We start from the raw sequence: 115,343 nt of genomic DNA, 5'->3' as shown, positions 1-115,343 counted from the left end.
TTCAATGGTTTCTAGCGATAGTCGAGTATTTACTTCTTTTAATGTTGATAGGGAAATGGTTGAGCAGTGTTCTGCCGAAACTTTGTCAAAATTAACAGATATAAGGCCATTCGAAAAAGATTGGCTTCAGCAAATTCGTTCTAAAATTAATGGACAATTTAAAAAATGGCTTGAAGCGATTGTGGTTGAAGCTATTGAGATAGGGAGTAATGAGTACAATACACAGCAACATGAGGTTTGTTATTTTATGTCTGAGACTGTAATCATTGAATGTTAGATAGATTAAGAAATAAACAATCCAATAGGTTTAATTTTTATTTAAATTATATGATAAAGGTAAGTTAATGCAAAAAGATAAATGTGTTATTTGTACTATAGGTACTTCTATTGCCAATGGTTGTGAGTTGCAACTTGAATACTTTAATCCAGGTCATGCATGGGAAGAGGATACAAAAATATTTGAGCAACAAATAAATCTGCGTGTTACAGGACTTAAAAACACCATACATAAAATATCTGCCGAGATTAATTCTCTTGAACGATTAGGTTTGACAACAATGAGTAAAGTGGTTTTGCTAGCAGCAGATAATGCGGCGAGTAAAGCTTGCGCTAATGAATTAAAAAAAAATATTGAACAAATTTTTGGTCTTGCGAAACAAAATATTGAAATTAAGCGTATTAAGGGGCTACAAGTACATGATGTAAAATCATTAAAAGAACAAGGATTTCGTGAGTTAGTCACCACAATATTGGCTTATTTAACGGATGATAACCTAAATTACCAATATGATTTGATCTTAAATCCAACAGGTGGCTATAAAGGAGTGATTCCATTTGTAACAGTATTAGGGATGTTATATGGAAAACGTAGTGTATATATATTTGAACATGCGGAACAATTGATTAATCTCCCCCCCCTGCCATTTAGTTTTGACATTGATATTTACAATCGTGTTGTGCCGGCATTGAAGCGTATTGATGAGCAAACGGCTATAGCTGAGCAAGAATATTACGCTTGTATTATTGATTATACTGAGCAGGAAAAACCGCTATTTACTTCATTTATTGAGCCTATTGGCGATAATATGGTAACGATTTCTCCTCTTGCTGAAGTACTTTTATCGATAGAGAATCGTAATTCCTATCCTATAGTTAGCCAGAATGTGATAGATGAACTCCAATATGATAATACACAACCAGCGTTAGCTTTAAAGCGATTAATTAAAAATAGTGTGAATCCATTATGGCGTAATCAACATAGTGAAAAATGGCATGAAACTAATTTAATCGTGATTAAGCAAAATGCTACTGCTGAACGTTTAGCTGGTTTTGTCAAAAATAATGCTTTTTATGTAGCTTATGCTTTTCGAACACATGAAATTTATGAGCGTGATTTACCAAAATATGATGAGAAAATGGCAAAAAATCTTAAGTATCAGCAATGGGAAATAACTGAAAATGTAGGCAAGTCACAAAGTAATGATATGGATTTATTAAGGGAAAGAGATCAATTGCTCATTGAAAATCGGTATTTAATAGAAAAAATTAAAACTCTAGAAGAAGTAATGGACAATAATGACTTGGATAAATTAGAGGAAAAAGATCAGCTTGAAGTGCTTAATCAAAAAATAATAGAGTTAAGTCAATGTATAGTAGACACTAAATTAGAATTAGAACAACAAAAAACACACGCTGAAATAAATTATCAAGCATTGGAAAAACAACTTGCTGAACAGCAGAAATCCACTAAAAAATTAATATCCAAAGGTTTCTTCTCAAGACTTTTTTATGTAGTTAAAGGAGGGAGGTAATTTGGTAATCCCCCCTAAAAATCAACAGTAAGAATCTATCGTTATAAGTGAAATATTACAGTGAATTATATAGTTGGCAAGCTTGCTATTGAAGAATTTTTATTTAAATATGATATTGTAAATTTACACAGAAATTGTAAGTGAAGATAGCAGTTTGTTTAAGCATAGTTTACTAAGAGTTCAGGTGGTCAGACGTAGCTGTGTTAATACATGTGCTTAATTATTTGTTAATTATATATTTAAGATAATAAGAGGATAAATTATGGCTGGATTTAACCCTGCTAATTTTACAGTTGCTAAAGCAAAACCTTTGCCAGTAGTACTACTGTTAGATGTCAGTAGTAGTATGGGGGGGGAGAGTATTAAAAAACTTAATATTGCTGTAAAAGAAATGATTTCAGACTTTGCCAGTGCAGAAAAAAATGAGGTAGAGATCTTAGTTTCAATTATTACTTTTGGTGCAAAAGTTCTCCTTCACACACCTTATACTTCAGCCAAAGATATCGAGTGGCAAGACCTTACAGTAAGTGGTAGTACCCCAATGGGTACAGCTTTTTCGATGGCAAAAGCAATGATTGAAGACAAGGAAACAACGCCATCACGTGCATATCGTCCAACAATTGTTCTAGTTTCAGATGGTGAACCAACTGATTCTTGGCAACAACCTTTACGTGCTTTAGTTAATGATGGGCGCTCAAATAAGTGTGACCGTATGGCAATGGCAATTGGTGGTGCAGCTTCTAATACCGTACTTAACGAATTTATCTCGGGTACAGAGAATAAAGTATTCACAGCTCAAGATGCTTCACAAATTCAAGAGTTTTTTAAATTTGTGACCATGTCAGTTACTACTCGTACCAATAGTCAAAATGCCAATGTTGTGCCTAAACCAGAAGAAATAGAGCAATTGGTTAAGCAAGAGCAAAATCAACAGCAAGAAGAGTCAGATGAGTTTATCTAAGCTTCACTGCATTATCGATTGTTCTGGAAGTATGGTGGAGTATGGTAAGCCAATGTTGTTGGTTAACTTAGTACGCTATATCAGGCAATTTACTGAGCAACATGACACCAATATATGTTATTTCAGCTGGCAAGAGAATATTACACAACTTCATTGGTCAGTTGGAAGTGATGTTGAATTACCTAGCACTAGCGGGGAGGGGAATGTTGATGCACTTTGTAAGTGGATTGAAAGAAACCCAGACGTCAAATTTTTGCTATTGACAGATGGTTACTTTAAGTTAAATGCACAACAGCGGTTTCAATTAAGCCAACTCGATCATTTATATCTGATAGGTGTAGGTGGTGATGCGGATCTGCCACACTTAAATACGCTATCTAATAATTGCTATCGTGCAGAACAATTAGATCAAGTTTTACATATGATTTTGCGATCCGAAATTGTAGCCATGATTCCATCGCGCAGAGTTGATTTAACTCATATTATTGAAAATGAATCGAATGATGATGACTGGTAATAGTTTAGTATGGCGAGGTTTCAGTGGTACCGAAATAGGGCCGTTTCATCAACGCCTTGGATTACCTAATCAAGATGCTTGTCACTTAGAACTTGATAATGAGTTGGTCTTGATTGCTGTGTCTGATGGTTTAGGAAGTAAGCCTTTATCTCATATTGGTTCTCAAGCGGTATGTCGAGCAGTAGTGAGAGTTGCTCGACACTATATGAGTACATTAGTAATTGAACCATTATCTGTTATTGAGTTGTTTCATAGTTTTTGGTTAGAAGAGCTGAATGGGGCTGAAGTTGAACAATGTAGCTGTACAGCACTCTTCGCTATTGTATTTGGAGATAGTACTTTTATTGCTCACATTGGGGATGGTGATTGCTGCATCATTACGTCGGTTAAAAATGAGCAACAGATCCATTTTTTAACTGATAAAGATGAAAGTTTATTTGCCAATCAAACATACTCATTAGGTAAAAAAAATCAGGTTGAAAAATGGAAATTTTGTGTACAGCCAACTGTAGAGTTAGAGGCTTGCTTTTTAGTTACAGATGGGATTGCTGATGATTTAGCTTCTGAGCATCGTATTGATTTCTATCGTGAACTGTTGAACCAATATCGTCTGTTATCAGATATTGAAGTTACTTTAGATGTAAAGCATTGGATAAGCGATTGGCCGGTGACAGGTCATAGCGATGATAAGACTATCGCTGCTTTATATCGTTAATCATTGTTGGATATATGTTTGAGTGCTCTAGTTAAGAGCTACAGGGGAAGCTTTATATGCAACAGCAAAAAGAACAAAAACTTACTCGGGTGAAAGATCAATTATCTCAATGGCATGAGCTGAAAAAAGAGTTAGGAAAAGGTGGACAAGGGGTTGTATATAGAACAGCAGATTCCGAGTTGTTAGTTAAAATGCCACTGAAAAATGGTAAAGAAATAACGGATAAGGAAGAAATCAATCATTTTCAAAAGCGGTTTGAAAACCTCTATCTGTTGCCATTAACCAATAAAATGCATATTACGAGACCACTTTATTTGCTTGAAGGGCAGGCTGGTTATGTGATGCAGATGATGCAAGATATGCAACCGATAGGAAAATGGTTGCCGCAAATTTTGAATAAGCAACTTGCTAAAACTTTCACTCGTCCTAGTTGGTTGAGTGAGGAAGTTCCTTTAGAAGTTGCTTACTCATTGGCTATGTATGCTAACACTGGCGGTACTAAGAGAAGATTAGAACTATTGAGCCAGACTTCTATCGAGTTATTAAGACTACATAGTGTAGGAGTGATATTTATGGATATTTCTCCAGATAATATTTACTGCTCAACTAAGCCAGAGCATAGTGAAGTGTGGATGATAGATGCGGATAATTTGCGCTTTGAAGGGGTAAGTTCGAAGTCTGGTGTAATCACTCCACAATATGGTGCACCGGAGATAGTTAAAGGTATTGATGGTGGTAGAGTTGTTAGTGATACTTACTCATTAGCATTATTAGCATTTAAAATTCTCACGATGTCTAATGCTTTTGAAGGACAACTTTTTAGTGATGTCGTAGGTGATGAAGATGACTGGGCAACAGACGATTCAGAAAGTAGTAAGCCTAATTTAGAAGTTCAAGCAGCACAAGGCGAGCTTCCGTTTATATTTGATGCTGAAGACAATAGTAATTCACGAGTCAATGGATTACCTGCTGAGTTGGTTTTAACACCCGATGTACTATATTTTTTTCAAAGAATGTTCGGAAAAGGACGTAAAGAGCCTTGGCAACGTCCGAGTCTTCACTCATTACCGAGGCTATTGGCTAAAGCAGCAGATAGTTCTATTCAATGCCATTGTGGTATGAGTTTTTATTATCAATCTACAAATGATACACAGTCTTGTCCATATTGTAATGAACATCATTCAAAACTTTTGGTCGCTACTAGTTATTTTTATACATCAGAGGGGGTAAGTGATCCAATTTGGACTTGGGTTACTCCTTTTATTGATGGTCAAAATATCCAACTACCACGGCGGATATCTGGTGATTTTGATATAGATCAACACAATATGCCAATGATTGAGGTGAATCAATTTGATCAGGATAGGTTTCTCTATGTTTCAGCAGAGGATGTACGAGTAGATATTCTGGATAATAATCATGTTCAGCAATTAACGAACCAATGGTTTTTGAATGAGCAGCAGATAGAGGAAGGTGTACAGTTATATCTACATGCTCCTTACTCGGTAATTATTGAGATTAAGGTTAAGGAAAATAATGCGATTCAAACAACTCAATATTGAAATAAATCATCTTTTTTGGATAGAACCGCTAGATAGTAAAGGAATTTCTTTTAAACAAGGAGATTTAGGCCAGTTACGTTTGAGTTCACGAACGGGTCAGTTACAGCTAGTTATTCATGGAAAATTATTTACGATTACTTTGCGTGAGCCTATTTTATTTAATGAGATAGTACTTGGGTTTGATCGAGCGAATGCTAATCTGATTGAGATCAGTCGAGTACATCAACAAAAGGATTGGCCTAAAGATAGTGTACAACTTGAGTTGGCAATGGTGTCCTTTAATGGTTCTGAAATTGAACTAGGCCCAATTGATATTGTATTAGACCCGAGAACATTAGAACAAGCAAAATCTGTAGGTTTAGGTGAGAGTTTCGAGACTATTCAAGTAGCGCTTGAACAATATTGTAGTTTTAGCCTATCTGATGAGTTAGAGCAACAGTATGCAATTGTGATGTTGGGAGAAAGCGCACTAGATCAACTTAAGTATATTGAAAAAAATGAAGATAATCATAATTTGACTAATAAAGAACCACAGCAAAAAATTAAAAATGGTCTAGTTTTATTGGGCAATAATTTGCAATTGGCAGTACAACAATATTCTGCAGTAGATTTTGATTATTTAGGGGTACGCAAGCTCGTGAGTCGTGCTTGTTCAACTTCAACACGTGCACTTCGTTTGGTGAGATTACAGCTCAGTTTTAGCGAACAACAAAAACAGGTGGCTTCTCTTGCTTCTCAGCAGATGCGTAAAATTATTACAAATCAAAAAGGATATTTAGCCACTTGGGATAAATATGGAAGTACAGAGGGTGAACAGTTACTTAAGCGTGCTAGAGAAATTGGTCGCATAGAAGTGATGCCTGAACAGTGTGAAGTCTATGGTGAGTTTGGTAGACAGATGTCTATTTATTTGAATAGAGATCTACGCACTTTATTAACAACTCAAGATGCATTGTTAATGATGAGCCCTGAAACCTCGGTTCCTTATCTCGAAGATCCTGAGATGGATTGGCAGACATTTAGTTCACAATTACTTGAGGACTATAAACAAAAAAAGGGCTTTGATAGCAATCTTTCAAATTGGGATCAACAATCTAATTCAGTGAGTACAGATGCTGAGTACCAAGATAATGTGGCATCAGTAGCTAATGAGCCAAGCCAAATTTTAAAAATTATTAAAGTTGAGCAAAATCGACTTATTGTAGAAGGAGTTGATATACCGTCGACTAAAATGATTATTGTACAATCTATTATGGGTGATCAAGTGCAGATTGAGCGACGGATGGCAGCTCGTAATGCAATTATTGAGGGTAAAAGTGCGATGCCTCATTTAGGATTGCTTATCGAGGAAGATGCTAGATTACCAAGTGGACGTGTTCAGCGTCCTGAAATAAAACCATTATCGAGTTTTGTTAAAACTAAAATATTTCCTAAAAATCCACCAACTAAGACTCAAGAAAAAGCGATTAAACTTGCTTTGAATACTCCTGATATCATGATTATTCAAGGGCCACCAGGGACGGGTAAAACGACTGTTATCACCGCCATTATAGAACGTCTTAATCAGGAATTGGATAAGAGTAAGTCAATACAGGGTGATATTTTGGTTTCAGGTTATCAGCATGATGCGGTTGAGAATCTATTAAATCGTTTATCAGTAAATGACTTGCCTGCAATTAAATTTGGGCAGCGTTCAGGTGAGAAAGAACAAAATAATGCTACTGATATTAAATTAGATGAATGGCGATTGAAAACTGTTGGAAACATCTATCAGCATGTGCCTGAGTTGAAAGAAAGTATTGCTTATTTACAGCTTGAAAATGAAGCTATAGCGTATGCGACAACACCAAGTGACAGTGCAGCTTTACGATTAGTGAACAAAGCAAAAGCATTATTAATTGGAATACCAAATAGTGCTGAGTTGATAAGTTTATTAAAGATTCTTGGTACTGAACTGAATAGTCAGCATTTAGGTGAGAGCGATGGCATAAGATTTTTACGTGCATTACGGCTATCAAAACCAGCATTTAAGGATGATGGGGTGCAGAGAGTTGCAGCATTAATGGCTTGGTTGGATGAGGAAGAGATCACTATTGAGAAAAAGTATTTAGATATATTACAACAAGCTATGATTTGGCAACCAAAAAATAATCTAGATTTTTTACCTCAATTAAAAGAAGTAAAGCAACAATTATTAAAGCAGTTTACACCACGTCCTCAACTCAAACGCAACTTAGCTAGAGAAGATGTGAAGTTAGCAATACAACGTACACTTGATTTACTGCAAGATCGTAGTCGTAATGAATCTAAAAATAGAGCCTTAATAGATTATTTGAGTGATTTAGAGGGTAATCCATATGCAGTGCAAGAAGCATTAGCAGAATACAACTTAGTTTATGGGGCGACAACAGGGCAATCTGAGGGCGAAGTCATTCGTCGTTTTAAATCAAAAAGTGGCGATGGAAAAGGTTATTTACAGTATGGCACGGTGATTGTTGATGAAGCTGCTCGTGCTAGCCCTCGAGATCTTATGATTCCTATGGTACAAGCAAAAGATCGTATTATTTTAGTTGGTGATCATCGTCAACTACCACATATTGTGGATGAAGCTTTATTGCAGCAGATGGAGCAAGAGTCAGATGATATCCATTCAGATATAAAAGAAAAATTTAATCAGCATATAACAAGTAGTATGTTTCAGTATTTATTTCATCGTGCTAAGCAATTGGAGCAACAAGATGGCACTCCTAGAACGATCACATTAGATGCACAATATCGTAGTCATCCTTTATTAGGACAATTTGCTAGTGATCAATTTTATAAGCTGTATGGGGAAGGGTATGAATCACCTCTACCAGCCAGTAAATTTTCTCATCAACTTGAAGGGATAGAAAATAAAGCAGCTATATGGATAGATGCACCAGCACGGCTGGGAAATGAGGATCGTAATGCCAGTAAGAGCCGATTTAGAAAGGCTGAAGCAGAGATGATTGCTAAGAAATTAAAGCAATGGATTGATAGTGAACAAGGTAAAAATCTTAGTTTTGGTGTGATTTCTTTTTATAAAGCTCAAGTAAATGAAGTAATGAAAGCACTTGCGAAATACCAAATTACTGAACAAGATGAAGCCGGAAATTATGTTGTTACTAAACACTATCAAATGCTTTTTGATCATGCAGGCAAACCTATAGAAGAGCGTCTACGGATTGGTACTGTAGATTCTTTTCAAGGTATGGAATTCGATGTAGTCTTTTTATCAATGGTTCGTTCTCAATCACAAAACTCACAATTTCTGAAAGATCGTAATTTTTCAGCAAAGCAACAACAACAAGTATTTGGTCACCTGATGTCTAAAAACAGATTATGTGTATCTGTAACACGACAGAAAAAGGCATTGGTTCTTGTCGGTGATAGTCAGTTGATTCAAGCACCCATAGCGGAACAGTCAGTACCTGAATTAAAAGCATTTTATGAGCTGTGTAAGAATCATGCGCAAGGAGTATTGCTTACATGAATCTACATATCCCTAAATTATTTAAGGTATTGCATCAGCCACACTCTATTGCTCAATATCATGCTAAAGCGACGCAGGATATTTTATGGCCATGCTTACGTTTTGCGATTTCATTACAAGCGAAAGCAGATCAAGACTTAAATCTATTTGAGAGTACATTATTACGTTTATTAGCTGAGGGGGAAAGTGATCTAGAGAGATTAAGCCAAAAAATGGGGCTTACGAATAAGGATGGCAAGTCTAGCCTTGTAGAGTTTCTAAGCCTTAAATTACAGCAATTAGACTTAATCACCGATAGATTGAGATTAACACCTGTAGGTGAACAAATCCTTGATCAAATTAATAATAATCAAACACAGGTTATTGGTGCAAGTATATATTTTGATTTGATTAATCACTGTTGGTTGCCAATAATCACTCGTGGTGAAATAACATCAATTAATGTTGAAGCAAATGATGACGGCTTAGTTGAGTTTTGGCAAGGGACTGTAGGTAATCCTACACCAATAAGAGCAATCCCCTTGTTTAGTGAAACAGTTTCTAAAAATGAGCCTAATGAGCGTGATGTAATTGATATTATTAAACGTTTTCGTCAACAAAAAAAGAAAATGGAATTGTCTTTTGGTAAAACTCGTAACGATGGTTTTGTTACAACTAAGGGGACTATTTCAGTAAATTCGGATGGTGAATTAGTTTATCTACATTGCTATGCTTTTATGGTGTCTGGTACATATTCCTTATATGTAAGTGATGGTTTTCGTTCAGGTATTCAGGATAGATTTACGAGAGGTTTTAATAATAGGAAAAATCATGATAGTAATTTATCTATTAAAACAGCATATGAAATCCTATATCAAAAAAGCCGAAAAAACTATCCACTTAAGGGTATGCAAAAATCAAAATCACTAGCTAAGCTTTACGAGGAGTTAAAGAACAGCCAAGTAAAAAATTCTATCGATCAGTCTGAATACGAAAATAATTTATTATCTTTTGTGAGTAAGAGCTATTACGAGATTGAGAAAATGCTAGCGGAATGTTATGCATTTTCTAAGCTTGAACGCTGTATTTCTGAACTTTCGAGCGATCCACAACGCAATGCGAATGAAGCAGAGAAAATCGCATTACAGATAGGTTTTAAGTTTAAAGATGGCAAGCTTGTTAATAAATTACTAAAGACAAATAAGGGTAGTATTATTTATCTCAAGGCAGAGCAACCTGAAATGTCAGCCTTATTATTTTGTCATTTGCTTTTAGCAAGGAATGATGAACAGCAACCCATGAGAGGGCTCGCTAAAGCCTACCCAGAGTTATTAAATGATATCGCTAAATTGCGCCGTTGGCGAAATCCGATTGATCATCAGGATGCGAATACTGTGCGTAATGAACTTGGTTTTGAGCAAATTGAATTCATTCATCAGCTTGTAGAGCGAATACGTGAAATTGTATCAGATTGGTTGAAGAGTAATGATAATCAAGTATCAGAGCAAATTACTCCTAATTGGCTTAAAGAGGATATCCGAAGTGAAGCTAACTATAAGTTAAATCAGCATTTTGGAATAATGCGTAGCGTAATGAATGAGCGTGTTTATCAAGGGTTATTTGATGCTTTAGTATTTGCCAATTTAGAGGATGCTAGAGATAGAACAAATGCTTTAGCAGGTGCCTTACAGCATGCTTTCTATCAAGCGTGTCAGTCCCTCGATGTAAATGAAGCAAACGACATCGAATTTATAAAAAGTCAATTAGTAACTTTAGGTGCTAAACAAATTAGCAAAACTAACTCAAATAAAGTGCAGCAGTCACTTAATGGTTGTAATACAACTCTTGGTGCAAATTTTATTGCTTTTTGGGCACAGATTACGGATCAGCAGAGAAAAGAATTTCCATTTGCTGAGAAGTTAATCTCAGCGATAGATCATTTAATCAAGATACGGGGGCATTCTGGTCCAATTTTAGGTCAGCATGAAACTTTAAAAGAAATTGAAAAAGCGGTATTTAAATTAATTAAGATTTTAATGGAGCAATATTGTGGATAAAAAACAGCAACAGCATGACAAAGATCAGGTTGAAAATACTCAGATGTTATCAGGGCAAAAAGAAGAGCTGGCAAAGCAAAAGCTAGAATTAATAGAAGGGCAAAAAGAAGTAGAACGCCAACTTCAATTTGTGAAATTGCGTGAACAGGCTGCTATTAAAAAGGAAGAGGATAATCATGCTCGTAGTCTTGAACTTGAAACACGCCATCAACAGCAAGAGGTTCGGCAGTTAGAAATAGAGCAAGGTTTACCGGCTCTTCGAGACAAAATTTTTGCGGAGCGTGATCAACAACTTGCAGATTCAAAACTACAGTTGAAACAACAGTTACAAGATGTAGCAAATCAACAGCAGCGGTTAGAAGCAGAACGTGAGCGACTTGATCGAGTGCAAGAAATCGTTGATGGTGATTTTGCAGAGCAAAGAGCTAATTTGCAGAGAGAATTACAACAGAAACGCTCTGAAGCAAGAGCTGAATTAGATAAGGAGATTCAAGAGCAGCGTGAAAAATGTTTTAAGGTGCTTGAAACAGAGATTCAGCAGCGTCGAGATGATCTTGAAAAAAGCAAACAAGAGTTTGATAAAAAGCAAGCTAAGTTAATTACTGACCAAAATGATGTAAAACTTGATCGAGTAAAAGTCGATGCATTACAAGATTCTCTTGAGCAAAAAATTGCAGAACGTATTCAGACCCGTTTACAGGAGTTTGAACAAAATGAGAAACAGTTTGAATCAGATAAACAGCGTTTGTTAGATCGTATTAAACAGCAAGAAGAATTGTATAGTGCCTATGATGAGCTTAAAAAACTGTTAGGTGACCGCTCAGCAGAGGAGGTGTTGCACGATCTTACGACTAAGAATGAAGAGTTAAAAGTATTGCGTGAAGAGCTCCAACGCCTAAGTCAGGAACCAGAGCAATATTACGATAACCATCGTGCTGAAGTTGCAAAGCTAGAGCAAGCTAATCAGAAGCTACAGGACGAAAAACGCGAACTGCAACGAAATTTGGATACTCAAGAGCAGTTAGAATATGACCAAGAACGTTTGCAAACTAAGTTTAATAGTCTTGAAGTAAGATATGAGGCAGTTATTGCAGATAATAATAAATTAAAAGAGACCTTGGATCGAGTTAGTCCATCTTATAAAGATCCAGCAGATATTAAGGCACGGCTTAGAAATATTAAGCGTCCTCATATTGAAAAGTTTGTGCCACGTCGTCAAGAAAAATCTATTAATGAACTAGACTGGCTTGAAACTATTCGGTCAAAGATTGATGACTATGGGCTACATTTTTCAAACCGTATTTTATGTGCCTTCCATACAGCACTCAAAATTGCTGAATGGTCACCTTTAACAGTCTTAGCCGGTGTGAGTGGTACAGGTAAATCTGAGTTACCTAAGTTATATAGCCGTTTTGGGGGGATAAATTTTATTAATGTGCCTGTACAACCAAATTGGGATTCACAAGAATCAATGTTGGGCTATTTTAACTCGATCAGTAATAGTTATGAAGCTCAACCGATGCTGAATTTTCTTGTACAAAGTCGTGAGAAGTTAATAACAGACAGTGAAAACTCAGAAGATAATTATAATGGTCTTGAAGATACTGTAAGTTTGGTATTACTTGATGAAATGAACCTTGCACATGTTGAACTTTACTTTGCCGACTTTCTGAGTAAGTTAGAGCAACGCCGTGCTGCGAAAAATAATGATCTACCTTACATCGATATTAATTTAGGTTCTAATATAGATCCTTATAAATTATCTCTTGGTCGTAACTTATTGTTTGCAGGTACTATGAACCAAGATGAAACGACTAAATCATTATCAGATAAGGTGATTGACCGAGGTACTTCAATCTACTTCCCTCGTCCAACTTCATTGCATCGTCGTGAAAAACTTAGAGCATTGCCTGAACAAGCAAATTTACTCCCAATGAGCATTTGGTGGGGGTGGATTAATAAACAAAGTAGCTTATCAGATGAGATTGTAAAACCTTATAAGCAATTAATTGAAAATATTAATAATTGTTTGGGGGCTGATGGGAAAGCATTAGGACATCGTGTTTGGCAATCAATTGAATATTATATGGTGAATCATCCATTGGTTATGGGTTTGGATGCACAGCAATACCCTGATGAATATAAAGAGGCGCTAAAGTTTGCCTTTGAGGATCAATTAGTACAGAAGGTAATGCCTAAATTACGTGGGATAGAGACACGTGGACATGCTCGACAGCATTGTTTAGATCCAATTCGCGACATTTTAGATAAAGAAAAATTAGATATTTTGGATGATTTTGATAAGGCGATGCGTATAGGACATTGGCAATTTAATTGGGTAAGTGCAGATTATTTGAATAATGAACAGAGCAATGAACGCTATCAAGAACTATTTAAGCTAGCAACCCCTACGGTGTCATCAGATCAAAAAACTAATGTTCAGCAAGAGTCGGTACAAGGAGTCTAAATGATCAACTTTGCAAATGAAAAGTTGAACGACTTTGGGCAACTATACGGTCGCTATACAGCACAGGAATTTATTGCACAGCAATTATTACAGGGACAGCATTTCTACTTGGTTAATCTTACCTTTGATCCGCTCACAGGTGAAGCATTACCACAACGAATGAGTCATTGGTTAAGTCACGATAGCCATGCACTTGAAAATACTGAATTACAGGATCGTTTTACTTATCTAATTGATCATGCTGTCGATGCTATTAACAATATTCTGATTATGCCTCGACAAACGATTAATAGAGTTCATGAGATGACCCCAGTTTACTTAGCACAACGCCTCGATAGCCGTTCTTTGCAGTGGTTAAGTCGTAAGCCTGGCAATAATCTGCGTGAAAAATTAGCAGCTAATCCGCATATTTTAGCTGCTACGCGTAAGATGAGCTTTGATACGCTTGAAAATCGTTTGTTAAAAACATTCTTAATTCGTGCTTTAGGTTTACTCTTAGATCGGCAAGCAGCGAATTTCAAATTAACAGAGCAGCAAGAGACTTTTATTGATTCAATACAGAAAATTTTACGACAGGAGGAGTTTCTTGCGATTAAACCATGGCAGCATATGCCACCTAACAATGTATTATTACAAGATAAACAATATAGAAAAGTTTGGCGATCATGGCGATTGTTAAATCGCCTAGAAGATGATTGTGAATGCCAACAAAAAAATGGTATCGCTTCTGGTTTTAATCTATTTAGTGAATTACTTAAGCAACTCGCAAGTATAGAAAATTGTCTAGTATTAGATCAGGCTTGGGATTTTAAGCTTGATGATTTATCAGCAAGCCCAGCTGTTAAACATACGGAAGAAGAAAATTTAGTTGAGGTTTTGGTTCTCGATCTTGGTAATAATGTAGCAAAGAGTTGTGCAAAAATAATGCCTCATGCCGAATTGCTATTGTCACTCACAATTGAAGGTGATATCCAAATACAGCGTCGAGTGAGAGCAGAGCAAACACAGACTTGGCGAATAGAGTTCCGATGTGTAGATGGTTTGATTGATTTAAAAGTCAATTCTAATGTTGATAGTGCTGATTTAAATACTTCTTGGCAAAGAGCGATGCCAAGAAATTTTTCTAGAGTGGCTAAAAGACTTGTTAACGATTTACTACAAGGTGATAGAGGACTTAAGCTGCAGAAAAATTCACAAGTTCAGATATCGAGTGACTTTGCCTCAGTAATGTTTGATGGTGCTAGTTATAAATTTAAAAGTAATGATAAAGTAGGTTGGATAGGACCAAATTTTCTTGATGCATCAGGCTTAGACTGTAGTCAAAGCCTATCATTATCAGATCATGAATGTGTATTTAGCACGAAAGAATTAGCTCAGGTTAATAATAGTGATCTCTATAATCATCAGTTGAATAGTTTTGCAACGTTATTAACGACTCAAATTCGAGTAAATAAGGGGATGCATTACTTGGTGAGAGATCACCATAGTGACTTTGAAACGAGTGATTTACGCCGAGAAATTAATCGTAATTTTAGTAATGTAAATCCATTACCAATAAGTATTGCAGCAGTCTATGCTTTATTGGATAAAAAAATTTTTAAACCTAATGATTTGATTATGGTATTAAGTTCAGACCAAGTCGGTATTTATGCTACGCCTGTATATTATCGTTGCGGTGAACAGATTGGAGAGACTTACCTTGAAAGGCACCCATCTATTAAGCTTTCTCAACAAGGTGAACAACAGTTATTACAGCAAGCCTTAGTTAATTCTGGCTTACCTCATCATATAGCGAAGAAATTTATTCAACTCTATAGTTATAGCGAAATAGTGTTAAATAAGGCACAGCTAGTACTACATGATGGTGAGAACTGGTATCGTGTACCAGCTGGAATTAAAGTAGAAAATATTGATATTTTTGATGTTTTATTGAAAGAAACCTCTGTATTACAGAAAAAAGAAGAAAAAACATACTTTCTTTCAGTTTCTACAGCAATCAAACAACAAAATGGAATCAAATCTACACAGTGGTTAGCTAGTGATCCTCTTTTAGGGTCACAAATTTTATTAGAAAAGCAATTTTTAGCGCCACATAAGATCTTTTGGAAAGATCATTTACCTCCATTGATGGCCCGTTTACCCGTGCAAGGTATTGAGCAAAATTTTTACTTTGTTGATACACGTACTTCGGTTAAACCAGAGCGTGGTGTTGCGATTAATATTCCAATAGAAACTCCCTTTACGTTGCCACCAGATAAGGAAGAGATACGTTTTACTATTTATCAAGGTAAAAATAGTCATAAACAGATATTTTCATTACTGTTATCGCTAAGACAACCACTTAAAATGCCCTGCGACTGTAAACTAACACTCACTTATACTTATGGCGATGAACAACCCTATAAATTACGTTTTTCTCCAATAGGTGAAAAAAAACCTTTTCATCATGTGGATGCACAATGGGGTAAAAAGATTGATGATAATGAAAGTAAAGTAGTTGCGATTCCTATTTTTCCTGAGAAAGTTACATTCGAAAAACTATTTACCTACCCTGGTAAAGAAAGGGAAACTAATATTATTGAATGGATTGAACGGAATTTAAAACAACTTGATGATATATATCATCTTAAATTACATGGACGAAATTCAAAAAGGTTTGATTTTAATTACCAAGATATTAAATGGGTTTCTGCTAAGGATTTTGGATTTTATGAATTACATCCTCAGCATAAAAGCATTTTTGTACATAAAAGCAAATTTAAAGATTTAGATGTAGAAAAACAAATTTTTTCTGCTGATGTATTTACTAAAGAGGGGAGATCCTCGTTAGAAAATATCGGTGAGCAAGGAGAAATTTCAGAATACGATCTAAAAGGCCTGTCAAAACGTTGGCGTTTTCCTATGCTCATTTTTAGTGACCAATCCCGTAGTTTTAATGATGCAGCAGAGTTGTCAACTGATTTCGCCCGTTTAGGGACTCAGGCCATAAAACAGGCTCAAGATTTATTAGTAACTCAGGGCATTAATACAACTCTTGAAAGCGAACTTAAAATGTTCTTGAGTTACTGCCATAAATTAATGCCTCCTCTTGCAGTAAATGATTTATTACAAGCTTCTCAGGATAAAAATTTACTCCGTAATGAAGATACACGATTTAAGTATGCTCTAGGTGATGTAAGTGAATTATGGCAACAACAATTACTTGAAAACCTTTTAGCACCTAGTGATGATACAGGAGGTACACGTGCAACTACTCTTGAAATTTTATCCGTAGCTATGTGGCGTGATAAAGCAGTAATTCATCGTTTAACAGCAGAACAAGTAATTACACTGACTTATCGATTAAATGAGCATTTACTAGAAGAGATTAAATGGCTTAAAAAAGAAGATAAGTTCTTTAAATGGAATTCATTTATTTTACGACTAGAATTGCTATTAGCACTATTACGTACGCGAGAAAGCCAAGATCCAAATATACGTTCGCTGTTTGCGCTTAATAGCGATTTAAGTACACAACTCTTAAGTACAGTTGAAAAAATGACTGATAAACAAGGTGAGGCACTCTCATATCAGCTTGAACAACCTAAAGTAGTAGCTAGAGTTAAATTAGTTGTAAATAAACCGGAGGGCTATCATCGTACACCAGACTTACTATATGCATTAAAACTTTATCTATCAGGGGATGATGGAGCAGATCAAATCATGATTACTGAATTAGTTAATAATGCCTGATAATTATTAGGAAGAATAAATTTTACATGAATGACATGAGTATTACAAAACCCATTGATAAATTATTAACAGCGCTAACTGCCCCGATGAGTTTAGCTGAAATCGCCAAACGGTTAGTCCCAAATGATGCTTTACAGTTTGCTGACTACCATTTTTTTCAGATTAATAGTTTAAGCCATATTTCTGATGCACCTCGTCGAGAAGCACTAGAAAATGTTTATAGTAGTATTCGCTATCCTGGTGCTAGTGTAATTTATATACTCAAAGGAGATACACATGGTGTAACACTTTATTTGGGAATTGCACGTAACCATATGTATTCTAAACCTGCTATTTCTATATCTGATATCTCAGAAAGTATTTTAAAACCTAACTTTGAAGGAAACTTTAAAGGAAGTCACATACAGCAATTAACAGATAATGGCACAGAGCTAATTAACAAACTGCAGAGATACCGTCATGTAGGTGTCTTACAAGGAACAGTTGGTGATCAAGCTCAAGGAGAAAATGCTTTTTTTCAGGGCATTGATCGGTTAGTGGATGTGATGACGGGGAGTGATTTTTGTCTTGCAATAACAGCTTCTTGTGTTGCAATGGAACAACTGATGGAGTTAGAGCAATGGTTATATCGTGGTTATGGAGTGCTTGCTCCTCTTGCTCGAGTTTCACTTCAGCATGGGAAAACGAATGGTCGTTCTGTAAGTTGGGGTGAGAGTAAAGGAGAAAGCCGGGGAACAAGTTTTTCTACAAATAATAGTTATACAAAAGGTGGGAATAAAAGCACAACAAAATCTGCAAATAGAAGAGATAGCTCACAATCGGGAACTGAAGGTAGCTCACATTCCAACTCTGAAGGTGAATCGAAAGGAGAAAATGAATCAAAAAGTAGCGGAAGCAACTACAATGCTTCACTGAATCAAGGTGAAACACTAAACATATCTGAAGAACGCCACAATAGGCAAGCACAACAATGGTTGAGTTACTTAGATGAGGTCTTACTACCAAGAGTCGATTATGGCCGTAGTCGTGGCAGTTTTATATGTAATATAAGTTTATTGACAAATTCTCATCATAGCTTACTAAGATTGGGTGATGTTACACGCTCAATTTTTAGTGGAAATATGGGGAATCAATATCCATTACAAATGCTAGATATTTCAGCAGCACCAGAATGGGTTAGAAGTGTTAAAAATTTACAGATTCCAGTTATTTCACGACATAGTAATGATCAAATATTAAATATATTCGATAGTTTAAAGTCACGTATTAATCTAAAAGGAAAAGTTCTGATGGGTGCATATGTCACACCAAAGGAACTAAGTTTAATTGCAGGCTTACCTCAGGAAGAGGTAGTTGGGATAGAACTTAAAGAGCAAGTGACATTCGGATTAAATCCACCAAAAGTAAGTGTTGTAGAAAGTTTACCATTAGGTAGTCTTGTACAATATGGTCGTATATTAAAAGATAAAAAAGTAGCTCTGAATAGAGATGATTTAAACAAGCATGTATTTGTTGCAGGTGTGACAGGTAGTGGAAAAACAACAACTTGTCATCATCTCTTACGAGAAAGCATGTCAAAATTTTTGGTTATTGAACCTGCTAAAACTGAATATCGCATGTTACTTGAAGAATATGATGATTTGCTTGTATTTACACCAGGACGTGATGATATTGCTCCATTAAGATTGAATCCATTAGAAATGATGCCAGGAGAGACTATCTCAAGTCGAGTTGATATTATTAAGGCAAGTTTTTTGGCCTCATTTGATATGGAGGCCGCGATTCCTCAGGTATTAGAAGCTGCTGTTTATCGATGCTATGAAAAAATGGGATGGGATATTAATACTTCTAAACATCCTTTATATCCTAATCCTTTCGCCCCAGGTTGCTATCCATTCCCAATATTACGAGATTTACTTGAAGCCTCAGAGCAAGTAGTTAAGGAACAGGGGTTTGATGAACGGTTACGTCAGGATTACATTGGTTCTATTAAGGCACGTTTACAAGGATTATTAGTCGGTGCCAAGGGGCAGATATTTAACACATTACGTTCTATTGACTTTAGTGAATTGATACATCGACCAGTTGTTATTGAGCTTGAAGAAATTCGCAACGGGGCTGAAAAATCGTTACTAATAGCCTTTATTATGACAAATGTTATTCAGGTATTAAAAAATGAACATCGTAAAAATCCAAATTTTCGACACTTAACACTTATAGAGGAAGCACATCATCTTCTCACGAAAGCAGATCCTTCAATGAGTAGTAATCGAAGACAAGCTGTTGAAATGTTTAGTGATATGCTCGCAGAAGTACGTAAATATGGTGAAGGTCTAATCATTGTGGATCAAATTCCTAATAAGCTTACGTCTGAAGTAATAAAAAATACCAATACAAAGATTGTTCATAAGTTATTTGCTGAAGATGATAAAGTTGCGATAGGTAATACTATGGCATTAGAACCATTGCAACAACAGCATTTATCTAGATTAGAAACAGGCCAGGCAGTTATATTTAGTCAAGGTTGGAAAAGCGCTGTGCTTACTCAAATTGAGCCTAATTCAACGACACAAGCGGATATTCCATTAGATGTAATTGAGCCTAAACTACGTTACCGTTCTTGGCGGTTCTATCAATTACCAAACAATCGACATGTACTACCACTAACAGCTCAACAATCAACACTAAGTATTGAACAATGGCAAGATCAATTATCGTTTAATGCAGATATTAAAATATTGAGTGCTTATACAAAATACATGGAGGAGAGAAATGAGAAAAATCACCAACATCTAATATCAATGTTAAATATGGCTGTAAATCGTTTGGGTTCTGTATCAATGGTGATTGAACATCTACTTCATCATCTTTATATACCATCTCAAAGTGAATCTATTGTTCAGTGGCGGAGCAAATTGCAAGCTTGTTATCCACTCTTATGTGATAAGGATCATGCTAAAGTAGTTAGCAAAGAAAATTTTCATACTAGTACAAGGAGAAAATATTAATGTTAGGTGGATTAATTAGTGTAGGAGCCTCCTTGTTATCTGGAGCAATGAGTGCAGTTGGTACAGCATGTTCTGCAATTGGTGGAGCTGTTATATCTACAGGTCGCGTTATGATTGATGCAATCAATCGTGGGCTTCCAATGGTTGCAAGGATTTGTGATGCTGCACTTACAGTGGGTAAAGGGCTGGGAGTGTTTGCAACTGAACATAATGAAGTGGATATGTATGAACTTGGTATGCGTACTGAACGTGCAGTAGAAGAGGGCACTACTTCGGAGCAGTTTGATAACAACCAAGCATATATTGACTATTTGCGAGAAAAGATAACACTGAGTAATGAAGACAGAATAAATTTGAAAAATCTTTCAGATAGTGACAAGTTAAAGTATGCCTGTATTGGTAGTGCTATGACTATTGCCACTATTAAAGAAAAATATGAGATAGATATTCCTGAGACATTTTGGAGCACTGCTACTGACCTTGGGATTCAACCTGAAAAGTTCAAACCAATGTTAGATATATTTGAAAATGCAAAATTACAACCTGATTTGAATGGTTTTATGAAGGGAGAGTTAAGTTCTGATTTGCAACGTAGTATTTATGATTTGATCGATGAGCGACTAAGTGGTGTATTGGGAAAAGAAATAGTTGATAAACTAATTTCTTGAATTTCAATAGATCGGTGACTATTCAAAAAATTTAAGTCAGGATACACCAGCTATTAGGTCCCAAGGCTGCATTTGATTTTTGATCTCTTGCGAAGTAGTACTTCTCAGGCAAATTGGTAGATTATTGTCATGCTCCAAATTAACTGATTAAAACTGGCCAATCCTTCAGCGTATAATTGATCGATTTGGCAGTGCCGTAACTTGATGGCGTCTTCAGCCTATATTGATGAAGCGCTAAAAAATTTTTAAAGAAATGTACTAAACCTTATTGATTTAGCTATGCAACATAATCTTCTGACAATTCTCGGGGTCGCTTTTTGATCTTTTGATCAAAAAATAGCATTATAAAATCAATATTTTATAAATTATTTAAAAAATGATGTACAATTTTAATTCAATCAAAGCTAGATCTGGTTATTTTTGAGTTTTAATTAGCTAATTAATGATATTAAGATTAAATATATAAAGGTTTATATGATTTTTTTATTTAAATTGAGAAATAACAAATGAAATTGACTGATCACTTATTATATATAGATATTACACAAATATGTGGTATTGGTTGTTCTTTTTGCATGTATTCTGACAAACATAAAGGTGGAGTAAATTTAACTTTAACAGAAAAATCAAAAAAAAATTTAAAAGGATTAATAAATGATAATGCTGTAAAAAGAATATCTATAAGTGGGGAAGGTGAACCTCTAAACAATATAGAAACATTCCATAGTATATTGGATTTTTCTCATAAAAAAAATGAGTTTGAATTTATTAGTAGCGGTTTTTTACCAAAAGAGTTGATGTATAAATTTTTTATTGATACTGATAATATCTTATTGAAATCTAAAAGCAGATGTAATATTAGGATAAGCTCTGACTCTTATCATCTTGAAAAAATAAAACATAGATCACATGGATTAAGCATAGATTGGTTTATTAAAAATCCTAAAAGTCTTCTATCTTTTTCATTTAGATCAATCGATACTGATAAAGAATTTACAAGAAATTTTTTAGTCACTGAGGCTATGAAATTTGGATACCACGCAAAAATAAAAGAAGTAAATAATTTAACCGATGAAATTATAATTAATGAAAATTACGTTTTTAAAATTGATTATAAAAACTTAGTAAAACCTGAAAATATAGAAAATAATAATTTTTTAGATTTAAAGGAGTATATTAAGGAAATAGAAATTAAAACAAATAAAAAATTTACTTTAGGTAGTATAAATGTTGAAAATAATGGCATGGATGTAACCATTAAGCCTGATGGCAGCATTTTTTTCTATGGAATTGAAAATATAAAACTAGGTAATTTAAATCTGGATGATATTGATTGGGGTGACTTGGAAGATCATGTTAAAAACAATAAATTAATTAATAATTTGTATAGGATTCCATTTATGGATTTAATAAAACCTATGAAAAATAATTTGATTTTAAATGAAATTGTACGAAGAAATAACAATCCTTATTGGGTAATGAAAGAGGTGGTCCCACATGTTTGAACAACTAAAAGCTTATTTATAAGTGATACTCTGCTCTAGTTAAGCTACCTTATTTTGTTGTGGTAGCTGGTCATAGTAAAACTCATCTGGAGTCATTTTGTCCAGACTCGAATGAGGTCGTTTCAAATTATAAAATTCAAAATATGCGTTTAATTGCTTCTTCGCATCCAAAACATTGCTGTAGGCTTTGAGATACACCTCTTCATATTTAACGCTCCGCCATAATCGTTCAACCATCACATTATCAACCCATCGACCTTTACCATCCATACTGATTTGAATGCCATTTGATTTCAATACATCAATAAATGCATCACTGGTAAACTGACTGCCTTGGTCTGTATTAAATATTTCAGGTCGACCATATTTTTCAATAGCTTCATTTAATGTTTCTATGCAAAATGTAACCTCCATACTAATCGATACTCTATGCGCAAGTACCTTGCGGCTATGCCAATCAATCACAGCACATAAATAAACAAAGCCTTTTGCCATAGGGATATACGTTATATCCGTAGACCACACTTGATTACTGCGCTGAATAGCCAATCCTTTGAGCAGATATGGATATTTGCGGTGAGCTTGATTAGCCTGGCTTAAATTTGGTTTGCAATATAACGCATTAATGCCCATTTTCTTCATTAAAGTACGTGTATGACGTCGTCCTATATGATGTCCTTGACGATTCAACAAATCACGCATCATCCGGCTACCTGCAAAAGGGTATTGCATATGTAACTCATCCATACACCGCATTAGCTTCAGATCTGATGCACTCACAGGTTTTGGGCGATAGTAATAACAACCACGGGAGACTTTCAGCAGCTGAGCTTGCTTAGATACTGAAATCTGAAGTGAGTCATCGATTAACTTTTGTGGTTGAAGCGGCCCAGTTTCTTCAACACACCTTCTAAAAAATCAATTTCTAATGCCTGCTCACCGATTTTTGCATGTAGTTTTTTTAGATCGATGGGTGGTTCTGTTGGAGCTTTTGATTGATCGAAAGCTTGCGAGGAAGCTGAAATCAGTTGATTTTTCCAGTCGATAATTTGGTTTTGATGAACATCAAATTCAGCACTCAATTCAGCAAGTGTTTTTTCTGCTTTAATCGCAGCAAGTGCTACCTTAGCTTTAAAATCATTTGAATGATTTCTTCTTGGTCTACGTGCCATAAAATACTCCATATATTGATGTTTATAACATCATTTGGGGAGCAAAATATCACTTATAAGTGTTGTTCAAATTTCCTGATCCACCTCTGAAGGAGTTGGAAATGTATCCAGATATTTTAAAAGAGATTGCATCTAATGATTGATTCACACGTACATTCAGCATATTCTAAACATGCTAGTGGATCAATTGAGCAGGTTATAATATCTGCTATTGATAAGGGTATAAGTATATTAACAATTACAGATCATGCGCCATTTTTTTTAGATTCAACTAATAGATTAAGAAAAGATGAAATATGTGACTATAAAGAAAATATTTTATCTTTAAAAGAAAAGTATTTTAATAAGATAAAAGTATTGCTTGGTCTTGAATGTGATTATTTTGAAAATTGTTTCGATTACAACCAAGAAATAATTGATTTTATTAAACCTGATTATATTATTGGTTCCATTCATTACATACCAGGTGTTAATAGAAACATTAATGTGTGGGATTTAGATAAAATTAATAACCCTCAGGTTGTTTGTTCATATTTTAATCAAGTAAAAGCTCTAATAAAATCAAATCAGTTTGATTCAATAGGGCATCCTGATATTTTACTAAGAGTGGTTAATAGTGATGTTTTGCAAAAATACCATTGTGAGATAATGGATTTGTTAACGGAGAGTAAATTAGCATATGAATTAAATACATCTGGATTGAGGAAAAGTAAATATAATCCAACAACAAATTTGGAGTATTTTGGAGAGTGGAGTTACCCATGTTTAAGCAATATTCAATATGGGGTAGAAAATAAAATTGATTTCGTAATTGGTTCTGATGCACATACACCAGAAGATGTGGGTTTAGGAATTGAAGATATTTTATTAACAACTCATAAAATTGGTTTGGAAAAAATTTGTTATTTTGAAAATAGAATCAAAAAACATGTAGAAATTAGTAGTTTATTAAGGGATTAGATTGTGGTTTGTAAAATTGATTTTATAAGTCTTATTGAAAAAGAAGAAGTTATTGATTGGAATGTTTTTAAAAATGAAAATAAAGACAACCTAACTTTAATATTTGATTGGATATCAAAAAACCTAATAAAAAGTATGTCTATAAAAAATTTTAGATCTATTATGTATTCATTTTTAGATTCTGGGATTATTGATATAAATAAATACTTCAAAATGACAGATAGTTTCTATATTCATTCATTATTTTTGAATAATGGAGAATTTTTCGGTGCATCTGGACAAAATTTAATAAAATTTACAAAAATGTATAGTCAAGCAAAATATGGTAGCTATAAAGATATTGAATTTTTTTCAAATATTTTATATAAGTACATGGTGGCTGAATTACAAAATAAAAATAGTCACTGGTATATATTTTTTGAAAATGTAAAAAAAAATAATGAGAAAGTTGTGTTGTTAACTACTGGTTGGAGAAGTGCACCATCAACTGCCAATATTTTATTTGAAATTTTTTCTAAAAATCTCAATGTTTGGTTAGCTTTAAAAAATTACCCAACCATAATAAATGTAAAACTGCCCAGACTGGCCTTACCTTGTGAAAATTATGCTTCATTAAGTGAAATGGAAAGGATTAGCATCTCAAAAAATAGAGATCATATCATTCCAGCAAGTAATTTTTTTGCTAGTAGTAATGTTAATATTATATTTGGAGATGATATTTTTATTACAGGTTCTACTGCTGATAAATTGCAATTAGAGTGTATTCAGAATGGTGCCAAATCATTTAAATCCTTATACTTAGCTATTTTAAATCCTTTAGATGCCTTTATAGATCCTAGTCTAGAGGAATACTTGAATAAAAAATTTATAACAGAGGATTTAAATGATGATGTAGCGAATTTATTGAATTATAAATATTTTACTCCAGTTCTTAGAACCTTAAGATTGATTTTTGATAGAAAAAATTTTATACAACTGCCTAGCTTTCTTCCAAAAGTAAAAAATACAGTTTGGCTGAGTATTTATATTTCTTCTTTAAATAATGATTTTCATCTTGAAGAAAATTGTAAACCATCTATTGAGTTGGTAAAAAAATATTTAATTTTAACAAAAACATTGGATGAAGAAGGAATGCCTTTAATAATTAATCAATAATATATTATTTCAATGGTGTTCAACGTTGTTTTATAAAATTTCTAGAGTTTAATCTATGAAGTTTGCTGCAATTGTTAAAATTTGATTACTTTCGTTATATACCTAAATCATACTGCAATGATTTACGTCAACAAGTCTTAGATTTCTAGTAAGCATCCGATTGAACCGTACCGGGTTTGTCGGAGACTTTTTTATTTAAGTTAGGCCACCTGACCTAACGGATTAATTTTATCATAGTAGATTGCTTCAAAATCAAAAGGTGATACATAACCCGGTGCACTGTGTACACGCTTTTTATTGAACCAATCTACCCAGTTTAGTTTCGCAAGTTGTACATCCGCTAAACCTTGCCAATCTGCTTTTAAATATTCAATCACCTCTGTTTTTTATAAGCCATTCACCGTTTCAGCCAGAGCATTATCGTATGGTAATCCTCCCATAAATAACCGAAGTTAAAAGTAGAGGTTAAGCAGCCATTAGAGGAGGCCTTCCTTTGTTGGCTTGGTGTAGTCTTTCATGATTGTAATGCCACAGCCAATTTGTTGCATAATCTTGTACTTCATCCAAAGTATCAAATTAAATATATGGCTCAACAGGCAAAAGTTAGTCCTCTGAGAATCAGCTTTCATATTGCATCCATTAGTATTCTGAATATTTTAAGACTCACTTGATTGGATTCAGCAGGTAATTTACCCAAGCATTTAGAAAGTTTACTGGAAAAAGCCAAGAAATACATTTTACCTGAGAGAAGAGCGAGAAGTTGCCCTAGGGTTGTGAAGGGAAAACCGTAGAAATACCCAAGAGAATGCCAGTCAATTTCTTAACTAATACACTTAGCTGACTGGCATTAGTCTGTGTCGAGGTATTTCAATTAATGCCATTTCGCACTTGTTGCAAAATCCAATCCTCATATTCTTGTAGTGTTTCTTGTAGCATATCCATAGGTCGTACGATGTAGTGCCTTTCAACTAATGCACTTGGTTTATGACCTGATATCTGTGCTAAAGATCCTTCATTGATATGAGCCCAAATAGCTAATGTTCTATATGATCTTCTCAATCCATGGGGCGTAAGTACAATATTTAGTTTTTTACATATTTTCTCTAAGCTATCGTAAGGATTAACAATATGGCCACACTCAGCGCCCTTACTGCTAAATATGAATTTAGAATCAGAATTTTTCTTTAGTTCTAATAATAAGCTTTCAACATATGCAGTTAGAGGGATTAGGCGACCTTCATCTTCAATTTTATCTCTGACTTTTGCTGTTTTCCAACGAAAATCGACATCTGTCCATTTTAATGAAAGCAGCTCATTTTTTCTGCAACCAGTGATTAAACTACATATCAAAAAAATCGCTATTTTTCTACTAGTTAACTTATTTACCTCTTCAAACCATGGTTTTAGATGCTGTTTCATCAAACAATCATTCTTGGCTTTTGGGGAAGGGACTTTATCTTTAACTTTTTTAGAGTTGTATGATTTTGGAGGCACTAAGTTTTCATAATCCTCGTGTTCCTCACACCAATTCAGGAAAGCTCGTGTAAGTCTGTATGCTTTAGCTGATGTTGTTGGACGGAAGTCATTGTGATCAAGCCAATCGCAAAATACATCTGCAGTTAATTCAGAAAGTTTGTACTCAAACAGTTGAAAAATGGGTTGACTGGTATAAACACTATTTTTTTCAGAATCGTAACCACCTCTAGATAATTCGATATGGTCCTGATAACTTCTTGGTCGCCAATCAGATTGTCTTGCTTTTAAATATTCCAACCATACATCTTTAAATTTAATCGTCTTGCGTTTCTCTTGTTTTAGCAGTTCTTTATTATCAGCTAAAGCTTTCTTACGCTCGATCAATGGGTCAATCCCTTTGTGACACATAATCGCTAATTCTTGTGCATACTTACGAGCATCATCTAATTTCCATATATCAACGTCACCAATTTTGATACGACGGTTTTGAAGACCAATACGACCTTGGAAAATGTAGCTTTTATTATTTTTAGGTGTAACTTTAACACCAAATCCAGGTGTTTTCTCATCCCAAAAGAAAGTTGGTTTAGTTTGGTTTGAGCAATCAATTTTATCAATTATGGGTTTTGTTAGTTTCATTCTAGTAAGCGTCTGGTAAGCAAGTAGTAAGCAAAATCAATATATATTAATCAACAAAAAGAGTGAATAGTAAACTTTGTAAATTAAATAAGTATATGATATTATTAATTTAATAGTTATATCTTTTTGATTTTTAATCTTTATGTTAACGGACTCATAATCCGTTGGTCGACAGTTCAAGTCTGTCTGGGCCCACCATATAAAACAACCACTTAGGTGTACTAATCCTAAGTGGTTTTTTAATGTCTAAAATCCATGTAAGTACGATGTGATTATTTTAAAAAACATTCATAACTGAAAATATCTGATCTTAATTATTTTTCGCCCAAGGCTTCCAAAAATTTATAAATAACTTTGCACGGTAGAGATTTATATTTATAAAATACAAACGCCTAATGAAATTCATCAGGCGTTTGCTTTAAATAAATGCTAATCTATTTTGGAATCAAATAGAAAAAAACATTCTTTTTAAAACAGATTAACTTCATTTTATGGAGTCACGATGTTAAACCAGAATGGATAGTCATCAATTAAACCCACAAGATCAACCAACGCTTGCTGATTACCATTAATTTTAATCTCTCCTGATTTGATTTTATCCTGCCACGTTGCCTGTTTTAGCTGGATTGCATTTAAGGTCGTTTTATTCAGCGTGACCGTAGCATCCACTTTTTTCTCAGGAACAGTAGAGTAATTCAACACAGAGTTGCTAAGCGTGACCGTATAGTTTTTCTTTAGATCAGGGAAGTCAAAATTTACTGCCAAACGCTTACCTTGGGCTTTTTCAGCATTTAAACGAACGCCCCAATAATCAAATAATAGGTCAGGCTGCATACCCTGAATGGTATCAGGACTTACGGTGCCGCTAATTTTTTTGTTAGGTAGACCATTTCGCAACTCGTAAGCGCCTTGTAAATAAACAGAGCGCCAAGGGCCAGATTCTGCTTGATAACCTAATTGCTCATAAGTATCAGCTAAAAGATTTTTTGCTTCTGTGTTGTTTGGATTCGCAAAAACCACATGTTTAAGTGCCATTGCTAACCAACGATATTCACCTTTAGCAAAGTCATTTTTTGCTCGGTTCATCACTTGTTGTTCACCACCCATATATTCTATATATTTTTTAGCTGCATCTTCAGGCGGTAATACATCTAGATCAGAAGGGTTGCCATCATACCAACCCATATAACGTTGATAGACAGCTCTTGAATTATGTTTCAATGTTCCATAATAACCGCGGCCTTCCCAAAAATTTTCTAAACTTGGCGGCAATTTAATTTTCTCTGCAATTTCTTCGCCTGTATAGCCTTCATTCATTAAATAAACAGTTTGATCATGAATGTATTTATATAGATCTCGTTGCTTTTCTAAATAATCATCAATATTTTTAGTGCCCCACATTGGCCAATGATGACTTTGAAATTTCACATCAATGTCTTTGCCATAGAGTTCCAATGTTTCATTAATGTATTTTGACCAACTTAGAGCATCACGAACCTGTGCACCGCGTAAGGTTAAAATGTTATGCATAGTTGCAGTTGTATTTTCTGCCATCCACATTGCTTTAAATGCAGGCAAATATACATTCATTTCAGCAGGTGCCTCAGTTCCAGGTGTCATTTGGAAAACCATTTCTACTCCATCGATATTCAGCTTTTCGCCTGTTTTTTTAATCAGAATATTAGGTTCAATAATTGTAGTAGTACCACCTGGATTGCTTAATCCCAGACCTGCACCCACACTACCTTCCACACTACGTGGTAATAATGCACCATACATATAGATGGCACGACGACTCATTGCATTACCAGAAATGACACCTTCGCTAATGGCGTGTTCCATAAAGCCATCAGGTGCAATTAATTTTACTTTTCCACTTTTTACATCGGCCTCATTAATCACACCTTTGACACCACCATAGTGATCGACATGAGGATGGCTATACATCACCGCTACAATGGGAAGCTTACCAAATTTCTGTGTAACTAAATCATAAGCTGCTTTAGCCGTTTCACTTACGCTACCAACGTCAAAAATAATCCAGCCTGTTTTACCGCGTATAAAGGTAATATTTGCTAAATCATAACCACGAACCTGATAAATTCCTGGTTTTACTTCAAATAAGCCATATTGAACATTGAGTTGTGCATTTCGCCATAAACTCGGGTTTACGGAGGGAGGGGCTGGATTCTCCAATTTAATATATTGTTTGAATGATTCTAAATCCCAAACCACTTTGCCCGTTTTTTCATCTTTAATAGTTAAATGTTCAGGTTTTAATAGAAGTCCTCTTTGCGCATCTTCAAAGTCTTTTTTATCATTAAAGGGGAGTGCATTGTAAACTGCATTATTCACTTGCTGAGTTGTGCTAGTCGCAGGTTTTGCATATAAATGCGCACAAAACATACTTGTTACTAACACCGTAAAAATAAGTTTTTTGTTCAAATGAGACTGATTCATTTAACGGTACTCACATTTTTATTCATTGTCATTAAGGCAGATAAAACTATTATTGATTAATATTGAAGTGAAACATTCAATTGATAAGCCGTACCTTCTGGTCTATTTTGTACATCAAATTCATGTACACCACGGGCAGATAGAGAAAGTGAATAGCCTTGTCCTAGTTTCTTTTCATAAGTTAAAATTGGTCCGACCCCATAAGAGCGACCTTTAAATCCATCTAAACGCTCAGAGAAGCGGCTATCATCATCTGTGGTTTGATAAATCATCCCACCAACGACACCTAATCCCAAGCCTGACTCAAAGCGTTTAAGTCCTAGCAAATCTAGGCGGAACATTTCGCCATTTTTATAATCGGTGGCTTCATTTTTGGTATAAAATTCATACCCCATATTTGCCGTAAGCTCAGTTTTGAGTTTTGGCAAAATAGTGGTCATCGCCATATTGGGGACAAACGTCCAAGTATTTAGGCTTGCATTACTCAGTTTATTTGGATCGTAACTACCGGTTGGGGCATAGATATTGACACCAAAAAGTACATGCATAATAGGATTGATATGATAATTGGCTATGATAGGAGAAAACATAACGTCTCCGATTTTAGTCGCGCTTTCCTGTCTTTCTCGATCATTCACATAAGAACGAATATTGGTGTACTGTACAGGTACCCCGACACTTGTTGCAAAAGTCCATTCTGGCGATGTTTTCCAGATAAATACACCATTTAATAAATTATAGGAAAGTTGATAATCAATTCCTCCAACCAGTTGACCCGCAATAGGAACTTGTTTGGAGGCACTTAAACTTCCGTCATAATAGACACTTACTAGACTTAATATCCCACCTTCTTCTGATGGCAATACTGCATTTAAAGGAACAACTTGCATCCCTGTACTAGGTCTACCCGAAGCGCCCTCTACAGCATGTACGTGTTGGGATATTGATAAACACAAGGTACAAGATATTAAACTGTATCGTAAAAATATTTTCATCGTTAATCCTTTTTAACGAGTGTTATAAAATAATTATGAGTTTATTTTCAGTGAGTTGATTATAAAATAATAAGGTTATATTAATCTACTATAGTGTTTTTTATTTTGCTACTTTTTAATTGTATTTATCAGCATAAATAAATATATTTTCGCACTATACTAAACATGTATTAAGATGATTTCGCCCCTATTTTTTAAAATGATTAAATAATTCGCAATTGAGTTTAGTTATGACTAATAAACTACATTCTGACCATCATATTGTTACAGATCAACTTGGCCTGACCATTGTTTGGTTGATGCAACATCAAGATATATTTGATTCATTAAATTTTGATGTTCAAACTCAACAACTTATTGTAAAACATGCAGCAGGTGAAGATCTCATTCGTGAAGGGATGTATTTAACTGCGCAATATGGAATTTTAGTCACGTCATAAAAAACCCTCTTAAATAAGAGGGCTGATCAATTTATGCGCTCATAGCATCGACCGCTAGTTCACGAGCAGAAACTTTGGGTTTTTCAGCCACTAACCCTAATTTGGCAAATAGCTGCTGATCTCTACCTTCACCCGCATTTGGCGTGGTTAGTAATTTGTCACCAGAGAATAAAGAGTTTGCTCCAGCCATAAACGCAAGTGCTTGATCAGAATCACTCAGTGATTCGCGACCTGCAGAAAGTCGGATATAACTTTGCGGCATAATAATACGCGCAACTGCAATCGTACGAATCCATTCAGTCACTTCTAGTTTTTCCACATCAGCCAGTGGTGTTCCTTCAATCGGAACTAACATATTAATCGGCACAGATTCAGGGTGAATGGGTAAAGTTGCAAGCTCATACAATAATCCAATACGATCTTGCTTATCCTCACCTAAACCAACAATACCGCCACTACAGACTTTCAACCCCGCATTACGCACATGATCCAGAGTATTTAAACGGTCATCAAAGGTACGGGTACTAATGATATTGCTATAATATTCGCGCGAAGTGTCCAGATTGTGATTATAGTAATCTAGACCTGCATCATATAAACGTTCAGCTTGTGATTGATTCAGCATTCCAAGCGTCATGCAGGTTTCCATTCCGAGAGCTTTGACTTCGCGTACCATTTCCAGTACATAAGGCATATCGCGTTCATGGGGATTGCGCCAAGCAGCACCCATACAAAAACGTGACGAACCTGAATCTTTGGCTGCTTTTGCTTCAGAAATGACTTTTTCAACGGCAATACGTTTTTCTGCTTCTAATTTTGAATCGTAGCGTGCCGATTGCGAACAATACTTACAATCTTCAGGACATTTACCTGTTTTAATGGACAATAAAGTACTAACCTGAATCGTATTGGCAGAGAAATGTTGACGGTGCACTTGTTGCGCCTGAAAAACCAGATCTAAAAATGGTTGATCATAAAGTGCTTGGATTTCGTTACGAGTCCAATCATTACGTAAGGTCATTGTCATAATCCATGATGATTGCTTTTACTAGCAACTTATCATACAGAATTCATGCTAAAGCTATAGGGCAAAAAACATCATTTTTGTTGACTTGCGAGTTGCTTTAATAATTGTTGTTCAATTGCCCAGTCAATATGTACATTTACGATATCATCATGTTGGGATTTGGCTTGTATGAGCTGTTCTACAATTAATCCAGAATAAGGTGCATTCCCCAAACCAATCGCGATATTACGCTTGAACGACTGATAACCTGTACGCCGAATCGGGCTACCTTCGGTATGTGTTAAAAAGGTTAATTCATCCCATTGCCAGATTTCAAGCAGGGAAATATCATTAAGACCATGTCGTGGATTAAAGTCAGAAATAGACGCTTTTTGGGCAAAGCTGTTCCATGGGCAAATCAATTGGCAATCATCACAGCCGAAGATTCGATTGCCAATTCCTGCACGGAGTTCTTCTGCAATGATACCTTTATATTCAATGGTTAAATAAGCAATACATCTACGTGCATCCAGCATATACGGTTCAACAATCGCTTGAGTCGGACAGATATCGATACAGGCACTGCAAGAACCACAATGTGCTGTAGCAGGTTCATCAAAAGGCAAATCGAGTGAGGTAAATAATTCACCTAACACAAAAAAAGAGCCTGATTTCTTGTGAATAAGCAGGGTATGTTTACCTGTCCAACCCATTCCTGCACTTTCAGCCAATGATTTCTCAAAGATAGGTGCTGAGTCTGCAAAAGGACGCGATTCAAATTCCCCAACTTTTTCCTTAATCTTTGAGGCAAGAGTTTTTAAACGTCCCCGCATAATTTTATGATAATCACGGCCACGTGCGTAACGAGCGATAATTGCAGAATTCGGTTCATTTGGTACATAGCGCGGTTTTGGTGTTTCTACCAGATAATTCATGCGCACACAAATGATGCTTTTTGTTCCTGGAACGAGCAATTTTGGATCTGCACGTTTTTCCAAATTTTCCTCTAAATAGTGCATATCTGCATGGTAGCCACGTTTTAAATATTCCTCAAAACGCGGCATTTCTGCTTGAGCATCTGGTTTGGCAATGACACAATCAGCAAAACCCAATGCCAAAGCCTGTTGTTTGATCCATTGTTTAAGCGCAATGGCATCATGTTGAAGAACAGGAATAGAAGCTGCTGAAGAAATAGATGACATATGCCAAGAATAATGAGGAAGAAGAACAATGCGAAGCACAGTTTACCATAGCCCTGTTTATAATCGTGAAAGTATTCAAGCATGGGAAAAGCGTTGGTTTGCACAGCACAATTCTTCTTTAGGTCTCATGCAGCAAGTGGCATGGACGATTGCTGAACGTTTGGATTTATATATTCTACAAAATAGCCTAAGTGTTAAAAAAATTGCAGTCTGGTGTGGCTCGGGAAATAATGCAGGGGATGGTTACTATACCGCTGCTTATTTGTCTCAAAAAGGATATGACGTTCAAATATTTGCAGCACCAACAGGTGATTCTTCAGATTTAAAGCAAGCGATTCTTTACGCGCAGCTTCATAAAATACAGATTGAGCCAAATTTTGCAGTTCCAGATCAATTTGATTGTCATATTGATGCGTTATTTGGAATCGGTTTAAATCGTGAGCTTGATCAAAACTGGCAAAATACGATTCAACATTTTAATCAGTTATCTGGTTTAAAAGTTGCCATTGATGTTCCAAGCGGATTGCATGCTAATACGGGTCAGACCTTACCAGTCGCAATCAAAGCCGATATTACATTCACAGCATTGGCAATAAAAGTAGGGCTGGTGACAGGTCAAGCAAAAGAATATGTGGGACAGCTAGAAGTTATTTCATTGATTCCATGTGATGAGAAACTACAGCCAGTCGCGTATCTTAGATCTTCACATATTTATTTACCCAAACGTCAGGCTTTTGGTCATAAGGGAAGCTATGGACATGTGTTAGTGGTGGGTGGTCACGCCAATATGGGCGGAGCTGTGATCATGGCGGCAGAGGCGGCTTTTCATGCAGGTGCAGGCAAAGTCACTGTAATTTGTGATGCATCACATCATTCAGCTATATTGTCACGTGCTCCAAATATTATGGTGCAAGATATTGATCAATTTGATCAGGAAAAAATTGAAGCATTACTTCGTCAGATCGATGCCGTTTGTTTTGGAATGGGCTTGGGGCGAGATGATAAGTCAGCGCAGATTTTTCAGCGATGGTTTGAAATCTTGAAAAGCCAAACTCAGCTTGAAATTGTATTGGATGCAGATGCGCTTTGGTTTTTGGCAAAACAAGAAAATATTCATTTGTCTAAGAATATGTATTTAACGCCGCATTCGGCTGAAGCAGCACGATTACTGAATACGACTGTTCAAAAAGTTGAACAAGATCGAGTGGCAGCAATTGATCAACTACAGCAGAAATATCAGGGCAATTGGGTATTGAAAGGCTCTGGCAGTTTGATTTTGGAAAATAATACGTTTTTTGTCTGCTCCACTGGTAATGCAGGGATGGGGACAGGTGGGATGGGCGATGTATTGGCAGGCATGATTGCAAGTCTAAAAGCGCAGTTCCATGCAGATATTGCACTTTCAGATATTGTCACTTTACATGGAAAGGCTGGTGATTTGTTGGCTGAAAAGGGTCAAAGAGGAATTCAGGCACAGCACATGTCAGAGGCAATTTATCAGGTTGTGAATGTTTAATTGAACTTAGCGCCTTCTACTGTTATACCGACTACGTCCACGTGCCATGCCACCCAGAGCATTTAAAACTGCCATTTTGCTCATGCTTCCAGATACATGGGCGTGGCAAATGGCAGCGGCCAGCGCATCGGCAGCATCGGCTTGAGGTTTGATCGTTAAGCTTAAAATCCGCATGACCATCATCTGGACTTGCTCTTTATCTGCTGCACCATAACCGACTACAGATTGTTTAATTTGTCGTGCGGTATATTCAGCGACTTGTAAATCCAGATTCACCAAAGCTGCAATGGCTGCACCACGTGCTTGACCTAATTTCAGAGCAGAATCAGGATTTTGTGCCATAAACACCTGTTCGACTGCGGCTTCGGTTGGGCCATGAAATTTTACAATTCGTTCAACTCCTGCAAAAATCCGTTTTAAGCGTTCAGGCATGCCCTGACTTTCCGTACGTATGGTTCCAGCGTCAATAAAACGTAGCTGAGCGCCATCTTTTTCAATGATGCCATAACCTGTAAGGCGCGAACCCGGATCAATTCCTATAATTAATGGCATAACAGACTTTAAAAATAAAAGATTGCCCATATTGTTACATAACAGCATTAAAAAATCTTGATTCAGTTGAGATCAGTGTTTAATACTGCTGCAAACATTTATTTTTGAGATAGATACGTTTTACATGAATTTATTATTGATTGTTGTTTTTGGCGCGATTCTCGAAATTGCTGTATGGATTGGTATTGCCCAATTTGTGAGCGGTTGGTATGTTTTTTTCTGGTTTATTATCGCGTTCTTTATCGGGCTAAACATGTTGCGTTCCAGTACTTCTGGGATTATGCCACAGTTGCAGCAAATGCAAATGACAGGACAACTTGGAACAGATCCCGCAGTGAGCAAAAAACTTGCCATGGCAATGGCTGGTTTTCTGCTGATGTTACCGGGAATTATCTCTGATATTTTAGCTGTTTTGATTTTGATTCCTGCTGTACAAAAAGCTTTCCAAAATGCCTTAATGAAAACTATGGCAAAACGCCAACAAGCCATGATGGATAAAATGATGGGCGGCATGATGGGAAGTGCTGGTGGTCAAGCGGGACAAAATCCTTTCGCTGATATTATGCGTCAAATGCAGGATATGCAAAATCAGCAGTCAGGAGGTCAGTATCGTGATTCAAGCGTAATCGATGGGGAAGCGCGTGAAGTCACACCAGAAGTGAAGAAAATCGAACACAAAGACAAAGATTAAAATAAGTTTGATGTGAAACGATTATATGCAAAAGCCGAATCATGTGATTCGGCTTTTTTGTAGCTTAAATGCTGATCCTAAACTGCTGCCCTGAAAAGTGATGGTCTAGTTTTGCGATAAGCTGCTCCACGATGCCAGTCTGGTAAATGAGCATTATTTTGAAATAACTTTTCTCTTAATGTGCCTTCACTGTACTGTTTTGGATAAACTCCACGTTTTTGCAATTCTGGCACGATAAAATCAACCACGTCCTGAAAACTTTGATGCGCTAAAATATAGGCGAGATTAAAACCATCAATATCGGTATCTTCAACCCATTGCTGTAATTCATCAGCTACAGTTTGTGCTGATCCAACTAAAACTGGTCCATTACCACCGACGCCAATCCAATTGGCAATTTCTTCTATGGTCCAGATACGGTTTGGATCTGCATTGACATAGGAATCAAGCAGTGACTGAATCGCATCTGTCTGGATATATTCAACTTTATCTTTAGATTGATACTGAGAAAAATCAACACCCGACCAGCCTGACAACAAAGTTAAAGCACCATCGTAGCTTGCATAGGACTGATATTCTCTAAATTTGTGTTGAGCTTTCTCATCAGTTTCATCGGTGACAATCGAAAGTAGCGCATAAATTTTTGCTGAATAAGGATCACGACCATTTTCAATCAATTTGTGGCGAATACTTTGAACAATACTTTTAGTCGCTACTTTAGATGGCGCAGCTATGAAAATACATTCTGCATTTTGACTGGCAAATGTCTGTCCGCGTCCTGAAGCTCCTGCTTGATATAGAACGGGTGTACGTTGAGGCGAAGGTTCACATATATGAATACCAGGAACCTCAAAATATTTGCCTTTATGCTTTATTGGATGCACTTTTTTAAAATCTGCAAAGACTCCCGTTTTTTTATCTGCAACAACGGCATCATTTTCCCAAGAGCCTTCCCAAAGTTTGTATAAGACTTCCAGATATTCATCTGCAATATCATATCGTTCATCATGACTGACTTGATTGGATAGACCTAAATTTTTAGAGCCACTTGCCAGATATGAAGTCACGATATTCCAGCCGACACGTCCTTTGCTTAAGTGATCCAGCGTACTCATACGTCGTGCAAAAGGATAGGGATGTTCAAATGAAATAGAGGTTGTCACTCCAAATCCCAAATGTTTTGTCACAGCAGCCATCGCAGGTACGACTTGGAGGGGATCATTGACAGGAACTTGCACTGCACCTGTCAAAGCATGTTCTGCACTTTGCTGATAAACATCATAAATACCGAGTACATCCGCCAGAAAGACACCATCAAAAATGCCTTTTTCTAGGATTTTTGCTAAATCTATCCAATATTCAAGATCTTTATATTCACGAGAACGATCTTGTGGGTGACGCCATAAACCGGGAGATTGATGGGCGATACAATTCATTTCAAAAGCATTAAATCGTATTTGTTTTGACATGACTTAACTCTATTTTTTCATGATTCATGATGAGCTTAAGTCAAAATGTGCAGGCGCTTTATATCGATTCATTCAAAGCTTTTATGATTATTTTTTTAATAAAAAATATGATGTATTAAGATATAAAAGATCTATTCGTCTGTACCTGGATTTTTCTGAGCTTCGGATGGCGTGTCAATTGTGGATTCAACATGGCTTGACTCGGCTTTTACACTAGGTTGATATTTATTTGAAGCCAGAGTGGTTTTTTCGTTTTCGGATCCTTTATATTTCCGACTACGATTAGCTCGTTCACGAAAACCACCTTTATTAATCAATTGGGTCATAATGATCAACTTCTGAGGAGTTATTAATAAATTTTAACAATTTTTTTGTGGATAATTCTATTTTTTATGTAATCTTATAAGTGGTATTTTGTTTATGTTATTGATAATTAATAAATTTATTATTTTTCGGTTTCATTGAAATCCTGTTCTGTTTCACATAGTATAAAAATATAAGGCCTAAAATGATTTAGCTGTCGCTGAACAGAATAGAAAAACAAGTTTAGAGGTCTGCGGGAGGGTTTAACTATGCTATACCAATATAACTGTGCATGTTGTAACAAGGTCGTTGCATCCACAGATAAAGAATGTCCGTATTGTGGTTCACAACACATTCGCAGCCCATACGGGTGGTGGATTTTTTGTATTGTGGGGTGTTTCGCTGTTGTGATGGTATTTAAATCAGTGCAGTTTTATATTCAGACACATGAAACTGATACGCCAGAACAAAAGTCGATACTGGATGTTTTAAATTCTAATGATAAAAAAACCAATTAACAGTCCAGTATTTAGGGAGCTATACTAATTTTTTTAGATTAACTATTTCGATCGGTTTTCATAAAAACAAGCCCGCAAATGCGGGCTTGTTTAAAATATAGAGCGAGGCTTTATAGACCAGCAGCATCCTTAAGAACGTCAACTTTATCTGTCTTTTCCCAAGTAAATGCATGATCTGTGCCTTCACGGCCAAAGTGACCATAAGCAGCAGTTTGCTTATACATCGGTTGTAACAAATTCAACATACGCGTAATACCAAATGGACGCAGATCAAAATGTTCACGTACTAAAGCAATAATCAGCTCATCATCGACTTTTGCAGTATTAAAGGTATTGATTGAAATTGAAGTAGGTTCCGCAACACCAATAGCATAACTTACCTGAATTTCACACTTATCTGCTAAGCCTGCTGCAACGATATTCTTTGCCACGTAACGACCTGCATAAGCAGCGGAGCGATCAACTTTAGATGGGTCTTTACCAGAGAAAGCACCGCCACCGTGACGTGCCATACCGCCATAAGTATCCACAATAATTTTACGGCCTGTAAGTCCACAATCCCCAACTGGACCGCCAATCACAAACATACCTGTAGGATTAATATGGAATTTGGTACCTGCATGGAACATGTCTGCTGGAATCACAGGTTTGACAATTTCTTCAATCACAGCTTCTTTAAGCTGAGTTTGAGAAATTTCAGGATCATGTTGAGTCGAAAGAACCACTGCATCCAGACGTACAGGTCGACCATTTTCATAAGCAAAAGTCACCTGACTTTTTGCATCTGGACGTAACCATGGCAACACACCTGAACGACGTAATTCAGCCTGACGTTCCATTAAACGATGCGCATAGGAAATAGGTGCTGGCATCAAGACATCAGTTTCACGACTTGCATAACCAAACATTAAACCCTGATCACCAGCACCCTGATCTTCAGGCTTTTGACGATCTACACCTTGCGCAATTTCAGGAGACTGTTTACCAATCATGTTGATCACAGCACAGGTTGAACCGTCAAAGCCAAGATCAGAATGATGATAGCCAATACCATTTACGGTTTGACGTACAATGGCTTCGAAATCTACATTGGCTGTTGTAGTGATTTCACCAGCAAGAACCACAGCGCCTGTTTTTACTAATGTTTCACAAGCAACCCGTGCGTATGGGTCTTCTCTTAAGATCGCATCCAGAATCGCATCACTAATTTGGTCAGCCATTTTATCTGGATGGCCTTCGCTTACAGATTCCGAAGTAAAAACAGCATACTCGCGCATGAAAGTCCTATCACAGTAATTTTTAAAGACATAATATGTTACATCGACTTGCCCTTTAGGACTAGCTTAACCTGACTAAATTGCGTGAATTAATTTCATTTTTGCCTTGTTTTATCTGATATGTGTATGAGTAAAACTTATATAGGCTATATAAAATGATCAGTTGTAATTGATTCTGGACAGTGCTTTAAAATTTAGTTTTTGATTTTTAAGATAGTTTTTGTTTTGATTCAAAAAAATTATCAGTTTACTCGTTATTTCTAGCCTCGAAGACAAAGAGTTTACTATTTTTTAACGAATAAATTTCTTTCGTATGTCTCTTTTATTTCTCGCTATGGGAGAAAAGTAAAGAGGGCTTATACAATGATGAAAGAAGTCTAATTACTCATCTAAGCTTTTAGTTGAATGTGATTCATTCTTTTTTTGAATAGTTGATTAAAATTCTTTTTTTTAAAGGTGCATGATTTTCTTGAAAGTTAATACGAAAAATGAACGATTTTTAATCAACTTGATAGGGTTTTAAATAAATTTAACTCATTGATTTTATTTTATTTATACTGGAATTTAGTGGATTTAAAAATAATCTATTTCGAATGCGTCTAAAAAATACAAAAATGAAAACCTGTGTATCGCTACAAAATTCGCCATTATTCAATCAAAACGACCATTTAAAAGTACGGAAAATCACGACATAGGCTTTACCCGTGCCTGTTTTTTTAAGACAATATAGCCTGTTTTTGAATCTCGATTCATGCACATCTTTTATATTCTATCGATTTATTTGGACGCTGACCTATGACGACCCCTTTAAACGAACGTCGTATTGCAAACGCAATTCGTGTATTGGCTATGGATGCTGTACAACAGGCAAACTCAGGCCATCCTGGTGCGCCAATGGGTATGGCAGACATTGCAGACGTCGTTTGGCGCGAGTTTTTAAACCATAATCCAGCCAATCCTCAATGGGTGAACCGCGACCGTTTTGTATTGTCAAATGGTCATGGTTCAATGTTGCAATATGCATTGCTACATTTAACGGGCTATGATGTTTCAATTGAAGATATCAAGCAATTTCGTCAATTACACTCTAAAACGCCAGGCCATCCAGAATTAGGCTATGCACCAGGTATTGAAACTACAACAGGTCCTTTAGGTCAGGGGATTGCCAATGCTGTAGGTTTTGCCTTAGCTGAAAAAACGCTTGCTGCACAATTTAACAAAGCTGATTTAACCGTAGTTGATCATTTTACTTATTGTTTCCTTGGTGATGGTTGCTTAATGGAAGGTGTTTCCCATGAAGCATGTTCTCTTGCAGGTACATTAGGTTTGGGTAAGTTGATTGCTTACTATGATGACAACGGTATTTCGATTGATGGTGAAGTGGAAGGCTGGTTCAGTGATGATACAGAACAACGCTTCAAATCTTATGGCTGGCAAGTGTTACGTGTTGATGGTCATGATGCAGATGCGATTCGCCAAGCAACGATTGAAGCGCAAGCTGAAACGTCTAAACCAACCATTATTATCTGCAAAACAATTATTGGTTTAGGTTCTCCAAATAAACAAGGTAAAGAAGATAGTCATGGTGCGCCACTCGGTGCAGATGAAATCAAGCTTACTCGTGAAGTGTTAGGTTGGGAAGATGAAGCTTTCGTCATTCCAACTGATATTTATGAGCATTGGGATGCCAAAGCCAAAGGCCAACAAGTTGAATCAGCTTGGGATAAAGTTTTTGCAGCGTATCAAGAAAAATATCCAACTGAAGCAGCTGAACTTTTGCGCCGTGTTTCTGGCGATTTACCTGCTGATTTTGCGGCTCAAGCAGATGCCTTTATTGCACAAACCAATGCCAAAGCTGAAACCATTGCAACTCGTAAAGCCAGCCAAAATACTTTACAGGCATTTGGGCCATTATTACCTGAATTATTGGGCGGTTCTGCTGACCTCGCAGGTTCAAACCTGACGTTGTGGAAAGGTTGTGTGGGTGTTCAGGACAATCCAGCAGGGAACTATGTACATTATGGTGTACGTGAATTTGGTATGACTGCAATTGCCAATGGTGTTGCCTTGCATGGTGGATTTATCCCTTATGTTGCAACGTTCTTGATGTTTATGGAATATGCACGTAATGCAGTACGTATGTCTGCACTGATGAAGCAGCGTGTGATCCATGTTTATACCCATGACTCAATTGGTTTGGGTGAAGATGGCCCAACTCATCAACCTGTAGAGCAGATTGCATCATTGCGTTCTACTCCAAATCTAAACACATGGCGTCCTGCGGATACCGTTGAAACGGCAATTGCATGGAAATCTGCTTTAGAGCGTAAAGATGGTCCATCTGCATTGATCTTGTCCCGTCAAAATCTGGCATTCCAAACCCGTACTGATGAGCAAATCCAAAATGCTGCAAAAGGTGGCTATGTATTGGCTCAGGAAAAAGGTGAACTTAAAGCGATTATTATTGCAACAGGTTCAGAAGTTGAACTGGCAATGAATGCTTATGCTCAACTTGAGGGTGTACGTGTAGTTTCAATGCCATGTGCAGAAGAATTTATGAAGCAAGATGCGGCTTACCGTGAAGCTGTACTTCCTTCTAACATCCGTGCTCGTGTGGCTGTAGAAGCAGCACATGTCGATTACTGGTGGAAATTTGTCGGTTTAGATGGCAAAGTGATTGGCATGACCACTTATGGTGAATCTGCGCCAGCTAAAGATCTATTTAAATTCTTTGGTATTACAACCAAAGCTGTAGTTGAAGCTGTGCAGTCTTTAACGGCCTAAAATAAACTTTAGCGAAACTTAAAGTTTGTAATCCCAGTCAATCAAAAGCTTGGCTGGGATTTTTTTTGATTCAATATTTCTATGATATATTTTTGAATAGTGTGGTTTTAATTGGAGATCGGCATGAAATTTTCATTTGTGGATTTAAATGGACACACGGTTACAGGTGACTGCGAGTTTATAGATCATCCTGCGCAGTCTATCTCTCATACCTTAGCCGCAGATATTAAAAACTCGACTGCACTTGATGGCGTGTTAGGAGAATTTAGTTTTTATCAAAAAAGTCATACGGAAAATGAGAGCGAAGTATCCAGATTTGCTGTTGATAACGAAAATAATGTCTTTCATAGTGATAAACTGCCTGATTTCGTTCAAATCGGAAGTCATTGGAAAAGTGATAACTCGTGATCAAGAAAAGTATGATTAAGAAAAGCTAGGTTAAGAGAATTATTAAAATTTTTTGTCTTTTAACCTGAGCTTTCTCAGCAACCGTTGAGCTTGATCTCAGTATTGCTGAGCACCGATAAAACTTCTCTATTCAGATAAGTGCATCAATGCAAAATCAAAAAGTCATTTCAGTCTGAATTGAAATATTTGAAGTCAATAATTTATGTACAGGACAACTTTCAGCAACTTTTAATAAACGTTTGTGCTGATCTTCAGTAAAGTTTCCTGTCAGTTTAATGTTACGTTCAATTTGATTAGAGTCAGAAGAAACGCTTTCTCCTTGAGGATTTAAAATCAAATCGACCTGTACATGTTCAAGTTGTATTTGTTTATGGTCTGCATACATTTGCAAAGTCACGGTCGTGCATGCACCTAAGGCAGAAAGAAGCAGCAAAATAGGATTAGGTGCAGAATTTTGTCCACCTTTTTCTTCAGGTTCATCGACGTACCAGACATGTCCAGAGGGATCGGTCAGCGTTACTCGATAAGGTGTTTTGGTGCTTTGAGCTTGCGCAGTGTATGACATGTAATAACCTAAGTTGATCAATAAAGTAGTATCTTTAGCATAAATCATATCGAGCTTGTTGTTATTTTGTATGTTGGCAGGCAGACTTAAAAGCATTTTTTTAATTTTATCTAAATAATATGATTTTAAATTCAGTAATATTTAAAAATATAAGCTTTATTTCAGATGAATATGATGATTTGTTAAGATAAATTAACTAAATCAAGATTGTTGCATGCTTGCAACAATTCGTCTTATAAATAACAGTGTATTAAAATCAGCAATGTATAAACTAATAACAATCCACTCAGTAGGAAATAATCATGCGTTTAAAAACATTATCACTTGGCTTGGCGGTTGCAGTTGCGAGTACATTAACTTTAGCTGCGCCAGTAGATTATAAAATTGATCCGACTCACACTGCGACTGTATTTTCATGGAACCACTTTGGTTTTTCTACACCAAGTGCCAACTTTAGCGACATTCAAGGTGTGATTAAAGTTGACAATGCAAAACCTGCAAACTCTTCTGTAGAAGTGACGATTCCCGTCAGTAGCGTTAATACAAACGTAACTGCGTTGGATAAAGAGTTTCAGGAAGAAGGCTGGTTCAATGCAGCTAAATATCCAAACATCACTTTTAAAAGTACTAAAGTTGAAACCAAAGACAAAAAACATTTCAAAATTACAGGTAACTTAACCGTTAAAGGGATTACTAAACCTGTCGTATTGGACGCTGTGTTGAATAAACAAGGCGAACATCCAATGGCAAAAGTCCCTGCAATTGGTTTCAATGCAACCACTTCATTTAATCGTTCTGAATTTGGTATCGGAAACTATGTACCAAATGTTGGTGATAAAATTACTGTAAACATTACGACTGAAGCAGAAGCTGCCAAGAAATAAAAGTTTACAGTTTGAGCAGACCCATCATGAATAAAAACACATGATGGGCTTTTTATTGTGTAGCATAATAATCAATTCTAAAAAAATGAAAACCAATTAAACATCAATAAAAGGAAACAACATGTTCGGTCAATGTTTGTGTGGATCGGTGCAATTTGAGACAAATATTCATCCAGAGCAAATCACAGTTTGTCATTGTTCTATGTGTCGAAAATGGGGAGGTGGGCCATCTTTGACTCTGGAAGTGACAGATCATTTGAAAGTGACGGGTGAAAAATCAATTGGAAAATATGCATCATCAGAATGGGCTGCGCGTTATTTCTGTAAAGAATGTGGCACCAATTTATATTACAAACTCAATGAGCGAGAATACTACAGCTTAAATGCACAATTGTTTGAGTTACCTGAACAAGCAAAAATTCATCTGGAAATTTATGTAGATCATAAACCTGCGTATTATCCATTTTTATCTTCAGCCAAGCAGATGACTGAACAAGATGTGATTGAGTTATTTTCTTCGGAAAATTAAAAGAAGGTCAAAAAGACCTTCTTTTAGCTTAATAGTTGATTTTGTTTTAAAAATTGTTTAATCACATGATATGCCGCCTGTTCAAGGTGTTGAGCATGCAGTGAATTTTCCTCACGTAACTGAGGAATTGAAAACTTACCCTGACGCAATTCACATGTATGACCAATCAGCCAACGTTCAAACATATCTTCAGCCACTTCGATATGAAACTGTAAAGCCAGTACATGCTGATCAATTGAAAATGCCTGATGTGGATAAAGGGGAGAGCTAGCAAGAAGAGTAGCATGTTGTGGTAAATCAAAGGTATCCCCATGCCAGTGTAAAACTGAGACACCTTCAAGCGGTTCTAAAATATTATGCTCAATCGGTTTAATTTCAAGTTCACCCCAACCAATTTCTTTTTGGTGACCTGCATATACTTTGGCATCCAAGGCTCTTGCAATGAGCTGTGCACCCAGGCAAATCCCTAAAGTTGGTTTTTTACTGGCAAGTCGTTGTTGAAGTAAGCGAATTTCATCCGTTAAAAAAGGGTAGTCTTCTTCCTCATAAACGCCAATTGGCCCGCCCAAAATCACGGTAAGACCTTCATAATTTAGCGCTGGAGTTAAATCATCGACACCTGCCTCGAAATAGCGAATACGAAAACCTAACTGATAAAAAATATCTTCCAGCGAACCCAAGTCTTCAAAAGCAAGGTGCTGAATAGCGTAAATCGTTTTGGAAAAAGTATGATGCGTCATAAGGATCTAAACAGCGTGTGAGTATTGTTTTACATTAAGCCAAATCATGTAAAAAGAAAACAGTACGATCAGCAGCGCTTAAAAGAAAATACGGCTAGATTTATGTTTGATGAAGAATAAAATGGCAATTCGAGTTCTTTTGAAAATAAAGAGGTGACTCAATCACCTCTATACTGAATAGACTTCTTTTATAAATCCCTTTTATTTCTTCCTATAGGAGAAAAAATAAAGAGGGATTAAACAATAATGAAAGGAGTCTAATGTTTAAAAATTGGTTTTAGAAAAAGCCCATTGGTTTGGTTGAATAACTGACCAATAAGTTTTTAGTTTGTTGATAATGATCCAGCATCATTTTGTGGTTTTCACGACCAATCCCTGATTGTTTATAACCACCAAATGCAGCATGCGCAGGATAAATGTGATAACAGTTGGTCCAGACACGACCCGCTTCAATTGCACGACCTGCACGATAAGAGGTATGCGCAGAACGAGACCAAACGCCCGCACCTAAGCCATATACGGTATCATTGGCAATGCGCATCGCATCATCAAAGTCTTTAAATGTCGTGACCGACAAGACAGGTCCGAAAATTTCTTCCTGAAAAATTTTCATATTGTTGTTGCCTTTGAAAATAGTTGGTTCAATATAAAAACCACCATCCACATCATGACGTGCATCACCGCCTGTAAGTAATTGTGCACCTTCATTACGACCTGTATCGATACAACCAATAATTTTGTCGAACTGTTGCTTGGATGCCTGCGCACCAATCATGGTGTCAGTATCTAATGGATGACCCGTTTTGATTTTTTTAACACGTTCAATTGCCATTTCAAGAAAACGATCGGCAATGCTTTCCTGAACCAATGCGCGAGAAGGACAAGTGCAAACCTCACCCTGATTCAGAGCAAACATGGCAAAACCTTCTAGGGTCTTCTCAAGGAAGTCATCTTCTCTATCCAGAATATCTTCGAAGAAAATATTGGGTGATTTGCCACCAAGCTCAAGTGTGACAGGAATGATATTTTCAGTCGCATATTGCATGATTTGTTGACCGACTTTGGTTGAACCCGTAAAGGCAATCTTTGCAATACGTGGATTGGTCGCCAATGGACGACCAACTTCTACGCCATAACCATTCACAATATTGAGTACACCCGCTGGTAAAAGATCTTGAATCAGTTCAACCAGTACCAAAATACTAACAGGCGTTTGTTCAGCAGGTTTTAGTACGATACAGTTGCCAGCAGCTAAAGCAGGTGCAAGTTTCCACGCAGCCATTAAAATCGGGAAATTCCACGGAATGATTTGACCAACGACACCTAAAGGTTCATGAAAATGGTAGGCGATGGTATCTTCATCAATCTCTGAAATGCCGCCTTCTTGTGCGCGGATACAGCCTGCAAAATAACGGAAATGATCAATCGCCAATGGAATATCCGCTGCTAGTGTTTCACGTACAGGCTTGCCGTTGTCCCATGTTTCAGCAACCGCGAGCATTTCCAGATTTGCTTCAAGACGGTCTGCAATTTTTAACAATAAATTGGAACGCGTCGTAGGTGAAGCTTTGTTCCATTGTGCTTTAGCTTTGTGGGCTGCATCTAATGCTAACTCGATATCTTCCACGCTTGAGCGCGGAATTTTTGTAAATACTTTGCCATCGACAGGAGAGATATTTTCAAAGTATTCTCCTTTTACAGGGGCAACCCATTGCCCACCAATAAAGTTTTCATATTGAGATTTAAATTGAACCTTAGAACCAGGTTGATTAGGATCGATGTAACGCATATAAATATTCCTTTGCTTATCATTGATATACATATCAAATTTGAAGCTTATACAGCTTTGGTATAAGGTACTTTTGTACACTATGCAGTTAGCATATAAAAACGAAGGTTGGAGAAAGGTTGGAGACCATGACAATTTTCAGGGAATATACAAATGGTTACAAAACAAAAGCTCAGGGAACAGCGCCACACGGTTGAGACACTTCGTCAACACAGCATTCTCAAGACAGAACAAACGAGTCAAGTCAATGAAAGTATTGCCAGCTCTTGGCAACGCTCGGTATCTGCTGCAATTCCTAAAGAACGATCTGCTGCGCCGTTATTGTCCTTAGCCCAAAAACAGCCGTCTGCACTGGATATTGCCTTGCAATATTGTGGCAATGATCTGAAACATGTAGCTGAACAATCATCCATGGTGATTGCAGTAGGGGATGTCGGTAGTACCATTATCTGGACAGCAGCAAGTCAACAGATGCGTAGTGCGGCTGAACGGGTACACTTTGTCGAAGGTGGGCAGTGGGGTGAGGAAATGGTGGGAACCAATGCATTAGCCCTATCCATCAAAACTCGCCAATCTAGTTGTGTATTTTCCAATGAACATTATATGCAGTCGGTACAAGATTGGGTCTGTTATGCTGCCCCGATTATCGATCCACATTCGAGACAATTACTGGGAGTGATCGACTTATCCACGACATGGACGAATCATAATTCTTTGGGTATTTTGGCTGCTGAACGTTGTGCCTCCATTATTCAAACAGCTTTACAGGAACAACAGCGCCAGCAATTGTATATACGGGCATTTTCTATTCCACAAGTGCTCTTTAATGGAAAAAATCTAGTGCTAACACCGCGTCAGATCGAGATTTTGAGTATTTTGGCGCTATGTCCGCAAGGTTTAAATCTGGAAACGCTACATCAGGCGCTATATGGTGAACGTAAAGTCAGTATGGGAACGCTAAAAGCTGAAATGTCGCAGTTACGCGATGTGCTTGGGGGAATGCTTGGTTCACGTCCTTATCGCTTATTGGCACATGTTGAAGCTGATTTTTTACAGGCTGAAAATGCATTGGATTCTGGTTATGTATCGTCGGCATTACAGTTATATACAGGCGTGTTCTTGGCAAAAACCGAGAGTCCATTTCTATGCGCATGGCGAGATTGTCTAGAATCACGTTTAAGTGATGCGATTTTCAAAGCCAAAGAAACTGATATGTTACTGAAACACGTGGCGCGTTTCCCTGAAGCGATTGATGCGGTCGAGCGATTAATCGAACTATTGCCGACGGATCATCCTGCCCACCAATCATTAATTAAATATCAGCAGGCAGAACAATAGATTTTAAAGCATTTTAATTTCTAACCAATCAAATAGTTGCTGATAAACCTGACTTCGAACTGGCTCAGCAGATAGTACTAAATCATGCAGACCATGATGAATGGTTTGGGTGGTTACGTCACCCTTAATTTTTCTGGCATACTTTTCGATATCTTTTACACCCAAAATTACATCGCTTTGCGTCGCTTTTTTACTCCATCTTCTTGGATTTTTGGTTTGATTCGAATGCATGACCAGTGCAGGAATTGTAAGCCGAACACCTCGATGAATTTCTTTTTGTGCAACATGAATGGCACGGATAAAACTTAACTGGACTTTCTTCATATTAGGCAGTTTCCAGTTTAAGTCAAATGACCATTCACCATAGTAATCTCGATGCAAACTAGGCACATACCATTTATTTAAACCGCTCGGAAATTTTGCTTGAGGTAGGTAACGACCAATTTGACTTAATAAAGGTACGCCTAGCGCTTTTTTTAGCGAATTCATATTAAAGTCATAAAATGGGCTATTGGCCCAGAGTGCCTTGATCAGAGGATGATCAGGATGGTGTGCAGCATATAGTGTCGCAGTGAGTCCACCTGTAGAATGACCAGCTAACACTACCTGATTGTGATGTTCCTCACCAATAATCTTAAGGGCTTCAGTAATCTCGGCATTGTATTCATTTAGATCGAGTACGTTATATAAAATCTGATGAGGAAGATGAGAGCGACCATATTTTCTCAAATCCAGCGCATAAAAATCATAACCGTGCTGATTAAATTGTTCAGCCATTTCGGTCTGAAAAAAATAATCGATAAAGCCATGAATGTATAAAACGGCTTTGGAAGTGGGTATCGCTGCTTTTTTTCTGACTAATGTCGCAATGACTTTACCTTCATAATCATCAGGAAAGTTTAAAGTCAGTTGTTGGTAGCCTTCACCTAGAATATCTGGAGTGTATTGATTCATATTTTTATTCATTTGTGTTTTAAATCATGTTGTCATCCTTGTATGAAATGTTGGTTTTGTCAATTGAAGTAAAGAAAAAAAAGAGGGAATATCTTGGAGAAATACTCCCTCAATTGAGCAAGCTGGTTGGAGAGAGAAGCTTGCTCTAAGGACAAAAGTTGGAGACTGTGAAATGATCTTGAACAATTCAAGTCATTAAAGTGCTGCTTTAAAAATCTCTACCACCTGTGCATGAGTTGCCTTGCGTGGATTGGTCAGCATACAGGCATCCTTTTGTGCATTTTCAGCCATAACCGCCAAATCTTCGGTTTTCACACCCAATTCGGTCAATCCAGATGGAATTCCGATCGATTGGGATAACTCACGAATCGCATTGATCGCTGCGCGTGCGGCCTGATTTTGAGTTAAGCCTTGTGTTTGCACGCCCATCAGTTCCGCAATGCGCGCATATCGGTCTGGACAAGCGATTAGGTTAAACTCACAAACGTGTGGCAATAGCACCGCATTACAAACCCCGTGCGGTAAATTATAGAAACCGCCTAATTGATGCGCCATCGCATGTACATAACCCAGTGAAGCATTGTTAAATGCCATTCCAGCAAGATATTGCGCGTAACTCATGGCATCTCGTGCTTCCAGATTTTCACCATTGGCAACCGCAGGGCTGAGCCATTCACTGATCATGGAAATCGCTTTTTCTGCACAGGCATCGGTAATGGGATTGGCTGCGGTTGAGACATACGCTTCAACGGCATGCGTCAAGGCATCCATACCTGTTGCGGCAGTTAAACTGGCTGGCTTGGCAACCATCAGTTTAGGATCATCAATCGCAATCAGTGGGGTACAGCGCCAGTCAACAATGGCCATTTTGACATGGGTATCGGTATTGGTAATGATACAAAAACGCGTCATTTCCGAGGCAGTACCCGCTGTGGTATTCACCGCGATCAACGGAGTCATTGGCACTTTACTTTTATCGATGCCTTCATAGTCACGAATATGTCCGCCACCTGCGGTTACGAGCCCAATTCCTTTAGCGCAATCGTGTGATGAACCACCACCAAGTGACACAATAAAATCGCATTGATTGTCGTTATAGGCATCGACACCATGATGTACATTTTTGTCGGTTGGGTTGGGTTCTGCACCTGGGAAAATATGACTATCTACGCCTGCATCTTTTAAGTATGTAGCAATCGTGTCTGCCACCCCAAACTTGAACAGACCTGCATCGGTGACAATCAGCGCTTTTTTCGCACCTAAATTTTGTGCTTTGGTTCCAATTTCTTTGGCACAGCCTGGGCCAAAAAGGGAAACACATGGGATATAAAAACCATTTGTTTGGTCAGCAATATTTTTTAAAGCCATGGAGCGATTCCTTCTTCCATTAGTCCATTTGTTTTTAAAGGTGATCTTCACCGTGAAGCTAGTATTCTGATTTGACTATTTTTTTCCTACCTACCAAAAACCTACCAATAAAAATATTATTGTATCTATTTGATATTTATTTATTTTAATATTTTGAGTCGCTTTCGGATTTCACTTTTGCATGAAAGTCGTTAAGCTATGGGCTGTTTTATGGAAATGATCAGGTTATGAAGCAAGAAACTGCACTGAAGTTATTAAAAGCGGGTGAAAATGTGTTTTTAACAGGTTCTGCTGGTGCAGGAAAAACATATACACTGAATCAATACATTAATTACTTAAAAGCACGTAAAGTGCCTGTTGCAGTGACTGCGTCTACAGGTATTGCCGCAACACATATGAATGGGATGACCATTCATACTTGGGCCGGGATTGGCATTAAAGATCATTTATCTGATGATGATCTTAAACGCATGAAAGAGCGCAAATACTTAAAAGAACATCTTGAAAATGCACAAGTTTTAATTATTGATGAAATTTCAATGCTGCATGCCAAACAGCTTAATCTGGTCAATCAAGTCCTGAAATATTTTAAAGAAAGTGATGAGGCTTTCGGTGGGATCCAAGTCATTGTAGCGGGTGATTTTTTCCAGTTACCGCCTGTAGGCAAAAACGATGAGCGTAATCGTGATAAGTTCTGTTTTATGTCGGATGCATGGGTTGAGGCTAAATTTCGAGTCTGCTATTTGACCGAACAGCATCGTCAGGATGATGAAATTCTCAATCAAATTTTAAATGCCATACGCGCACAGGATATTCAGCAAGTACATACGCAGGCTTTACTACAATCACGTCAGCAAGATATCGGCGATACATTTACCCGTCTTTATACGCATAACATGGATGTCGATAATATTAATTTTCAACATCTTAATGAAATTGAAAATGAAGAACATCAATTTAACGCCGTTTTAGATGGCAACGAGAAAATGCTGGAAACCTTAAAGTCTTCTGTACGCGCACCTGAAGAATTAATGTTGAAAAAACATGCCAAGGTCATGTTTGTAAAAAATAACTTCGATATGGGCTATATCAATGGCAGCTTGGGCGAAGTCATTGCTTTTGAAGAAGATGATGAACACGGCATTTTGCCCAAAGTAAAATTAACCGATGGCACGACTTTGCTTGTTGAACCCGAAACATGGTCAATTGAAAATGAAGCCGGAAAAAGTATTGCCAGTTTTCAGCAGATTCCACTGCGTTTGGCATGGGCGATTACTATTCATAAAAGTCAGGGCATGACCCTTGAAGCCGCAGAAATTAATCTGTCGCATACCTTTGAAAAAGGGCAGGGCTATGTGGCTTTATCGCGACTTAAATCCTTAACAGGTTTGCGTTTATTAGGTTTTAATGATCAGGCATTGGAACTGGATACATTGGCTCTAAAAGCCGATAAACGTTTTCAGGAATTATCTCAGGATGCAGAAGAGCATTTTCTTGATGCCGATTTAAGCGATCAACATAAAGCGTTTATCCGTCACTGCGGTGGTACGCTCAATGAAACTGAGATTCAACGAAACGAGAAAAAACTGGCCAAAGGTGAAAAGCAAAACTATGGTTCAGCAACACTGGATGAAACCCGTGCTTTATTTGAAGAAGGCTATGATATTCAGGATATTGCAACGGAACGTGGTTTAACACCTGCGACCATTATTAACCATCTGGCACGTCTACAAAAAGAACAAGGGCTCGATATTTCTGTTGCACATCCGGGAGATGAAGTGGTTGAACAAATCAGAAAACTCTATAAACGTGTGCAAAAAAGCAAACGCCCAGAAAATTTTAATGATGATGGTTCTATCAAACTTAGACCGATTGTGGAATTAACCAGTCCACGCATGGGCTATGATCAGGTCCGTTTAGCACTCTTATTTATTGAATAGGACGATTTGATTATGCCCCATGTGATTGTTGATTATTCTGCAAATCTGAAAGATTTTGAGCCTAAACCATTATTATTGAAAATCAACACTGCACTGGTGGAAACTGGTTATTGCGAAGCTCTTGATATTAAATCCAGAGCGCACATGGATGATGTTTTTGTAATTGGACTTGGGGCTGAACAACAAGCTTATGTGCATGTTAAAGTTTATCTTTTGTCTGGACGTGATCAACAGCAAAAGCAGGAAATTGGGGAGAACGTTCTGAAAGTATTACTTTCTTACTCTACCTTACAGCAGCAAGATTTTCCTGTGCAAAGCTGTGTAGAATTAATTGAAATGCCGAAACAGGATTATTTTAAACACGTGATTAAACCGCATTTTTGATCAGGATCGACGCGTTTAATCCTTTCATAATGCTTCTGTCAAATGAACAAGTATTGAAGCTATGATGGCGTATGATCTGAAACTAAAACGTGTCTGTGATTATATTCAACAACATTTGGATGAACCACTCAATCTACAGCGATTAAGCGAAATTGCAGGATTATCACGCTTTCATTTTCATCGTATTTTTTACGCACATTTAGGTATCAATGTGATGAAATATACGCAGATGTTGCGACTCAAACGTGCATCATTTCAACTGGTATTTAATCAAGAACTCAAAATTATTGATATTGCTTTCAATTCAGGATTTGACAGTCCTGAAGCATTTACGAGAGCATTTAAACGTTCATTTGACCAGACTCCGAGTGCTTTTAGAACTGAGCCTAACTGGCAAAATTGGCATACGAAGTTTGTGTATTTCACCCCTAAAAGTGAGTTAGACATGAACGTAAATATCATTGAGCGACCGCTAGAGAAAATAGCTTATATTTCGCATCTTGGTTCGCCTGAAAAAGTATTTGAAACTGCGGCCAAGTTTATTGAATGGCGAAAAAGGACAGGACTATCTCCAGTCAGAAAATCTGCAACCTATGGCATACCTTTTTCTGATCCAGAGCAGACGCCTGAACAGGAATTTCGCTTTGATATTGCGGGTTCAATCGATAAACCTTTTGCTCAAAAAGACGATGGAATCAAAATAGGTGAAATTCCAGCAGGGCGTTATGCCATGATTCGGCATTTAGGTAGTCATGATCAGATTCGGGAAAGCGTGTATTTTCTATTTAGAAACTGGTTACCTGAACAACAGGAACAAGCAGGTGATTATCCTGTTTTTTTTCATTATCATAATTTTGTACATGAAGTGAACGAAGCAGATTTAATCACAGATATTTATCTGCTGTTAAAATAAATCATGGAGAGAGACGATGATTTTCGTCTCTTTTTTGGAATAAGTGCTGATTAATCATCCGAAATCAATTCGATACAGGCATATTGCTCAATTAAATTGGCATCCATCATATGAATATAATCCATAAACATGGTATTAAAACTGCCCACCGTTTGAGCCTGATCATAAGCAAGCTTACCTGCAATCGCGAAATGAACATGGGCTGCAATGGTGGCTAAATGAATGGGTGCAACTGCACAGTATGCAGCAATCAATGCACCTAAAGCACAGCCTGTCGCGGTAATTTTGGGTTGTAGATGACTACCGCCACGAATTTTGACAATACAGGTCATGGCAGTCGACAAGATGTAATCGGTTTCCCCAGATATGGCAATACAACTGGCTTTACTCAGCAAGCCTTGTGCAAGTTGGAACATATCATCACTTTTTAAGGTGCTGTCTACGCCTTTGCTTTGAGATAAGCTTCCTGCAAGTGCGCTGATCTCCGATGCATTGCCACGAATTACAGAGGGATGATATTGCAGTAATTCATCGACCGTATCACTTCGCCATTTCAAAACAGCGCCATAACCAACTGGATCTAATACCCACGGAATTCGATTTTCATGGGCAGTTTTTGCTGAAATCCTGATGGCTTGCATTTGTTCAGTGGTTGGTGTTCCGAGATTAATGCTGAGTGCACCACTGATTTTGGTAAATGCTTCCGCTTCAAATGGGTTATCAATCATGGCAGGAGATGCACCTGCGGCGAGCAGAACGTTGGCTGCATAATTTGCTGCAACACTATTGGTAATACATTGAACTAGTGGTGTTTGCTGTTGTAATTTTTCCCACGCCTCAATGACATAGTCGATAATATTAGATGAGTTATACATATTTTCCCCCTTAAAACTTATAAAAATTATTGCGTAAAATAATGATCTTGATGTTTGCAATGTCGACAAATCAAAGACACATAATCGGCAGCATCATAATCCACTTCTAAATCATGAGAACCACAATACATACAACGTTTGATCGAATAAAAATTAAGTCGAGGTTCAATCTTTCGCCATGCGCGCCAGATCGGTTGAATGAAAATACGCTCATCATAAGATAGAAAATGGAACAAAAAAATTTGACTCATTTTACTTAGAGGTAGATTCATTGGGCGTGGTAGCGTAGATGTTTCCCATTTTTCATTGAGTGAGCGCTCACGATATTGCTCCAAGGTCTTTTTTAAAATATTGGTATTAATAAAGTTTTCATTACGTGGCTGTAAGGCTTTTTTATTATATAAATAATCCAAAGCAGTTTGAATAAGATAATAAACTTGACCTACAGCCAAGCTATCGAGCAAACGATAACAAAATTGCTGAAAGCTCCGATTACCTGCAATTTGTATGCCCCATGTACGGCAGTACATTTGCATAAATTGAATAATTTCCTGATAAAGCACTAAAAATAAAACATCTTTCACTTCATCTGAAGTTTTGTAGGGAATGCCTAGGCTTAAGTTTTCGTAAAACCAATAACGTAATTGTTGGGCGATACTAAATAAACTGGGTTCGTTGTAGCCATCCAAACGGACTCTTAAATAATAGATGTGCTGATCGTCCTGAAGGTTTTTGGGAGCCAAAATACCCAATTTAATCAACTCTTTGAGCAAGCCATATTGAAATAAATAATTGGGGCTAATGTATTCGTATTTGACTCGATCCCAGTAAATATATTCATCATGTGGCAGATTATCTTGAATCCGATCATCCAGTAAAGACAGCAGGAACAGCTTATGTAAAAGGCTTAAGTCTTCCAGATTATAGATGATGTCATCTTTAATTTTATTTTTACGCTGTTCTTGTTGCAGAGTGTCTTGCATCATTTTTTTGCGTTGTTTGGTGCAAGTTGCACAATGACAGACCATTTTTGCATCAGCAAAGACTTGGTGCTGACAATGGCTGCATTCATGAAATAGAACCTCCTGATCAAATTGATCAGCTTCCACAAAGTACATCGCTGCCTGACATAAAGGGCAAAGTGTACTTTCATCAAGCTGTTTTTTCAGAATATTCAAAATCATGCGAAAATTATACGTGAGTAAAAAGAAGATTATAGCTTGCTCTGAGTCGAATGGTCAGGGGAAACTGGAATAATTGAAACACCATCAAATGAAAAAGCCCAAACTCCATAAAGTTCAGGCTTTCTTGATCTAAAAAATTGCTTTATTTAAATAGGGCAAGGCAACGACTCGTCATGCTGTCCTAATTTTTTGGCAGCAATAAGTGCTTTCACTTTCTTGCTTGGTAGTTTTTCTTTACCCAGCGCATCATAAGTATTGACGATACTGGTCACATCCTGTGGCTGAATGTCTATACCCTCGGCAGTCATAAATACGGCAATCACGTTATGAGCGACGCCTGCATCATGTAAATCATGAATAGCTTTGATATTTTCAGCGCGGTACAAGTGTTGAGTTAATTCCATCTTATGTCACCTCTCGGCTATTTTGTGTATAGCATAGATTGAGTTTTTATTTTGACTAATGACGTCATTTAAGACAAAGCAAAAAACGTGCACAAACTGTAAGCAGTTTAGAAAAAAAGTAATTCGACGTAATCCATGCAAGCACATGTGTAGATTTGTTGGTCAATCTGTAACCAGTGAGATAGCTATGGTAATGCTGAACAGATGTTCTTACATAAGATATGAAGCAATATCAATAATTTTAACTCGTGGGGAATTGAAAAATCAAAGCCTTACACCCATGTAAATTTTAACGTGAAACAACACAGACACTTCAGTTAAGTTGGCGTATGATCAGATTCATACACAATAAATACTGATACCACGATACAAGTGGCGACATAGGAAAATATATGAATATTGCGGCAAATCCACACGTTCAGGCGGATCAAACGGTATATCTTAAAGACTATCAAAAACCATCATTTTTAGTGCAGTCGATTAACCTTGATATTCAGGTTTATGATGATCACACGATTGTCGATGCAACCTTGGTCATGAAACGTCAAACTGCTGGGGATTTGGTGTTATTGGGTCGTGATTTAGAGTTGAGATCGATTGTATTAAATGGGCAAAGTTTACAAGCCGATCAGTATCAACTTGATTCTGAGCAGCTGGTCATTGCCAATGTACCTGATGATGTTATTTTAAATACTCAAGTGATTATTCATCCTGAAAGCAACACGCAACTCGAAGGTTTATATAAAGCGGGGGATTTGTTCGTCACCCAAAATGAACCAGAAGGATTTCGTAAAATTACCTTTTATCCAGACCGTCCAGATGTTTTGGCTGAATTTACCACCCGTGTTGAAGCCGATAAAAAATATCCTGTATTGCTCGCCAATGGTAATTTACTGGAAACTGGTGAAGTGGGTGAGAATCGTCATTTTGCAATTTGGCAAGACCCAACCAAAAAACCAAGTTATTTATTTGCCTGTGTGATTGGTGATTTGGCGGTATTAAAAGACCGTTACACGACTTCTGAAGGTCGTGATGTTGCACTTGAAATTTATGCGATCGAAAAAGATATTCCAAAATGTCATATCGCTATGGAAGCCTTAAAACATTCGATGCGTTGGGATGAAGAACACTATGGCCGCGCTTACGATCTGGATAATTACATGATCGTCGCCGTAAGCCAGTTCAATATGGGTGCAATGGAAAATAAAGGTTTAAATATCTTTAATACCTCTTGTGTCCTTGCTGATGAAGAATACACCACAGATGCCGCAATTATGCGTGTGCAATCGGTGATTGCTCATGAGTATTTTCATAACTGGACAGGTAATCGTATTACTTGCCGTGACTGGTTTCAACTCTGTTTAAAAGAGGGGCTAACAGTCTTTCGTGATCAGTCTTTTTCAGAAGATTTACAATCGGCGGCGGTACAACGCATTGATGATGTTGCAGTGTTGAAAGCACATCAATTTCCTGAAGATGCAGGTCCATTATCGCATCCACCAAGACCAGATCATTTTGTTGAAATTAATAATTTCTATACTGCCACCGTCTATGAAAAGGGCGCGGAAATTAACCGTATGATGTCAACTTTACTTGGAAAAGAAAAATTCCGTAAAGGAACAGATGAATATTTCCGCCGTTATGATGGTCAAGCCGTGACAGTCGAAGACTGGGTGGATGCGTTATCATCAGGTTCAGGTATAGATTTATCAAATTTTCTGACATGGTATAACCAGCCAGGTACGCCTAAACTCCAAGTCAATGCCGAGTATGATGCTCAAAAACAAACTTATCGGTTAAACTTTAAACAAATTTTAAAAGCGCATCCGAAATATCCAAATCTAAAAGCAGTCCCAATTCCTGTTGCGCTTGCATTATTTAATGCCAAAACAGGTGAACAATATACGCTTCATTCTCCTGATTTATTTGTCGATGCTGTTCAAGATGGGGTTTATCTATTTGATCAAGATACTGCTAGTATTGAATTCACGCAGGTCACTGAGCAACCAGTTGTATCCTTGTTACGCAATTTTTCTGCACCTGTGAACTTGGAGTTTGACTATAGCGATGATGAATTGGCATTTCTGATTCAGCATGAAACCAGTGGTTTTAATCAATGGCAAGCGAGTCAAACTTTGCTTGAGCGGATTTTGCTTAAAGATCATGATGTTCAACCTTATATTCAAGCCATTAAAAATACGCTGCCTGATTTAGTACGTAAAGATCCGCTACTCGCCTCGCGTTTATTTGATGTACCAACTGAAGGGTATTTGGGTAGTCGTATTGATGCTGATTATGAACCAGAAGTGGTGCAGGAAAAACGCAATTCAGTGCTAGAAACATTGGCACGTGAATTAGCTACTTTCTGGAAAGAAACTTATCTGTCACTTGATCCATCTTTGCAAAATGATTTCTCTCAAGCGATGGGTGAGCGTGCTTTAAAAAATATCATGCTGAGTATGATGGCGCGTCAGGGTGATGTCGGTGCATTTGAGTTGGCTTACAACCAGTATCAACAGACCCATAACATGTCAGAACGCATGGGGGCATTACGTGTCCTAGTCTGGAATGATGCACCACAAGCACAGCAAGCCTTGGATGATTTCTATGATCGTTATAAGGATGAAGCTTTATCGCTTGATCAGTGGTTTATGGTACAGGCAGCCAATCCAAGTGCAACATCTGAAAGTATTGCTGCTTTGACCAAACATCCAGATTACGATTTGGGTACACCTAACCGTGTACGTGCGGTCAGCGGTGGATTAAGTAATAATCCTGTCAATGCATGGAGCTTTGGTGTTGAACACTATATTGGTTTAGCAGAATACTTCGATGAAAAAAATCCAATTTTAGGTTCGCGTTTATTGCAGGTATTGTCACGTTGGTACACATTGGCTGAACCTCAGCGTAGTCATGTACAAGGTGCTTTAAAAGCGTTACAGTCTCGTGTGAAGTCGAAAAATGTGACTGAAACCTTAAATAGTATTTTAAGTGTTTAATTGAAATGATCTGCTGCATAATTCACTGAGTTGGGTTATGCAGTAATGTTATGCAGCAGCAGACTACTGCTTTCGCTGGAAAGTGAGAAAATGTTTAGTCATAAAGAAGATTTCTAACGACGTCTGATTGTTTTGCTACGCAAGTGAATTTATAAGCGCATTATTTTATACTTTGGTGGTATCATGTTGCCACCTTATGCATGACTGCGTGTGTGATGTCTCATCTCTCAAAATATGTTCAAAGTATTCTATATCCAGAGCAACCGTCGGAACATCAGGTGGTGGATAAAGAGGAAAAAATAAAACAATGGTTTGATGGTGATATTCAAGTTATTGGAAAAATGTCGCTTTTTCAGTTTGAAAATGGCATTACCATTCGTAAGATTGAAGAGCATGATGCAACAGCCATCGAGATCGAAGCTTGTCGTGAGCATTGGATTAGCTATGAAGTCGTCGATCATCAACATCGACTAGAGCATATCACCCCTAAGCGCATTCAGTTTAATTCGACATGTCGAGAAGCATTCTGGCTTAAATATTTCCAAGACGAAAACGTTTAAACAAAAAAACCGCTTAAGCGGTTTTTTTAGGTTTTTACTGGTTAAGCTTTGATGATCAAAACAGGTACAGGACTTTCAGCAAGCACTTTTTGTGCAACACTACCTAGCACTAATTTTTTTAAACCTGAACGGCCATGAGAACCCATAATAATTAGATCCGCATTCACTTCATCTGCAATATTCAAGATTCCTATCGCTGTAGGTTCTTCTCTAATAATTTTGGTGTTTGTTTCAATTCCATTGGAGCTGAAAATATCACTTATTTTTTTTAAATGTGCTTCTGCATTTGTTTCCGCTTCAAACAAATGTTCAGTAACCGCAGGTGCAACCTTATAGAAATCGACACCGACAAAAGGATCAACGGCAACTACACTCATGACCGTTACACTGCTATTAAATGCTTTCGCAACATCTACAGCATGTTTCACTGCTGCATCTGAAAGAGGTGAGTCATCGACTGGAACCAAGATACGATGATAAGACATAATATTTCCTCTTAATTTATTGTTTCTAAAAATCTTTTATGCTTTTAGGCTAACACAGTATCAGAAGATTGTGTTTCTAAAAATTATTATTATTTGTATAGGCTCCATAGGATAAAACTTATCACTTTTTAAAAATTTTAAATGGTCTCTTCTGTTTGCATAAATAGTATGCACGATGATGAAGTTGCATATTTCGCCTTTCACTTTTTTAGATTAGGATAAAATCAATGATAGTGTTTAACTAAAATACTGCCTTGATAACAACAATGAGAGGAAAACATGTCTTATAAATATGAATACGCAGGCTTTTGGATACGTTGTGGTGCTTCGATTATTGATACACTGATTATGATGTTAGCCATCATACCTTCAGCATGGATTTTTTATCAGGGGAATTATGATCTGGTTTTTTCTACGGGTTTGGCTGATCAAAAAGCTTCGCTATGGTTTGATATTCTAGTCAATTATATTTTCCCATTTTTATACACGATTCTTTTTTGGCTATATCTAGGCGGAACGCCTGGCAAGCGTTTGATGCGTTTAAAGGTGCTAGATGAAAAAACGGGTAATAAACTGACTTTAGGTCAGTCGATTATTCGTTATATTGGATATATACCATCTACTTTGGTTTTTATGCTCGGATTCATCTGGATTGCATTTGATTCAAAAAAACAAGGTTGGCACGATAAAATGGCGAAAACAGTCGTGGTCAAAGAACTTTAATCGATGCAGATGATGTATTTGCAGTAATTGTATTTTATCTGTAAAAAGTTGCATTAAAAGGACTTGTAAATTAAGAAAATCTAAATATAATACAGCCAAATTTAATATGAGGAGACCCTAAGTGGGAAGTTGTTCGAGGTTATGCTGTAAGTTGGTTATGCATACTGTTATCTGAGCAAGAAAAGTCACTACTTAGGGCGACTATCTTGCAATGAGATAGTTTGTCATCACATTTATATCCATATCTATATTGAATCACGCTGAATTTTCATTCGGGCGTAATACTGCCTGCTTAGACTCCTTCTAAAATGTGGGAGAAGCTAATGTGGTTACATGCTTCAATTTTAAAACTTTATAGTATTCAATGCTTTTGCATCTGGATTTGTATGTTGCTTTCACAATATGCCAAAGCAGATCCATTGTTGAATACAGACGATGCAGACATTGTGTCTGCAAAACATTGCCAGTTGGAATCCGCTGTAAATCGCCCGTCAGGTTCACAGGCAAGCTATCAATTGAATACAGCTTGCCAGTTCATTGAGGGGGTTGAAAGTTCGATTTCCTATACTGATCAATTTGTTGATGCTGGGAAAGGGCAATGGTCCGCTCAAGTTAAAGGTGTGATCCAACCCATGAGTCAATGGGGAATGGCTGCCAGCCTTCAAATTTCCCAGCAGAATGAAAAAGATAAAGAGTCCATTCAGTGGTTTCTTAATATTCCTTTTTCTTTAGTTTATCTTAATAATTCTCTGCATATAGATAGTAATATTGGCTATCAATATTCACCACGAAACTTGAATCTATTGCGTTGGAGTTTGGCATCTAACCTTGCTTTAACGCCAAAAACAAGTGTAAGTGTTGAAACTTATAACCAAGATCAACATGCACCTTTGTTACAAAGCGCTATTCATTATTCTATCCTTCCTAATATTTTGACTTTTGAAGCTTCCATTGGACAGCGCTTGAATACTTTTCGAGAGCGATGGTTTGGCTTTGGCTTAAGTTTTACACCCTAATCTGATTATTTAGAACCAAAGCACTTATTTTCTAAATCATTTATTGCAAATCCACTTTATTCATCTAAATAAAGTGCGGCTTCGTATGCCTGAAAAAAGGAGATCTCTACATGAAATATGATCTATGGCAACGTCTATTTACACGCTTTCTGGAAACTTTTCATTTAAAACGTTTCTTTATTCGAAATAGTTCTTTTAAAGAATTGCATCAATCTAGTTATGCCAAAGAAATTGGGCAAACTCTAGCAGTGCAATTAAGACATTATTCAACACTTGAAAGTGAAGCACTCTTAAATACTTTATCTTCGCATGAAGAGGGTTTAACTGAAGTTGAAGCACAAGAGCAGCAGCTTAAAGTTGGACTTAATGAGGTTGCACAGGAAAAACCGTTAACGTGGTGGCAACATCTGTGGTACTGCTATCGTAATCCTTTTAATGTATTACTGAGTCTTTTGGCTGTTGTCGCATTCCTCACAGATGATCTGACTGGGTCAGTCATTATTAGCATCATGGTATTGCTTTCAACATTTTTGCGATATTGGCAAGAGTCTAAGTCAAACAAAGCCGCAGAATCGCTCAAAGCCATGGTCACGAATACGGCTATGGTGTTGCGTCGTGAGATTAATTATTCAGATTTGAGTTTGCTACAACAGCGTTATGGAGCGAAAGTAAAACAGCTTAAAGAGATTCAATTTGAAATACCCATCCAATATCTGGTTCCAGGCGACATTATTTTGCTTTCTGCGGGAGATATGATTCCTGCCGACTGTCGAATTCTTTCGGCAAAAGATTTATTTGTCTCACAGGCAGCCATGACTGGAGAATCTATGCCTGTAGAAAAATATGCATTACAACATAGTATGGATGTAAATAGCCCATTAGAACTTGATAATTTAGTCTTTATGGGAACCAATGTGGTCTCAGGTACGGCAAAAGCTGTCGTGCTTAATACAGGTATTCAAACTTATTTTGGTGCATTGGCACATCGGGTCACTGCAACAGATCGCAGCGTGACTTCATTTCAGCTAGGTGTGAATAAAATCAGTTGGTTACTGATTCGGTTTATGTTGATTATGGCACCTATTGTTTTATTCATTAATGGGTTCACCAAAGGAGATTGGGGTGAGGCAGTATTATTTGCCCTGTCCGTTGCGGTGGGTTTAACACCAGAAATGCTCCCGATGATTGTGACTTCAACACTTGCGAAAGGTGCGGTATTTTTATCCAGAAAAAAAGTAATAGTGAAACGTCTGGACGCCATTCAAAATTTTGGTGCGATGGATGTGCTATGTACCGATAAAACAGGAACGCTGACACAAGATAAAATTTTTCTATCACATCACGTCGACGTATTAGGAAAAAAATCACATACAGTGCTGATGCTGGCTTTTTTAAATAGCTATTATCAAACGGGACTCAAGAACTTGTTGGATGTAGCTGTACTTGAAGCTGTTGATCAAGATATGAAGTTTGAAAAGCTACGTTTTAAAAAGCTTGATGAAGTTCCATTTGATTTTGAACGCCGCCGTATGTCAGTAATCGTACGTACTCCTCAATCCCAGATTCGTATGGTGACCAAAGGTGCTGTCGAGGAAATGATCAAAGTCTGTACTCATATTGAAATTAAAGGGGAGATCAAAGAGTTAACTGCCCAACTTCGTAAAGAGATTGAAGAAATTACGCAGCATTATAATCGTGAAGGTCTACGCGTTGTGGCTGTGGCTTATCGTGACTTTGATGGTATCTGTGAAAACTTTTCAGTCAAAGACGAGAGCGACCTGATTCTGGCTGGTTATATCACTTTTCTGGATCCACCTAAAGAATCTGCTCGACCTGCCATACAACAATTACATGCGCATGGCGTTAGTGTAAAAGTACTGACTGGGGATAATGAATTTGTGACCCAAAAAATATGTCAAGAAATTGGTATTCCTCATGAAAAGGTTTTATTGGGTGGAATGGTTGAGACATTATCTGACGAAGATTTAAAACTTGTCGTAGAAGAATACACTATCTTTGCCAAATTAAGTCCAATTCATAAAGAACGAATCGTTGAGCAACTTAAGGCAAATGGTCATGTGGTCGGTTTTCTCGGTGATGGGATTAACGATGCGGCAGCGATTCGTGCGGCGGATATTGGTATTTCTGTAGATTCGGCTGTTGATATAGCCAAAGAGTCAGCAGATTTAATTCTTCTCGAAAAAAGCCTGATGGTACTTGAAAATGGTGTCATTGAAGGTCGTCGAACCTTTGCCAATATGCTCAAATATATCAAAATGACGGCCAGTTCAAATTTTGGTAATGTTTTTTCGGTATTAGTAGCTAGTGCATTTATTCCATTTTTGCCTATGCTGCCAATTCATTTGCTTGTACAGAACTTACTTTATGATGTCTCACAAATTGCCATTCCGTTTGATCATGTAGATGAAGAGCAGCTTGAAAAACCTCAACGCTGGCAGCCATCAGAAGTTGGGCGTTTTATGGTGGTCTTCGGGCCAATCAGTTCTATTTTTGATATTTTGACTTTTGGCATGATGTGGTTCGTATTTGATGCGAATACACCAGCCCAGCAAAGCTTGTTTCAGTCTGGCTGGTTCGTTGTGGGGCTACTGACTCAAACTTTAATCGTTCATATGATTCGAACTAAAAAAATTCCGTTTATTCAAAGCTGTGCTGCAACACCGTTGGTAGTCATGACCATTATCATTAGTGCAATTGGAATATTTTTACCAATGGGACCTTTGGCACATTACTTTAAACTAGAAGCTTTACCATTGACGTATTTTCTGTATTTACCTTGTATTTTATTGGCTTATATGTGTGTGACTCAATGGATAAAAGGTATTTATATTCGTCGTTATGGCTGGCAATAACAGGTGCAGTATGGTTTTGCAATTTTTACACAATACCAGTTTATCTAATATGGCTAATACTTTGATCAGTCTGACCACTGCTTTTTTATTGGGTGGATTGATTGGTTTTGAACGACAGTATCGACAAAGAACAGCAGGTTTGAGAACCAATGTTCTGGTGGCTTTAGGTGCTGCAATTTTTGTTGATATCGCCAATAATCTTTCAGGGGCAGATGGTGCCGTACGCGTAATTGCGTATGTGGTTTCGGGGATTGGTTTTCTGGGTGCAGGTGTGATTATGCGTCAGGAAGGCAATATTCATGGTCTAAACACAGCAGCGACACTTTGGTGTTCTGCTGCTGTTGGGGCTGCGGCGGGTTCAGATCTGATTATGGAGGCTATATTGGCGACAGCATTTATTATCGCTGCGAATACTTTATTACGACCTCTCGTCAATATGATGGATCGGCAACCATTGGATGCTGAATCAGAAGTGACCCATGTGATCTATCTGATTGCCCATAAGGATCATCGAAAAATGGTGATGTATAAACTCACCGAAATGTTGCAAAGTTTGAATTATCCCTTGATGGATCTGGATGTTGAACCTTTTGGTGAAGAAGATGTGGAAATCGAGGCAACCTTAATTGCAACGTCCATAGACCCTGTTGAAATGAATGAAATGATTAAACAACTCAATCAAATGCCACAAGTTCAACAGGCCTATTGGGATAAAAATACGATGGCTTAAACATCGTATTTTTAGTTTCAATGAAATTTAAAAAAGCAGTTTGTTGTTTATGTCTTTTTAAATTTTACTTTGAATATAAGCGAAACAACAATTCCGACAATTAATCCCCAAAAAGCAGAGCCAATTCCAAAAAACTGAACCCCAGAAGCGCTACATAAAAAAGTGAGTAGCGCTGCTTCGCGATCATTCGGTTCATGAAAGGCAATGGCGATATTGTGGCTAATGGTACCAAATAAAGCAATACCCGCCAGCGCCATAATGAATAATGACGGAAATGACATCAGCAAACTGGTAAGTGTCGCAGCAAACAAACCCATTAAAATATAGAAAAATCCACAACTAATCCCAGCAATATAACGTTTGGCTGGGTCAGGATGCACTTGATCATCCAGACTTACAGCGGCACTAATCGCGGCAATATTAACGGTATAACAGCCAAAAGGGGCAAGCAAGGTTTGCGTTGCACCCGTCCAGCCAATCAGTTGATTGACATGAGGGCGATAACCATAACTTTTAATCATGGCAATACCCGGTAAATATTGTGATGCCATATTGATGACAAAAAGGGGCAGTGCTAATCCTAAAATTGCAGACCACGTAAATTCAGGTGTAATCCACACCGGTTTTGCCAAAGTCCAATGTAGAACAGGAGGATGAAACTCCATAAAAAATGGGCAGATGATAATGCCAATCACGACCGTAATGACAATACAGTAGCGTGGCCAAACACGTTTAGAAACGATGTAGACGGCAAGTAAACTTAGAATAAACTGCCAGTGATCCTGCATATTGGCAAAAATAGCAATTCCAAATTTAAGTAAAACGCCAGCCAGCATTGAACTGGTCAAACTTTGTGGAATATAAGCGAGGACTTTTTCAAAAAAACCAAAAAAACCAAGCAGTGCTGTGATTAAGCCACATACCAAAAATGCACCAATCGCTTCATGTAAATTATAGCCACTGCCTGTTGCAATAATTAAGGCTAGACCTGCTGTCGACCATGATGTTGCTACAGGATATTTAAATTTCCATGACAAAATTAGACCAGATAAACCAATCCCAATCCCTAATGCCCAAAACCATGAGGTTATTTGTTCGGTCGTTGCACCCAGTATTTGTGCGGCTTGAATAACCAACACAGCAGATACATTGATCCCAATCAGAAAAGTAACAAATCCAGCAAAAGCGGCAGGAAGTGAAAAATCACGGATAAATTTTTGCATGATTCAGCTTTAGGTCATAAGGTGTTTAAGAAAATGCTTTTCAAAATTCAGCGAAAGAAAAGCATGGGTTGTATTCTAAAGAGGTAGGGATTTAAACAAAAGGTAAAATCTTACAAAGTTGAAGTCGCAAGTTTTAAACCAAAGCCAAAGAATAAAATACCGACCATAAAAATACTGACCGCAGCGATTTTATCTTGAGATTTAAAAAAAGCTGATAATTTCACTCCGGAAAAAATCAGAATGGTTAAATAACTTAGACTTACGCATTGTAAAATGATGGATAAAATCAGAAAACTTAGCGCGGGATAAGGATAAGTAGGATCGACAAATTGCACAAAAAAAGACAAGAAAAATAAAATTGCTTTAGGGTTAAGTAAACTAATGCCGAGTGCAGTGCGATAAGGATGAATCTGATCAAGTTGCGGTAAGTCTGCCATTTGAATCTCTTCCACAGACTTATTTTTCCAGCGTTGATAACTTGCTTGCAGTAGCTTAAACCCTAGATAAGACAGATAGAGTGCACCCACAATTTTGAGTGTAGTAAAAATCCATGGAAAAGCATGCATAAGAGACGCGGCGCCAAGTACCGTACACAAAATTAAAATCGCATCGCCCGTGAAAATACCAAATGCGCCACGATAACCAGTTTTAATACCATAGCGCGAAGCAATCGACATGACGTAAATAGAATTTGGTCCGGGTAAAAATACAATTAACAAGGTACCAACGATGTAAGTTGCTAGATCTATAATCCCGAACACGAAGATTTACTCATAAAAAACCGATTTTTGTACTATAACAAAAATCGGTTTTAATATGTGAATTATCAAATATTAGGGTTGAATTTCGGCATCAATTCCAAATGACTGACGTAGTAAGGTATTGAGCTGATCGCGCGCTTTGATAAAGCCATCAATGCCACTTTGTAATAACTGAAAAGCCATTAAATCATGTTCGAGTTCAATTTTGAAACTTTCACGTGTTTGCGTATCTCGATTGATTTTCTCGGCATCGGATGCTGATTCAGAGCTTAAAACAGTTTCAACCTGACGGTGGTCTTGATTTAATTCAGTCAACAATGCTGGAGAAATCGTCAGTAGGTCACAACCCGCTAGACCTAAAACCTGATCGACACTACGGAAACTTGCACCCATCACCTGAGTCTGGATATCGTGTTGCTTATAATAATGATAGATTTTTTTGACTGATATCACGCCCGGATCTTTTTCGATTGGATAGTGATCAATATTTTCAGCCTTTTTATACCAATCCAGAATACGTCCAACAAATGGAGAAATGAGAGTGATATGCGCATCTGCACAGGCTTGAGCTTGATGCAAGCCAAACAATAAGGTTAAGTTACAAGCAATGCCTTCAGCTTCAAGTACTTTGGCTGCTTGAATACCTTCCCATGTCGATGCAATTTTAATTAACACTCTAGATGGATCGATGCCATAATCTTGATAAAGTTTGGACAATTCACGCGCTTTTTGCAGGGTCGCCTCTGTATCATAAGATAACGACGCATCCACTTCAGTCGAAACACGACCTTCAATCAACTTTAAAATTTCAACGCCAAATTTGACGGTCAAAATATCAATGGTACGTTCAATCAATTGATCTGCCTGATAACCTTCTTCACGTGCTTGCGTGTAAGCAGCTTCAATGAGTTCACGATTTTCAGGCTGGCTAGCTGCCGCAGTGATTAATGAGGGATTGGTTGTGGCATCCAGAGGACGAAACTGGCGAATCGCTTCGAGGTCACTACTATCGGCGACAACGGTTGTAACCTGTTTTAATTGGTCTAAAGCTGTTTGTGTCATTGCAATCAACATTCTTGGTTTAAAATATTTATCTCTTTAGTTATAGCATATTCTATTGTAAATCCACGTTAAAACTTGTCGATTGATTATTTTCTGTCACGTCGAATATGCTCGATTAAATATCGCGCAGCAGACCCTAGCTTACTTTCTCGACTCCAGACTAGATCGATGTAATATTCAAATTTGGGCGTAAAATCCAGAAGATCTAAAACTTTCAATTGTTGTTTTAGTCTAGGGTTTTCTTGAAACATTTCTGAGGGTAAAACTCCCCAGCCTAAATTTCTGACAATCAGCATATAAGCCGAATGGTGATTATCTGTACGCCAATAATTTTTAGAAAACAATAATTCAGGTTTAATCGTATTATCCCGACTTGCCACTACGATTTGACGCTGATTTAACAGATCTTCAAATTGAATGTGCTGCATGTTAGCCAAAGGATGTGTTTTGGAGACAACAGGAATCAGTGATTCTTTTTTGATTTCAACGAATTGTTCACGATAATCCAGATGCTCACGTTCAAACATCCATGCCAGTTGCGCGCGCTGATCGAGCAACATGGCTAAAGCATCTTCTTGAGGTGCAGAGGTAATATTAATTTGTAAATCTGGAAATTGTTTGGAAACTAAGCTGACATAATCTGTCCAATTGGTATCCAATAGTTCAGACGCAATCACAATATTCAAGACTGATTCAAGTCCTGTACTGAGTGCATATGCCTGTTGTTTCCATTGATTCATTTCAATCAAAAGCTGGTTGGTCTTTTCATAAAGCACATGCGCTTCCGAAGTGGCAACAGGTTCACGGCCAAGTCGTTCAAACAAATTTAAATTAAGATCTATTTCCAAATTAGCAATAGACATGCTGACAGCAGAAGGAACTTTGTTTAATTTTCTGGCGGCAGCAGAAAATGAACCTGTTTCCATCACGGTCTTAAAGATGGTGAGTTGTTCCTGATTAATATTCATCTATCAAAATTATTGAAAGAACCTGATTGGATTTATCAAAATTATAAAAATAAAATAAGCATACTGTAAACAAAAAGAGTGTTTTAAAATGTTGATTTCCAAAAGACGAATTATTCATGCCTTGAGCTATGAAGTGATTCTATTGGTCATCATAGCAATCGCATTGAGTTTTATTTTCGATGTTCCGATGGAAGTCACAGGCTCGCTAGGTATTGCCATGGCGGTGACTTCTGTAGTCTGGAATATGATTTTTAACCATTTTTTTGAAAAATTTGAACATAAGCATCAACTTAAACGAACCATTAAAGTTCGTATTCTTCATGCCATTGGTTTTGAAGGCGGCTTGATGCTTGCAACGATTCCAATGGTGGCCTACGCCATGAATATGAGTATCTGGCAGGCGATCGTTTTAGACTTTGGCTTGACCATGTGTATTTTGATTTATACTTTTATATTCCAGTGGTGTTATGACCATTTAGAAATGCGTCTGGGTTATGCGCCTCAAAACTAACAATTTAAGTCACTGATTTTTAAAATTGGTGACTTTTTTTATGAAAATTAACATAATTGACAATTAAATTTTTCATTTCGCTACTAATTGAATTTATTAGTTTTTTATAAATATTTAAATTTTATCATATTGAAATATATGATTTTTAATTTAATGCCATTTATCGGTTTTGTCTTATTTTTACTCAATATTTTTGTACGATAAATTGAGTTTTGTCATTGATGATGAGCTAAATATAAAGGGAATATAATATAAAAAGTAAAATATTTTACAAAACAATGTATTGCAGTTTGATTGGTGTAACATGCATTTCTGCGGTACATGCAGCTGATTTTAAAAGGTTCTCAGTGTCAGCAGGGTGGTTACATGTAATGCCACAGGGAAAAGCAAATCCGTTTGATATCTCGACCTCTGTTCCAAGTGGCACTAAAGCCAATGTTGGTCAAATCTCAATCCCTGCATTTATGAGTGCTGTTGATCCAGACGCTACTCTTCCATCTACAGGTGAAAACGCTAAAGATATTTTGGATTTAGTCTTTAAAAAACCTGAAGGCGGTGGGCAAAGTGTTGGGGAGCTACTGGGATTTGTTGATTCTGAAGGCAATGTCACCCCAGTTACGTCTGGAGTAGCTACAATTAATGGCATTGATCATTGGCAAAATGAAGGAAGCGGATTAGAAGCGGATGATGTAGATACTCTTGGTCTAACTTTTAACTATTATTTAAATGAAAATGTTTCATTGCAATTTATTGGAGGTATTCCTCCTAAAGTTGATATTAACGGTAAAGGGTTTATTAAAGCACCATTGACAGGTTCTGCTGCGCCCGGTGGTTTGGCTGGCAGTGTTATTGGGGATAATCTTGGACTAAAAAAAGACATTCCTATTACCAATTTAGATGCTTACGGCAAAGCCGCAACCGTACGTGCTTGGACACCTGCACTGGAAGCCCAATATCAGTGGGGTAGAGCGGGCATAAATAAGTTTAGACCCTATGTCGGCGCGGGAGTAATGTATGCTCATTTTAGTGATATTAAACTAAACTCTGGTATACGCTCTGACTTGGAAGCCGCAGGTCACATGATTCAAAATATTCATGATGGGCAGGCAGGTGCTGCATTAGACGGTAAAAAATCCAGTGCAAATCCAGTGGTGGATGTTGACGCAGATGATGCGATTGCACCGATTGTAACTGCTGGATTTACTTATGATATCACGCCAAATTGGTATACAGTGGCTTCAGTGTCTTATGCAAAACTCAATAATAAAGCCACGATTAATGTGTTTGATAGAAATACAAACAAACAACTAATTCATGCCACGACCAAAATGGATATCGACCCTATCATTACTTATTTGGGGGTAGGTTATCGTTTTTAATTTTAGCGTCGAGGTTTAAAACTTTATTGATACTGGCATGCTGATCAATACAATGATGGGCATGCTTTTTAGTTTAGCAAAATAACAAAGCTTTTTTACATTTGAATGATTAATCGCGCATAAAATTTCATAGCTCAACTTACTTTCTGGTATGCATAGGTCACATATTTAAAAGGCTAAAATGCACATCATCAAATTATGGATTATGTTCAGATGTTCCAATTGAAAAAAATGAAGATTTGCTTTGCTTTAGGTTTATTGATCTTCTCATCAGGCTGTCAAAATTTACCCACCACGCTGGTCGCAAAATTAATGGATAATCAGCAAACTCGAGAGAATGTTCAATATCTTGAACAATACGCCAAAGAAAATATTGCTCAACAGCTTATTGTTAAAACTGATCTGAATTATGGCGATCAGTCGAGTCAAAGATTGGATATTATTTATCCTGAAGTGCTGGTCGATAAAAAGACTCCTGTGGTCTTTCTGGTTCATGGTGGTGGTTGGGTTGCCGGTAATAAAGAGAGTATGTTGCCTTATGCGAAAATGATTGCGGATCAAGGTTTTCTGGTAGTCAATGTTGAATATACTTTAGTTCCACAAGCCGCTTATCCTCAACAGGTATTAGAGTTAAATCAGGCAGTTGAGTATGTTGTTCAACACCAAAATCAATTACCAATCGACTTATCTCGTGTATTTTTTAGTGGTGATTCCGCAGGTGCAAATATTACGAGTAGTTATGTTGCCGCATTAAATGCGCCTAAAATGGCAGAGCAGCTGAATTTGAAAGCATCTATTTCTGCTCAAAGTGTGAAGGGACTCGTTTTACATAGTGGCGTTTATGATTTGAAAACCTTATACCACGCAAGTGCAAAAGCTGGAAAAATCGTTTCTTGGGGGGCACAAAGCGTCATTGCCCAATACAGTGGCTATCCTCATCCTACAGATCAACAATTAGACTTGATGTCCGCTTATCCGTGGGTCACACCGCAATTTCCACCCGTGTATTTTAGTGCAACAGATCAGGATATTTTGACTCAAACTCAGACTAAACCATTGGTTAAAAAGCTTAAAAATTTGGGTGTTGATGTGAGTTCGAAAATATACACCAAAGATTATGCCGAAAATATTAATCATGATTTTAACTTTAATATGCGGTTTAAAGCCAGTCATGAAGTTTTTGATCAGTCGATGCAGTTCCTCAAACGTCATTCTTGAACTTGATTAGAGTTTTAAGTAGTTATAAAAAAATCAGCATCCAAATAAGATGCTGATTTTTTTCAAAGCATTGGTAGAAAATAAGGAAAACTTATTTTTCTACAATGGCAACCACACCTTGACCACCAGCGGCACAGATCGAGACTAAAATACGACCTGAACCTTTTTGGTTGAGAATTTTAGCCGCAGTCGCAAGGATACGACCACCTGTGGCAGCAAATGGATGACCCGCAGCTAAAGAAGAGCCATGAATGTTCAATTTAGAACGATCAATCGCACCTAAAGGAGCATCTAAACCTAAACGCTCTTTACAGAATTTAGGATCTTCCCACGCTTTAAGTGTAGAAAGCACTTGTGATGCAAATGCTTCATGAATTTCGTAATAATCGAAATCTTGTAGTTTTAAACCAGCACGTTCAAGCATACGTGGAACTGCATAAGCAGGCGCCATTAATAAGCCTTCTTTTTTATTCACGAAGTCAACTGCTGCTGTTTCAGAGAAGCTTAAGTAAGCCAATACTTCATGTCCGTTTGCTTTCGCCCATTCTTCAGAAGCTAAAAGAACAACAGATGCACCATCAGTCAGTGGAGTAGAGTTACCCGCTGTCATGGTCGCATTTTCACCTTTACCAAAAACAGGCTTAAGTTTGGCAAGTTTTTCGACTGATGAGTCTGGACGTAAGTTATTGTCGCGCTCAAGACCCATAAACGGGGTAATTAAGTCGTCAAAGAAACCTTCTTCATAGGCTTTTGCCATTTTGTGATGAGAAGATGCAGCAAGTTCATCCTGTTCTTCACGTCCAATATTCCATTCAAGTGCGGTAATTGCAGCATGATCCCCCATTGAAAGACCAGTGCGTGGTTCACCATTTTTTGGTGCATCCATCAATTCTTTCAAATTAATTTTAGTTAAAGCCTTTAAACGATCTTTACCTGTTTTTGCGATATTCAATTCAAGCAAGGCTTTACGTAGACCGTCACCAAATGCGATAGGCGCATCCGAAGTTGTATCTACACCGCCAGCAATTGCAACATCGATTTGCCCCAGTGCAATTTTATTGGCAACGGCAAAAGCAGCTTGTAAACCTGTACCACATGCTTGCTGGATATCGTAAGCAGGTGTTTCTGGAGCAAGGGCAGTGTTCAGTACGCACTCACGGGTCATATTAAAATCACGGCTATGTTTTAGTACCGCACCCGCAACGACTTCACCAAGGCGTTGACCTTGAAGGTTGTAACGTTCAACCAGACCATTTAATGCAGCAGTTAACATGTCCATGTTAGATGCTTTAAAATACGCGCCATTAGAACGGGCAAATGGAATACGGTTACCACCAATAATGGCGACACGGCGAATTGCGTTTTGACTCATGTTTTGATCCTGTTGAACAGAAGGTTGCGCTTTAGTTGAAGTTGATGCTTTTGTACTAGCTGGCGTTTTACTGGTTGCAGCAGTCGTTTTTGTACGCGCAGTGCTTGAACGTGTACGTGGTGTTTTGGTTGCAGTTGCAGAGGTTGCTTTCGCTGTACCTGAAGCTGTACTTTTAGTTGCGCGTGGAGTGCGCTTTGATGTATTTGACACAGTATCCGAAGCAGTATTAGTCGGTGCTGTTTGCTCTTGTGGATTGTCTTGAGTTGTTTTGCTCATAAGGCTTTTCCAAGCATGTTTATGATATTCTTGCGGTGTACATTAACATAATTAAAATAGACCTGTATTGACTAGAATGACATTCTAGACTGCATTCAGGTCAAGACATATCAAGATTAACTCAAGTATTATTTTATTCAAATCCATGAACCTATATGTTCACAAGTTTCCAACAAAGGATATAAACAGCAATTATCTGGCTGAGTTTATACATACATTTTTTGCATGAGAGATAATAACCATGACTGATCAATACCAGGCATTTACCCAATCACCACTTGGTAAATTTGTAGTAAAAAATTTAGGTTTACCATCACCTGTGGTGCTAGATCGTTTTGAAAGTGCAGAACCTGTGATCAATGGTGCTGTATTGCTTGGTGCTGCGCCTTCAAGTTCTTTATCTGGCGCAATTGCACAGGTTTTGAGTAATATCCATGCGGACAGCTATGCAGGCAATAATGCAGAGTTACAACAAACTGCCGCAAAAGTTGGTTTAAATTTACGTGCTTTTAATTCAGGTGACAAAGAGTCTAAATTTAAAGCAGTGGTTTTTGATGCGTCTGGCATTCAAAACTCTGAACAGTTGAATGAACTGTATAAATTCTTTAATCCAGTGGCACGTCAAATTCAAAGCTCTGGTCGCGTGATTGTGATTGGCACCACACCAGAATCAGCAAAAACTGTAAAACAAGCAATTGCTCAACGTGCGCTTGAAGGTTTTGTAAAATCTGTTGGTAAAGAATTCAAAAAAGGTATTACTGCACAAGTCGTTTATGTGGATGAAGGCGCGGCGGATAATATCGAATCAACTTTACGTTTCTTGCTTTCTCCACGTTCAGCGTATGTTTCTGGTCAAGTGATCCGTGTATCTAAAGCAGATGTGGTAAAAGTAGACTGGAATCAGCCATTGGCAGGTAAAACTGTATTGGTCACTGGTGCAAGTCGTGGTATTGGTGAAGCAATTGCACATATATTGGCACGCGATGGCGCACACGTTATTTGTCTGGATGTACCACAGCAGCAAGCAGATCTTGATCGCGTAGCAGCGGAAATTGGTGGCTCGGCTTTAGGTCTGGATATTACTGCGGCTGATGCAGGTGAGAAAATTAAAGCGGCTGCTGCAAAGCAGGGCGGTTTGGATATTATTGTACATAACGCTGGTATTACACGTGATAAAACTTTGGCTAATATGAAGCCTGAGCTTTGGGATCTGGTAATTAACATTAACTTGTCAGCGGCTGAACGTATCAATGACTATCTATTGGCTAATGATGGCTTGAATGAAAATGGTCGAATTGTTTGCGTTTCTTCAATCAGTGGTATTGCAGGGAACTTGGGACAAACCAACTATGCTGCATCTAAAGCAGGCGTAATTGGTCTGGTGAAATTTACTGCGCCAACGTTGAAAAATGGTATTACTATCAATGCTGTTGCGCCAGGCTTTATTGAAACCCAGATGACCGCTGCGATTCCATTTGCGATTCGTGAAGCTGGTCGTCGTATGAACTCGATGAATCAAGGTGGTTTACCTGTTGATGTTGCGGAAACAATCGCATGGTACGCATCAACTGCATCAACTGGTCTAAACGGTAATGTTGTGCGTGTTTGTGGGCAAAGCTTACTCGGCGCATAATTTGCTAGTTTTTATGTGGTCGCTTTGAAAATAGAATAATATTCGCCCTCTCTTTATCAGTTTAAGGAGAGGGTATCCTCATTGTAAATCTATAAAAATTGAATAAGGTCAACCATGAATACACGCCATTTTAGCCAACTTCCTAAACCGTATCTGGCTTATCCAAAAGTCATTCAGGGTCTGGTATTTAAAAAGCCAACGGGTCCAAAAGTTTTGCCACAGGTTGAATATGTGGTGGATTCATTTCAAGTCGATCAAAAACATTTGCAAGCTTATAATGAAGTTTGTGGCTTTAAAAATGATGGTTTTATTCCTGCGATTTATTTAGCGGTGCTTTCGCAGAGTTTACAGATGCATATGATGACCACAGAAGCTTTTCCATTTGCAGTGTTAGGTTTGGTTCATATTCGTAATCAAGTCAAACAAACACGTAAAATTGGAGTAGATGAACGTTTAACATTATCTTGTAAATTTGGCGAGTTAAAGCCGCATGATAAAGGCGTTCAGTTTGATTTCATTACGACTGCAAAAGTGGGCAATGAAGTGGTGATGCAAGGTTTAACCACTTACTTGTCTCGTCAAAAGACAGAGAAAAAGACTACTGAAAAAGCAAAAGAAAGCAGAATACCAGAGTATCAACTTCAACAAGTATGGAATATTGCAGAAAATACAGGTCGTCGTTATGCCAAAGTTTCAGGCGACTTTAACCTCATCCATATTCATGCGGTGACGGCAAAAGCCTTTGGTTTTAAACAGGCGATTGCGCATGGAATGTGGAGTAAAGCTAAGGCTTTGGCCAATATCAACTTACCAGACGCTTATGAAGCAGATGTATGGTTTAAACTTCCAATGTATTTGCCATCAAAAGTTGAGTTTTTGACAGCAGAGCAGCCAAAGGAAACTGATTTTTTAATTCGCAATGAAAAGTCTAAAAAACCGCATGTTTCAGGGACGGTCAACGCTTTGTAAATTTTAAAAGCCCGATCAATTCGGGCTTTTTATATAAAACTAGAAAAAAATGAGGGAACAAGAATGAGCGCTTTAACAGAAATTTTATTTGCAGATAAGCAAAATTATCACGGTTTGATTGATCAGCGTTTTCACGATTTGGCAGAACAATTTAGCCGTTTGCAGGATGCGCGGACTGAACAAGGCGGAGCAGCTTTAGCCGTTTATTTTCGCGGGCAAAAAGTGGTTGATATTTATACAGGTAAAAAATCTCAGACTGAACAATGGAATGATGAGACGCTTTCTGTTTGTTACTCAACTGGAAAAGGTGTATTAGCAACTTTGGCACATATTTTAGTCAGTGAGGGCTTTATAGAATATGACATTCCAATTGCACATTATTGGCCAGCGTTTGGGCAGAACAATAAGGAGAAGATCACACTCAGACATATATTGAGTCATCAAAGCGGTTTGTACGACATTCGCAATTTGATTGAGGATGCACGTGAAATGCTGAATTGGTCACATATGTTACAGGTGTTTGAACAAGCGACGCCACGTTTTGCTGTTAATCAAAGCAATGCTTATCAAGCATTAACATTTGGCTGGTTAGTAGGAGGAGCACTTGAAAAAGCGACTGGACGCGGTTTATCCGATTTAATGCAAACTTATTTGGTCAAACCTTTGCAATTAGACGGTGCATTTTTTGGTGTGCCGAGTTCAGAGCTGGATCGTGTTGCTAGATTAATTCCACAAAAAAGATCAATCGAGCAAAACTCTCAAGACGCTAAAACAAAGAAAGTAAAAGCACATAAACCATCTCTTGCCGATAAATTAGTCACATGGACAGGACAAAATCCACAGGATTTTCAGGATGCGATGATCCCAAAAGGAATGAAAAATTTTAGTTTCTTTAGTGATGAGGGACTGCAAGCGATTATACCGGCTGCGAATGGTGCTTTTACAGCGAATAGCCTAAGTAAGATCTACGCAATGCTTGCCAATGGTGGTCGATGGGAAGGTCACACCCTCATTCAGCCAGAGGTTTTTCAGCAACTCAGTACGATTCAAAGTTATGCAAGAGATAGAGTCATGCCGATTCCGATGAACTGGCGACTCGGTTATCATCGCGTTTTAACGATGGGCAAACGTGCCAAGAATGGCTTTGGACATATTGGTTATAATGGTTCGGGAGCATGGTGCGATCCAGATCGAAATTTAAGCTTTGCTTATACTCATAATTTTAAAATTGGTTCGATCACGGGGGATTATCGTTTATGGGGATTGACTCAAGAAACCTTGCGTTGTGCAGATAAAATATTGAAAGGGCATAAAGGCTGGTTCTAATTTAAATTTTCAGCTTTGCAGGAATGTGATAAGTAACCTGAAGATATTTAGGTTGCTGTCTGACGTGGCTGATGATTCCACCTAAACCTTCTACCAGTTTTCGGCTAGCAAAATTTTGTTCTGCGACGGGATAAACAAAATAATCAGCTTCAAAGTTTAAAACCGCCCAATCATAAATCGACTTCAAAGCTTCTTTGGCATAGCCCTTGGCGTGTTGTTCTTCACGTATCCATAAACCAAATTCAGGCGTTTGAGTATGGATATGGTGAATGCCAATTAAGCCAATAAACTTTTGAGAGCTTTTATCTTTTAGCACGAAATATTGATCTGTGCCTTGAGTTTGAGCATGTATCCAGCTTTTACCAATCGACTCAAATTCCGCAAAAGATTTTGCTGGCTCCCAAGACATAAATTGAGTCAAACTTGACGTAATGCATGGATAAATATCAGGATAATCCTGTAACTTAAAAGTTTCTATATTGAGTCTAGGAGAACTAAGACTTGGAGTAGCAAACATAGTAAATTTATATATGTTTAAAGAACTTAATTATCATATATAAATAATAATCATTTGCAAATATAAAGTTAGATTGAATTCATTAATTCCATTTTAATCATGATTTCCACATGACGTTGAAACGATGGCTCATCTAAACCTTGTAGACCAAGTTGATAAATTCCTTCTAAACCACATACAAAAGCAATAAGTCGCCATGCCACATCTTGAGCGGTTGTCGTTTCAAGCCTTTTAAACTGCTTTTGTTGTATCCCATCTTGAATCAACTGCACCAATACATTGTGCCATCGTTGCATGGTGAGGTTATAGGCTTTTTTTATTTCGATATCTTGTTCTATCAAAATTTCAGCTTCATTCCAAAGTCGTAAATAAGGCTGAGTTTGCTCGATATTTTCGCAACCCAATAGTAAAGAAATACGTTGAAGCCATGAATCTGTAAGTACCTGAGCTTCAAGTTCATTCAATTGATCCATCAATTCAATAAAAACTTGCGCTTTTAAGTGTGAGGCAGACTCAAAATGATGATGAACTTGACCAGTAGAAACCTGTGCTTGCGTTGCGATCGCCCGAACGGTCAATGCATTTAAACCTTCTTTTAATGCCAAAGTTTTAGCAGCAGCTAAAATCATGTCACGACGTTGTTCACGATTTAAATAGTTCATTCGCTCGGCTTTCAATACTTATCATCATCGAATTCAAGTTTAATAAAAGTTGGACGTTTGTTCAAGTTTGAGTATAATGATTTTAATTTGAACAAGTGTCCAACTTTAAATTGGGTGTTTTATGTACCGCAAGTGGATGATTCTTGCAATCATCGTTTTAATTTATTTGCCAGTCTCGATTGATGCCACCATTTTGCATGTCGCAATTCCGACCTTAAGCGCAACTTTGGCACTCAGTAATAACCAAATGCTCTGGGTCATGGATATTTATTCCTTGATCATGGCAGGTTTTATTCTGCCCATGGGAGCGTTGGGGGATCGTATTGGTTTTAAACGCCTAATGATCATAGGGGCGACGATCTTTGGTCTGGCATCTTTAATGGCGGCATTGGCTCAATCGGCTGATATGCTAATTTTGGCTCGCGCTTTACTTGGGCTAGGCGCTGCCATGATTCTTCCTGCCACATTATCAGGTGTCCGCAACAGTTTTCTAGATGAAAAACAACGCAATTATGCGCTAGGGATTTGGGGAACAGTTGGTGGCGGTGGAGCCGCTTTTGGTCCGCTACTCGGTGGTTTTATTTTAGAGCATTTTGATTGGGGCGCTGTGTTTTTAATAAATGTGCCCATCATTATCCTCGTACTCATTTTAACGGTTTGGATCGTACCAAAACAAAAAGTTGAATCTAAGCAGCCTTTAAACCTGTTACAGGCACTTATTTTAGTCAGTGCAATTTTAATGATCATTTATGCTGCTAAAACAGCGATGCATGAATTGAATTATTTCATTATCTTATTGTTTACGGTTGGACTTGGTGCTTTGATCCTCTTTGTTAAACAGCAGTTAAAATCATCAAGTCCAATGATTGATTTTAGTTTGTTTAAGCATCCTGTGATTTCCACCAGCATGGTCATGGCGATTGTGGCGATGATCGCGCTCGTCGGATTCGAGCTTTTGTTGTCGCAAGAACTACAGTTTGTTTATGGTTATACGCCGTTGCAAGCAGGCTTATTTATTTTACCTTTTATGATTGCGATCAGCTTGGGTGGGCCGTTTACCAGTTTTTTAATGAATCGTTATGGACTTCGCCCAGTCGCCACTTTAGGGATGATGATGTGTGCCTTTAGTCTATGGGGTTTTGCGCTTACTAATTTTGATACACAACATTTGCAAACTTGGGGTCTTATGATTGTTATGGGCATCAGCGTTGAAATTGCATTGCTTTCATCAACTGCTGCGATTATGACTGCTGTGCCTCCACACAAAGCAACCGCAGCTGGGGCAATAGAGGGTATGGCATATGAACTCGGTGCGGGTTTAGGGATTACAATATTTGGTCTTTTACTTTCTTTTTTCTATACGCAATCTTTATTGATTCCGCATGGTTTACCTTCTGAGTTAGCTCAAACAGCAAGTCATTCAATTGCTGAAGCTATGCAAATTGCACAACAACTTGATGATAAAAGCTTAGTAATTGCATTGACTCAGGCAGCATCAGATGCCTTTAGTCATTCACATGCGAAAGTACTCGCGATTGCAGGAAGCCTGTTTTTAATTTTATCTGGTTTTGTGTGGTGGGCATTGCCTTCTAAGCAAGTAAGTGATGAGGAGAATAGCTATTAAAACAATTTGTTTATTTAATATTTGCTTGTTGATGTATTGTTGCTGAATTCATTCACTATCGGGCAAAAAAACAGTATCCTTATAAATACATTAAGGAGCATTCATGTATCAAGTACTGGCTAGAAAATACCGTCCTCGTAATTTTATTGAATTGGTCGGGCAAAACCATGTGTCGCGCGCACTCACCAGTGCGCTTGAGCGTGGGCGTTTGCATCATGCCTACTTGTTTACAGGTACGCGCGGCGTGGGTAAAACGACCATAGCGCGTATTTTGGCGAAATGTCTAAATTGTGAAACAGGCGTTACTTCTACCCCTTGTGAAGTTTGTGCAACTTGTCGCGCTGTCAATGAAGGTCGTTTTATTGACCTGATTGAGATTGATGCGGCATCACGTACCAAAGTTGAAGATACACGTGAGCTTTTGGACAATGTGCCTTATGCACCAACTCAGGGGCGTTTTAAGGTTTATTTGATTGATGAAGTGCATATGCTGTCTACACATTCATTTAATGCCTTGCTCAAAACTCTAGAAGAGCCGCCTGAACATGTGAAGTTTTTATTTGCAACCACAGATCCGCAAAAGCTACCGATTACGGTAATTTCACGTTGCCTACAATTCACCTTGCGTCCTTTAGCTGTAGATGAAATTACCGAACATCTGACGACTATTTTAGACAAAGAACAGATCAGTGCAGACAAAGATGCGATTTGGCAAATTGCTGAATCGGCACAAGGTTCTTTACGTGATGCCTTGTCTTTAACTGATCAGGCGATTGCCTACGGGCAAGGTGAAGTCCATCATCAAGATGTCAAGGAAATGTTGGGGCTGATTGATCGTACCATTATCTATGACCTGATTATTGCGATTCATCAAAATCAACAAGCCCGTGTCAGTCAGTTATTATTACAATTCCGCCAGCAGGCACTCGATGTTTCTTTGGTGTTGGATCAGTTGATCTCCACCTTACATGAGCTGGCCTTGTTGCAATATTTACCTGAGTTAAGCCTCAAATACAGTGAGGAAATCAATCAAAAGATTTTAGCATTGTCAAAAATGGTGTCGGCTCAGGATTTACAGCTTTACTATCAGATTGCCTGTAAAGGTCGAGCAGAATTACAACTCGCCGTGACTCAAGAACAAGGTTTCGAGATGTGTGTGCTACGTTTGTTGGCATTTCGTCCTTTAGCAATCGATGAAGTTGTGCTTGAACAACCTTCAGAAATGTCATCTGGAACTGTACAGCCTGGCTTTGAAGCAAACATATCAACATTCGCACATGATTTTTCCGCAGATAACTTATCCGCACATGATTTGCCCAAAGATGATTTGACGGCTGTTTCGCATATTCAGCCAATATCCTCTAAACCTGATCAAGTTGAAGCCAGTTCAGTCCTAATTAATACTGAAAATTTTGAGGAAGAATCTCAAACCTTTGAAGAACCAGAGCAATTGATTGCCATGGATCATGAAGCGTTGGCGTCTTCTGCTGCACCTGCAACTGACACACAAGAAAGTGTGGTGGTCTTTGATGCAAATTCAGATGAGTTGATTGGTTTCGATACAGAAAAAACTGTACCAGCGATGTCAGTCGATGAGATGCAAGTTTTTCCTGTAGAAGAACTCTTAACTAAATCAGATATAGTCGATCCATCGCAGGATTCTTTTCTAGTTGAATCTATCGAACCTCTGGGCGAGGCAAAGCAAGATATGCTTTTGGCTCAAGATGGTATTGTTTCATCAGAGAATGTTGCATCAGATCGACAGGTATCTTCACTCTCAGAAAATATTGAAGACTCTAGTAAACCTCTAGAAAATCTACATGAAAATGCCCAAAATCCGAGCATTTCAGCTACTGACGCCGCAGTGAATGTTGAATCCACTGCCCAGACCATACAGTTTGAAGAACATCAACCTGTTGCGTCGCGTCATGAAGATTTAATGCCACAAGAAATTCTTAAACTTTCTGCGGAAGTTCTTGATGGCGAATGGACGCTGGAAAAGTGGGAGTACTGGTTTAGAAACAGCCAGCTTTCACCTGCTGTTCAGGAGTTGGCACAGCATGGTCTGATGTCAGGTCAAATAGACGGACTATGTACATTTACCATTCCGCAGCAATACGAAGGTATGCTTTCACAGCTTCAACATGCTTTGGAAACCGAGATTCGATCTTTATGGCCAAATACCCAGTTTTCAGTGCAATATGCTGAAGTTTCAGGTATCACGCCATTTGTAAAACAAGCGGAACGTAAACAAAAAGCTTTTCAACGAGCCGAACATTTGTTGAAAAAAGATCCTGTGGTCAAAAGTTTATTGGAAACATTTCAAGGTGAGTTACAAAATATCCAGTTAAAACCATGATGAAGTAGTTTTTTAAAACGTATTTAATCTGATTCGGTGTTTAATACATAAGGTTTAAGTGCCATTCTGATTGTGTCTGGAATGGGTGTTGTTTTGCGCGTTTCACGATCCACAAAAACATGGACAAAATGACCTTGAGCAGACGGTTCAACATGATGTTGTTTGAAAATGGCTAATTCATATCTTAAAGATGAATTTCCAATTTTCGCAATGGCTACGCCAACTTCAATCATATCTGGAAAAGACAGTTCCTGAAAAAAACTGCATGCAGAATCAACCACGAGACCAATGATGGGAGATTGGCGAATATCAAAACCCGCGTGTTGAATCAGTAATGAGTTCGCAGCAGTGTCAAAGTAACTATAATAAGTGACATTGTTGACATGACCATAAATATCATTATCTGCCCAGCGTGTCTGGATATTTAAAAAGAAATGAAATTGATCACGTGTTTTTATTACAAGTTTTATCGATTCTTTGGTCATGCGTAAATCGCCTCATAGATTTCAAGCGCAGCCTGCTCAGTCATTTCGCGTGGATTATTTTGTAAAAGGCGAGTTTGTAGCATTGCATCTTTGGCAAGCGTCTCAAGACTTTGTCGCGGTACATTCAAATCTTGTAGCTTTAAAACCAGACCGCTTTGATCTAAGTGATTTTGCATATGATCAATAAAAAGATCACATAAACCATCGGAACTTCCATTACTACGTGGATCCAGCCATTGCATCAGTTCAGCGTAGAGATGCTTGGCATGTGGTGCATTAAATTTGAGAATTTCGACTAAAACCAACGCATTGGTATGTCCGTGCGAAAGATGAAAATGCCCACCCAAAGGATAGGCTAAGGCATGAACTGCACCCACTGGTGCATTGGCAAAAGCTTGTCCCGCGAGCATTGATCCTAATAACATATTTTGTCGTGCCTCCAGATCTGTACCATCTTTGAGGACTTTAGGCAGATTATCATTGAGTAAGCGCAAGGCATTTTTTGCCAACATATCCGCGTAGAAATTTTTCTTGATTTTGGAGGTATAGGCTTCTATGGCATGCACCATCGCATCTATGCCTGTCGCAGCAGTAATATGTGCAGGTAAGCCTTGAGTGAAATTTGCATCCAATATGGCAATATCAGCATATAAATGAGGGGAGACAATACCTGTTTTAGTCGTTTCACCTGTAGTGACGATAGAAATTGGGGTAACTTCGGAGCCAGTTCCAGCAGTGGTAGGCACTAGAATTAAGGGCAGTTTGGGGCCTTTGGCGTTATTCACGCCATACATCTCCGCGATAGTCTGTCTTTGTTCAGGATGTGCCAATAGGGCAATGATTTTAGCAACATCCATCGAACTACCACCACCAAAACTCAAGATCGCATCGACTTTTTCTTTCTTAGCGAACTCAGCGGCATCGAGCACGATATGTTCGGGCGGGTCAGCCTGAATATTTGAATAAATTGAATAAGTAATATTTAGGCGTTCTAAAATCTCGATAATAGGTAAATGCAGCTGGTGTTGTACCATTCCTGCATCGGTAATGATAAGAAGTTTTCGATAGTGATTCTCGAGAATAATCTGTTTGAGTTCCTGTATTGAGCCAAGACCTGAAATAATGCGAGCTGCTGTCTGAAATTGAAATTGGCTCATGAGGTATTTCCTTATTTTTCATCATAAATCGAACATTTCTGTTCATTTCTTCTATAGGATTCTGCTTTTAAATAAATTAACATAAGACACCTGAAAATAAAGCACTTTCGAGGTTTATATGTCATCACACCCACCTTATAAGGTGCTTTGTGTCTGTTTGGGAAATATTTGTCGTTCACCCACGGCAGAGATTGTTTTAAGACACTTTTGTGATACATATCAACTGAATGTCGTGGTGGATTCGGCAGGTACGAGCAATTATCATCCCAACAAAGCACCTGATTCCCGAAGTCAGCAGCATGCATTAAAACGGGGTTATGATTTGTCAGCTTTACGCGCCCGTCAGCTTACGATTCAGGATTTTCTGGAATTTGATCTTATCCTTGCCATGGATCATGAGAACTTTGATGATATTCAACTGTTTAAACAAAAAGCATTAAAACAATATAAGCCACATCAATTGCTGGCAACAGTTGCTTTAATGAGTGAACATGATCCAGTTTACTTCGGTCAGGCATTGCCTGATCCTTATTATGGCGGAGCTGATGGTTTTGAGCGAGTGCTCGATCAATGTGAATCCAGTGCGCAGGCTTGGGTGCAAATCTTTAAACAGCAATCTTTAAACAGCAAGTCATGACTAGCAATCAATAAAAATGAGTTTACCTGTGATCCAAATTCAACACGATGTACAGCTTCAACCTTTTAATACTTTAAATTTGCACTCAATTGCTTCGCATTACGTAAAAATTGATTCAATCCAAAGTTTAATCGCGGCGTTAAACTATGCCGAACAGCAGCAGTTGAATGTTCTCATTCTGTCTGGTGGGAGCAATTTGTTATTGCCAGAGCATATTCAAGCATTGGTATTGCATATCAATATTCAGGGTATCGAGCTGGTTGAAGATCACCCTAACCATGTAAAAGTCAAAGTTGGTGGAGGGCAGATTTGGCATGATTTTGTCTTGATGACCACAGAAAGCGGTTGGTATGGACTACAAAATCTGGCACTCATTCCAGGTCTGGTTGGGGCTTCACCTGTACAAAATATTGGCGCTTATGGGGTCGAGGTCGGTGAGTTTATTGAATCTGTACAAGTCTATGACCGATTTGAGAAAACGACACAAGATATTTTCGCTGAAGATTGCCAATTTGCTTATCGGGATAGTATTTTTAAACGTGACCCAAACCGTTACATTATCACTCATGTCACTTTTCGTTTATTGAAGCAACCTCAACTTAAATTGAGTTATGGTGATTTAAAAGCCGCAGTGGGAAGTGATATCAGCCCTGAAAATTTACAGAAACAGGTGATTCAGATTCGTCAGAGTAAATTGCCCAATCCAAAGCAATATCCGAATGTTGGCAGTTTCTTTAAAAATCCTGTGATTGATCAAGCAGATTTTGATCAGTTACTTACAAAATTTCCGCAAATTCCACATTATCCTCAAGCCCAAGGTTGCGTTAAAATTGCGGCAGGCTGGCTGATTGATCAAGCAGGCTGGAAAGGTAAAAAGTTGGGTTCTGTTGGGATGTTTGAAAAGCAGGCATTGGTTTTAGTGAATTATGCCAATGCATCTTTAAGTGATGTTAGGCACACTTATCAGTCTGTTCAATATGATGTAAAACAGCGTTTTAATATCCAGCTTGAACCAGAGCCAGTGTTATTTGATTCAAATGGATTAATTCGATCCCATTCGGAAGTGTAGTTATGGTTAAAACGCATTGGGCGATTCGATTAGTACGTTTAGTTGCCATACTATTCGTACTCTTTGCTTGTCTAATGGTTTTTATTTATACGCCTTTTTACTCAAAATTGATTGTAAAAGCTTTGAATTATTTTGTGCCTGTCGAGGTCAATCAAGTCGCAGCAAAAAGTCAGCAACAGGCTGCATTAAGTGAACATGACAATCTCGAACCAGGATCAAACCTATGGATTGCACGTCAGGCTTATTTAAGCCTGATTGAAGAAGCGCTAAACTCAAAAGATCCAGAGTCTTTAAGCTTGCTACAAACTCGATATAAACTTTTACAAGAGCGTATATTAGAACAGCAAAAACAAGAAGAAACAGAAGATGAAGATCAGGAAAAGCCAGCCGTACCATTGCTTAAAGCTTCTGTTTCAGAACCAGAAGCTGCTGCAAGTGAGGTACACGTCGATGAGCCTTCAAATCCATTGATTGAACTTAATAGCTCTGAAAATAAAGCATTAATGCAGCAGTATGTTGAATTTCTTAAAATACATCCCGTATCAGTTGAACATGAAAAAACGATTGATCAACAAACTTCACAGGATGTTGCTTACGTTCAGCAAAACCAGAATGATGAAAAGCCCGCAAATCATAATAAGCCTTATGCCATTGTGGTTTTAGGCGGTGGTTTGACGCTGGATGAAAACAAAAAAGATATCGTTGTGAATCCTTATACACGGTTAAGACTAGAAAAAACGCTGGAATTACATCAACAAAATCATTTACCTATTGTACTGAGCGGTGTGGAAGCACCCTATATGCAAAAATGGCTGAAACAACGCGGTGTGGATGCAAAACTCCTTGAAAATAGAAGTATGAATACCTGTGAAAACACACGCTTTAGTTCTTTATTACTACAAAAAAAAGGGGGAGCGCCAACAGTCATGTTGGTCACAGATATTTATCATATGCCTAGAACACGACGTTTATTTGCTTTAAATGGAATTGAAACTATTCCTGTTGAGGCGCCGATGCCGACACAATTGACAAAATGGCAACCAAGTCAACAAAATTATGATCATAGTCGTCGAGCCAATTATGAGCTATTGGCGACTATACGCGATGTACTTTTTGGCTCTAGCGGATGTCGGGAGGTACCTTAAATGCCAGAAATTCCTTTTTTAAATCCAACTGTGCTTCAGCAACTAGATTTGCCTGTCCCGAGTCGTGATTTAACTCCGCATGTACTTGAACCTTTAAATCTAAATCATGCCTTTGAGCCATCAAAAGATCTTTTAGCTTATCGTAAACTCTATGGTCTTGATTCGCTTGATTGTGAACAATGGCAAGGCTATATCCAAATGCCATTGTTCAAACTGCATGTACAGGTATTCAAGCCACATCGTAAACCATTAGGTACAGTTTGTTTATTGCATGGTTATCTGGAACATAGCGGGATCTATCAACCGATTATCCGAGAAATTCTGGAACAGGGTTTTAGTGTATTGACTTATGATTTGCCAGGTCATGGCCTAAGCGATGGTTCACCTGCCAATATTCAAAATTTTGATCATTATCAGCAAGTCTTAAAAGCAGTTCACCAATACGTTAAACATGCCAATCAACTTCCTAAACCGTGGCTTGGAATTGGTCAGAGCACGGGTGGCGCGATCTGGATGCATCATTTACTTGAATATGCAGAAAAACGCCAAGATCCGATTGTCGATCGGGTGTTATTATTATCACCATTGATTCGACCTGCAAAAACCGCGTGGTGGCACAATTCAGTGGGCTTGGGCATTATTAAACGGATTAAACGCCAAGTTCCGCGTCATTTTAGACGCAATAATCACAATCCAGAATTTTTGCGTTTTATTCGGCTTAAAGATCCACTTCAACCGCGTATGATGGGTATGGATTGGATTTTAGCCATGTCTAAATGGATGCTGGAAATGGAGCAACGTCCGCCATGTCGTATTCCTGTCTGGTTGGCACAAGGCGCATTGGATCAAACGGTCGACTGGCGATATAACATCGAGTTTATTCGACGTAAATTCCGCTTACAAACCTTGCTAATGCTTGAAGAAGGTTCACATCAGTTAATCAATGAACGCGCTGATATTCGTGCTGCTTTAACGGGGCTGATTCCTGCATTTTTACATGCACGACCCAAGCATTATTACTATTAATGAACTGTCTTTGCGATGAATAGCAATGTTAAACAAGCTCTCAAATCTATTTAAATCAGGCAAGCCATCGGCTGAACAGCAATATATGCAACAGCAACAAATTCAGTTCGATTCACAGCAAGGTTATATTGTTGATGGAATTGTCATGAATGATTTATCGGAACGACTGGAATATTTTTCAAATCGAAAATTATCCAGTTTTAATGATTTGGAACAGCTTTATTTAAGATCGATGCTGATTAATGAAAAAATTGATCTGGAAATGGCAACAGGACGTTATATCCAGCGTTTGGGAAATAATCACGAGAATTTACAACAATTCAAAAGCCTGATCGAAAAGCTCAATCAATATTACCGTGAGTTTAAACGAGACAAATAATTCCTTCAAAGCTTGCGCAAACAACAACATAAATCAAGTTTGGTCGTGGTGCATCATGTTAATATAGGTGCTATGTCTTTTATCCAAACACATTCAATGTTCCAACAAGAAATCTCTCAGCTCAAATTACAGCAATTAAAAGCAGGCGAAAAACGCTGGATCGGATCAATATTAGGTTCATCTGGCGCATTACTATTTAAAGAAATGGCCGATCAATGTGCATCTCTATTGGTCATTGTAGCAAGAAATAATCAGCACTTGGCTCAACTGGAAAGTGAGCTTGAATTTTATGGGGTTAAACCCACAATTTTTCCTGACTGGGAAATTCTGCCTTATGATCGTCTTTCGCCTCATCAGGACATTGTTTCAGAACGCCTTGCGATTCTATCCAATATGCCGCAAAAAGGGGTCTTGCTGATCTCTGCTGCGACACTGGCTCAACGAGTTGCACCTGTTTCATGGATATTGGGAGAACATTTTGATATTCGTGTGGCACAAAAGTTTGATCTGGAAAAAGAAAAATTAAGACTGATTCAGGCAGGTTACCATCTGGTCGATACGGTTTATGATCATGGTGAGTTTGCCGTTCGTGGCAGCATCATGGATATTTTCGCTTCAGGACAAGAACAACCGATTCGTGTTGACTTATTCGATGATGAAATTGATACACTCAAATTTTTTGATCCAGAAACCCAGCGAACGACTGAGAGTCTGGATCAATTTACAGTATTACCTGCAAAAGAATTTCCATTAAAAGAAGGACGTTCAGTCTTTCGTGACCGTTACGCTGAAAGTTTTCCAACGGCAAATCCTAAGAAAAATCCGATCTATCAAGATGTATTAGATGGAATTTCATCGCCAGGTGTTGAGTTTTATTTCCCCTTATTTTTTGAAAAGGAAATTATGCAAACGCAGAGTGCGTTTACATCTTACTTACCAAAGAATTGCATTGTCATTACAAATACCGATTTGGATGAATGCTTATCCCAATTTTGGAAAGATGTTCTACAGCGTTATGAAAGTCGTAGACATAATATTGATCAGCCACTTTTAGCTCCAGAAGAATTATTTCTCATGCCAAATCTGGTGCTTGAACGTCTTAATCAATTCCCCCGAATTTTAGCCAGTGCAGAAGCAACAGAACTACGTGCAGGCGCAATTAATCTTGATACCTTAGCTCCACCGAAACTACCTGTCGATGCCAAAAAAGAGCATCCTTTTGAAAGTGTCAAACAGTATATTGATGAGTCAAATCATCCCGTGCTTTTAGTCGCTGAAAGTGCAGGTCGTCGTGAAAGTTTAAAAGATTCATTGCGATCGAGTCTGGGTGAGATTCCAAATGTCGAGGGTTTTAGCGATTTTCTTAAACAGCAATATGCGATTGCGATTACCAACGCGCCCTTAGATCGAGGCTTGGTGATTCGAGATCAGCTTTCAGTGATTTCAGAAAATCAGCTTTATGAGCATCGTGTTGTACAACGCCGTCGTAAACGTCAGCAAGAAGTTTCTGAAGAATTTCTGATCCGTAGCCTCACCGAACTCAGTATTGGCGCGCCTGTGGTGCATATTGATCATGGGGTCGGACGATATGCAGGACTGATCACGCTGGCAATCGATGGGCAGGATCATGAGTTTTTGCAGCTTGATTATGCTGAGGGAGCTAAAGTTTATGTTCCCGTGACCAATTTGCATTTGATTAGTCGCTACAGTGGCGGTGATCCTGATCTTGCGCCATTACATAAACTGGGAACAGATGCATGGAGCAAAGCAAAACGTAAAGCTTTAGAGCAAATTCATGATGTAGCTGCGGAATTATTGCATATACAGGCGCGTCGTCAATCTAAACCGGGGTTTGCTTTTGAACTGGATCAAAGTTTGTATATGCAATTTGCCAGTGGTTTTGCTTATGAGGAAACGTTAGATCAGGCCAATGCCATTGAAGCGACTATACACGATATGCATTTAGCAAAACCGATGGACCGTTTGGTCTGCGGTGATGTCGGTTTTGGTAAAACTGAAGTGGCGATGCGAGCGGCTTTTGTGGCAGTGCAAAATAATAAACAGGTGGCGGTTTTAGTTCCAACAACACTTTTGGCGCAGCAACATTATGAATCTTTTAAAGATCGTTTTGCAGACTGGCCTGTACGTATTGAAGTTTTATCGCGTTTTGGTTCCAACAAAACTCATCAAAAGAATATTGAAGATTTGATTGATGGTAAAGTCGATATTGTGATTGGCACACATAAATTACTTCAGGAAAATGTCCAGTTTAAAAATCTGGGCTTAATGATTGTCGATGAAGAACATCGTTTTGGTGTAAGAGATAAAGAGCGAATTAAAGCCTTGCGTGCTGATGTCGATATGCTGACATTAACAGCAACGCCGATTCCGCGTACCTTAAATATGGCATTTTCAGGAATGCGTGATTTATCGATTATTGCGACACCGCCAGCACGACGCTTGGCAGTAAAAACCTTTATGCAAGAACATACCGATGAGTCTGTCAAAGAAGCCATTTTGCGTGAATTACTACGGGGTGGTCAGGTTTATTTCTTACATAATGAAGTCGATACGATTGAGCGCACTGCCGAAAATATTCGGCATCTAGTGCCTGAAGCGCGCGTAGCAGTTGCACATGGGCAGATGCGTGAACGTGAGCTCGAACAAGTGATGCAGCAGTTTTATCATAAAGAATTCAATGTATTGGTGTGTTCAACCATTATTGAAACAGGAATTGATGTTCCTAATGCCAATACCATTATCATTGAACGAGCCGATAAGCTTGGATTGGCGCAATTGCATCAATTACGTGGTCGAGTTGGGCGCTCGCATCATCAGGCTTATGCCTATTTGTTGGTACCATCAATTAAACATTTGAAAGGTGATGCCGAAAAACGTCTGGATGCGATTCAACGCGCTTCAACGCTAGGTGCGGGTTTTATGCTCGCCACCGAAGACTTGGAAATCCGTGGTGCGGGTGAATTATTGGGTGAACAGCAAAGTGGTTCTATGCAGGCAATTGGTTATAGCTTGTATATGGAAATGCTAGAAAAAGCCACCAAAGCCATTCAAAAGGGTAAAACACCGAATTTCGATGCGCCATTATCGTTAACCGCAGAAATTAATTTACACATGCCTGCTTTAATTCCAGATGATTATCTTGGGGATGTGCATCAGCGATTATTATTTTACAAACGAATCAGTAATACCGATACCCAGGAAAAACTTGATAATATCCGCATGGAATTGATTGATCGTTTTGGGACATTGCCACAAGCCGTTAAACAGCTATTTAGTGTGCATCAGATTCGTCTTAAAGCCGAACATTTAGGTATAACCAAGATTGATATCAATGCAAACGGAGGCTATGTTGAATTTTCACCAGATACGCCTGTACAAGCGATCAGCATTATTCAACTGATGCAGAAGAATCCAACTTATTATCGGATGGAAGGTGGGCAGCGTTTAAAAATTACAGTGCAATTACAGGAATATGATAAACGTGTCCAATTTATTCAGGATTTACTTGCAAAACTTGTTAATGAGTTGCATTAAGACATGCAACTTTTGTTAAGTTAATGTGATGAAATGCCATCGATTTTCATCACATTTTTTAGTTTAACTTGAGGTTGGCTAAATCGATCAGCAAGCCGCTGTAAAATTGGACTTTTATCGCTGAATTATTGAATAAAATCATTGTTATTTGTAAGTAAACAAGGTACTAATAATACTCACATCACAAGTGTTGTGATAGTATTAGCCATCATAATTCATGCGTCATTTATAAAGATATGTTTAGTTTGCATCCACAACTTGCTCAAGATACTTTTTTTGTAGGCGATTTCCCGCTTTCAACATGTCGTTTAATGAATGATATGCAATTTCCATGGTTGATTCTTATACCGCGTGTACCTGGGATTACAGAGCTTTATGAGTTAAGCCAAGCTGATCAGGAACAGTTCCTGCGTGAATCAAGCTGGTTATCTAGCCAATTAGCCCGTGTTTTCCGTGCAGATAAGATGAATGTTGCCGCACTAGGTAATATGGTGCCACAGTTGCATTTTCATCATGTGGTTCGTTATCAGAACGATGTCGCTTGGCCTAAACCAGTATGGGGAACACCTGCGGTACCGTATAGTAATGATGTGCTTGCACATATGCGCCAGACTTTGATGTTAGCTTTACGCGGACAGGGTGATATGCCATTTGATTGGCGTATGGACTAAGTCTTTGTTAAACCGCATGAAAATGTGGTTTAAGTTAAAGGTCGGAGGGTAGAGTGCCATTAGATAGGCTGGTTGATAGGGAACCGCGGCAGTTTGCATATTTTCATCGTTTGATGGGATATTTTATACTGTCACTGATTGTGGTAATTTATTCATTTACCTCACCAGATGCTAACTATCAACTCTTTATCCCTATTTTTCTGGTTTTGATTTTACTGATCAGTCCCAAATTAGATCGTTGGTTACAATATAAATTTAATCAGAATGTCGCCCGAAATGTTTTTTTTGTCATTGATGTCATCGCCGTTGCGGTTTCATTGGCTGGCGTACATTTAAGTCTGGTTTTAACTTTTACCTCTTTATTTGCCTTATTGTACACTGCAATTAATAGTAAAATTTCATTTATGGCGGCATCTTTGTCTGGCATGATTGGGATTACAATTTTTTATGCAAGTACTATTTTTATTTTTGGTTTTCAGGACTATTTCGAGCCAACGAGTCAGGAGCTGACCGTTATTAGTCTAATTTGCCTGATTACTTTTATTAATATTGGCAATTATTATCAGCATATTCGTATCGAAAAACTGACCCAGCTTCGTCAACATTATTATAATCAAATGACCCGTTACATGGCATTTTCCAACCAGCTGAGTCGTTATGCGCCTTTACAGCTTTGGCAATCGATTATGCGTGGTGAAGCGGAAGCTAAAATTGAATATAAACGTAAAAAACTCACGATTTTCTTTTCTGATATTCAGGGATTTACCGAACTTTCAGAGAGTTTGATTCCAGATGATTTGGCATTTCTACTGAATGACTATTTAAGTCACATGACTGAAATTGCCAAACAGTATGAAGCGACTGTCGATAAGTTTATGGGCGACGCGATTCTTATCTTTTTTGGTGATCCGACTTCTCAAGGGGTCGAGAAAGATGCGAAATCCTGTGTAGAAATGGCAATCGCCATGCGCCAGCAAATGAAATTATTGCGTGAGCGCTGGATCAAAATGGGCTATCCCGCATTGCACATTCGTATGGGAATCAGTACGGGATATTGTCACGTTGGAAACTATGGCGCGACCCATCGCATGGCCTATACCATTGTAGGACGTGATGCCAACCTTGCAGCACGGTTACAATATGCGGCAGAAATCGATGAAATTTTAATTTCTGATGATACTTATCAATTAGTTAAAAATGAATTCCTATGTGCACCTAAAGCGCCTATTTATCTAAAAGGTATTCAGGGTGCAGTCAAAACATGGCAAGTCATGGAAAAATACACGGGTAAAAAATCTGATAATCAACAATGGTTTGATTATGAATACAAAGGATTTCACTTGGTACTTAATCTTGAGGAAGTACAAAATTTTGAATATCCAGAATTGGTAGAAGTGCTCGAAAAAATGATCCAGCGTATTCAGGTTCAGCAGAATCTCACTAATGCGCAGGGTGTTGCCAAGTTAAAACTCGAAGATGAAGTCAAATAAAAGCCACTCTTTTGAGTGGCTTTTATTTTCTGAGTTATGAATTAATGATTTTCTGAAGCATGGTTGATGGTATATTTTGGAATCTCAACTTCCAAATCTTCATCAACAATTTTAACCTGACAAGACAAACGTGAATCTGGTTCTAATCCCCAAGCACGATCAAGCAAGTCGGCTTCGACATCATTCATTTCATCTAAACTGTCAAAACCTTTACGCACAATCACATGGCAAGTCGTACAGGCGCATGACATATCACAGGCATGTTCAATTTTGATGCCATTATTGAGTAAGCTTTGGCAAAGGTTGGCATTTTCTTCAACTTCAAACTCAGCACCTTCTGGGCAAATTTGCGCATGGGGAAGAACTTTAATACGTGGCATATATTCACCTGTTTCTTAATTTGAGTCTGACCAGTCGTTCAGTTTGGTGCCTTTGAGTGCATGATCGATATGTCGATTCATGCGTAATGCTGCAAATTCATCGCTATAGACTTTAAGCGCTTGTACAGCCTCTTCAATAGCTTGAATATCATTGGCATTAAGTTGTACATATAAATGATCTTTAGCGACATTTAATGCAGTCAACTGCTGTTCAGACAATAGCGTAGCATCGACTTTCAAGGCTTGCTCAAGTGCTTCAAGTTCACGTTGAGCTTCAACTTTGGCTTCTTGTAAATGACGCAATAATTTGTCTTCTTCAGCATGTTGAAAGCCTTCGATCAATAGACGTTCAGTGTCTGTATCGGATAAGCCATAAGAAGGTTTGATATCAATCTCAGCTTTTACGCCAGAAGTTGTTTCTTGCGCAGAAACAGTTAATAACCCATCAGCATCGACTTGGAACGTCACTTCGATACGTGCTTGACCTGCGGTCATCGGTGGAATGCCATGCAATACAAAACGACCTAATGAACGGCAATGTTCAACCAGATCACGCTCACCTTGTACTACATGAATCAACATGGCGGTTTGACCATCTTGATAAGTCGTAAATTCCTGTCGACGAGCAACAGGGATGGCAGTATTGCGTGAAATGAGTCGTTCAACCAAACCACCCATGGTTTCTAAGCCAAGAGAAAGCGGAGTGACATCAAGCAGTAACGAACCATCTTGTGAATTACCAATCAATTGATTGGCTGTAATAGCAGCACCGATAGCGACCACTTCATCTGGATTGATGGTACAAAGTGGTTCCTGATCAAATACATCACGCACTGCTTTTTGTACAGCATAGGAGCGCGTAGAACCACCGACTAATACTACATTTTGAATATCGTTTAGGCTGAGTTTGGCATCACGTAAAACACGTTTACAAACACTGATTGTCTTCTCTAGTGCGATTTGAATGATCGTTTCAAACGTAGTGCGATCGAGTGCTAAGGCATGATCGAGTGCTTTAAATTGAACCTGAGGTTGATCAGATAGAGCTTCTTTTGCTTTGCGAGCAGCAACAATAAACGCAGCATATTCTGCATCATCCAATACATCGATATTAAGCTGTTTTTTAGCCCATTTCACAATTAAGCGATCCAGATCATCACCACCCAAAGCAGTATGACCACCTGTCGCAAGCACTTCAAATACGCCTTGTGAAAAACGTAAGATCGAAACGTCAAAAGTACCACCACCCAAATCATAAATCACATAGTTATGATCGGTTTGTAGGTTTGTATCCTGATCGAGGCCATAAGCAACCGCAGCCGCAGTCGGTTCATTTAAAAGTCTTAGAACATTGAGACCTGCAAGTTGAGCTGCATCACGTGTCGCTTGGCGCTGCGCTTCATCAAAATAAGCAGGTACAGTAATCACTGCACCATTCACAGGGTTTTTAAGGCTGGCCTCTGCACGATCTTTAAGCTGCTTAAGAATTTCTGCTGAAACTTCAACAGGTGTTTTACGACCTGTACGAGTTTCAAAAGCAGGCATTTCATTATCTGCACCGATTAATGTGTAAGGATGCTGAAATTTAATATCTGCCTTGGAACGACCCATAAAACGTTTAACTGAAATAATCGTATTTTTTGGGTCTGTGGTGATAAAGGACTTGGCATCATCACCATATTCTGTGGTTTTCTCAGCATAATGCACAATTGAAGGCAACAAGACGCGATCTTTGTCATCTGGTAGAACTTTTGCTTTGCCAGAGAGTACGGTGGCAACTAAAGAATGTGTTGTTCCAAGGTCAATCCCAATCGCAATACGATGTTGATGCGGGGCACTTGATTGACCTGGTTCAGCAATTTGCAAGAGTGCCATGAGTTAAATCCCTTGAAAGTAAATCGGTACAACTAAATTAAAATTCATCATCTAAATCGAAGCTATCATCATCGAGCATTTGATCTTCAGCTTTATCGATATCATTGAGAACACGCTGAAAGAAACGTAATTTGCGGACTGTATCACGTGCTTCGCCCCAATCTTCATCTGCATAATCGATTTTAAACTCACGAATCAGACCATCCACCCATTGGTTGACTTCAATTTTTAGGGTTTCAAGTTGTTCAGGATCACTGGCTTCTTCGAGTTGCTCACGAATTTCCAATGCTGATTGCAAAAACTCAAAATCACTAATCGATTGATCCAGATGATAATCCTGCTTTTTAAGTGCTAATAAGTAAGCAGCGCGGCTGTCTACTTGTGAAAGTACTTTATAAGCTTGGTTGATTTCACTGGATTTGATGAGTGCCTGATCTTTATCTTCCGCTTTATCGGGATGATATTGTTGCTGCAAGTTCAGGAAATTTGTTTTTAACGTGGCTAAATCGATATCGAGTGCTACGGGTAAGTTAAACAACTCAAAATGATTCATGGGAGATGAATTCCGTAGTAAATAAATATATTAAAAACAGTGTAAAAACACTGCTTTTAATATGAAGTGAAAAGGGTAAGGGCTTTAAACTGTGAAGGATTCTCCACAACCACATTCGCCTTTTTTATTGGGGTTATTAAACTCAAAGCCTTCATTTAGACCATTTTTAACATAGTCCATTTCCATCCCGTCAAGATAAACAAGACTTTTGGGATCAACGAAAACTTTTACGCCATGCTGTTCAAACATCTGGTCATGCGTATCCATGTCATCGACAAATTCAAGCACATAAGCCAGACCTGAACAGCCTGAAGTTTTCACACCAACGCGAATGCCTTCACCTTTACCACGATTCAACAAATAATTGCGAATGTGAGTTGCCGCATTTTCAGTTAAATGAATCATGAAAACTCCGTCAAATTAAGGCAATCAATTAAGCTTTGGTCTTTTTGTTGCGGTAATCGTCAATCGCAGCTTTGATCGCATCTTCTGCTAAAACCGAACAGTGAACTTTAACAGGCGGTAGAGCAAGCTCAGTTGCAATATCAATGTTCTTGATTGCTTGCGCTTGGTCTAGTGTTTTACCTTTAAGCCACTCTGTGACCAAAGAGCTCGATGCAATGGCTGAACCACAACCATAAGTCTTGAAACGGGCTTCTTCAATCACACCGTCATCATTAACTTGGATTTGTAGACGCATTACATCACCACATGCTGGCGCACCAACCATGCCTGTACCTACATTTTCAGCGTTTTTATCTAAAACACCAACATTACGCGGGTTTTCGTAATGATCAATAACCTTTTCACTATAAGCCATGTTGCTTCTCCAAACCTCGGGGTCAGCCTAATATTAAATATGAGGGCAAAAAAATGTTTTTCAATCGACAGATCAATGGATTAGTGTTCAGCCCATTCAACTGTTGAAAGGTCGATACCTTCTTTATACATATCCCAAAGCGGAGAAAGTTCACGTAATTTCTCGACAGCAGCTTTGGTAATTTCAAGCACGTGATCAATATCAGCTTCAGTGGTATATTTACCAAAACTAAAACGAATTGAGCTGTGTGCCAGTTCATCAGATAGGCCTAAAGCACGTAAGACATAAGATGGCTCTAGAGTTGCAGATGTACATGCTGATCCAGAAGATACAGCCGCATCTTTAAGTGCCATCATCAATGATTCACCTTCAACAAAGTTAAAGCTGACATTAAGATAATTTGCAACGTTCTGAGTTGGATGACCATTCAAGAACACTTGTTCAAGATCCTGTAAGCCATTCCAGAGTTTGTCACGTAACTGACGAATACGAGTTTGTTCTGCTTGCATGGTTTTACCAGCAATTTCAAACGCTTCACCCATACCTACAATTTGATGAGTCGCTAAAGTACCTGAACGCATACCGCGTTCATGACCGCCACCGTGTATTTGTGCTTTTAAACGAACACGTGGGTTACGGCGTACATAAAGCGCACCAATACCTTTAGGGCCGTAAACTTTGTGACCAGAAAAACTCATTAAGTCAATTTTCATGGTAGAAAGATCAATTTCAACCTTGCCAGCAGCTTGGGCGGCATCTACATGCAAGAAAGTTTTATTAGCACGTGTAAGCTCACCAATTGCGGCAACATCTGTCACAGTACCAATTTCATTATTCACCATCATCAGTGACACTAAAATTGTATCTGGACGTAGTGTTTCTTTTACCATTTCAGGAGTAATGAGACCTGTGCGTGGTTCTGGCTCAAGATAAGTAATCTCGAAACCTTGTTCTTCTAACTCACGGCAAGGATCTAAAATCGCTTTATGTTCAATTTTACTGGTAATGATATGTTTACCCTTTGAACCATAAAACTGAGCAATCCCTTTTAATGCCAAGTTATCAGATTCAGTCGCGCCTGATGTCCATACGATTTCACGAGGATCAGCTTTGATTAAATTTGCGACTTGTTCACGTGCATATTCAACTTTTTCTTCTGCTTGCCATCCATACGCATGAGAACGTGATGCAGGATTACCAAACGTACCATCAAAAGTCAGGCATTCCATCATGCGTTCTGCAACTTCTGGAAGTACAGGCGTTGTTGCAGCATAATCAAGATAAATCGGACGTTTCATTTCAAATACCTGTAGCCGATAGTAGGGCAGAATCATAATCTGCTGAGTTCTGACGCAGTGCGACGGTTTGTACATTGTCGCGATTGACGAGATCAGCAAGTGAGATTTTTGCAAGGTAATCGGCAATGTGGTGGGAGAGTTCTTGCCATAAATCGTGAGTCAAGCACATTGCACCATTTTGACAGTTGCCTTTATGGTCGCAACGCGTTGCATCTACAGTTTCATTTACGGCTTCGATAATTTCTAATATGGTAATTTCATTGGCTTTGCGAGCTAAATGATAACCACCATTCGCACCACGAACACTAGAAACTAATCCATGACGCTTTAGTTTGGCAAATAACTGCTCAAGATAAGCGACTGAAATGGATTGGCGGGCTGCAATTTCAGCGAGTGTGATCGTTTGTTCAGTTGGCTGCAAAGCTAGATCAAGAAGAGCAGTCACTGCGTAGCGACCGCGAGTTGTAAGGCGCATGATTCGGTACACATGTTTAGACTAGATAGGTTAATTTTAAGAATCCCGACTAAAATAGTCAAGTTTTTTTATAGTTATTAAAATGATTTGTTGAGCAGGAAAGATGTGTTGGTTAACCTGCCCATAAATTATACACTAATAAAGCAACTAAAACGACAGTAATTACGCCAAAACCGATATTGATAGAACGTTGACGTTGTTGAAGGCGACGGATACGGTTTTTATATTGTTTAAGCTCCACATGTAGACTGTTAATTTGAGAGCGTTGAGTATCAATTTTTTCAAGTAACGGCGCAATACGTTTTTTTGAAGCAATCGCCTGATGCGGCTCATGAGGTTGGCGTAGCCATTGTTTCCAATCTGCAAACAGCTTTGGCAAACTAAAGTATAAAAGTAAATCTTTAAACTGTTCTTTGAGTTCAGCATCACCACCAATCCGCATAGTTTTGATACTGCGACGATTTCCAAAAATAAAAATTTTAATCAAATCTAATAGGGTACTACTGATCTCAAGATCGATATCTCGATCGGGCGCTTGTAAGTCAAATAACACGCCTTTATCAGTAAACTGCACATAAAAATCAAAGTAAGGAATATAACTATTGATTCGTAATGAAATTTTTTTATCTACAAAAGGTTTAGACTGAAGGCGTATCACGCTATCATTTTTCAAAATAAACGAAAAAACGGTTTCAAGTACAATTAACAAAATGTTAAGCAACAAGTGAGACTGTTCTTTGCTTTGTTGCGACTCGCTCATACCCACATGGTCCTTAAACGCTATATAAAGTTCGAGATCCGATCTCAAATTGTAAAAATAAATAAAAAATAAAGTAATTGCCTTGCTTTGTAGAACACTTTAGCAAAAGGATCAAGTCTTTGGTTTGCTATTATGAATACATTTTATGGTTAAATGTAGCCATATGACGGTAAAGTGATCAGGAGTAACGAAATAATGGAAAAGGAAAGCATAGATCAGGTTACTGAACTTGAATCTGAGAAAACAAGAGGAAAAACCAGAGCTTCCCGTAAATCTGCGCTTGATTTTAGAAAATATACAAAGCAAATTTGGTTAGCAGGTCTTGGGGCTTTTTCACGTGCAGAAGAAGAAGGGAATAAATTATTTGACTCATTAGTCAAAGTCGGTGAAGAGCTTGAATCAAAAACAATAGATGCCGCAGATACGACTGTTAACAAAGTAGCAGAAAAAGCAAAAGAGTCGGTGACTGATACTAAAGATAAAGTTGAGCGGATCATTGATCAGAGTATTCACCATTCATTGAACCGAATTGGTTTGGTGACGGCAAAGGATTTACAGCACATTGAGCAGCTATTATTACAACTGCATACTAAGATCGATATGTTGATTGAGGAAAATGAAAACTTAAAGTCAAAATTGAGTGAAAAATAAAAAAAATAGCATTTAGGCGTTTTTATAGCAGAAATTCACGTTTATTTTTGATAAAACGCCTGATTCAGTATTGCCTTTTGCCCTAAAGCATTGCTATAAAGGCGTCATGGCCTTTTAAACTTACAGCCTTAGATTTTAAATAAACGAAATAAGAGGACGTTATCTTCATGAATAAATCAGAATTAATTGATGCGATTGCAGAAAAAGGGGGATTGTCTAAGACTGATGCTGGTAAAGCATTAGATGCGACTATCGCCTCAGTAACAGATGCACTTAAAGCGGGTGATACTGTTACTTTAGTAGGTTTTGGCACTTTCAGTGTTAAAGACCGTGCAGCTCGTACAGGACGTAATCCTAAAACTGGTGAAGAGTTACAGATCAAAGCGACTAAAGTACCTAGCTTTAAAGCAGGTAAAGGTCTTAAAGATTCTGTTGCTTAATTGCACGAGTTAAATTAACGCGCCTTTTGGGCGCGTTTTTTATTAAAAAGTGCAAAAGCAAGAGATTACGCATTCATTCAGCAAGCTTTTTCAGTTAAAATCTCTCCGAAATAGAATAGTGGAATACTTATGGAATCGTTTCGTACAATCATTAAGGGTTGGCTTGGCAAAGTGCTTCTAGTCTTGTTTTTGACGCCTTTAGCGCTTGTAGGTATTGAAGGGTATTTTGGTAGTCATAATAAGGCAGATGTTGCAAAAAGTGTAAACGGTCAGGATATTCCTAAAAAAGACGTTGAGAACTTAACAAAAACTTATAAAGATCAATATTTATCGATGGTTCATGGTGATGAAACTTTACTGAACCAACCATTTATCGAGCAAACTGCTTTAGATACGCTAGTTGCTCGTACAGTTCTTTTACAGCAAGCTGAAAAACTGGGAATTTCTCTCAGTGATGGTCAAATAGAGAAAATGTTGGCGCAACAACCAAGCTTTCAAGAAAATGGAAAGTTTTCTCAGACTTTATATGAAAATTATTTACGTTCAGTTGGAATGACCAGTCAGGCGCTCATTACCAGCCTACGTCAAGACCATGCGCTTAAAATGCTGACTTCGAGTATTAATGGGACTGCATTGGTTAGTAAGGCTGACATCAATCAGATTGCGACTTTACAAACTGAACAGCGCACCTTACATTTGGCGAGCATTAAATTAGATGATTATAAAAAAGATATTACCGTGAGTAATCAGGAAATATCTGACTATTATAACAAACACCAAAACAGCTTTAAGCAAGTTGCTAGCGTAGATGTTGATTATGTGGTTTTGTCTCCTGTGCAAGTGGTAACCAATACCCCAGTAACAGATGCAGAATTGCAGCAAGCTTATAAAGCTTTTGTGGAAAAACAGCAAAAAGATGCAAAGCGTGATGTTAAGCATATTTTGATTACTACTGATGCGCGTTCGGATGCAGAAGCTCAAAAGCTTGCCAACGATGTTTATGCAAAAATTAGTGCAGGTACTTTATCTTTTGCTGATGCTGCTCAACAATATTCAGATGATACCAGTTCTAAAAATGAAGGTGGTTTGCTTGCAGCATATCAACCAGGTGTCTTTTCGGCTGAATTTGATCAAGCTGTGAATTCATTAGGTAATGGCCAAATTTCTAAGCCAGTCAAAACACAATATGGCTATCATATTATCGAAGCAAATACTGCTGCTGCGACAATTGCTTCATTTGAATCTGAAAAGGCACGTTTAACTGCTGAAGTTCAGAAATCTAAAGCAGCAAATGCATATTCAGATGCAGTGAATCGTCTAAATGAAATGGTGGTGAGTAGTGATGATCTGACCGCAATCACTCAGGAAGTCAAAGCAACGCATGTTGAATCTGTGAAAGGGGTAACTTTGGCTACTGGCCATCCTGTATTAAGTGATTCAAACGTTAAGACACGTATTTTTAACGATGATGTTAAAAATGGTGATCGCAATGCTTCGAGCAATATTCAGCTTGCCAATGGCGATACAGTTTGGGTAAAAGTTCGCGATTATCACGCTGCTGGTATTAAACCACTTGCACAAGCAACTGCTGATGTAAAAGCGAAGTTGATTGAAGATAAAGCATATCAGGCTGCTAAAGCTAAAATTGCGAAGTCTTTAGATGCATTTAAAACACAACCAGCAGCACAAGTTGTTGCAGTAAGTGCTATTCATTTTGAAGATGCAGGTACGTTTACACGTTCACAAGGTTTAAAACGTGAAATTGAACGTGCGGCATTTAGCGTTGCAACACCTAAAGATGGGTTTTGGTCTGTTACGACAGCGAAGCTTCCAGATGAGTTAGTAGTGGTTGGTGTTTCAAATGTCAATTCAACCACTGCAAATGCATTGACACCAGAGCAGTTGAGTGAGTTAAGTAAGCTTTATCAGCAGTTCCGTGGTCAACAAGAGTTGGATGATTATACGCAGTACTTAAAGTCCAAAGCTAAGATCAAGTAAGTTATAAGAAAACCGCTTCGGCGGTTTTTTTCTTGATGTCATAAAGTTCCAAAGGGATATAAATCAGTGCTACGCCTTCCAATCACGACCAAACTCGGTGGTTTCTACTTTTGCTACTATGCGATCGTGGGAACATTCATGCCGTATTGGAGTTTATATCTGGAGGATCAAGGATTTAATTATCAAGAAATTGGTATTTTATCTTCAATTGCAATTATTACTCGCTTTTTTGCACCCATTATCTGGGGATGGATTGCAGATAAATCTGGCAAAAGAATGCGATTAGTGCGCATTGCAACATGGATGGAGTCTTGTATTTGGTTCGCAATTTTTATGATTCCCAATACTTTTCAGTCAATAGCCTTATTAATGTTGATTTTTAGTTTTTTTCAGAATGCAATTTTAGCTCAGTTCGAAGGTGTGACCTTATTTTGGCTTGGGGAGCAACGCAGCAAACTATATGGCAAAATTCGTAAATGGGGTTCTGTTGGATTTATCGTCGGTGTGTTTAGTATTGGTGCATTATTAGAAATCATTCCAATTGCCATGCTGCCAGTTCTGCTATTGAGCGTTGCTTTTTTAGCATTTATTTGGTCATTTACGATTCAGGAGCCAGACTCAGCGCCGCGCTCTCAAACAACGCTTGAACCCTTACTTCCTATTTTAAAACGGCCATATGTCTTTGCGTTTTTTGCTATTGAATTTATTTTATTATTTTCACATGCACCATTTTATAGTTTTTATAGTAACTATTTAAAAGAAGCCGATTTTACAACGACAGAAATAGGTTTCTTATGGGCGGTTGGTGTCATTGCTGAAATTATCATGTTTGCTTACGCCCATTTGTTTTTATCGCGTTATTCGTTAAAAAAATTGGTCAGTTTATGTCTGATAATGACGAGTATTCGTTGGATGGTCGCAGGACTATTTTTAAACAGTTTTATTGCTCAATTTGCTGCACAGACGATTCACGCGTTTAGTTTTGGATTATTTCATCTAATCGCCATGCGAATGATTTTCCAAAATTTTTCCGCAGGGCAACAAGGACGTGGTCAGGCTTTATATAGCACGATGTGGGGCTTGGGAGTTGCTTTTGGAAGTATCTTGGCAGGGCATTATTGGAAAATTTATGGCGGTTCTATTATTTTTATAACTGCATCTGGAATAGTTCTATTCGGATTATTATGGGTTAAATGGTTGCCCAGTCAGTTTGAGCAACCTATTTCGATGCGTAATTAAACCACAATACTTTGATATTCTTTTGACCAAGGCTGCGCTTGTTCTAATTGTGCTGCAAGTTGGAAAAGAAGATCTTCACGAGCAAAAGGGGCAATAAACTGCGAACCTAGTGGAAGATGGTCTTTGTTCCAATATAGGGGAACTGACATCGCGGGTAATCCTGTAATATTAGCCAACTGGGTAAAGGGAACCCACTTCAGGTTTTCACGGATGATCTGTTCGACCAGTTTGCCTTTTGCCAAATAGTGTGCCTGACCTATTTTAAGTAACGCTTTGATCACAGGTTGTTGCCATTTGGGTGTGGCGAGCTCACCATTTTTAGGTGCGACTGAAGCGGTAGCAGGAGTTAAATATAAATCATATTGATCAAAAAATTGATTCATTTGGGTAACATAAATACCCCAGTTATTTAGATTATGGATATACTCATGTGCTGTGGTTTTTGCACCAAAGGCAGCAAGAGCAAGTGAATCAAGCTCAAATTCATCATCGGTCGCACCTGACATTTGTTTGATTTGATGCAACATATATGAAAATTGACTGAACCATGTGGTGATAAAATCTTTAGCGAGTGACATGCCATCAATCTTAGGGGTATCTTCAACCACAATATGCCCCAATGATTCCAATAGTTCGGCAGTATGTTTGACCGCTGCCACAGCATCTTTAGATACTTTTGTACCAATGGGTGATTGTGTATTAAATGCAATTTTCAACTGTTGAGGAGGACGTATTAAGTTCTCTAAGAAAGGACGTTCTGGTTTCTCAATTTTAAACAATGAACTGTTTTCAAAGCCATGTGTCGCATCGAGCATGGCTGCACTGTCGCGTACAGATTTAGTCAGTACATGCTGAATTACAGCACCATGCATGCCTTCACTCATTTGTGGTCCCCATGGTGTACGCCCGCGACTTGGTTTTAAACCAAATAGTCCACAATAAGATGCCGGAATACGAATAGAGCCTCCACCATCGCCAGCGCCTGCCATCGGCACGATTCCTGCTGCCACTGCGGATGCAGAACCTCCAGAAGAACCGCCACTGTTATGCTTTAGATGCCATGGATTTGAACAACTTCCCCAAGCATCGGGTTCAGTAATTCCCTTAATTCCGAACTCAGGTGTATTGGTACGACCAAAAGTTACGATTCCTGCTTTTTCCCAGCGATTTACAATTTCAGCATTAGTATCGGGGGTATACTGACGACTTTTTAAAGCATTACAACCGTATGAGGTAGGAATACCTGCATATTCCTGAAATAAATCTTTCACTAAAAATGGAACACCAGCAAATGCACCAGTCAGTTGCTGTTTGGCTCTGTTTTTTGCATATTCATGCATTGGAATAATAATAGCATTCAGTTTTGGATTGACCTGATCTGAGCGTTGTAGCGCAAGTTCGAGTAATTCTATTGGTTGAACTTCTTTTTTTTCGATCAGTTGTGCAAGTCCCAATCCATCATAATGAATATATTCGTTCAGTTTCATATGTCCCTTTTGAGTATCTTGTATTTTATTGAATTAGGTTTTAAATCAATTACGTAACTTATTCAAGTATGGTGAAGGCTTCTGATTTGAGTTGCTCGATCTACATATAAAAATATTGTTTTTATATCGTTATGATCGAATGTAATTTTCAAAAAGTATGATAAGTTAAGTCCATGCGTTTAGTTATCAATAAATCTATGAAAAATATTTATATTGTTGGATTATTAAGTCTTTGCTGTTCATTTGCTATGGCAGATGAAGCAAAGCAAAAACAAGTGGAAACAGAAGCTCAGGCGATGGATTTAAATGCCAACACCATTCAAATCGAAACTCGTCCAGAAATTATGGGTTTATGGGGAATGGAAATTCCGACCAATAAAAAATGTGTGGAATATTATAATTTCCGTAATGCCAATGAAGTTGTAGTCAAGAGTGGCAAAGAGTGGTCATACGGTGTTTATGATTATCAGCCATCTCAGGATATGAAAGAGAAACTTCCTGCGCTCATTATGCAGATCAAATATGACAATAACGAAGTCGATTGTTCAGGTCAGCAAGAAGACCAATCAGGCGAAGTTTCACAATATTTCGTTCAGTGGAAATCACCAAACACGATTAATTTTTGTGCAGGCGAAAATGGGCAGCAATGCTTTGCAACCCTAAGACGTGTTTTGCCTTAATTTATTGAAATAATAATTGCATTGATACGATTTAAAAAAAACCTCTTATCGAAATAAGAGGTTTTTTTTAACATTAAGCTTTTTCAGTGGGTGCTGCTTCTAATTGTTTGAGCAAATGTTTTTCAAGATAGTGAATATCCATAGCCTGAGCGCAGAATTTTTTATCTTGTAAAATAAGGTCTTTATGCAAAGGAATATTGGTTTTCACTCCAGTGAGAATAATCTCATCCAATGCTTGACGCATACGAGCCAATGAGGTCTCGCGATCTTTACCGTGAGCGATCAATTTAGCAATCATGGAATCGTAGTAAGGCGGAATGCTATAGCCCGGATAGATGTGTGAATCCAGACGAATACCCGCACCACCTGGCGCATAGAAATGCTCAATTTTTCCTGGTGAAGGTAAGAATGTGGTTGGATCTTCAGCATTGATACGGCATTCAATCGCATGACCGCGTACTTCCACATCAGACTGTTCAATTTCAAGCCCTAGACCCGCAGCAACACGCAGCTGCTGTTCAATGATGTCGATGCCAGTCACCATTTCAGTGACAGGATGCTCTACCTGAACACGGGTATTCATTTCAATAAAGAAGAACTCACCATCTTCAAATAGAAACTCAAATGTGCCTGCGCCGCGATACTGCATCAGCTTACACGCATTGACACATGCTTCTAAAATATCAGCACGTGCTTGCTCTGGTAAATTCGGTGCTGGTGCTTCTTCTAAAACTTTTTGATGACGACGTTGTAATGAGCAATCACGATCATATAAATGAATTGCATGACCATTACCATCACCAAGAACCTGTACTTCTACGTGGCGTGGTTTTTGCAGGAAGCGTTCCATGTAGACGGTATCATCACCGAACCACATTTCGGCATCGCGTTGTGCAGCTTGAACAGATTCAAGTAGGGTATCGACACGTTCAACAATGCGCATACCACGACCACCACCGCCAGCGGCAGCTTTTACAATCAATGGAAAGCCAATTTCTTTAGCTTCAGCCAATGCATTGTGAATCGTTACCGCATGATCACAACCAGGTACAGTCGGAACGCCTGCTTTTTTCATGGCAACGATGGCAGATACTTTATTACCCATCAAACGAATATGTTCAGGACGTGGGCCAATAAAGATAAAACCCGAAGACTCTACGATTTCAGCAAATTCGGCATTTTCTGAAAGAAAACCATATCCTGGATGAATGGCATCTGCACCTGTAATTTCTGCTGCTGTAATAATTGCTGGGATATTTAAATAGCTATCACTACTTGCACCCGGGCCAATACATACAGCTTCATCTACGAAACGTAAATGCATTAAGTCTTTGTCAGCATCAGAATAAACACCAACAGTTTTAATGCCTAATGTTTTGCAAGCACGGGTAATTCGTAAAGCGATTTCACCACGGTTTGCAATTAATACTTTTTGCAACATACATGCCCCCGTGGATTACGCGCGGTAGCGGAATAATGGTTGACCAAACTGAATCACGTCACCGTTTTTCACTAGAATCTCTTCAACAACACCGCTTTGAGTTGCCTCAATTGGGTTCATGATTTTCATCGCTTCAATAATACCCAATGTTTCACCCGCAGAAACAGTTTGACCAACTTTCACAAACGGCGCTTCACCAGGACTTGGTGCTGCATAAAATACGCCAACCATTGGTGATGTTTCGACAGCACCACGGGGTGTTTTAGCAGCAGGTGCTGAAGAAGGTGCAGCAACGGGAGCGGCTACTGGCGCAGTGGTATATACAGGTGTTGGGCGAGTAAGAGAGATAGATTGATCACCTTCTTTAACCTCAATCGCTTGTAAGTCAGATTCAATCATCAAGTCGATGAGTTTCTTAATTTTGCGAATATCCATAGGTGAGTATTCCTAAATCATGGTGAATTAATGGGAAGATTGTAGTTTTTCGATGGCTGTGTTGAGGGCATAGGAATATCCTTTTGCACCCAAACCACAAATCACGCCAACGGCTTTATCAGATAAATAAGAATGATGGCGAAAAGCTTCGCGCGCATGTACATTCGATAAATGCACTTCGATAAAAGGTATGGCAACGCCAAGTAAGGCATCGCGAAGCGCAACTGAAGTATGAGTAAGCGCAGCAGGGTTAATGACAATAAATTTAACGCCTTCGGTCTGAGCTTGATGAATACGATCTACAATCGCACCTTCCCAGTTGCTTTGGAATGTTTCTAATTGAATACTGGAGTTTTGGGCTTGGCTAATCAACTGTTGATTGATATCTTGAAGAGTAAGATCACCATAAACTTCTGGTTCGCGTTTTCCTAACAGATTCAAATTCGGTCCATGAATCACCAAAATGGTTGAACTCATTCTGCTTGCTCCAATTCATAAAATGCAAATAAGCTTTGCAAGATGTCTGCAAAGTTTGCTCATTATGGCATATATTTCTACATATTTTTTATAATTTGTTTTAATTGAAGCAGAAAGCATTTGCCAAAACTCAGCGCCTATATTGCAAACTTTGCTGAAAATTGGCAATGTTAAAAAATGACAAATTTTATCGTTTTTTCATCGCATGCTATTTTAAACCGAATTGACGAAAACAGTTCATTTATTTTGTGTAACTGCCATGTGCGAATCATCAATACAAAGTAATTCATTCCATCGGGTTAGATAATGAGGTGAGCAATATAGTTGCTTCATTTTCCATTGTGACTGGCAGGAATGATAACCCACTTGCAAACTTTCATTGCCAAATCGGTTTTTGATCGAACTTAGAGCCAACATCAGCTTTTGACGCTCATGAATTTGTTCAAGAGGTTGCCAAAGGTCATCAATATGTTGCTGGCGAGGATATAAGCCACAGAACATTACACCAATTTTGATATATTTTTTATTTTTATCAAATAAAACATCAAGTTGCTGTAAAGAAAACTTTGTTAAAATTAATAGATCATCTGTTGCATATTCTAGACCGACAGCATGTACATGTGCTTTTTTATAGGGCTTGGCTTCGATTTTTTCATACAAGAAAACTTGAATACAATGACATAGCTGTTGTTGTGACATGAGTCGCCGATGTGCACGATTTAAATGAAAAATCAAAGCTTGTTTAATTTGATTTAAATCGTTTAGAGCTTTTGAAAAACTTCGGGATGCCAGAATACGTTTACTTGGAATTTTTGGGTCGTCAAGTGAGATACAGGATTGGCCTTTTAGCTCACGGATTGTACGCGCAATAATCACTGAAAACTCTTTAGCAAGATAGTGTTCATTGGCAAAAGTTAAGTCATAACAACTATAAATATTGTAGGCTTGTAAACGTTTGCTGATTTGATGACCAATCCCCCAGACTTCTTTGGCAGGGGTGTTGATCATTAAATCTTCCAAAATCAATGGGTCTAATTGTTCTAAATAGCAAACGCCTTTGAAACTGGAAATTTTCTTGGCAAAATGATTGGCGAGTTTTGCCTGTGTCTTACTGTGACCGATGCCTATTGAGCAGGGTAATCCTAAACATTGTTCAAGTTTTTTAACAAGCTTTTGGCAGTAATCCTTGATATCAAATAAATCAACATAAGCAGTTAGATGAATGAAACACTCATCGATGGAGTAGGCTTCTGTATCCTCTGCATGGAAGAATTCTTGAATCGTTAAGAAAAAGCGCCGTGACATTTCTGCATATAACGTATAGTTGCTAGAAAATACCTGTACGCCTTGATACTGGGGAAGATCTTTAATTTGATGCCACGGCACAGCCATTTTTATCCCAAGTGCTTTTGCTTCATTGCTTCTTGAAACGACACAGCCGTCGTTATTGGACAATACCACCACAGGTTGGGTGCTGAATTTAGGTTGAAATAATCGCTCGCAACTGACATAACAGTTATTAATGTCAATCAGGGCATAATATTGTCGCTGAAAATTCATCATGACTATTTTAGCTTTTTAAGGATACAGGTAATGATGCCCCAAACTTTTACCTGTTCATTTTCACGAGGATAGATATCTGGAAACTCAGGATTTTCGGCTTTTAACCAAAAATCATGAGGATTATTGCCATTGCGCATATAACGTTTCACGGTAAAGTCGTTATTGACCAATGCCAGAACAATATCTCCGTGTTCTGCCTCTATACTTCTGTCGATAATAATTTGATCGCCAATATCAATACCCGCATCACGCATAGACAGTGAATTAACTTTTAATATAAAAGTAAATAAAGGATTTTTAATCAGGTATTGATTTAGATCTAAAGTCTTTTCAATATCATCCTGCGCGGGTGATGGAAATCCAGCAGCAACCGATTCAAGTGGAAAAGGAATCTGAACCGAGCTTTTTGCTACTAGTTTTTGTAGATTGTAAATGGGTTCAATATCATCTGGATGACGAGGTTTTAGCCATGCTTTGACAGCATTGACTTTGGATTCAGGCACTCGCATAACTACTGTTTTTTCCTGATATTGGGCTTTTCGACCAGCATTTTCACGCTTACCACCGTGCTTTTTAGCTGTCTTGAATGGGATTTCATTCATTGTGATTTAGTTTGGATTGAATTTGTAACTTAATCAAGATAGCAAAAAAAACAGCATCGGGCTAATTGATAAAAAGAATAAAAAATCGAAGGTAAAATAATAATCCAACTCAAGCTGAGTCTTGTAAGTCAGCTTCTAGGTTCATTTTAGAAAAGAGTGTGAGTCAAGCTCATAATTGGAACGGGGAAAGGGGAACGGTATGGGTTATGCTTTATCGAAAGAGATAACCCACACAAGATAAGCTTAGTTTTTGATTTGTTCCTGAATGATTGGCCATAAACTTTGATGAGATTTTTTAAACATCAACATATGCCCAATAGTTTGAAAACCAAGTTGTTTTGGTTCTAGCTTAATCATCTCAGTCTTGGCATTTGGATATAAACTTAATAGATCTTTCACATTAATTTCTGTTGCAATCTCATCATCGGTTGCCCAAATTGAAGTCACTGGACATGCAATTTGATGATGAAAGTCATGATGTACGGTTTTTCCTATCGCATTTTTGACATAGCCTGCTTGACTACAAAATTCACGCCATTGTTTGGCGACTAATTTAGGTAAGTTTTCTCCCATACCAATAAACTGAGTTGCACCATATCCTTTGATCAGACTTGAAATAGGGAAGACAAAATTGAACATCACAGGTGCTAAAATCTTGGTCTTACCTTTTAACCCTTTTATATAACCTGTCGATCCAGCCACCGCGATCACTTGATGTACTTTTGCATACAATGGATTAATACCTAAAAGTTGACCTCCTGCGCTATGACCGAGCAAAATGACTTTCTCTGCACCTGATTTATTGAGTAATGTGGTTATTGCAGCGGGACTGTCCAGCGTTCCCCAGTCAACAATACTGGCGGAGGAATGATGTAAACTGCCATGTAAGGACTCTCCAATTCCACGAAAGTCAAACGCCATCACATCATAACCTTGCTCACTTAACCAGCTTGCAAATGCATGATAAAACGATTTGGTAATGCCAGTCGCAGGACAAATTAAAATAGGATAAGTCTTAGCGGTTTGGGTATTTTTGGAAGTGCTATAAAACTGAGCTGCAAGTTGATAACCATCTGCACAGCTTATCCATAATTTCTCAAAATTTTCCATGATATGTCATTAAGTAATAATCTTGCTTTTACTTTAAACGAGTTCCAAAAAGGGACTTGATAATTTTATGACTTAAAAGTCAAAAAAATATGATATAACGGGCTTCCAAAAATAAACATAGAGATGGAATCTCATGATTTCTTTAGCTTTTGCGGTAAAAATAGGGATTATTTTTAGTGGTATTTTTCTTTGGGTGGGAATGCTTACAGGGGTTTGGAAATACTATCAAATTCGTCATTCACAACAATCACGTGCACATTATTATGTTGATATTGCGCATCGAAGCAGTCTCTTATATGCACCTGCAAGTCTAATTTTGGCGGTTTTGGCTTATTTTTCTGTATGGTCAGACATGCTGAATGTAATCTGTGTGATCTTGAATTTGATCTTTTTTAGTTTTTCAATTGGATCTTATATCTTGCATGGCTTTTTAAAAGATACCACCAACCAATTTCAAAGGCCGCATAAACTTGGACAGTATAGTTTAGCTACATGGATGATGACTTTGGCAATGCTGGCTTTAATCGTGATTGAAGTGGGTGCAACTTTTATTTTATTACTCGGTTGTATCGTTCAATTTATTTAAGGGATGAAGAAGGAAAGGGCATAAAAAATGGATGATTACTCATCCATTTTCTCCATTTTTGCTTTGGCACGTTCTAGACTAAGCTGGCGGAATTTGTGATCGACAAAAGCCCAGACTGAAAAAGCAACAGAAACCACCAGTGCATACATAAAGTATTCGGGTTTTAAATTGCCTTTTATCATTCCTTGAAATGCAAGCGTCAACATCAGGGCAACAGTGGTTATTCC

General features: G+C 38.0%; 99 protein-coding genes and 3 pseudogenes (2 of these 102 running past the window's edge). 56 read left to right on the top strand and 46 right to left on the bottom strand.

Annotation, left to right across the window (positions count from 1 at the left end):
* The 13 genes from csm6 to EGS47_RS16170 all read left to right on the top strand — a co-directional run.
* On the top strand, nucleotides 1–277 hold the end of the coding sequence (gene csm6 / locus EGS47_RS16230) for a CRISPR-associated ring nuclease Csm6 (protein WP_070153978.1). The gene continues 857 nt to the left of window position 1, outside the view; 277 of the gene's 1,134 nt are visible here — the last part of the coding sequence; its start codon lies beyond the left edge, outside the window; the stop codon is at nucleotides 275–277.
* Nucleotides 278–344: 67 nt separating this feature from the next.
* Entirely contained in the window at nucleotides 345–1,811 is a 1,467-nt protein-coding gene (locus tag EGS47_RS16225) for a putative CRISPR-associated protein (RefSeq protein WP_074964456.1), read from the top strand.
* A gap of 262 nt (nucleotides 1,812–2,073) precedes the next feature.
* Nucleotides 2,074–2,772 carry a vWA domain-containing protein gene (locus EGS47_RS16220; protein WP_010111349.1) on the top strand — a complete coding sequence of 233 codons (699 nt, stop codon included), beginning with the start codon at nucleotides 2,074–2,076 and terminating at the stop codon, nucleotides 2,770–2,772.
* Nucleotides 2,759–3,289 carry a hypothetical protein gene (locus EGS47_RS16215; RefSeq protein ID WP_010111351.1) on the top strand — a complete coding sequence of 177 codons (531 nt, stop codon included), beginning with the start codon at nucleotides 2,759–2,761 and terminating at the stop codon, nucleotides 3,287–3,289. Before EGS47_RS16220 ends, EGS47_RS16215 begins: the two co-directional genes overlap by 14 nt.
* A complete protein-coding gene (locus tag EGS47_RS16210; RefSeq protein ID WP_213070261.1) occupies nucleotides 3,273–4,004 on the top strand; it encodes a PP2C family serine/threonine-protein phosphatase in 732 nt (243 codons plus the stop codon). Before EGS47_RS16215 ends, EGS47_RS16210 begins: the two co-directional genes overlap by 17 nt.
* Before the next feature lie 56 nt (nucleotides 4,005–4,060).
* Nucleotides 4,061–5,566 (top strand): protein kinase domain-containing protein, encoded by a 1,506-nt coding sequence (locus tag EGS47_RS16205; protein WP_125269801.1) that lies wholly within the window; start codon nucleotides 4,061–4,063, stop codon nucleotides 5,564–5,566.
* Complete coding sequence (locus EGS47_RS16200) at nucleotides 5,541–9,080, top strand: DEAD/DEAH box helicase (RefSeq protein WP_125269799.1); 3,540 nt, start codon at nucleotides 5,541–5,543, stop codon at nucleotides 9,078–9,080. Before EGS47_RS16205 ends, EGS47_RS16200 begins: the two co-directional genes overlap by 26 nt.
* A complete protein-coding gene (locus EGS47_RS16195; protein ID WP_125269797.1) occupies nucleotides 9,077–11,116 on the top strand; it encodes a hypothetical protein in 2,040 nt (679 codons plus the stop codon). Before EGS47_RS16200 ends, EGS47_RS16195 begins: the two co-directional genes overlap by 4 nt.
* On the top strand, nucleotides 11,109–13,583 hold the full coding sequence (locus EGS47_RS16190; RefSeq protein WP_125269795.1) for a hypothetical protein: 2,475 nt from the start codon (nucleotides 11,109–11,111) through the stop codon (nucleotides 13,581–13,583). The genes EGS47_RS16195 and EGS47_RS16190 overlap by 8 nt, the downstream gene beginning before the upstream one ends.
* Nucleotides 13,584–17,315, top strand: coding sequence for a DUF2357 domain-containing protein (locus EGS47_RS16185; protein WP_125269794.1), 3,732 nt, complete (start codon nucleotides 13,584–13,586; stop codon nucleotides 17,313–17,315). It begins immediately after the preceding gene.
* A gap of 26 nt (nucleotides 17,316–17,341) precedes the next feature.
* The gene (locus EGS47_RS16180; protein ID WP_125269792.1) at nucleotides 17,342–20,323 is read left to right on the top strand and encodes an ATP-binding protein; all 2,982 of its coding nucleotides are present in this window, start codon (nucleotides 17,342–17,344) and stop codon (nucleotides 20,321–20,323) included.
* Complete coding sequence (locus EGS47_RS16175; protein WP_125269790.1) at nucleotides 20,323–20,991, top strand: hypothetical protein; 669 nt, start codon at nucleotides 20,323–20,325, stop codon at nucleotides 20,989–20,991. Before EGS47_RS16180 ends, EGS47_RS16175 begins: the two co-directional genes overlap by 1 nt.
* Nucleotides 20,992–21,497: 506 nt before the next feature.
* The gene (locus EGS47_RS16170; RefSeq protein WP_125269789.1) at nucleotides 21,498–22,496 is read left to right on the top strand and encodes a 4Fe-4S cluster-binding domain-containing protein; all 999 of its coding nucleotides are present in this window, start codon (nucleotides 21,498–21,500) and stop codon (nucleotides 22,494–22,496) included.
* Between the two features lie 39 nt (nucleotides 22,497–22,535).
* Here the strand turns inward: EGS47_RS16170 and EGS47_RS16165 are convergent.
* Nucleotides 22,536–23,668, bottom strand: a protein-coding gene (locus tag EGS47_RS16165; protein ID WP_223235881.1) for an IS3 family transposase whose coding sequence is annotated in 2 segments (ribosomal slippage) — nucleotides 22,536–23,416 and nucleotides 23,416–23,668 — 1,134 coding nt in all. Because the reading frame shifts where the segments join, the coding sequence is not laid out codon by codon here.
* A 135-nt stretch (nucleotides 23,669–23,803) separates the two neighbouring features.
* On the opposite strand from EGS47_RS16165, the gene EGS47_RS16160 reads away from it, so the two are divergent.
* Both EGS47_RS16160 and EGS47_RS16155 read left to right on the top strand, forming a co-directional pair.
* On the top strand, nucleotides 23,804–24,628 hold the full coding sequence (locus EGS47_RS16160; RefSeq protein WP_125269787.1) for a histidinol-phosphatase: 825 nt from the start codon (nucleotides 23,804–23,806) through the stop codon (nucleotides 24,626–24,628).
* Nucleotides 24,629–24,631: 3 nt separating this feature from the next.
* On the top strand, nucleotides 24,632–25,783 hold the full coding sequence (locus tag EGS47_RS16155) for a phosphoribosyltransferase family protein (RefSeq protein WP_125269786.1): 1,152 nt from the start codon (nucleotides 24,632–24,634) through the stop codon (nucleotides 25,781–25,783).
* A gap of 200 nt (nucleotides 25,784–25,983) precedes the next feature.
* Here EGS47_RS16155 and EGS47_RS16150 read toward each other — a convergent pair.
* A pseudogene (locus EGS47_RS16150) lies at nucleotides 25,984–26,217 on the bottom strand (integrase core domain-containing protein); the annotation flags it as partial.
* Nucleotides 26,218–26,248: 31 nt separating this feature from the next.
* Nucleotides 26,249–26,359, bottom strand: a pseudogene (locus EGS47_RS16145) (integrase core domain-containing protein); the annotation flags it as partial.
* On the opposite strand from EGS47_RS16145, the pseudogene EGS47_RS18850 reads away from it, so the two are divergent.
* Nucleotides 26,356–26,574 (top strand): annotated as a pseudogene (locus EGS47_RS18850) (DDE transposase); the annotation flags it as partial. The pseudogenes EGS47_RS16145 and EGS47_RS18850 sit on opposite strands and share 4 nt — an antisense overlap.
* Nucleotides 26,575–26,650: 76 nt before the next feature.
* Here EGS47_RS18850 and EGS47_RS16135 read toward each other — a convergent pair.
* The 3 genes from EGS47_RS16135 to EGS47_RS16125 form a co-directional block, all read right to left on the bottom strand.
* Nucleotides 26,651–27,898 carry a tyrosine-type recombinase/integrase gene (locus EGS47_RS16135; protein ID WP_125269784.1) on the bottom strand — a complete coding sequence of 416 codons (1,248 nt, stop codon included), beginning with the start codon at nucleotides 27,896–27,898 and terminating at the stop codon, nucleotides 26,651–26,653.
* A gap of 489 nt (nucleotides 27,899–28,387) precedes the next feature.
* The gene (locus EGS47_RS16130; protein WP_125269782.1) at nucleotides 28,388–30,358 is read right to left on the bottom strand and encodes an alkyl/aryl-sulfatase; all 1,971 of its coding nucleotides are present in this window, start codon (nucleotides 30,356–30,358) and stop codon (nucleotides 28,388–28,390) included.
* A gap of 56 nt (nucleotides 30,359–30,414) precedes the next feature.
* Complete coding sequence (locus EGS47_RS16125) at nucleotides 30,415–31,353, bottom strand: SphA family protein (protein ID WP_125269780.1); 939 nt, start codon at nucleotides 31,351–31,353, stop codon at nucleotides 30,415–30,417.
* A gap of 230 nt (nucleotides 31,354–31,583) precedes the next feature.
* Here EGS47_RS16125 and EGS47_RS16120 point away from each other — a divergent pair, with 230 nt between their 5' ends.
* Nucleotides 31,584–31,793: a hypothetical protein gene (locus tag EGS47_RS16120; RefSeq protein ID WP_005004150.1), complete on the top strand. Its 210-nt coding sequence runs from the start codon at nucleotides 31,584–31,586 to the stop codon at nucleotides 31,791–31,793.
* A gap of 31 nt (nucleotides 31,794–31,824) precedes the next feature.
* On the opposite strand, the gene bioB is transcribed toward EGS47_RS16120, so the two are convergent.
* On the bottom strand, nucleotides 31,825–32,814 hold the full coding sequence (gene bioB, locus EGS47_RS16115; RefSeq protein ID WP_005004152.1) for a biotin synthase BioB: 990 nt from the start codon (nucleotides 32,812–32,814) through the stop codon (nucleotides 31,825–31,827).
* A gap of 77 nt (nucleotides 32,815–32,891) precedes the next feature.
* Nucleotides 32,892–34,001 (bottom strand): tRNA epoxyqueuosine(34) reductase QueG, encoded by a 1,110-nt coding sequence (gene queG, locus EGS47_RS16110; RefSeq protein WP_005004154.1) that lies wholly within the window; start codon nucleotides 33,999–34,001, stop codon nucleotides 32,892–32,894.
* 28 nt (nucleotides 34,002–34,029) lie between these two features.
* Between queG and EGS47_RS16105 the strand changes: the two genes are divergently transcribed.
* Nucleotides 34,030–35,517, top strand: coding sequence for an NAD(P)H-hydrate dehydratase (locus EGS47_RS16105; RefSeq protein ID WP_005004156.1), 1,488 nt, complete (start codon nucleotides 34,030–34,032; stop codon nucleotides 35,515–35,517).
* Between the two features lie 6 nt (nucleotides 35,518–35,523).
* Here the strand turns inward: EGS47_RS16105 and ruvC are convergent, their stop codons facing one another.
* The gene (ruvC, locus tag EGS47_RS16100; RefSeq protein WP_035272289.1) at nucleotides 35,524–36,069 is read right to left on the bottom strand and encodes a crossover junction endodeoxyribonuclease RuvC; all 546 of its coding nucleotides are present in this window, start codon (nucleotides 36,067–36,069) and stop codon (nucleotides 35,524–35,526) included.
* A 124-nt stretch (nucleotides 36,070–36,193) separates the two neighbouring features.
* Here ruvC and EGS47_RS16095 point away from each other — a divergent pair, with 124 nt between their 5' ends.
* On the top strand, nucleotides 36,194–36,760 hold the full coding sequence (locus EGS47_RS16095) for an FxsA family protein (RefSeq protein WP_005004159.1): 567 nt from the start codon (nucleotides 36,194–36,196) through the stop codon (nucleotides 36,758–36,760).
* 77 nt (nucleotides 36,761–36,837) lie between these two features.
* On the opposite strand, the gene EGS47_RS16090 is transcribed toward EGS47_RS16095, so the two are convergent.
* Together EGS47_RS16090 and EGS47_RS16085 are read right to left on the bottom strand one after the other, a co-directional pair.
* Nucleotides 36,838–38,229 (bottom strand): LLM class flavin-dependent oxidoreductase, encoded by a 1,392-nt coding sequence (locus EGS47_RS16090; protein ID WP_005004160.1) that lies wholly within the window; start codon nucleotides 38,227–38,229, stop codon nucleotides 36,838–36,840.
* 131 nt (nucleotides 38,230–38,360) lie between these two features.
* The gene (locus tag EGS47_RS16085) at nucleotides 38,361–38,555 is read right to left on the bottom strand and encodes a hypothetical protein (RefSeq protein ID WP_005004167.1); all 195 of its coding nucleotides are present in this window, start codon (nucleotides 38,553–38,555) and stop codon (nucleotides 38,361–38,363) included.
* Between the two features lie 246 nt (nucleotides 38,556–38,801).
* On the opposite strand from EGS47_RS16085, the gene EGS47_RS16080 reads away from it, so the two are divergent.
* Nucleotides 38,802–39,050, top strand: coding sequence for a hypothetical protein (locus EGS47_RS16080; RefSeq protein WP_005004169.1), 249 nt, complete (start codon nucleotides 38,802–38,804; stop codon nucleotides 39,048–39,050).
* Between the two features lie 110 nt (nucleotides 39,051–39,160).
* Here the strand turns inward: EGS47_RS16080 and metK are convergent, their stop codons facing one another.
* Entirely contained in the window at nucleotides 39,161–40,327 is a 1,167-nt protein-coding gene (gene metK / locus EGS47_RS16075) for a methionine adenosyltransferase (protein WP_004989187.1), read from the bottom strand.
* Between the two features lie 795 nt (nucleotides 40,328–41,122).
* Here metK and tkt point away from each other — a divergent pair.
* Together tkt and EGS47_RS16065 are read left to right on the top strand one after the other, a co-directional pair.
* Nucleotides 41,123–43,111, top strand: coding sequence for a transketolase (gene tkt, locus EGS47_RS16070; RefSeq protein WP_005004172.1), 1,989 nt, complete (start codon nucleotides 41,123–41,125; stop codon nucleotides 43,109–43,111).
* Nucleotides 43,112–43,234: 123 nt separating this feature from the next.
* On the top strand, nucleotides 43,235–43,519 hold the full coding sequence (locus EGS47_RS16065) for a hypothetical protein (RefSeq protein ID WP_005004174.1): 285 nt from the start codon (nucleotides 43,235–43,237) through the stop codon (nucleotides 43,517–43,519).
* A gap of 154 nt (nucleotides 43,520–43,673) precedes the next feature.
* On the opposite strand, the gene EGS47_RS16060 is transcribed toward EGS47_RS16065, so the two are convergent.
* A complete protein-coding gene (locus EGS47_RS16060) occupies nucleotides 43,674–44,084 on the bottom strand; it encodes an OsmC family protein (RefSeq protein WP_171455440.1) in 411 nt (136 codons plus the stop codon).
* A 302-nt stretch (nucleotides 44,085–44,386) separates the two neighbouring features.
* On the opposite strand from EGS47_RS16060, the gene EGS47_RS16055 reads away from it, so the two are divergent.
* Nucleotides 44,387–44,968, top strand: a complete 582-nt coding sequence (locus EGS47_RS16055) for a YceI family protein (protein WP_004989182.1) — start codon at nucleotides 44,387–44,389, stop codon at nucleotides 44,966–44,968.
* Nucleotides 44,969–45,089: 121 nt separating this feature from the next.
* A complete protein-coding gene (locus tag EGS47_RS16050) occupies nucleotides 45,090–45,497 on the top strand; it encodes a GFA family protein (RefSeq protein ID WP_005004189.1) in 408 nt (135 codons plus the stop codon).
* 23 nt (nucleotides 45,498–45,520) lie between these two features.
* Here the strand turns inward: EGS47_RS16050 and EGS47_RS16045 are convergent, their stop codons facing one another.
* Both EGS47_RS16045 and EGS47_RS16040 read right to left on the bottom strand, forming a co-directional pair.
* Entirely contained in the window at nucleotides 45,521–46,237 is a 717-nt protein-coding gene (locus EGS47_RS16045) for a glutamine amidotransferase (RefSeq protein WP_005004190.1), read from the bottom strand.
* Nucleotides 46,238–46,514: 277 nt separating this feature from the next.
* A complete protein-coding gene (locus EGS47_RS16040; protein ID WP_005004192.1) occupies nucleotides 46,515–48,026 on the bottom strand; it encodes an aldehyde dehydrogenase family protein in 1,512 nt (503 codons plus the stop codon).
* A gap of 153 nt (nucleotides 48,027–48,179) precedes the next feature.
* Between EGS47_RS16040 and EGS47_RS16035 the strand changes: the two genes are divergently transcribed.
* Nucleotides 48,180–49,364: a helix-turn-helix domain-containing protein gene (locus EGS47_RS16035; protein WP_005004194.1), complete on the top strand. Its 1,185-nt coding sequence runs from the start codon at nucleotides 48,180–48,182 to the stop codon at nucleotides 49,362–49,364.
* 3 nt (nucleotides 49,365–49,367) lie between these two features.
* Here the strand turns inward: EGS47_RS16035 and EGS47_RS16030 are convergent, their stop codons facing one another.
* A complete protein-coding gene (locus EGS47_RS16030) occupies nucleotides 49,368–50,330 on the bottom strand; it encodes an alpha/beta hydrolase (protein ID WP_005004199.1) in 963 nt (320 codons plus the stop codon).
* A 183-nt stretch (nucleotides 50,331–50,513) separates the two neighbouring features.
* Nucleotides 50,514–51,686, bottom strand: a complete 1,173-nt coding sequence (mdh, locus tag EGS47_RS16025) for an iron-dependent methanol dehydrogenase (protein WP_004997635.1) — start codon at nucleotides 51,684–51,686, stop codon at nucleotides 50,514–50,516.
* Nucleotides 51,687–51,913: 227 nt separating this feature from the next.
* Between mdh and EGS47_RS16020 the strand changes: the two genes are divergently transcribed.
* The 3 genes from EGS47_RS16020 (at nucleotide 51,914) to EGS47_RS16010 (ending at nucleotide 54,923) form a co-directional block, all read left to right on the top strand.
* Nucleotides 51,914–53,626: an AAA family ATPase gene (locus EGS47_RS16020; protein ID WP_005004202.1), complete on the top strand. Its 1,713-nt coding sequence runs from the start codon at nucleotides 51,914–51,916 to the stop codon at nucleotides 53,624–53,626.
* A gap of 12 nt (nucleotides 53,627–53,638) precedes the next feature.
* Complete coding sequence (locus EGS47_RS16015) at nucleotides 53,639–54,010, top strand: 5-carboxymethyl-2-hydroxymuconate Delta-isomerase (protein WP_005004203.1); 372 nt, start codon at nucleotides 53,639–53,641, stop codon at nucleotides 54,008–54,010.
* Between the two features lie 61 nt (nucleotides 54,011–54,071).
* Complete coding sequence (locus EGS47_RS16010; RefSeq protein ID WP_005004205.1) at nucleotides 54,072–54,923, top strand: AraC family transcriptional regulator; 852 nt, start codon at nucleotides 54,072–54,074, stop codon at nucleotides 54,921–54,923.
* A 50-nt stretch (nucleotides 54,924–54,973) separates the two neighbouring features.
* Here the strand turns inward: EGS47_RS16010 and thiM are convergent, their stop codons facing one another.
* The 3 genes from thiM to EGS47_RS15995 all read right to left on the bottom strand — a co-directional run bounded on the left by thiM (nucleotide 54,974) and on the right by EGS47_RS15995 (nucleotide 57,386).
* Nucleotides 54,974–55,798 carry a hydroxyethylthiazole kinase gene (gene thiM / locus EGS47_RS16005; RefSeq protein WP_005004207.1) on the bottom strand — a complete coding sequence of 275 codons (825 nt, stop codon included), beginning with the start codon at nucleotides 55,796–55,798 and terminating at the stop codon, nucleotides 54,974–54,976.
* A 26-nt stretch (nucleotides 55,799–55,824) separates the two neighbouring features.
* Nucleotides 55,825–56,982 (bottom strand): hypothetical protein, encoded by a 1,158-nt coding sequence (locus EGS47_RS16000; RefSeq protein WP_004997654.1) that lies wholly within the window; start codon nucleotides 56,980–56,982, stop codon nucleotides 55,825–55,827.
* 146 nt (nucleotides 56,983–57,128) lie between these two features.
* Nucleotides 57,129–57,386 carry a hypothetical protein gene (locus EGS47_RS15995; protein WP_005004208.1) on the bottom strand — a complete coding sequence of 86 codons (258 nt, stop codon included), beginning with the start codon at nucleotides 57,384–57,386 and terminating at the stop codon, nucleotides 57,129–57,131.
* Nucleotides 57,387–57,778: 392 nt separating this feature from the next.
* On the opposite strand from EGS47_RS15995, the gene pepN reads away from it, so the two are divergent.
* Together pepN and EGS47_RS15985 are read left to right on the top strand one after the other, a co-directional pair.
* Nucleotides 57,779–60,385: an aminopeptidase N gene (gene pepN / locus EGS47_RS15990; RefSeq protein WP_005004209.1), complete on the top strand. Its 2,607-nt coding sequence runs from the start codon at nucleotides 57,779–57,781 to the stop codon at nucleotides 60,383–60,385.
* 215 nt (nucleotides 60,386–60,600) lie between these two features.
* The gene (locus EGS47_RS15985; protein ID WP_227546596.1) at nucleotides 60,601–60,945 is read left to right on the top strand and encodes a hypothetical protein; all 345 of its coding nucleotides are present in this window, start codon (nucleotides 60,601–60,603) and stop codon (nucleotides 60,943–60,945) included.
* A gap of 41 nt (nucleotides 60,946–60,986) precedes the next feature.
* Here the strand turns inward: EGS47_RS15985 and EGS47_RS15980 are convergent, their stop codons facing one another.
* Nucleotides 60,987–61,430 (bottom strand): universal stress protein, encoded by a 444-nt coding sequence (locus EGS47_RS15980; RefSeq protein WP_119686949.1) that lies wholly within the window; start codon nucleotides 61,428–61,430, stop codon nucleotides 60,987–60,989.
* A 279-nt stretch (nucleotides 61,431–61,709) separates the two neighbouring features.
* On the opposite strand from EGS47_RS15980, the gene EGS47_RS15975 reads away from it, so the two are divergent.
* From EGS47_RS15975 to EGS47_RS15960, 4 genes are all read left to right on the top strand, one after another.
* Complete coding sequence (locus EGS47_RS15975) at nucleotides 61,710–62,153, top strand: RDD family protein (RefSeq protein ID WP_005004215.1); 444 nt, start codon at nucleotides 61,710–61,712, stop codon at nucleotides 62,151–62,153.
* 323 nt (nucleotides 62,154–62,476) lie between these two features.
* Nucleotides 62,477–63,169 (top strand): hypothetical protein, encoded by a 693-nt coding sequence (locus EGS47_RS15970; protein WP_005004217.1) that lies wholly within the window; start codon nucleotides 62,477–62,479, stop codon nucleotides 63,167–63,169.
* A gap of 110 nt (nucleotides 63,170–63,279) precedes the next feature.
* Nucleotides 63,280–66,042, top strand: a complete 2,763-nt coding sequence (mgtA, locus tag EGS47_RS15965; RefSeq protein WP_119686950.1) for a magnesium-translocating P-type ATPase — start codon at nucleotides 63,280–63,282, stop codon at nucleotides 66,040–66,042.
* A 10-nt stretch (nucleotides 66,043–66,052) separates the two neighbouring features.
* Nucleotides 66,053–66,772, top strand: coding sequence for an MgtC/SapB family protein (locus EGS47_RS15960; RefSeq protein ID WP_004989136.1), 720 nt, complete (start codon nucleotides 66,053–66,055; stop codon nucleotides 66,770–66,772).
* A gap of 47 nt (nucleotides 66,773–66,819) precedes the next feature.
* Here EGS47_RS15960 and EGS47_RS15955 read toward each other — a convergent pair whose 3' ends face one another.
* From EGS47_RS15955 to EGS47_RS15940, 4 genes are all read right to left on the bottom strand, one after another.
* The gene (locus tag EGS47_RS15955; RefSeq protein WP_125269776.1) at nucleotides 66,820–67,995 is read right to left on the bottom strand and encodes a benzoate/H(+) symporter BenE family transporter; all 1,176 of its coding nucleotides are present in this window, start codon (nucleotides 67,993–67,995) and stop codon (nucleotides 66,820–66,822) included.
* 110 nt (nucleotides 67,996–68,105) lie between these two features.
* The gene (gene leuE / locus EGS47_RS15950; RefSeq protein WP_004989131.1) at nucleotides 68,106–68,756 is read right to left on the bottom strand and encodes a leucine efflux protein LeuE; all 651 of its coding nucleotides are present in this window, start codon (nucleotides 68,754–68,756) and stop codon (nucleotides 68,106–68,108) included.
* A gap of 72 nt (nucleotides 68,757–68,828) precedes the next feature.
* A complete protein-coding gene (gene tal, locus EGS47_RS15945; protein WP_035272295.1) occupies nucleotides 68,829–69,818 on the bottom strand; it encodes a transaldolase in 990 nt (329 codons plus the stop codon).
* An 86-nt stretch (nucleotides 69,819–69,904) separates the two neighbouring features.
* The gene (locus EGS47_RS15940; RefSeq protein ID WP_005004223.1) at nucleotides 69,905–70,786 is read right to left on the bottom strand and encodes a LysR family transcriptional regulator; all 882 of its coding nucleotides are present in this window, start codon (nucleotides 70,784–70,786) and stop codon (nucleotides 69,905–69,907) included.
* Between the two features lie 88 nt (nucleotides 70,787–70,874).
* Between EGS47_RS15940 and aceI the strand changes: the two genes are divergently transcribed.
* The 3 genes from aceI (at nucleotide 70,875) to EGS47_RS15925 (ending at nucleotide 73,894) form a co-directional block, all read left to right on the top strand.
* Nucleotides 70,875–71,297, top strand: coding sequence for a chlorhexidine efflux PACE transporter AceI (gene aceI / locus EGS47_RS15935; RefSeq protein ID WP_004989124.1), 423 nt, complete (start codon nucleotides 70,875–70,877; stop codon nucleotides 71,295–71,297).
* Nucleotides 71,298–71,575: 278 nt separating this feature from the next.
* Complete coding sequence (locus EGS47_RS15930) at nucleotides 71,576–72,676, top strand: OmpW/AlkL family protein (RefSeq protein ID WP_005004225.1); 1,101 nt, start codon at nucleotides 71,576–71,578, stop codon at nucleotides 72,674–72,676.
* Between the two features lie 213 nt (nucleotides 72,677–72,889).
* Nucleotides 72,890–73,894: an alpha/beta hydrolase gene (locus EGS47_RS15925; RefSeq protein ID WP_005004227.1), complete on the top strand. Its 1,005-nt coding sequence runs from the start codon at nucleotides 72,890–72,892 to the stop codon at nucleotides 73,892–73,894.
* 91 nt (nucleotides 73,895–73,985) lie between these two features.
* On the opposite strand, the gene EGS47_RS15920 is transcribed toward EGS47_RS15925, so the two are convergent.
* Nucleotides 73,986–75,542, bottom strand: coding sequence for an acetyl-CoA C-acetyltransferase (locus tag EGS47_RS15920; protein WP_005004228.1), 1,557 nt, complete (start codon nucleotides 75,540–75,542; stop codon nucleotides 73,986–73,988).
* Between the two features lie 241 nt (nucleotides 75,543–75,783).
* On the opposite strand from EGS47_RS15920, the gene EGS47_RS15915 reads away from it, so the two are divergent.
* The 3 genes from EGS47_RS15915 (at nucleotide 75,784) to EGS47_RS15905 (ending at nucleotide 79,470) form a co-directional block, all read left to right on the top strand.
* Complete coding sequence (locus tag EGS47_RS15915; RefSeq protein ID WP_005004229.1) at nucleotides 75,784–77,175, top strand: 3-oxoacyl-ACP reductase; 1,392 nt, start codon at nucleotides 75,784–75,786, stop codon at nucleotides 77,173–77,175.
* Nucleotides 77,176–77,289: 114 nt separating this feature from the next.
* Nucleotides 77,290–78,144: a MaoC family dehydratase gene (locus EGS47_RS15910; RefSeq protein ID WP_004997672.1), complete on the top strand. Its 855-nt coding sequence runs from the start codon at nucleotides 77,290–77,292 to the stop codon at nucleotides 78,142–78,144.
* 63 nt (nucleotides 78,145–78,207) lie between these two features.
* Nucleotides 78,208–79,470, top strand: a complete 1,263-nt coding sequence (locus EGS47_RS15905; protein WP_004997673.1) for a serine hydrolase domain-containing protein — start codon at nucleotides 78,208–78,210, stop codon at nucleotides 79,468–79,470.
* Between the two features lies 1 nt (nucleotide 79,471).
* Here EGS47_RS15905 and EGS47_RS15900 read toward each other — a convergent pair whose 3' ends face one another.
* Both EGS47_RS15900 and EGS47_RS15895 read right to left on the bottom strand, forming a co-directional pair.
* Nucleotides 79,472–79,987, bottom strand: a complete 516-nt coding sequence (locus tag EGS47_RS15900; RefSeq protein ID WP_004997678.1) for a GNAT family N-acetyltransferase — start codon at nucleotides 79,985–79,987, stop codon at nucleotides 79,472–79,474.
* Between the two features lie 68 nt (nucleotides 79,988–80,055).
* On the bottom strand, nucleotides 80,056–80,649 hold the full coding sequence (locus EGS47_RS15895) for a TetR family transcriptional regulator (protein WP_004997694.1): 594 nt from the start codon (nucleotides 80,647–80,649) through the stop codon (nucleotides 80,056–80,058).
* 121 nt (nucleotides 80,650–80,770) lie between these two features.
* Here EGS47_RS15895 and EGS47_RS15890 point away from each other — a divergent pair, with 121 nt between their 5' ends.
* Nucleotides 80,771–82,273, top strand: a complete 1,503-nt coding sequence (locus EGS47_RS15890) for a SmvA family efflux MFS transporter (protein WP_004997696.1) — start codon at nucleotides 80,771–80,773, stop codon at nucleotides 82,271–82,273.
* Nucleotides 82,274–82,376: 103 nt separating this feature from the next.
* Nucleotides 82,377–84,632, top strand: a complete 2,256-nt coding sequence (gene dnaX, locus EGS47_RS15885) for a DNA polymerase III subunit gamma/tau (RefSeq protein ID WP_125269774.1) — start codon at nucleotides 82,377–82,379, stop codon at nucleotides 84,630–84,632.
* A 23-nt stretch (nucleotides 84,633–84,655) separates the two neighbouring features.
* Here dnaX and EGS47_RS15880 read toward each other — a convergent pair whose 3' ends face one another.
* Nucleotides 84,656–85,117, bottom strand: a complete 462-nt coding sequence (locus tag EGS47_RS15880; RefSeq protein WP_005004234.1) for an acyl-CoA thioesterase — start codon at nucleotides 85,115–85,117, stop codon at nucleotides 84,656–84,658.
* Nucleotides 85,114–86,274: an iron-containing alcohol dehydrogenase gene (locus tag EGS47_RS15875; RefSeq protein ID WP_005004237.1), complete on the bottom strand. Its 1,161-nt coding sequence runs from the start codon at nucleotides 86,272–86,274 to the stop codon at nucleotides 85,114–85,116. Before EGS47_RS15875 ends, EGS47_RS15880 begins: the two co-directional genes overlap by 4 nt.
* A gap of 118 nt (nucleotides 86,275–86,392) precedes the next feature.
* Here EGS47_RS15875 and EGS47_RS15870 point away from each other — a divergent pair, with 118 nt between their 5' ends.
* The 8 genes from EGS47_RS15870 to EGS47_RS15835 all read left to right on the top strand — a co-directional run bounded on the left by EGS47_RS15870 (nucleotide 86,393) and on the right by EGS47_RS15835 (nucleotide 96,246).
* Nucleotides 86,393–86,911: a low molecular weight protein-tyrosine-phosphatase gene (locus tag EGS47_RS15870; protein WP_005004240.1), complete on the top strand. Its 519-nt coding sequence runs from the start codon at nucleotides 86,393–86,395 to the stop codon at nucleotides 86,909–86,911.
* A 31-nt stretch (nucleotides 86,912–86,942) separates the two neighbouring features.
* Nucleotides 86,943–87,980 carry a UDP-N-acetylmuramate dehydrogenase gene (gene murB / locus EGS47_RS15865; protein WP_035272298.1) on the top strand — a complete coding sequence of 346 codons (1,038 nt, stop codon included), beginning with the start codon at nucleotides 86,943–86,945 and terminating at the stop codon, nucleotides 87,978–87,980.
* A gap of 2 nt (nucleotides 87,981–87,982) precedes the next feature.
* Entirely contained in the window at nucleotides 87,983–89,125 is a 1,143-nt protein-coding gene (locus EGS47_RS15860) for a YdcF family protein (RefSeq protein WP_005004243.1), read from the top strand.
* Nucleotides 89,126–90,151, top strand: a complete 1,026-nt coding sequence (locus EGS47_RS15855) for an alpha/beta hydrolase (RefSeq protein WP_004989097.1) — start codon at nucleotides 89,126–89,128, stop codon at nucleotides 90,149–90,151.
* 25 nt (nucleotides 90,152–90,176) lie between these two features.
* Nucleotides 90,177–90,530, top strand: a complete 354-nt coding sequence (locus EGS47_RS15850; protein ID WP_119686484.1) for a hypothetical protein — start codon at nucleotides 90,177–90,179, stop codon at nucleotides 90,528–90,530.
* Between the two features lie 96 nt (nucleotides 90,531–90,626).
* Nucleotides 90,627–94,085: a transcription-repair coupling factor gene (gene mfd, locus EGS47_RS15845; RefSeq protein WP_125269883.1), complete on the top strand. Its 3,459-nt coding sequence runs from the start codon at nucleotides 90,627–90,629 to the stop codon at nucleotides 94,083–94,085.
* A 236-nt stretch (nucleotides 94,086–94,321) separates the two neighbouring features.
* Nucleotides 94,322–94,756 carry an HIT domain-containing protein gene (locus EGS47_RS15840; RefSeq protein WP_004989091.1) on the top strand — a complete coding sequence of 145 codons (435 nt, stop codon included), beginning with the start codon at nucleotides 94,322–94,324 and terminating at the stop codon, nucleotides 94,754–94,756.
* 113 nt (nucleotides 94,757–94,869) lie between these two features.
* On the top strand, nucleotides 94,870–96,246 hold the full coding sequence (locus tag EGS47_RS15835) for an adenylate/guanylate cyclase domain-containing protein (protein WP_275889965.1): 1,377 nt from the start codon (nucleotides 94,870–94,872) through the stop codon (nucleotides 96,244–96,246).
* Between the two features lie 41 nt (nucleotides 96,247–96,287).
* On the opposite strand, the gene fdx is transcribed toward EGS47_RS15835, so the two are convergent.
* The 8 genes from fdx to EGS47_RS15795 form a co-directional block, all read right to left on the bottom strand.
* Entirely contained in the window at nucleotides 96,288–96,626 is a 339-nt protein-coding gene (gene fdx / locus EGS47_RS15830; RefSeq protein WP_004989078.1) for an ISC system 2Fe-2S type ferredoxin, read from the bottom strand.
* Between the two features lie 15 nt (nucleotides 96,627–96,641).
* Nucleotides 96,642–98,501 carry a Fe-S protein assembly chaperone HscA gene (hscA, locus tag EGS47_RS15825; protein ID WP_005004249.1) on the bottom strand — a complete coding sequence of 620 codons (1,860 nt, stop codon included), beginning with the start codon at nucleotides 98,499–98,501 and terminating at the stop codon, nucleotides 96,642–96,644.
* Nucleotides 98,502–98,538: 37 nt separating this feature from the next.
* The gene (hscB, locus tag EGS47_RS15820; RefSeq protein ID WP_005004254.1) at nucleotides 98,539–99,054 is read right to left on the bottom strand and encodes a Fe-S protein assembly co-chaperone HscB; all 516 of its coding nucleotides are present in this window, start codon (nucleotides 99,052–99,054) and stop codon (nucleotides 98,539–98,541) included.
* An 84-nt stretch (nucleotides 99,055–99,138) separates the two neighbouring features.
* A complete protein-coding gene (gene iscA / locus EGS47_RS15815; protein WP_004989073.1) occupies nucleotides 99,139–99,459 on the bottom strand; it encodes an iron-sulfur cluster assembly protein IscA in 321 nt (106 codons plus the stop codon).
* Nucleotides 99,460–99,487: 28 nt separating this feature from the next.
* Nucleotides 99,488–99,874: a Fe-S cluster assembly scaffold IscU gene (gene iscU, locus EGS47_RS15810; RefSeq protein ID WP_004989072.1), complete on the bottom strand. Its 387-nt coding sequence runs from the start codon at nucleotides 99,872–99,874 to the stop codon at nucleotides 99,488–99,490.
* 80 nt (nucleotides 99,875–99,954) lie between these two features.
* Nucleotides 99,955–101,172, bottom strand: coding sequence for an IscS subfamily cysteine desulfurase (locus EGS47_RS15805; protein WP_125269773.1), 1,218 nt, complete (start codon nucleotides 101,170–101,172; stop codon nucleotides 99,955–99,957).
* A gap of 1 nt (nucleotide 101,173) precedes the next feature.
* Nucleotides 101,174–101,647, bottom strand: coding sequence for an Rrf2 family transcriptional regulator (locus tag EGS47_RS15800; protein WP_004989069.1), 474 nt, complete (start codon nucleotides 101,645–101,647; stop codon nucleotides 101,174–101,176).
* A 112-nt stretch (nucleotides 101,648–101,759) separates the two neighbouring features.
* Nucleotides 101,760–102,407 carry a hypothetical protein gene (locus tag EGS47_RS15795; RefSeq protein ID WP_004997720.1) on the bottom strand — a complete coding sequence of 216 codons (648 nt, stop codon included), beginning with the start codon at nucleotides 102,405–102,407 and terminating at the stop codon, nucleotides 101,760–101,762.
* A 195-nt stretch (nucleotides 102,408–102,602) separates the two neighbouring features.
* Here EGS47_RS15795 and EGS47_RS15790 point away from each other — a divergent pair, with 195 nt between their 5' ends.
* The 4 genes from EGS47_RS15790 to EGS47_RS15775 all read left to right on the top strand — a co-directional run bounded on the left by EGS47_RS15790 (nucleotide 102,603) and on the right by EGS47_RS15775 (nucleotide 106,735).
* Nucleotides 102,603–103,058 carry a phasin family protein gene (locus EGS47_RS15790; protein WP_005004260.1) on the top strand — a complete coding sequence of 152 codons (456 nt, stop codon included), beginning with the start codon at nucleotides 102,603–102,605 and terminating at the stop codon, nucleotides 103,056–103,058.
* A gap of 167 nt (nucleotides 103,059–103,225) precedes the next feature.
* A complete protein-coding gene (locus EGS47_RS15785; RefSeq protein ID WP_004989063.1) occupies nucleotides 103,226–103,498 on the top strand; it encodes an HU family DNA-binding protein in 273 nt (90 codons plus the stop codon).
* 129 nt (nucleotides 103,499–103,627) lie between these two features.
* Nucleotides 103,628–105,496, top strand: a complete 1,869-nt coding sequence (locus EGS47_RS15780) for a SurA N-terminal domain-containing protein (protein ID WP_005004262.1) — start codon at nucleotides 103,628–103,630, stop codon at nucleotides 105,494–105,496.
* A gap of 66 nt (nucleotides 105,497–105,562) precedes the next feature.
* Nucleotides 105,563–106,735 (top strand): MFS transporter, encoded by a 1,173-nt coding sequence (locus EGS47_RS15775; protein ID WP_080632319.1) that lies wholly within the window; start codon nucleotides 105,563–105,565, stop codon nucleotides 106,733–106,735.
* Here the strand turns inward: EGS47_RS15775 and EGS47_RS15770 are convergent.
* Nucleotides 106,732–108,222 carry an amidase gene (locus tag EGS47_RS15770; protein WP_125269771.1) on the bottom strand — a complete coding sequence of 497 codons (1,491 nt, stop codon included), beginning with the start codon at nucleotides 108,220–108,222 and terminating at the stop codon, nucleotides 106,732–106,734. The genes EGS47_RS15775 and EGS47_RS15770 overlap by 4 nt on opposite strands.
* Nucleotides 108,223–108,470: 248 nt before the next feature.
* On the opposite strand from EGS47_RS15770, the gene EGS47_RS15765 reads away from it, so the two are divergent.
* Entirely contained in the window at nucleotides 108,471–108,902 is a 432-nt protein-coding gene (locus EGS47_RS15765; protein ID WP_373866127.1) for a hypothetical protein, read from the top strand.
* 73 nt (nucleotides 108,903–108,975) lie between these two features.
* Here the strand turns inward: EGS47_RS15765 and accC are convergent, their stop codons facing one another.
* The 6 genes from accC to EGS47_RS15735 all read right to left on the bottom strand — a co-directional run bounded on the left by accC (nucleotide 108,976) and on the right by EGS47_RS15735 (nucleotide 114,530).
* Entirely contained in the window at nucleotides 108,976–110,343 is a 1,368-nt protein-coding gene (gene accC / locus EGS47_RS15760) for an acetyl-CoA carboxylase biotin carboxylase subunit (RefSeq protein ID WP_104794840.1), read from the bottom strand.
* Between the two features lie 15 nt (nucleotides 110,344–110,358).
* Entirely contained in the window at nucleotides 110,359–110,778 is a 420-nt protein-coding gene (accB, locus tag EGS47_RS15755) for an acetyl-CoA carboxylase biotin carboxyl carrier protein (protein WP_004989005.1), read from the bottom strand.
* A 27-nt stretch (nucleotides 110,779–110,805) separates the two neighbouring features.
* Complete coding sequence (aroQ, locus tag EGS47_RS15750) at nucleotides 110,806–111,255, bottom strand: type II 3-dehydroquinate dehydratase (protein WP_004989003.1); 450 nt, start codon at nucleotides 111,253–111,255, stop codon at nucleotides 110,806–110,808.
* Nucleotides 111,256–111,492: 237 nt separating this feature from the next.
* On the bottom strand, nucleotides 111,493–112,818 hold the full coding sequence (locus tag EGS47_RS15745) for a Y-family DNA polymerase (RefSeq protein WP_119686488.1): 1,326 nt from the start codon (nucleotides 112,816–112,818) through the stop codon (nucleotides 111,493–111,495).
* A 2-nt stretch (nucleotides 112,819–112,820) separates the two neighbouring features.
* Nucleotides 112,821–113,411: a LexA family protein gene (locus EGS47_RS15740; protein ID WP_373865987.1), complete on the bottom strand. Its 591-nt coding sequence runs from the start codon at nucleotides 113,409–113,411 to the stop codon at nucleotides 112,821–112,823.
* 252 nt (nucleotides 113,412–113,663) lie between these two features.
* Nucleotides 113,664–114,530, bottom strand: a complete 867-nt coding sequence (locus EGS47_RS15735) for an alpha/beta fold hydrolase (protein WP_119686258.1) — start codon at nucleotides 114,528–114,530, stop codon at nucleotides 113,664–113,666.
* 133 nt (nucleotides 114,531–114,663) lie between these two features.
* On the opposite strand from EGS47_RS15735, the gene EGS47_RS15730 reads away from it, so the two are divergent.
* A complete protein-coding gene (locus tag EGS47_RS15730) occupies nucleotides 114,664–115,116 on the top strand; it encodes a hypothetical protein (RefSeq protein ID WP_004997742.1) in 453 nt (150 codons plus the stop codon).
* A 35-nt stretch (nucleotides 115,117–115,151) separates the two neighbouring features.
* On the opposite strand, the gene EGS47_RS15725 is transcribed toward EGS47_RS15730, so the two are convergent.
* A protein-coding gene (locus EGS47_RS15725; protein WP_004988991.1) for a hypothetical protein crosses the window boundary here: on the bottom strand, nucleotides 115,152–115,343 show its 3' portion. It continues 69 nt past the right edge of the window; 192 of the gene's 261 nt are visible here — the last part of the coding sequence; its start codon lies beyond the right edge, outside the window; it ends in the stop codon at nucleotides 115,152–115,154.

It is taken from the genome of Acinetobacter sp. FDAARGOS_515, assembly GCF_003938865.1.
GTDB lineage: Bacteria > Pseudomonadota > Gammaproteobacteria > Pseudomonadales > Moraxellaceae > Acinetobacter > Acinetobacter ursingii.
The sequence above is the reverse complement of the archived record's forward strand: the minus strand, read 5'-3'. Positions and strand labels throughout refer to the sequence as shown.

Coding starts and splice junctions, on each gene's coding strand:
- EGS47_RS16010 (WP_005004205.1), top strand. CDS start 54,072: ATGATGGCGTATGATCTGAAACTAAAACGTGTCTGTGATTATATTCAA.
- EGS47_RS15895 (WP_004997694.1), bottom strand. CDS start 80,649: ATGAACTATTTAAATCGTGAACAACGTCGTGACATGATTTTAGCTGCT.
- EGS47_RS15970 (WP_005004217.1), top strand. CDS start 62,477: ATGTGGTTACATGCTTCAATTTTAAAACTTTATAGTATTCAATGCTTT.
- EGS47_RS15855 (WP_004989097.1), top strand. CDS start 89,126: ATGCCAGAAATTCCTTTTTTAAATCCAACTGTGCTTCAGCAACTAGAT.
- EGS47_RS15995 (WP_005004208.1), bottom strand. CDS start 57,386: ATGGAATTAACTCAACACTTGTACCGCGCTGAAAATATCAAAGCTATT.
- EGS47_RS16085 (WP_005004167.1), bottom strand. CDS start 38,555: ATGACCCAATTGATTAATAAAGGTGGTTTTCGTGAACGAGCTAATCGT.
- EGS47_RS16060 (WP_171455440.1), bottom strand. CDS start 44,084: ATGTCATACACTGCGCAAGCTCAAAGCACCAAAACACCTTATCGAGTA.
- EGS47_RS16185 (WP_125269794.1), top strand. CDS start 13,584: ATGATCAACTTTGCAAATGAAAAGTTGAACGACTTTGGGCAACTATAC.
- EGS47_RS15905 (WP_004997673.1), top strand. CDS start 78,208: ATGAGCGCTTTAACAGAAATTTTATTTGCAGATAAGCAAAATTATCAC.
- EGS47_RS15840 (WP_004989091.1), top strand. CDS start 94,322: ATGTTTAGTTTGCATCCACAACTTGCTCAAGATACTTTTTTTGTAGGC.
- EGS47_RS15805 (WP_125269773.1), bottom strand. CDS start 101,172: ATGAAACGTCCGATTTATCTTGATTATGCTGCAACAACGCCTGTACTT.
- EGS47_RS15780 (WP_005004262.1), top strand. CDS start 103,628: ATGGAATCGTTTCGTACAATCATTAAGGGTTGGCTTGGCAAAGTGCTT.
- EGS47_RS15980 (WP_119686949.1), bottom strand. CDS start 61,430: ATGTCTTATCATCGTATCTTGGTTCCAGTCGATGACTCACCTCTTTCA.
- EGS47_RS15910 (WP_004997672.1), top strand. CDS start 77,290: ATGAATACACGCCATTTTAGCCAACTTCCTAAACCGTATCTGGCTTAT.
- EGS47_RS16125 (WP_125269780.1), bottom strand. CDS start 31,353: ATGAAAATATTTTTACGATACAGTTTAATATCTTGTACCTTGTGTTTA.
- EGS47_RS16040 (WP_005004192.1), bottom strand. CDS start 48,026: ATGCGTTACATCGATCCTAATCAACCTGGTTCTAAGGTTCAATTTAAA.
- EGS47_RS15860 (WP_005004243.1), top strand. CDS start 87,983: ATGGTTAAAACGCATTGGGCGATTCGATTAGTACGTTTAGTTGCCATA.
- hscB (WP_005004254.1), bottom strand. CDS start 99,054: ATGAATCATTTTGAGTTGTTTAACTTACCCGTAGCACTCGATATCGAT.
- metK (WP_004989187.1), bottom strand. CDS start 40,327: ATGCGCGAGTATGCTGTTTTTACTTCGGAATCTGTAAGCGAAGGCCAT.
- EGS47_RS15870 (WP_005004240.1), top strand. CDS start 86,393: ATGTCATCACACCCACCTTATAAGGTGCTTTGTGTCTGTTTGGGAAAT.
- EGS47_RS15785 (WP_004989063.1), top strand. CDS start 103,226: ATGAATAAATCAGAATTAATTGATGCGATTGCAGAAAAAGGGGGATTG.
- EGS47_RS15915 (WP_005004229.1), top strand. CDS start 75,784: ATGACTGATCAATACCAGGCATTTACCCAATCACCACTTGGTAAATTT.
- EGS47_RS16210 (WP_213070261.1), top strand. CDS start 3,273: ATGATGATGACTGGTAATAGTTTAGTATGGCGAGGTTTCAGTGGTACC.
- fdx (WP_004989078.1), bottom strand. CDS start 96,626: ATGCCACGTATTAAAGTTCTTCCCCATGCGCAAATTTGCCCAGAAGGT.
- EGS47_RS15920 (WP_005004228.1), bottom strand. CDS start 75,542: ATGAGCAAAACAACTCAAGACAATCCACAAGAGCAAACAGCACCGACT.
- EGS47_RS15730 (WP_004997742.1), top strand. CDS start 114,664: ATGATTTCTTTAGCTTTTGCGGTAAAAATAGGGATTATTTTTAGTGGT.
- hscA (WP_005004249.1), bottom strand. CDS start 98,501: ATGGCACTCTTGCAAATTGCTGAACCAGGTCAATCAAGTGCCCCGCAT.
- EGS47_RS16045 (WP_005004190.1), bottom strand. CDS start 46,237: ATGACGCATCATACTTTTTCCAAAACGATTTACGCTATTCAGCACCTT.
- EGS47_RS15890 (WP_004997696.1), top strand. CDS start 80,771: ATGTACCGCAAGTGGATGATTCTTGCAATCATCGTTTTAATTTATTTG.
- EGS47_RS15955 (WP_125269776.1), bottom strand. CDS start 67,995: ATGCAAAAATTTATCCGTGATTTTTCACTTCCTGCCGCTTTTGCTGGA.
- EGS47_RS15800 (WP_004989069.1), bottom strand. CDS start 101,647: ATGCGCCTTACAACTCGCGGTCGCTACGCAGTGACTGCTCTTCTTGAT.
- EGS47_RS16050 (WP_005004189.1), top strand. CDS start 45,090: ATGTTCGGTCAATGTTTGTGTGGATCGGTGCAATTTGAGACAAATATT.
- EGS47_RS15795 (WP_004997720.1), bottom strand. CDS start 102,407: ATGAGCGAGTCGCAACAAAGCAAAGAACAGTCTCACTTGTTGCTTAAC.
- dnaX (WP_125269774.1), top strand. CDS start 82,377: ATGTATCAAGTACTGGCTAGAAAATACCGTCCTCGTAATTTTATTGAA.
- tkt (WP_005004172.1), top strand. CDS start 41,123: ATGACGACCCCTTTAAACGAACGTCGTATTGCAAACGCAATTCGTGTA.
- thiM (WP_005004207.1), bottom strand. CDS start 55,798: ATGTATAACTCATCTAATATTATCGACTATGTCATTGAGGCGTGGGAA.
- ruvC (WP_035272289.1), bottom strand. CDS start 36,069: ATGCCATTAATTATAGGAATTGATCCGGGTTCGCGCCTTACAGGTTAT.
- EGS47_RS16090 (WP_005004160.1), bottom strand. CDS start 38,229: ATGTCAAAACAAATACGATTTAATGCTTTTGAAATGAATTGTATCGCC.
- EGS47_RS16055 (WP_004989182.1), top strand. CDS start 44,387: ATGCGTTTAAAAACATTATCACTTGGCTTGGCGGTTGCAGTTGCGAGT.
- mdh (WP_004997635.1), bottom strand. CDS start 51,686: ATGGCTTTAAAAAATATTGCTGACCAAACAAATGGTTTTTATATCCCA.
- EGS47_RS16135 (WP_125269784.1), bottom strand. CDS start 27,898: ATGAAACTAACAAAACCCATAATTGATAAAATTGATTGCTCAAACCAA.
- EGS47_RS16175 (WP_125269790.1), top strand. CDS start 20,323: ATGTTAGGTGGATTAATTAGTGTAGGAGCCTCCTTGTTATCTGGAGCA.
- EGS47_RS15850 (WP_119686484.1), top strand. CDS start 90,177: ATGTTAAACAAGCTCTCAAATCTATTTAAATCAGGCAAGCCATCGGCT.
- tal (WP_035272295.1), bottom strand. CDS start 69,818: ATGACACAAACAGCTTTAGACCAATTAAAACAGGTTACAACCGTTGTC.
- EGS47_RS15975 (WP_005004215.1), top strand. CDS start 61,710: ATGTCTTATAAATATGAATACGCAGGCTTTTGGATACGTTGTGGTGCT.
- EGS47_RS15765 (WP_373866127.1), top strand. CDS start 108,471: ATGGCAGATGAAGCAAAGCAAAAACAAGTGGAAACAGAAGCTCAGGCG.
- EGS47_RS16080 (WP_005004169.1), top strand. CDS start 38,802: ATGCTATACCAATATAACTGTGCATGTTGTAACAAGGTCGTTGCATCC.
- EGS47_RS16105 (WP_005004156.1), top strand. CDS start 34,030: ATGCGAAGCACAGTTTACCATAGCCCTGTTTATAATCGTGAAAGTATT.
- EGS47_RS16215 (WP_010111351.1), top strand. CDS start 2,759: ATGAGTTTATCTAAGCTTCACTGCATTATCGATTGTTCTGGAAGTATG.
- queG (WP_005004154.1), bottom strand. CDS start 34,001: ATGTCATCTATTTCTTCAGCAGCTTCTATTCCTGTTCTTCAACATGAT.
- EGS47_RS16000 (WP_004997654.1), bottom strand. CDS start 56,982: ATGATTTTGAATATTCTGAAAAAACAGCTTGATGAAAGTACACTTTGC.
- EGS47_RS16225 (WP_074964456.1), top strand. CDS start 345: ATGCAAAAAGATAAATGTGTTATTTGTACTATAGGTACTTCTATTGCC.
- accB (WP_004989005.1), bottom strand. CDS start 110,778: ATGGATATTCGCAAAATTAAGAAACTCATCGACTTGATGATTGAATCT.
- mfd (WP_125269883.1), top strand. CDS start 90,627: ATGTTCCAACAAGAAATCTCTCAGCTCAAATTACAGCAATTAAAAGCA.
- bioB (WP_005004152.1), bottom strand. CDS start 32,814: ATGACCTTACGTAATGATTGGACTCGTAACGAAATCCAAGCACTTTAT.
- mgtA (WP_119686950.1), top strand. CDS start 63,280: ATGAAATATGATCTATGGCAACGTCTATTTACACGCTTTCTGGAAACT.
- accC (WP_104794840.1), bottom strand. CDS start 110,343: ATGTTGCAAAAAGTATTAATTGCAAACCGTGGTGAAATCGCTTTACGA.
- EGS47_RS16180 (WP_125269792.1), top strand. CDS start 17,342: ATGAATGACATGAGTATTACAAAACCCATTGATAAATTATTAACAGCG.
- EGS47_RS16015 (WP_005004203.1), top strand. CDS start 53,639: ATGCCCCATGTGATTGTTGATTATTCTGCAAATCTGAAAGATTTTGAG.
- iscU (WP_004989072.1), bottom strand. CDS start 99,874: ATGGCTTATAGTGAAAAGGTTATTGATCATTACGAAAACCCGCGTAAT.
- EGS47_RS15900 (WP_004997678.1), bottom strand. CDS start 79,987: ATGTTTGCTACTCCAAGTCTTAGTTCTCCTAGACTCAATATAGAAACT.
- EGS47_RS16020 (WP_005004202.1), top strand. CDS start 51,914: ATGAAGCAAGAAACTGCACTGAAGTTATTAAAAGCGGGTGAAAATGTG.
- iscA (WP_004989073.1), bottom strand. CDS start 99,459: ATGATTCATTTAACTGAAAATGCGGCAACTCACATTCGCAATTATTTG.
- EGS47_RS16195 (WP_125269797.1), top strand. CDS start 9,077: ATGAATCTACATATCCCTAAATTATTTAAGGTATTGCATCAGCCACAC.
- EGS47_RS16220 (WP_010111349.1), top strand. CDS start 2,074: ATGGCTGGATTTAACCCTGCTAATTTTACAGTTGCTAAAGCAAAACCT.
- aceI (WP_004989124.1), top strand. CDS start 70,875: ATGTTGATTTCCAAAAGACGAATTATTCATGCCTTGAGCTATGAAGTG.
- EGS47_RS15880 (WP_005004234.1), bottom strand. CDS start 85,117: ATGACCAAAGAATCGATAAAACTTGTAATAAAAACACGTGATCAATTT.
- EGS47_RS16035 (WP_005004194.1), top strand. CDS start 48,180: ATGGTTACAAAACAAAAGCTCAGGGAACAGCGCCACACGGTTGAGACA.
- EGS47_RS15745 (WP_119686488.1), bottom strand. CDS start 112,818: ATGATGAATTTTCAGCGACAATATTATGCCCTGATTGACATTAATAAC.
- EGS47_RS16205 (WP_125269801.1), top strand. CDS start 4,061: ATGCAACAGCAAAAAGAACAAAAACTTACTCGGGTGAAAGATCAATTA.
- EGS47_RS16030 (WP_005004199.1), bottom strand. CDS start 50,330: ATGAATAAAAATATGAATCAATACACTCCAGATATTCTAGGTGAAGGC.
- EGS47_RS16065 (WP_005004174.1), top strand. CDS start 43,235: ATGAAATTTTCATTTGTGGATTTAAATGGACACACGGTTACAGGTGAC.
- EGS47_RS15925 (WP_005004227.1), top strand. CDS start 72,890: ATGTTCCAATTGAAAAAAATGAAGATTTGCTTTGCTTTAGGTTTATTG.
- aroQ (WP_004989003.1), bottom strand. CDS start 111,255: ATGAGTTCAACCATTTTGGTGATTCATGGACCGAATTTGAATCTGTTA.
- EGS47_RS15985 (WP_227546596.1), top strand. CDS start 60,601: ATGTCTCATCTCTCAAAATATGTTCAAAGTATTCTATATCCAGAGCAA.
- EGS47_RS16120 (WP_005004150.1), top strand. CDS start 31,584: ATGACTAATAAACTACATTCTGACCATCATATTGTTACAGATCAACTT.
- EGS47_RS15735 (WP_119686258.1), bottom strand. CDS start 114,530: ATGGAAAATTTTGAGAAATTATGGATAAGCTGTGCAGATGGTTATCAA.
- EGS47_RS16200 (WP_125269799.1), top strand. CDS start 5,541: ATGCGATTCAAACAACTCAATATTGAAATAAATCATCTTTTTTGGATA.
- EGS47_RS16095 (WP_005004159.1), top strand. CDS start 36,194: ATGAATTTATTATTGATTGTTGTTTTTGGCGCGATTCTCGAAATTGCT.
- EGS47_RS15770 (WP_125269771.1), bottom strand. CDS start 108,222: ATGAAACTGAACGAATATATTCATTATGATGGATTGGGACTTGCACAA.
- EGS47_RS16130 (WP_125269782.1), bottom strand. CDS start 30,358: ATGAATCAGTCTCATTTGAACAAAAAACTTATTTTTACGGTGTTAGTA.
- EGS47_RS15835 (WP_275889965.1), top strand. CDS start 94,870: ATGGGATATTTTATACTGTCACTGATTGTGGTAATTTATTCATTTACC.
- EGS47_RS15960 (WP_004989136.1), top strand. CDS start 66,053: ATGGTTTTGCAATTTTTACACAATACCAGTTTATCTAATATGGCTAAT.
- EGS47_RS15930 (WP_005004225.1), top strand. CDS start 71,576: ATGTATTGCAGTTTGATTGGTGTAACATGCATTTCTGCGGTACATGCA.
- EGS47_RS16160 (WP_125269787.1), top strand. CDS start 23,804: ATGATTGATTCACACGTACATTCAGCATATTCTAAACATGCTAGTGGA.
- EGS47_RS16170 (WP_125269789.1), top strand. CDS start 21,498: ATGAAATTGACTGATCACTTATTATATATAGATATTACACAAATATGT.
- pepN (WP_005004209.1), top strand. CDS start 57,779: ATGAATATTGCGGCAAATCCACACGTTCAGGCGGATCAAACGGTATAT.
- EGS47_RS15790 (WP_005004260.1), top strand. CDS start 102,603: ATGGAAAAGGAAAGCATAGATCAGGTTACTGAACTTGAATCTGAGAAA.
- EGS47_RS15940 (WP_005004223.1), bottom strand. CDS start 70,786: ATGAATATTAATCAGGAACAACTCACCATCTTTAAGACCGTGATGGAA.
- EGS47_RS15875 (WP_005004237.1), bottom strand. CDS start 86,274: ATGAGCCAATTTCAATTTCAGACAGCAGCTCGCATTATTTCAGGTCTT.